This is a genomic window from Brevundimonas halotolerans (assembly GCF_003730275.1).
GTDB lineage: Bacteria > Pseudomonadota > Alphaproteobacteria > Caulobacterales > Caulobacteraceae > Brevundimonas > Brevundimonas halotolerans.
Map to the genome: position 1 here is coordinate 385719 of NZ_QTTA01000010.1, position 114168 is coordinate 499886.

The following is a 114168-nucleotide window of genomic DNA, read 5'->3' on the forward strand; positions in this document are numbered from 1 at the left end:
CATGCTGAGCGTCGGCGCATTGGGGCTGGGGTTGATCCACGCCCGCTCCAGCAGCGGCCAGCCGTAGCCGGGCGCGGCGTCAATGGCATAGCCCTGCATCTCGATGACGCGGTAATCCACGTCGAGCTTGAAATGGTCGATGAACCAGTGGCCCAGCTCGCCCATGGTCAGGCCGTGGCGCATGGGCATGGGGCCGGCCCCGACGAAACTCTCATAGCCGGGCTGCAGCAGGGTGCCCTCGACCGGGCGACCGGCGGGGTTGGGGCGGTCCAGCACCCAGACCGTCTTGCCATGCTTCTGCGCGGCTTCCAGCACATACAGCAGGGTCGTCACATAGGTGTAGATGCGACAGCCAAGGTCCTGCAGGTCGATCAGGATGACATCGAAGGTGTCCATCCATTCGTCCCTCGGACGGCGGACCTCGCCATACAGGCTGAACACCGGAAAGCCGTGCACCGGATCGCGATAGTCCGGGCTCTCCATCATATTGTCCTGCAGGTCGCCCTTCATGCCGTGCTGGGGACCGAAGGCGGCGGTGATGTCGATGTCCGGGCAGGCGACCAGGGCGTCGATGGCATGGGTCAGGTCTTCGGTCACCGAGGCCGGATGGGCCAGCAGGGCCACGCGACGGCCCTTGAGCGGGGCACGCAGGTCCGGTTCGGACAGCAGGCGGTCGAGACCGGTCTTCATGAGAGCTCCAGCACGAACGAGTCGGGATGATGAAAGTCGGGCTTATCCGACGGATGCGCCAGCGCCCAGTAGCTGAGCGAGCCATCGCTCGCCTCGATCACGGCGGAGAGGGCGATGCGATCAATGTGGGGCCATTCGGGCCAGTGGAGGATGGCGTCCAGCTCGAACGCGCCACCTGCCTGTTCCGACCGGATCACCTGGACATGACCATCAAGGTTCCCCCCCCCTTCACGATAGCTGCTGAAGTGGTAGGCAGCCCACTGCCCTGAGGGCGAGATGTTGAATTCGGCGTAGCTGCCGTCACGAAGCTGCGCGAAGACCTCAAAGCAGGTCGTGCGCCAAAGCCCGTCGGCTCGCCCAAGATCAGGGTCCGACGCCGTCAGCGGGTTTGCCTTCTTGCCATTTCTGTTTGCGACAAAGGCTGCCGCATAGTCAGCGCTTCGCCGAGCATGGGTGGCTGCAATCGAGTCCAGCCATTCCGGAAGCACGACCTGGCCTCCGAAACCGCTCAGCCGAAAGCTGACATGGATCCAGCTCCGCCCTTCGATATCGAACTCAACCGTGATCGCTTCCGAGTTATGAAAGCCGGACGCACCGAAGGCGGACAGGGCAGCATTCAGGATCATGGTTGCGCGCTCGGTTCGCCTAGCCAGATGTCCGTGCTACACGCCCCTTCCCTTTCCCGCCATGCCTTAAGCCCCATGACCGATCACGCCTTTCAGTCCGACTTTCTCAAGACGCTGCGGGATCGCGGCTATATCCACCAGATCACCCATCCGGACGAGCTGGATGCGGCAACGCGGTCGGGCGTGGTGTCGGGCTATATCGGGTTTGACGCGACGGCCCCCAGCCTGCACGTCGGCTCGCTGATCCAGATCATGATGCTGCGCCGGCTGCAGCAGGCCGGGCATCGCCCCGTGGTGGTCATGGGCGGCGGCACGACCAAGGTCGGCGATCCGACCGGCAAGGATGCCTCGCGGCCCCAGCTGACCGACGAGACGATCCAGTCGAACATCGCCTCGATCCGCACGGTGTTCGAGAAATTCCTGACGTTCGGCGACGGGCCGACCGATGCGGTCATGATCGACAATGACGACTGGCTGTCGACCTATGGCTACATCCAGTTCCTGAGGGACTACGGCACCCATTTCACGGTCAACCGCATGCTGGCCTTTGACTCGGTCAAACTGCGGCTTGAACGCGAGCAGCCGATGACCTTCCTCGAGTTCAACTACATGCTGATGCAGTCGGTGGACTTCCTCGAGCTGAACCGGCGGCTGAATGTGACGCTGCAGATGGGCGGCTCGGATCAGTGGGGGAATATTGTCTCGGGTGTCGATCTGGTGCGGCGGGTGGACCAGAAGGCCGCCTTTGGCCTGACCACGCCGCTGTTGACCACGGCATCGGGCGGCAAGATGGGCAAGACGGCCCAGGGTGCGGTGTGGCTGAACGCCGAGCAGCTGAGCCCGTACGACTACTGGCAGTTCTGGCGGAATGTGGATGATGCGGATGTGGGCAAATTCCTGCGCCTGTTCACCGACCTGCCGCTGGACGAGATCGCGCGGCTGGAAGCGCTGGACGGCGCGGCCATCAACGACGCCAAGAAGGCTCTGGCCGATGCCGCAACGACCATGCTGCACGGCGCCGGCGAGGCGGACAAGGCGCGCGCTGCGGCCGAGGGCGCGTTCGAGCGGGGAACGCTGTCTGCGGACCTGCCCACGGTTGAGCTGCCGCAGGACGAGGTGATTGGAGCGATGATCGCGGCCGTGACGACGCGGGCCGGCCTGACGGCCTCCAACGGTGAGGCCCGGCGTCTGGCCCAGGGGGGCGGGCTGCGGCTCAATGATGAACCGGTTGCCCATGGGGCCCGCCTGATCGAGGCGGCGGATATCAATGCAGACGGTGTCCTGAAACTGGCCGCCGGCAAGAAGAAGATCGTTCTGGTGAGACCTGTCTGAGGAGACGCAGATGTCCGAGCTTGAAGGCAAACCCGTTCCGGCATTTGACATGCCGACCGCCGACGGGGACCGGGTCAGTGACGGGGCGCTGAAGGGCCGGCCCTATGTGCTCTACTTCTATCCGAAGGCGGACACGCCCGGCTGCACGACCGAGGGCAAGGACTTCTCGTCCTTGATGGACGACTTTGCCGCCGCAGGGGCCCGGGTGATCGGCGTGTCGAAGGACACGGTTAAGAAGCTGTCGAACTTCAAGGCCAAGCACGACCTGACCGTCACCCTGGCGGCGGACGAGGATGAGAGCGTCTGTGCGGCGTTCGGCACCTGGGTCGAAAAGTCGATGTACGGCCGGACCTATATGGGCATCGAGCGCGCCACCTTCCTGATTGATGCCCAGGGCGTGATCCGCCACCAGTGGCCCCGGGTGAAGGTCAAGGGCCATGCCGAGGAGGTTCTGCAAGCTGTTCGCAGCTTGTAGATTCGCAGTCCGACCTGCGAGACCGACAACTGTCCGAGAGCTGACGGGTCGTCACGGAAAGCCAGATTCGCGGTTCGCGTGACAGGCGAAATCCAGTCTTGCCGAGCAGCGTTATTCTCCGAATACGATTCCAAAGAGGGTTAATGCTTCCCTAACAGGGTTGAAGCTTCACCGTCGCTGGCGCATAAAGCGTGCGTTCGGGGGTGTAGCGTATGCGCGACGAGGCAGAAACGACCCGGACAGGATGGCTCCAACGGTGGTTTCCTGTCCGTTACATCTATCTTCGCACGGGCGATGAGGTTCAGGCCTACGCCCTGACGGCCCGACGCCAGATCCTGATGGGGGCGGTGGCCGTGGGACTGATCGGCTGGGGCGCGATCGCCAGCTGCGGCTTCATCCTCGACATGATCGGCGTCAGCCAGGCCGAGCGCGCTGTGGCCCAGGCCCGCGCGACGTCCGAGCGCGTCAATGCCGATCTGCAGGCCCGTCTTGAGACCGCCGTGGTGCGGATGACCGCCAGCACCGGCTCGCTCGAGGAAATGGCCCAGATGGTCGAGCGGCGCCACGCCGCCCTGACCCAGGTCATGGGCACCTTCCGTGGCGTGGACGGCGCCGAGCTGGAGCTGCAGCCCGTCGTCATGAGCGACTCCGACAGCCGCACGCCGATCGAGCGCATGGCCGCGGTGCGCATGGATCAGGAGCGTCTGATCGCCCGGGCTGAACAGTTCGCCGAGACCCGCGCCGAACGGCTGCGGCTAGCCTTCCGGCTGGCCGGGTTGAACCCTGCCGCCTACATCGGACAGGGCACCTCGCTGGGCGGGCCGCTGATCCAGGCGGACGATCCGAGCGCGCTGGCGGCCATTCTGGATGTCGATGAGCCGTTCGCCGCCCGCATCCTCAGCGCGACCAGCAATCTGGGCGATATGCGCGCCCTGACCGACGCGTCCGGCGGCCTGCCGTTTGCCCGGCCGACCCAGGCGCGCACGACCTCGGGCTTTGGCGTGCGGTTCGATCCGTTCAACGGTCGCCCTGCCCTGCATCAGGGTCAGGACTTTGCCGCGCCGCTGAATACGCCGATCTATTCGACCGCGCCGGGGGTGGTGTCTTTTGTTGGCGTTCGTTCAGGGTATGGCAACACCGTTGAGATAGACCACGGAGGCGGTTTCAAGACGCGCTACGCCCATCTCAACTCGGCGTCCGTTCAAATCGGGCAGCGGGTCGCGCTGGGCCAAAGAATCGGGGCCATGGGTTCGACCGGACGGTCGACCGGTGTGCACCTGCACTATGAGGTCTGGATGAACGGCCGCGCCCAGAATCCAGCCCGCTTCATGAAAGCCGGAGATTATCTTGTTCAATAAGTCGAAGTCCCCCGCCAAGCCGTCGTCGGTGCCGTCGATCCCGCCGCTGCCCGACATGCCGCAGGCGCCCCAGGCATCGCAGGCGGCACAGGCCCCCTCGTCCCAGCCGCGCCAGCCCGCGCCGCAACAGCAGTCGTCGGGCCGCAATCTGTCGACCCTGTCGGCGGACCTGCGGTTTGAAGGCAATATCTCGGGCTCGGGCGACCTGCAGGTCGACGGCCAGATCAAGGGCGACGTCAAGGTCGGTCGCCTGATTGTCGGCGAGACCGGCGCCATCGAAGGCAGCGTCAATGCCGACTATGTCGAGGTGCGCGGCCGGATCGTCGGTGCCGTCTCGGGCAAGCAGGTCAAGCTGATCTCCACCGCCTACGTCGACGGCGACATCACCGCCGAACAGCTGTCGATCGACATCGGCGCCTATTTCCAGGGCCGCTGCATCCAGGGCAGCCGAAACGCCGCGCCGGCCTCGGCCCCGCGCCCGTCGGCCCAGCCTGCGGTTGCCGCCCAGGCCCCGCAGCCGGTGCCCCAGGCCGAAACGCCGCAACGGATCGACATGTCGTCCAACTAGGGTCGGCAATCTCTTCGGATATGGAAACGGGGCCTCGCGGCCCCGTTTTTCGTATCAGCTGTCGGCACCATCGCGGGTCTCGCCGACCCGGGCCGCCAGCGCCGCGCCCATGAAGGCGTCCAGATCGCCGTTCAGCACGCCGTCGGTGTCGGAGGTTTCGACATTGGTCCGCAGGTCCTTGACCATCTGATAGGGCTGCAGGACGTAGGAACGGATCTGGTGGCCCCAGCCGATGTCGGTCTTGGCGTCGGCCAAGGCCTGGGCCGCGGCCTCGCGCTTTTGCAGTTCCAGTTCGTACAGACGGGCGCGCAGCATCTTCCAGGCCTGTTCGCGGTTCTGGTGCTGGGAGCGCCCGGCCTGACAGGCCACAACCGTGTTGGTCGGTACGTGGGTCAGACGGACAGCCGAGTCGGTCTTGTTGATGTGCTGACCGCCCGCACCGGACGCGCGATAGGTGTCGGTGCGGACATCGGCCGGGTTGATGTCGATCTCGATGGTGTCATCCACGACGGGCGACACCCCGATCGAGGCGAAGCTGGTGTGGCGTTTGGCCGCCGCGTCATAGGGGCTGATGCGCACCAGCCGATGCACGCCCGACTCCGACTTCAGCCAGCCATAGGCGTTGGGTCCCTCGATCAGGAGGGTGGCCGACTTGACCCCCGCCTGTTCGCCGGATTCCTCGGCCTCGATCGTGACCTCATAGCCGTGGGCTTTGGCCCAGCGGGAATACATGCGCAGCAGCATGCCGGCCCAGTCGTTGGACTCGGTGCCGCCGGCGCCGGAGTTCACTTCCAGATAGGCGTCATTGCCATCGGCCTCACCGGACAGCAGGGCTTCCAGCTCGGCGCGCGCGGCGCGGTCCTTGATGGTCTTCAGGGATGCGACGGCTTCCTGATAGGTGGCCTCGTCGTCTTCCTCATCGGCCATTTCCGAGAGCATGATGCCCTCTTCCAGACCGGTCTCCATCTCGCGCACCGTGCCGATCCGGGCTTCCAGCTGCGAGCGTTCGCGGCTGACGGCCTGGGCCTGGTCGGGGTCATCCCACAGGGTCGGGTCCTCGACCCGGGCGTTCAGCTCATCCAGTTTCCGTAGGGCGACATCCCAGTCAAAGACGCCTCCTGAGCAGAGCCACGCTCTGCTCGATGTCAGCCTTCAAGGCCTCGACATCCGCTCTCATCGCCTACTCCTGCGATCTGATGAAAAGGCGCACCCGACCGTGAGGCCGGATGCGCGACAAGCAGCGTACCTAGAGGGTCAGTAGAGCCCGCTCAAGTCCTCTGCCGGTTCCTTCTTGGGCGGAGGCGGCGTGGTGGCCGGGGGCGCAGTGGCCTCCTGACGCGTCTTTTCTTCCTGCTCGCGCCGGATGATGTCGTTGTAGTTCTGCGGCCCCGTCGGCGTTTCGGGCTCACGCGTGGGCTCGGGGATGCGGCGCTCGGTGCCGGGGCGGAAGGCTTCCTCGATACCGTTCACCGTGCGGAAGACGGCATTCCGGGGCTTGAGGAAAGGCCGCGCCGGATACTCCTTGAGGGCTTCCTGCATGAAGGCATTGAAGATGGGCACGGGCGTCGCCGCACCGGTCTCGCCCCGTCCCATGGGGCGGTTGTCGTCAAAGCCGATGAAGACGCCCACGACAATGTCGGTCGTGAAGCCGACGAACCAGGCCGAACGGTATTCATTGGTCGTGCCGGTCTTGCCCCCGACCCAGCGGCCGAGACCGCGGGCGCTGGCGCCGGTGCCGCGCTGGATGACGCCTTCCAGCATCGAACTGACCTGATAGGCGGTGATGGGGTCGATGACCTGTTCCCCGCGCGGCTCGAGACGCGGTGATTCCTGCCCGCTGAAGCCCCGGGTGCACTCGCGGCAGGTGCGGTCTTCGGCATTGAACACCGTCTCGCCGTTCCGGTCCTGGATCAGTTCGATCAGATAGGGTTCGATCCGGCGTCCACCATTGACGAAGGCGGCATAGGCGGCGGTGAGGTCATAGGGCGTGGTCTCGCCGGCGCCCAGCGACACCGACAGATTGGGCTGCAGGTCATCGGCCACACCCATGGTCTCGGCCAGATCGACGATCTTGCGCATGCCGACCTGATCGGCCAGCCGGACGGTCATGACGTTGCGCGACAGCTCCAGCCCCCGGCGCAGGGTCTGCGGGCCATAATATTCGCGGCTGTAATTTTCTGGCGTCCAGCGGGTGCCGTTCGGACCACCGGCAAAGCTGATCGGCGCGTCCAGTACGATCGAGGCCGGGGTGAAGTCGCCCTCCAGCGCGGCGGCATAGACGATCGGCTTGAAGGCCGAGCCGGGCTGGCGTCGGGCCTGGGTCGCGCGGTTGAAGCTGGACAGGGCGTAGGAGTAGCCGCCGACCATGGCCAGTACCCGGCCGGTCTGGGGGTCGATGGCAACCAGGGCGCCGTTGACGGCCGGAATTTGTTTCAGCGCGAACTGGTCGCCACGCGGCTCGACAAAGATCAGGTCGCCCCGCTGCAGCCGTTTGTTGGCATTGGCCCAGGCGGCATCTGCCGGGACCAGAGCGCCAACACCGTCACTGACGGCCAGACGGATGCGAACGGTGTTGCCCGATACGCTCTCGACCGCCGCCGCCTGCCAGTTCCGCCGTTCAGGGGGCGTGGTTTTCTTCCGGGCCTCCTCCTGCCAGCCGTCTGCGAAGTCTGTGGTGCCCCAGGGGCCGCGCCAGCCGTGGCGGCGATCATAGGCCTCCAGCCCGGTCATCAGGGCGTTGCGGGCGGCCGTCTGGAGGGTCGGATCAAGGGTGGTGCGCAGGTAATAGCCGCCTGCATTGATGGCCTGGGCACCGTATTCGGCAATGGCCCGGCGGCGAGCTTCTTCCACGAAATAGTCGGCGTCGCGGTACTGGGCCCGCATCGGCGCGTCCTGGGTGATCAGGGGTTTGGCGCGCGCGGCAGCCAGCTCCTGCTGCGTCAGGGCCCGGTTGTCGGCCATTTCGCCGAGAACCCAGTCGCGCCGGGCCTTTGCGGCTTCGGGATAGCGTTTAGGGTGATAGTTGGTCGGTCCCTTGGGCAGGGCCGCGAGGAAGGCGGCTTCTTCAGGCGTCAGCTGCTCCAGCGACTTGCCGAAATAGTTGTAGGCCGCCGAAGCGATGCCATACGACCGATAGCCCAGATAGATCTCGTTCAGGTACAGCTCGATGATCTGTTCCTTGCTGAGGGTCGCCTCAAGCCGGCTGGAAAGGATGGCCTCCTTCAACTTGCGGTTCACGCTGGTCTCATTGGTCAGCATGATGTTCTTGGCGACCTGCTGGGTGATGGTCGATCCACCCTCAAGCCTGCGCCCGGTCGCCACGTTGAAGATGTTCTTGAACATGGCCCGGCCGAGGCCCGAGACATCGACGCCGCCGTGGCTGAAGAAATTCCGGTCTTCGGCGGCCAGAAACGCCTGGATCACGACGGGCGGGATCTGGTCGTAGGACACATAGATTCGGCGTTCTTCGGAAAACTCGCCGATCAGGGTGCCGTCACCGGCATAAACGCGCGTGGCCGTCGCCGGCCGGTAATCGGCCAGCTCGGTCGCATCAGGCAGGTCATGGAAAAGCCACGCCGCGTAAACGGTGACCACCAGGCCAGCCAGGGCAATCGCGCCCAAAAGGCCGATACCCGCCATCACGAACCAACGTTCGGCTATCTTCACCGCTCACTCCGACAGGACCTGTCCTGAGGGTTTAGCCCGCGTCGCCGCCCCGCGAAAGGGTCTGTAACGTCACGGCGGGGCATTGGCCGGTCAGGGGGTGCCACCGGCCTGTGGCGTCCCGGCATAGCGGGTCGGGCTTTGCAGCGCCTGGAAATAGGCGTCGATGCCCGCCACCACGCCCCGCATGAGGTCGCGACGGCGGCGCTCGTCCAGCAGGATGCGTTCGTCCTCAGGATTGGTGACGAACCCCATCTCCAGCAGCACCGCCGGAACATCGGGGGCCAGCAGGACCGCCAGACCGGCATCACGGTGGCTGCGCCGCAGCATGGGGTGGCCGGTGCGCTCGATCTCGCCCAGCAGCGACCGCGCGAACCAGGCCGAGCGATTCTGGGTCGAACGCTGGGTCATATCCAGCAGGATGCGGTCCACCGACGGGTCCTGGCCGGGCAGATGCAGCTCGCGGTGCCAGTCATCGCGAACGGTAAACTCGCGTACGGCCCGCCCGGCGCCCTGTTCGGACAGGGTATAGACGCTGGCGCCGCGCGTGGCCGGATCGGCCCCGGCGTCGGCGTGCAGGCTGATGAACAGGTCCGCACCCGCCTCGCGGGCGATCTCGACCCGGCGCGGCAGGCCGACATAGACATCGGTCGAACGGGTCATGAGGACGCGATAACGGCCCGTGCGCTCCAGTTCAGCCTTGAGCGCCAGACCGGCGGCAAGGGTTATGGCACTTTCGCGCGACTGCTGGCCTGATGCGCCGGGGTCTCGCCCGCCATGACCGGGGTCGATGACGATCAGGGGCCGCTGATCCCCGCGCCGGCCACGCGCCGGTGTGGCGGCGCCCCGGGGCGGCGGCGTCGCCATGGCGGTCGACGCCTCGCCTGTGGCCTTCAGATCGATGACATAGCGATAGTGCTCGACGCCATCGCCGGGCGACAGCAGGAAGCGACGCTCGACTTCGACCCCCGACGCCAGGGCCAGTTCGATTCGCGAGCGGCTGCCGGCCTGGGCGACGCGATAGGTGCGCACCAGCCCCATCCCCGGCCCGCTCTGGCCACGACCGGCGCGAATATTGTCCAGATCGACGACCAGTTGGCCGCTGCCTCCGGCCTCGACGAGGGTGCCGCGCGTCGAGGCGTCCAGATCAATGACCACGCGGGTGCGCTGGGCATCCCCGCCGAAGCGCACCCTCAGGACATCACCGTCGGCTCCGAGAGCCAGCCCGCGCGTGGCGGTCAGCAGCAAGGTGCAAAGCACGACAAGGGCCAGGGCGGTCATGGCCCATTCCTTCGCCCCCCACCGGGCCAGATCGAATTTCAGTGTCGCGCGCATTCTGTCGTAACCGCAGGTATTCACAGGACCGATTTTCGGTGATGCCACACCTGACACAGGCCTCTGTGGATTCCGTTAAGGCCAAGTCGCTTTCAATTCGCGCACGGGCTGCCTATTGTCTGTGTGCTGCGGTCGCGGCCCGTTTCGTGCGGGCCGTGCGGCCATCAGCCCCGATCCCACCCTTCTGACGCCCGCACGGCCTGACCGACGGACGACAGGGCGGAACCGGCCCCACGGATGAAAGACCCCCGACGAAAGGGATGTCTGGCAGCCACCGGGCCGCGTTTCAGGAACACGCACGACCATGGGCCTTTCGACCCGCTCGAATCTGGAGATCGAACCTGTTCGCACAGCCGACGGCCTGACCGTCTGCGCGGGGTTCATCCGGGTCCATGCCCCTCATTCATTCAGGCGAGCCGCTCGACCGGTCGGGACACGTCCCGACGGGCGGGGACCGGCGCGCCCAGGAAAGATCCTTCATGTCCAAGACAATGCTTATCGACGCGGCCCATGCCGAGGAGACCCGCGTCGCCATCGTAGAGGCGCGCCAGGTTGAGGAATTCGACTTTGAATCCCGCGCCCGTCGCCAACTTCGCGGCAACATCTATCTGGCCAAGGTCACACGGGTAGAGCCCAGCCTTCAGGCCGCCTTCGTCGAATACGGCGGCAATCGCCACGGCTTCCTAGCCTTCAACGAAATCCACCCGGACTATTACCAGATCCCGGTCGCCGATCGCGAGGCGATCATGGCCGAGTTGTCCAATTCGTCATCCGATGACGACTCTGAGCACGACGATCTGGGCCGCGAGAGCGACGACGGTGAGTCGGAAGGCGGGCTGGCCGACGAGGAACGTCTGAAGCGGCGCCTGATGCGGCGCTACAAGATCCAGGACGTTATCCGCCGTCGTCAGATCCTGCTGGTGCAGGTGGTCAAGGACGAGCGCGGCGCCAAGGGCGCGGCCCTGACCACCTGGCTGTCGCTGGCCGGCCGCTACTGCGTGCTGATGCCCAACACCGGCAAGGGCGGCGGCATCTCGCGCAAGATCACCCAGGCCACGGATCGCAAGCGCCTGAAGGCGGCGGCAGCGGCACTGGACGTGCCCAAGGGCATGGGCCTGATCATCCGCACGGCCGGCGCCAAGCGCACCAAGGCCGAGATCAAGCGTGACTATGAATATCTGCTGCGACTGTGGGAGACGATCCGCGAGACCACCCTGGGCTCGAACGCGCCCAGTCTGATCTACGAAGAAGAAAACCTTGTCCGCCGCGCCGTGCGCGACATGTTCGACAAGGATTTCGACGGCATCCAGGTCGAGGGCTATGAGGGCTGGAAGCAGGCCCGCGACTTCATGCGCGTGCTGATGCCCGCCCATGCGAAGAAGGTGCACCTGTATACCGGCTCCAAGCCGCTGTTCGCCGCCCACGGCATCGAGGATCTGCTGACCCAGATCCACCAGCCGACGGTGCCGCTGAAGTCCGGTGGCTATCTGGTGATCAACCAGACCGAGGCGCTGGTCGCCATCGACGTCAACTCGGGCCGCGCGACCAAGGAACGCAACGTCGAGCAGACAGCCTACAAGACCAATCTGGAAGCCGCCGTCGAGGCTGCGCGCCAGTTGCGGCTGCGCGATCTGGCCGGGCTGGTGGTCATCGACTTCATCGACATGGATGAGTCGAAGAACAACCGGTCGGTCGAAAAGACCATGAAGGATGCGCTGGCCAAGGATCGCGCCCGCATCCAGATGGGCCGTATCTCGGACTTTGGCCTGATGGAAATCAGCCGCCAGCGTCGTCGTCTGGGCGTGATCGAGGGGGCCACCGAGGTCTGCCCGCACTGCCAGGGCGCCGGACGGGTTCGCTCGGCGGAGTCGGCGGCGTTGATGATGCTGCGCGGCGTCGATATCGAAGCCGGCAAGAATGGTGCCGGGACCATCGGCCTGAAAGTGCCGCTGGACGCAGCCCTGTACATCCTGAATCACAAGCGCGCCTATCTGGACGCCATGGCGCGGATGCGCGGCGTGGTGGTTATGGTCTCGGTCGACGAGAGCCTGGCGCCGGGCGACTATGCCATCGAGCGGCTGACCACGGATCCCGAGTTCGTCGCCCCCGAGGCCGATGCCCTGCCGGTCGATGACATGCCGGTCGACGATCTGGCCTTTGACGAGGACTATGAGGACGAAGACGAGGATGAGGACTTCGACGTCGCATCCGAGGATGCCGACGAAACCGTTCAGGAAGACCGCGCACCGCGCGACCGGGGCCGTCAGCGCGCACCGGCTCCGGAGGCTTCGGACGACGACAGCGAGGACGGGGGCCGCCGCCGCCGTCGGGGTCGTCGCGGCGGACGTCGCGTCCGCGAGGACAGCGAACGGGACGGCTTCAACTGGGTGCGCGGTCGCACACCCTCGCTGACCGACCCCTATGTCTGGTTCGATCCGCTGAACCCCCATGCTGATACGGACTCGACCGAGCCCCGGCCTGTGCAGGCTGACAAGGCCGACAGCCATCCTGCCAATGATGACGGCGAGAACGAAGGCGAACGCGAGGGCGGTGGCCGTCGCCGTCGTCGCCGTCGTGGACGCGGACGGGATCGGACCGGTTCCGACGAGGCCAGCCCGCGCGCCGAGGCTCGCGCCGCCAATGAAGGCATGATCGACGAAGAGCCGGTCGATACCGCCGTCACCGCTTCGGCCGAGACCGAAACGTCGGTGCCTGTGACGGAAACGGCGGACGTCGAGCCCGCTCCGAAACGCCGCCGCGTGCGTCGTAAGGTCGTCACCGAAGCCACGGACGATGAGGTCCCCGTCGAGGTCGAAGCCGAGACGACCCTGCCGCCGACGCCGGTCGAACCGGAGGCCCCTGGTGAACCGGCACCTGTTGCCGAGGAACCTGCGGACGATGTCGTCGTCAGCAAGCCTGCTTCCGCGCGCAAGACGGTCGATGTCGAGGAAATCCTGGCCAGCGACCCGAACCAGATCACGGCCCCTCCGCCCAAGCCCAAGCGCGGGTGGTGGCGCCTTTGACCTGACGCCCCATCATGGGGGATGATCACGGTGACCGGTCATGCCGGGCGGGACGGCCATTGTTTGGCCTTGTCGCCCGGCGACCAATGACGATCCCGGAAAAGGGCGACCGGGCCGGTCGCCGTCGGACAGGAGCGTACCTTGAGCTGGCTTAAGCGATCTGTTTCCCGCATCACCGGTGTAGCTGTCGCCATCGCGGCGCTGCTGGCGCTGCCAGCGCACGCCCAGGCCCAGAGCATCATCCGCGATACGGAGATCGAGGGAATCATCCACGACTGGTCCGCGCCCGTGTTCACGGCGATGGGACTGGAGCCGGATGAAATGACCATCCTGCTGGTCAATGATCCGTCGCTGAACGCCTTTGCCACGCGCGGCCGGATCATGGGGCTGAACACCGGCCTGATCCTCGAGACCGACAATCCCAACCAACTGCTGGGCGTCATCGCCCATGAGGGCGGCCACATCCGCAACCGCCACACCCTGCGCGACGGGGTGCAGAACGCGGGCATGCAGCCGTTTCTTATGACCATGGCGCTGGGCGCGCTCGCCGCCGTGGCCGGTGCGCCGGACGCCGCCGCCATGCTGGTGGCCTCCAGCCAGTATTTTGGCACCCTGGGTGCGCTTCGGTATATGCAGAGCCAGGAGGGCGAGGCCGATATCACCGCCGCCCGAGCACTGGAGTCAGCTGGTCTTTCCGGTCGGGGCCTGATCGAATTCTTCGAGAATTTCCGCTCGCAGGAAGTCTTCTCCGAAGCCCGCCGCTTTCCCTATTTCCGCAGCCACCCCCTGTCCTCGCGCCGCATCGAGAACCTGCGCGGCCCGGTCGAGTCCTCCCCCTATTACGACGAGGTCGACAGCCCTGAGCGGATGGCGGAGCACGCCCTGATCATCGCCAAGATCCACGCCTTCATGGATCATCCGGGCATTACCCTGCGCGAATATCCCGAGAGCGACACCTCCCTGCCCGCCCGTTATGCGCGGACCATCGCCTGGTTCCGCGACGGTCAGACCGACCGGGCGCTGGCTGCCGTGGACGCCCTGATCGAGGAACAGCCCGACAACCCCTTCTTCTGGGAGCTGAAGGGCCAGATCTATTTCGAGGAAGGCCGTCCGGTCGAGGCCATCGAGGCGCACCAGCGCTCGGTCGAGCTCATGCCGGACGCGCCGCTGCTTCGGATCAATCTGGGCCACGCCCTGCTGGAATCGCGCGATGACGACCTGCTGGAACGCGCCGTCGTCGAGCTGAAACAGGCCACGGTACTGGAGCATGACAACCCCATGGCCTGGCGCCTGCTGGGTCAGGCCTATTCCCAGCTGGGCCGTGAGGGCGAGGCGCGGCTGGCCTCGGCCGAATACCACTACGCCATCGGTCAGGTTGATCAGGCGACCCAGTTTGCCCTGCGCGCCCGCGACATGCTGGAGCCCGGCTCGATGGAATGGCGCCGCGCCATGGACATTATCCTGGCATCCGGAGCGACCATGGACGACCTGCGGGTGCTGGACGAATCGACGGCGAGGCGCCCAACAGGGGTCCTGCCTCCGGAACCCGTGAACTAGAGACCGCATGACCGACACACCGCCCGCCCCCAAGCGCCGCGCCGCGCGCAAGCCTGCCCCTGAGGCCGTCCAGCCGCCTCCGGCTCTCACGCCGGTTCCGCAACCCGGCTGGATGGCTCGCTATGGCGTGCAGGCCGCGGTGGCGGTGTCCGTGATCGCGCTCGGCCTGTCGGCCTGGGCCAGCTTTGGCGGTGGCTTTGAGACCCGTGTGCGAACCTATCTGGTCGAAAACCCCCAGATCCTCGACGAAATGGTTCAGGCCCGCGACCAGCAGGCCGCCAGCCAGAGGATCGAGCGGCTGAACGCAGGCATCGCCGCCCTGCCCCAGGTGCTGGAGCCCGGGCCGGGCGAGCCGGTGTTCGGTCCGCCCGACGCGGCGGTGACCGTCGTCGAATATTTCGATTACCGCTGCCCGTACTGCAAGACGGCCGCACCCGGTGTGATGGAGCTGATGCGCGCCCATCCCGACGTCCGTTTCGTGTTCCGCGAATGGCCGATCCTGGATGCCGGCACCAGCACCGTCTCGCAGCACGCCGCGCGGGCCGCTCTGGTCGCGCACAGCCAAGGCAAGTACCTGGCGGTCCATCAGGCCCTGATGGCTGAGAGCGCCCTGTCGCACGAAGTCATCGACCGCATTCTGGCCGAGAACGGCGTCGACACCGGCCCGGACGGTGCGGCCCTGAACGCTCCGTCGGTCAGCCGCATTCTGGCGGATGTTCAGGCGGGGGCCGGCGCGGTCGGCATGGACGGCACGCCGACCTTCTTCATCAACGGCCGGGCCAGCGCCAGCAATGCCCCCGCGGCCATCGCCCAGGCCATCGCAGCGGCCCGCTAGATCAGCCCACTGAGCGGCGACGAGGCGCTGGCGTAGCGGCGCTTGGGCATGCGCCCGGCCAGATAGGCCTCGCGCCCCGCGATCACCGCATGCTTCATGGCGCGCGCCATGCGGATGGGGTCCTTGGCCTCAGCGATGGCGGTGTTCATCAGCACGGCGTCGCAGCCCAGTTCCATGGCGATGGCGGCATCCGATGCCGTGCCCACCCCGGCATCGACCAGCACCGGCACCTTGGCCTGTTCGACGATCAGCCGCACATTGACCCGGTTCTGGATGCCCAGACCCGAACCGATCGGGGCGGCGGCGGGCATGATGGCGGCGGCGCCTGCCTCTTCCAGATGGCGGGCCATGACCACGTCATCGGTGCAATAGACCATGACGTCAAAGCCGTCCTTGACCAGCATCTCCAGCGCGCGAAGCGTCTCGGGCATGTCGGGATAGAGGTGCGGCGTGTTCGACAGCACCTCCAGCTTGACCAGATTCCAGCCGCCCGCCTCGCGCGCCAGCCTGAGCGTCCGGACCGCATCCTCGCCGGTGAAACAGCCGGCCGTATTGGGCAGATAGGTAAAGCGGTCGGGCTTCACGTGATCGACCAGCATCGGCTGGCTGGGGTCCGACAGGTTCACCCGGCGCAGGGCCACGGTGACGATCTCCGCCCCCGCCGCCTCGGCCGCCGCAGCGTTCTGGGCATAGTCAGCATACTTGCCGGTCCCCACGATCAGCCGCGAGGAAAAGGTGCGACCGGCAACGGTCCAGGTGTCGGAGTGTTTGTCAGTCATGGGCGACACCTAGGCCTCCCGCGCATCCGGCAAAAGAGGCGTGAAGCGAAATTCACCCCCCGCCGACGAACTGGACGATTTCGATGCGGTCGCCGTCGGTCAGGGTGGTGGTGGGGTGGAGGGACTTCGGCACGATCTCGAGGTTGCGCTCGATGGCGACCTTGCGCGGGTCGAGGCCCAGTTCCTCGACCAGGGCGGTCAGGGTGGTCGCGGTGACGTTGCGGTCTTCGCCATTGACCTGGATATGCAGCACGGCAGCGTCCTTCCTCGGCAGGGGGCCCGGGTAGCACAGGGGCGGGGCCTGCATCTAGCCGGGGCGACCCGTCAGGCTGGTGCTCAGATCGGTCATGGCGCGTCTCAGCTCGGCCAGTTCGCCGCGCAGGGCGGCCATGTCGGCGACGTCTTCTGCATGGGCCTGCTGGCGTTCCTCGCTGGCCAGACGCAGGTCCTCTTCCAGCTTGCGCCGCTCGGCCTTCGCCTCTTCCTCGTGCTCGGCCTGCATGGCGTTGACGACGATGCCGATGAACAGGTTCAGCATGGTGAAGGTGGTGCACAGGATGAACGGGACAAAGAACAGCCAGGCATAGGGATGCACCTCCATCACCGGCCGGACGATGCCCATCGACCAGCTCTCCAGCGTCATGATCTGGAACAGGGAATAGGCCGAGGCCGGGATCGAACCGAACCACTGGGGGAAGTCGGCGCCAAACAGCTTGGTCGCCATGACCGACGCCACATAGAAGATCAGCCCCATCAGCAGCACGATCGAGCCCATGCCCGGCAGGGCGCTGATCAGGGCGCCGACCACCCGCTTCAGCGACGGCACAATGGTGATCATGCGCAGCACGCGCAGGATCCTCAGGGCGCGCAGCACCGAGAACGGGCCGGCCGCCGGCACCAGGGCGATGGCCACGACGCCGAAGTCGAACAGGCTCCACGGGTCCTTGAAAAAGGCCAGCCGGTGCACCGCGATGCGGGCCACCACCTCGACCACGAAGATGGCCAGCACGATCTTGTCCAGCACCAGCAGCACCGGGCCGACGCGGTCCATGACCCAGGCGCTGGTCTCGAGCCCCAGGGTGATCGCATTCAGGATGATCAGGGCGAGAATGAATCGCTCGGTCCGGGGCGACGTCACAATCTGTCTGAGGCGGTCCAAGGCAGTCTCCGGCGGAGGGGATTTGCCCGCCCCCTTGCCGCATTCCGAAAGGGGACGCCAGAGGCCCGGACGACGCGCTCCGCCGCGCCCGGTTGCCGCAGGGGCAATCTTTCACGCGCGCGGTTTGATAACCGCCCCGCCTCGGCTAAAAGGCAGGTCCGATTCCGGTCGGACCGCCCTTTTCATGAGCGCAATGCCCGAGACCCTCGCCCTCCACGTTCTGAACGGCCCGAACCTCAACCTGCTGGGAGAGCGTGAGCCGGACATCTATGGTCGCGAGACGCTGGCTGACATCCAGTCCCTGTGCGAGGCGGCGGCAGGCGACGTGCCGGTGGTCTTTCGCCAGTCGAACCACGAAGGTCAGCTGGTCGAATGGATTCATGAGGCCCGGAGCAGCGCGCGGGCGCTGGTCATCAACCCGGCGGCCTTCACCCACACCTCGATTGCCCTGCTGGATGCGCTCAAGACCTTGGACATTCCGGTCGTGGAGTGCCATCTGAGCAATCCGGCGGCGCGGGAGGAGTTCCGGCGCCATTCCTATGTCTCGCTGGTGGCAACCGGCGTCATTTCGGGCTTTGGCCCCCATGGTTACGAGCTGGCGGTCAAGGCCGCGCTCCGGCTGGCGCAGGAACGCGCTGACGTCGCGGCTCGTTGAAGAATGAACAAGAAGGTCCCTTCCCCTATGGCTGTGAAGAAATTGCCGAACGACGCCGAGATCGACACCACCCTGGTTCGCCAGCTGGCGGACATCCTGAAGGAAACCGAGCTCTCGGAGATCGAGGTCGAGCGCGGTGAACTGAAGATCCGCGTGGCGCGCGAGCTGACGGTCGCGGCCGGACCCGTCACCTATGCCGCGGCCCCTGCACCGGCGGCCGCCCCGTCCCCCGCAGCCGCTGCCGCGCCCGCCGCGCCGATGCCCAGCGATCCGGCCACCATCGTCGCCCGCTCGGGCGAAGAGGTGAAGTCGCCGATGGTCGGCACCGTCTATCTGCAGGCCTCGCCCGAGGCTCCGCCGTTTGTGAACATCGGCGACAAGGTGAAGAAGGGCCAGACCCTGCTGATCGTCGAAGCCATGAAGACGATGAACCCGATCCAGGCCCCGCGCGACGGCGTGGTCGCGGATGTGCTTGTGGGCGACGCCCAGCCGGTCGAGTTCGGCGAACCCCTCGTCCTGCTCGAGGCCTGAGCCGGTGTTTAGCAAGGTCCTGATTGCCAACCGGGGTGAGATCGCCCTGCGTATCCACCGCGCCTGCAAGGAGATGGGCATCTCCACCGTGGCCGTGCACTCGGAAGCCGACCGGGGCGCCATGTGGGTGCGGCTGGCCGACGAAAGCGTCTGCATCGGCCCGGCGCCGGCGGCCAAGTCGTATCTGAACATTCCCTCGATCATCGCGGCGGCCGAAATCACCGGTGCCCAGGCGATCCACCCCGGCTATGGATTCCTGTCGGAAAACGCCCGCTTCGCCGAGATCGTCGAGGCCCACGGCATGACATTCATCGGGCCCAAGGCCGAGCACATCCGGGTCATGGGTGACAAGATCACGGCCAAGCAGACGGTGCTGGATGCCGGCATTCCCTGCGTGCCGGGCTCGAAGGGCGAGGTCGAGACCATCGAGGCGGCCATCGCGGCCTCGAAGACCATCGGCTTCCCCCTGATCGTCAAGGCAGCCGCCGGCGGCGGCGGGCGCGGCATGAAGGTGGCCCTGACCGCCGACGATCTGGTCGAGGCCGTCCAGACGGCCCAGTCCGAGGCCAAGGCGGCCTTTGGCAACGGCGCGGTCTACATGGAGCGCTACCTCCAGAAGCCTCGCCATATCGAGCTTCAGGTCGTGGCCGACAGCCACGGCAATGTGGTGCACCTAGGCGAGCGCGACTGTTCGCTGCAGCGGCGCCACCAGAAGATCCTCGAAGAGGCCCCCTCGCCCGCCCTGTCGGCGGCTGAACGCGTCGCCATCGGCGAGACCGTCAACAAGGCCATCGCGGCCATCGGTTACCTCGGTGTCGGCACCATCGAATTCCTGTGGGAGGACGGCGAGTTCTTCTTCATCGAGATGAACACCCGCCTGCAGGTCGAGCATCCGGTGACGGAAATGATCACCGGCGTCGATCTGGTTCGCGAACAGATCCGCATTGCCGCCGGAGAGCCACTGTCGTTCACCCAGGACGATGTGAAATTCACCGGCCACGCCATCGAATGTCGCATCAATGCCGAGAATGCCGAGACCTTTACCCCCTCGCCCGGCACCATCACCGACTATCACGCGCCCGGCGGCCTGGGGGTGCGCATGGATAGCGCCATCTATGCCGGCTATACGATCCCGCCCTATTACGACAGCCTGATCGGCAAGCTGATCGTGCACGGTCGCGACCGCGAGGCCTGCCTCGCACGGCTGAAGCGCAGCCTGAACGAGATGGTCGTCGGCGGCATCGACACCACCATTCCCCTGTTCCAGAAGCTGTTGAACGAGCCCGATATCCTGTCCGGAGATTACGACATTCACTGGCTGGAGAACTGGGCCAAACGCCAGAAGGGTCCGGCCAGCTGAGCGAGGCGGTCTCCACGCCCATCGAGCCGGAGGCGCTGACCGCCGACTATCTGCTGCACGCCTATCGCCATGGGTCGTTTCCCATGGCCGACAGTCGGGACGACGACGCCCTGGTCATGATCCGCCCGCACTTTCGCGGGGTGATCCCGCTGGACCGGTTTCACATCCCGACGCGCCTCGCCCGGACGGTACGCAACACGGACCTCATCGTGCGGGTGAACGGCGACTTCCCCGGTGTCATCGCCGGATGCGCCGCGGTCATCCGTGACCGGTGGGACACCTGGATCAACCGCCGCATCGAGCAGGCCTACACCGAGTTGCACGATCGCGGGCATGCCCACAGCGTCGAATGCTGGGCGGGCGATACGCTGGTGGGCGGGCTCTATGGAGTACAGATCGGCGGGGCGTTTTTCGGCGAGAGCATGTTTACCCGCCAGCGCGACGCCTCAAAGGTGGCGCTGGTTCATCTGGTGGCGCGCCTCAACCGGGCGGGGTTCAGCCTGCTGGACGCCCAGTTCGTCAACGATCACCTGAAACAGTTCAACATTCTCGACGTCCCGCACCGGCTCTACATGCAGGATCTGAGACCGGCGCTGGAGCAGACGCCCGACATGGCGGCGTTCAGGGCCGAGATGACCGGTCAGCAGGCGCTGGACTATGCCCGGCAGTCGACCAGCCAGGCGTCATAGACGGGGTGTTCCAGCACGCCGAGGCCCGGCGATGAGGCGAACATCCAGCCCCGGAACAGCTGACGCGGCTCGGCCCCGGTGATCACGCCGCGCGGTTGCAGGCTGATTTCGAGATAGCCAGCCGCTTCCTGATCGCGTTCTCCCTCGGTCGAGACCTCGCAGGCCCGCACCCGGAAGATCAGCTCGCGCTTGAAGGCGACCGGGCGTCCGCCGACCTCGACCTCAAAGCGAATCGATTCCGCCGTGACCTTGTCGACAGCCTGGACCACGGCGACGCGGCGGCGCTGGCGCGGGGGCGGAGGTCCTTCGGGTTCGGTCGGAGCCTGGACAACCTCGACCTCTTCTTCTTCCTCGTCCTCTTCCTCGGCGGGGGGCGCGATCTCGTTCAGAGCCTCGCCTTGCCGGGCCCGGTTCAGGGCGGCGGTGGTTTCCTCGGGCGTCGGCGGAACGGGCACGGGTGCGGCCGGGGCCGGCTGGGCATTGGGCGCAGTCTCGGTCGGGCCGAGGCTATTGGTCTGAGCCGGGTCCTGCGCCGGGGTCGGACCGACAGGTGGATCCTGAATCGGGCGGGCGTCCTGGGGACGGTCATTGAGCGCAGCAGTCACGCCCACGCCTCCGACCGCCAGGGTGGCGGCCACAACCAGTCCCAGAATGCGGGCCGGGCGCTTCATTCGGGCTTCCACGCCTCATAGTCGCCGGTCGCGGCGGGGCGCTGGCCCTCGGTCAGGACCGAGCCCGGCGGACGCCAGGCCATGGGCGTCCCGCTCATATTGGGCATATGGTCCTTTTCCCAGCTCTGGCGGTGCAGGGCGTCCTCGGTCGGCGGTTCGTCAAAAGTGTAGTGCAGCCAGCCGTGCCAGTCGGGCGACACCTTGGTCGCCTCGGCATAGCCCTCATAGATCACCCAGCGCCGGTGCCGCCCGTCATAGCTCTGGGTGTCGCGCGATTCGTAATAGCGGTTGCCCAGGGCGTCCGTTCCAACCAGACGACCGCGCTTGGCCACTGTGAACAGCGTGCCGATCGTCGCACCACTCCACCAGGAAAACAGTTTGGCCAGCACGTCTCGGAACCCAGTCATGACAGAAGGCGCGGACCTGTGCGCGCCGGTGGCATCATACGAACCGGCACCGGGCGCGTCCAGCGGTGGATCGTCCCATGCCGAGGCTCTCGTCGCGGCGCGAAACTTGCAAGGCGGGGCGCGACCTATCACCGCCTGGGACGCCCTTGATGACCCGACCATTCCTCGCCACCGCCCTCGGGCTGTCCGCCGTCATTCTGGTGCTGGCCGCCGCCCTGCCCGAACCGGCCCTGGCCCAGAACGCCAGCCAGATCGCGCGGGTCAGGGCGGGCCAGAGCTGCCCGGGCTGCAACCTGTTCCAGGGCGACTTTTCCTACATGGAGGCGCGCGGTCTGAACCTGTCCGGGGCGCGGCTGCGTCAGGCGAACCTCAGCCTGTCCGTGATGAACCGGACGCGCTTCACCAATGCGGACCTGCGCGATGTCGACGCCTATGGGGCCGTGTTTTCCAGCGCCCGATTCGGCGGGGCCAATCTGACCAACGCCAGTTTCGTCGGGACCTTTCTGGAAGGCGCCGACTTCTCCGGAGCCCGACTGGACGGCGTGAATTTCTCCGGCGCACAGATGCAGGGCGCCACCGGACTGACCCAGCGCCAGCTGGACCGGGCCTGCGGAGACGCGGCCACCCGCCTGCCGGGATCGCTTCGCATTCCCGCCTGCTGATGGTCTCCATCCTTACGGCGAATTAAGTAGGGATTTGTGGGCAATGACGGCATGGAGAAGGCGTGAAAAGTCTTGTGATCCCCTTTGCGAAGCCTGAGCCGAGCGGTCGGACCGCCCTGGTCGGACTGGCCCTGTTGACGGCCCTCGTCGCCACGACGGCGCGCGCCGGGGACACCGATGCCCACACGGGCCGTCAGGAGTCGCGCTTCACGCGCCAGATCCAGGACGTGCTGCCGGTCCAGGACGGCACCTTCCAGATTTACCCGCAGGATCCGGACGTGGCCCGCGTGGTCTCGCTGGGCGGCACCTGCCGACGCTGCGAACTGTCGGGACGGAACCTGTCCGGCGCCACCTTTACGGCCGCCACCTTCATCGACGCCACCCTGGTGGAAACGGACCTGCGCGGGTCCGAACTGGTCGGCTCGAACTTCTCGGGCGCAGACTTCACCCGGGCCGACCTGCGCGGCGCGACGCTGGTCGCCGCCAACTTTACCGGTGCGGATTTCACCAATGCCCGGCTGGACGGGGTCGAGGGGTTGGGATCGGTCTTCGTGCGCGCCGACATGTCCGGGGCCAATCTGTCCGGTGCGGCGCTCGGCGGTGCCAATATGAACGGCGCCATTCTGGTGCGGGCCAATCTGAACGGGGCCGAGTTGTTCGGCGTCACCCTGGCCAATGTGAATGCACGCGGCGCCGATTTCCGCAATGCCGAGGTCACCGCCTCGAACCTTTCCAACGGCAATTTCGCCGGTGCGGACTTCCGCGGCGCGGAGCTGAACGGGGCCCGACTGACGGGCGGCTCGTTCTCGCGGGCCGATTTCACCGGCGCCTCTCTGGAGCGGGCCGACATTCGCGGCACCGACCTCAGCCTGTCGCGCGGCCTGACCCAGTCCCAGATCAGCGAGGCTTGTGCCGACTCCTCGACCCGCCTGCCTGGTGGTCTGACGGGCCGCAGCTGCCGCAACCTGTCGCGGGTTCAGCCCCCGGCCGCCCCCCGCCCGCCGGCACCGCCCCGCGTGGTGGTCGCAGGGCGCTAAACGGCCTCACGCGTCATCCTCTGGCTTGACCAGAGGATCGGTCCGGGCATGTCGCCTATGAGCGTGACACCGACCCTCGGATCAAGTCCGAGGGTGACGGGCGTTCTCAGACCTTGATCGGCAGGGCCGTGCGGATGTGGACGTCCTTGAGCTGACGCTCGGCCGCTTCCGTCGGCGCGTTCATCAACAGATCCTCGCCCTGCTGGTTCAGTGGGAAGGCGATGACCTCGCGAATGGCCGTCTGGTTGGCCAGCAGCATGACGATCCGGTCGATGCCGGGGGCCAGACCGCCGTGCGGCGGCGCGCCATAGCGGAAGGCGTTCAGCATGCCGCCGAACTGGTCCTCGACCACCGAGGCGTCATAGCCGGCGATCTCGAAGGCCTTCAGCATGATCTCGGCCTTGTGGTTCCGGATGGCGCCCGAGCACAGCTCATAGCCGTTGCAGACGATGTCGTACTGATAGGCACGGATGGTCAGGGGATCCTGGGTCTCCAGCGCCTCCAGCCCGCCTTGGGGCATCGAGAAGGGGTTGTGGCTGAAGTCGACCTTCTTCTCTTCCTCGGACCATTCGAACATCGGGAAGTCGACGATCCAGCAGAATTTGAACTGCGCCTCGTCGATCAGCTTCAGCTCGGACGCCACGCGCGTGCGGGCCAGACCGGCGAATTTGGCGAAGGTGGCGGGCAGGCCGGCGGCGAAGAAGGCGGCGTCGCCCTTGCCCAGACCCAGCGCGGTCATCAGGGCCTCGGTCGGCTCCTGACCCAGATTCTTGGCGATCGGCCCGCCCCAGGCCTGCTGGTCGTCGGACCAGAAGATGTAGCCGAGGCCGGGCTGGCCCTCGCCCTGAGCCCAGCTGTTCATGCGGTCGCAGAAGGCGCGCGAGCCGCCGGTCGGGGCCGGGATGGCCCAGACGGCGTTCTTCTGGTCGGCACCGAGGATCTTGTTGAACAGGCCAAAGCCGCCGTCGCGGAAGTGGTCCGACACGTCCTGCATCTTGATCGGGTTGCGGGTGTCCGGCTTGTCGGTGCCGTACCACTTCATCGACTGTTCGTAGGTCAGGCGCTCGAAGCCCTTGTGCTCCAGCGTCTGGCCAAAGTCGTTGGTGAAGGTCTGGGGCTGGTCGATCGGAGACACCGGCTTGCCGTCGGCGAACTCCTCGAACACGCCATGCATGACCGGTTCGATGGCCGCAAAAACATCCTCTTGCGTGACGAAGCTCATCTCGACGTCCAGCTGATAGAATTCCAGCGAGCGGTCGGCGCGCAGGTCTTCATCGCGGAAACACGGCGCGATCTGGAAATAACGGTCGAAGCCCGAGACCATCAGCAGCTGTTTGAACTGCTGCGGGGCCTGCGGCAGGGCGTAGAATTTGCCGGGATGCAGGCGCGACGGCACGAGGAAGTCGCGCGCACCTTCGGGGCTGGAGGCCGTCAGGATCGGGGTCTGGTACTCAAGGAAGCCCTGATCGACCATCCGGCGGCGGATCGAGCTGATCACCTTCGAGCGCAGGACGATATTCTTGTGCAGGGTCTCGCGGCGCAGATCGAGGTAGCGGTGCTTCAGGCGCAGCTCCTCCGGATATTCCGGCTCGCCAAACACCGGCAGGGGCAGTTCGGCGGCTTCCGACAGGACCTCGACGGCCTTGACCTGGATCTCGATCTCGCCGGTCGGCAGGTTGGCATTCTTCGTTTCGGCCGAGCGGGCCACGACCTCGCCGTCCACGCGGATGACGCTTTCGGCCCGCAGGCGCTCGACCGCCTCAAAGCCCGGCGTCTCGGGGTGCAGCACCAGCTGGGTCAGGCCGTAGTGGTCCCGCAGGTCGATGAACAGCAGGCCGCCGTGGTCGCGCTTGCGGTGGACCCAGCCCGACAGACGGACCGTCTTGCCGGCATCGTCACCCCGAAGGGCGCCGCAGGTGTGGGTACGATAAAGATGCGTCTCGGCCATGGGTCTGGATCGGTCGTCAAAGGGGGAGAATTCGGGAGGGCGGAAGGGCGCATTATCGCCGCTGAAAGTCAAGCGTGCGGGCGCTCCGCCGTGCGGCACGCCGCCCCTCTCAGGGGGCTTTTCGCGGACGTTACAATGTAGCATAGGGGAGACGTGACACGCGAACCGACCGATGAGATCAGCCTGACGCGGGCGCTGGCCATTCTGGCCGCGACCTTCGCCATCGTGTTCGCCACCCTGCTGCCGTCCGCCGTCGCCGCTTCGACCGCCACCGACACTCCGGTCCAGCTGTGCTCGGGCCAGATCGTCCGCGTTATGCTGGACGCCGATGGCCACCCGGTGCCAGCGGAAGATGACGACCGCGCCACCCTGACCTGCGCCATGGCCCTGCTGTCGGGCCTGCAGGCGGTCGATGTGCCGCCGGTCACCCTCGCGGCACCGCCGGTCGAGCCCCGCGCCACCGCTCCCGCGCCCCTGCCGGAGACCGCCCGGCCGGCCTTCCGCCATTCGCCCAAGCCGCCCGCGACCGCCCCACCGCAAGCCTGATCAGACCTCCTCATCGTCCGCACGACGCCGTTGCGTGTGTGTTCCCTGTCTGATTCCAGGATCCTGCTTTTATGAATTCCCCCATTGTTTCCGACGCCTTCCGCGCTGTCTGGCGCTGGCATTTCTATGCCGGACTGTTTGTCCTGCCGTTCCTGATGCTGATGGCCCTGACCGGCGGCCTCTATCTCTACAAGGCCGAGATCGAGGGCGTCGCATACCGCTCGCTGGCCACCGTCGAGGTCCGCGAGGCCCGCACCTCGCCCGATCAATGGCGACAGGCCGCTGAACAGGCGGTCGGCGGCACGGCTGCGGCCGTCGTGGTCCCGGACCGCCCGGACCGCGCCGTACAGGTTCGCGTCCGCACGGATCAGGGCGAGCGCACGGCCTTCGTCGATCCGTATACCGGTCAGGTCACCGGCACGGTCGGCGGACAGGGCGTGATGGAGATCGTCAAAAAGCTGCACAGCCTCGAACTGTTCGGCAAGCCCTTCAATATTCTGGTCGAGATCGTCGCCGGCTGGGCCATCATCCTGTTCGCCACCGGCCTGTTCCTGTGGTGGCCGCGCAAGGGCCGCGACGTCGCCGTCGCCCTGCCCCGCCCCGGCGATCCGGCCCGGCGGCCCTTCTGGCGGAATGCCCATGCGGTGACCGGCCTCTATGCCGGCGGCATCATCCTGTTCCTCGCCCTGACCGGCATGCCCTGGTCGGCGGTCTGGGGCGACAAATTCCTCAATGTGATGCGCGAGAGCGGTCTGGGGCGGCCCCCCGCTCCGGCCGCCGCCAGCGCCTGGAGCCACGGCAAGGGTCACAACGCCCCATCCGGCACCGGTTGGACAATGGAGCACGCGGTCCTGCACGCGCCCTCCGAAGGCCCCGGCATCCTGTCGCGGGTGATCGCCACCGCCGAGGCCGAGGGCATGGGCCAGCCCTATACGGTGTCGATCCCGGAGGACCCGTCGCTGGCCTTCTCCATCGCGCGCCTGACCCGAAAGGCCGAGGACGCCCGCAGCCTCTATGTCGACGGCATGACCGGGCAGGTGGTGGGTGACCTGCGCTGGGAACAGTTCGGCGGCGGCGCCAAGGCGTTTGAGTGGGGCATCGCCGTTCACCAGGGCATGCAGTACGGCGAGATCAACCGGCTGCTGATGCTGTTCGGCTGTATCGGCATCTGGGTGCTGGGGATCAGCGGCGGGCTGATGGCGTGGAAGCGGCGGCCGAGAGGTGCTGGCCTGACCGCTCCGCCCCGGCCGACCGACCCCCGGGCCCGCGCGGCCGTGCTGGGGATTGTCGTGCCGCTGGGGGTGATCTTCCCGCTCACCGGCCTGTCGCTGCTGGCGGCACTCGGCCTTGAGGCGGCCTGGCGACGGGTCAGACGGCGACGCTGAACCGGTTCATCCACAGGCGGGCGCGCTTGTCCCCCCTGACCACAGGCGGCCTTGATCGCTTTGGGCCGGGTTCTGATATGTCAGCGGCATGACAGCCTCCCCGGACAGGCCCGGACAGATGCGACTGCCCCTCCGGCGCGGCCTGAGCGGGCGCGAGGAGGCGTTTGTCGTCTCGGCGTCGAACGCGGCGGCCCATGAGGCGTTGCAGGGCTGGCCCACGGCACTGGGCGGGGCTGCGGCCCTTTTTGGCCCCGCAGGATCAGGCAAGAGCCATCTGGCGCGCCTGTGGGCCGAGCGTGTCGGCGCCCTGCCCTTTCACGGCATGGAGGTGGCACTGGCGGACCCGCTGGAGCTGGAGAGTCGCCCCCTGCTGCTGGATGCCGCCCAAACCGTCGATGACGAGACCCTGTTCCACCTGCTGAACCTGGCCCAGGCGCCGGGAGGATCTCTGCTGCTGGTCTCCCGCGACCCGCCCGGATCGTGGCCGGTGGAGCTGCCCGATCTGAAGTCGCGCCTGAATGGCCTTTTGGTTCTCGGCATCCAGCCGCCGGACGATGCCGTGCTCGCGGCCATGTTCCGGGCCCGTTTTGCCGAACGCAGTCTGCAGCCGGCCGACGATGTGATCGACTATCTGATCCGGCGCGTGGACCGGTCGGCCGACAGCGTCGAGCGGATCGTCGACCTGCTGGATCAGGCCCACGCCCCGGTCACCCGGGTTCTGGCGCGCAAGGTTCTGGACGAAAGCGGCGACCTGTTCGCCCCGGAGTGAGATCGAAGGTTGCGGCTGTCATTCGCACGGGCCAGAACCACATCATGACGGAAACGCCTTCCCCCGAACTGTCCTCCATCACCGATCAGGCCGTCGGCGAGGTCGTGCCCTCGTCGCGCGCGCCCCAGCTCAAACTGTCGGAATCGCTGATGGCCTCGCCCGAGCGGTTCATCAATCGCGAACTGTCGTGGCTGGCCTTCAACGGCCGGGTCATGGAAGAGGCGTCGAACCCGGCCCATCCGCTGCTGGAACGCCTGCGCTTTCTGTCGATCTCGGCCAATAATCTGGATGAGTTCTTCATGACCCGCGTCGCCGGTCTGAAGGGTCAGGTGCGCGAGCGGGTGCGGGTGCTGTCGGCCGACGGCCTGACGCCCGCCCAGGCGCTGGAGCGGGTCAATGAAGCCGCCGGCGAGCTGATGGCCCACCAGCAGAAGCGCTGGCGCAAGCTGAAGGTCGAATTGGCACAAGCGGGCATCGAGGTGATCGACGCCAGCCGCGCCACGAAGACCGAGCGCGAGCGGCTGGAGCCCGAATTCCTGAACCAGCTCTTCGCCATCCTGACGCCGATGGCCATCGATCCGGCCCACCCCTTTCCCTTCCTGCCGAACCTCGGCTTTTCGCTGGCGCTGAAGCTGAGGCGGCGGAGAGACAACCGGATTCTGTATGCGCTGGTCCCGGTCCCGACCCAGGTCAAACGCTTCTGGCCGCTGGCTACCGACGGCCGTTCGACCAAGGGCCGCACCCGCTATGTGACGCTGGAGAGCCTGCTGATGCTCTTCATCGACCACCTGTTCCCCGGCTGCGACGTGCTGGAGCGCGGCACCTTCCGCCTGATCCGCGATTCCGACATCGAGATTGAGGAAGAGGCCGAAGATCTGGTCATGGAGTTCGAGGAGGCGCTGAAGCAGCGGCGCATGGGCTCGGTGGTGCGGATCAAGATCGAGGCGTCCATGCCGGACGATCTGCGCGACTTCATCACCCGCGAACTGCACGCCCAGCCGCAGGACGTGGTGATGGTCGACGGCATGCTGGGCCTGGCCCAGGTCTCCGACCTGATCCCGGGCGGGCATCCCGACCTTAAATTCCCCGGCTATGAGCCACGCTATCCCGAGCGGGTGCGCGACCACGGGGGCGATGTCTTTGCGGCGATCCGCGAGAAGGACATGCTGATCCACCACCCGTTCGAGAGCTTCGATGTGGTGGTGCAGTTCCTGCGTCAGGCGGCACGCGACCCCAACGTCATCGCCATCAAACAGACGCTCTACCGCACCTCGCGCGACAGTCCCGTCGTCGCGGCCCTGATCGAGGCCGCCGAGAACGGCAAGAACGTCACCGCCGTTGTCGAGATCAAGGCGCGCTTTGACGAAGAGGCCAACCTGCGCTGGGCCCGGGCCATGGAGCGGGCCGGCGTGCACGTCGTGTTCGGCTTCGTCGAGTACAAGACCCACTCGAAGCTCAGTGTGGTGGTTCGCCGCGAGGGCGACACCCTGCGCTCCTACTGCCACGTGGGCACCGGCAACTATCACCCGGTGACGGCGCGCATCTATACCGACCTGTCGCTGTTCTCCTGCCAGCCGGCCCTGACGCGCGATGCCAACCGGGTGTTCAACTACATCACCGGATACGCCCAGCCCGACGACATGGAAGAGATGGTCGTCTCTCCGCTCAATATGAAGTCGACCCTGATCGCCCTGATCGAAAAGGAGATATCGGCGGCGGCACGCGGCAAGCCCGCAGCTATCTGGGCCAAGATGAACTCGCTGGTCGATCCCGACATCATCGACGCCCTGTACCGGGCCAGCCAGTCGGGCGTGCGCATCGATCTGGTGATCCGGGGCATCTGCTGCCTGCGACCGGGCGTGAAGGGCCTGTCCCAGAACATCCGCGTCAAATCGATCGTCGGCCGGTTCCTCGAGCACAGCCGCATCGTCGCCTTCGCCAACGGGCGCGACCTGCCCAATGACCGGGCCAAGGTCTATATCTCCTCGGCCGACTGGATGAATCGCAATCTGGACCGCCGGGTCGAGGTCATGGCCCCGGTGCTGAACGCCACCGTCCACGATCAGGTTCTGGACCAGATCATGGTCGCCAACCTCAAGGATGATGCCCAGAGCTGGGAGCTGGATTCGGACGGCAACTACCGTCGGCTCAAGCCCGCCGATCCCGAGCGGCCCTTCTCGGCCCACCGCTATTTCATGACCAATCCCAGCCTGTCGGGACGCGGCAGCAAGGTGAAGACCCTGCCGGCCGCGCTGCGCTACGATCGTCCGGATGCCTGAGCCCTTACCGGCCACGGCCATGGCGTCCGCCGATGCGGCGGTGATCGACATCGGCTCCAACTCGGTCCGTCTGGTGCTGTACCGGCTGGAAGGCCGCGCCATCTGGACCGTGTTTAACGAAAAGGTGCTGGCGGGTCTGGGCCGCGACCTCCCGCAGACCGGTCGCCTGTCGGAAGAGGGCGTGGCCATGGCCCTGCCGGCGCTTCGGCGGTTCGCCGCCGTGATCGAGGGGGTGCGCCCCCAGCATGTTTTCATTGCCGCCACCGCCGCCGTGCGTGAGGCCGAGGATGGCGTCACCTTCTGTGAGCGGGTGGCGGCCGAGACCGGCTTTCACGTTCGCGTCCTGTCGGGCGAGGATGAGGCCCGCTATGCCGCCCGGGGCGTTCTGGCCGGCCATCCGACCGCCGAGGGCGTCGCCGCCGACATGGGCGGCGCCAGTCTGGAGCTGATCCGGCTCGGCAAGGGCGAGGTCGGCCAGGGCATCACCCTGCCGCTTGGCCCTTTCTCGCTCGCGGACGACAGCGAGTTCGACGCCAAAAAGCTGCGCGCCAGGATCGACAAGCGCCTGAAGGGCAAGACCGCGGACTTCGAGACCCCGACCCTGCACGCGGTCGGCGGCGCCTGGCGCAGCATCGCCCAGCTGCACATGGCCATGTCCGACTATCCGCTGCAGATCGTCCATCAATACGCCATGACCGCCGACGATGCCCACGAGGTGGCGCGGTTCGTGTCGCGCCAGTCGCGGACCTCGCTGGACCGGACGCCGGGGGTGTCGCGCCGGCGGGCCGAGACCCTGCCCTATGCCGCCCTGGTGCTCGAGGCCCTGATCGAAAAGCTGGCACTCAAGACCGTCGAGTTTTCGGCCTGGGGTCTGCGCGAAGGCTTGCTGCAGGAAGCGCTCTCCGCCGAACATCTGGCCAGCGACCCGCTGATCGCCGGCTGCACCACATGGGGCGCGCGTCAGGGGATCTCGCCCCTGCTGCCGGGCGCCGTTCAGGCGTGGATCGACCCGGTCCTGCCGGCCCTGCCCGAAACCTTTGGGCGCGAGCGCGACCGCACCCTGACCACCGCCGCCTGTCACCTGTGCGATCTCGGCGCGCGCCTGCATCCGGACCACCGGGTCGAACTGGTGTTCGAGCAGGTGCTGCGCGCACCGGTCCCGGGCCAGACCCACGCCGAGCGGGCCTTCCTCGCCTGCGCGCTGAATGCCCGCTATGGCGGACCCTCCGCTACGCCCCAGCCCGACGTCATCAACCGCCTGCTGGATGAGGAGGGCCGCCGCCACGCCAGGGCCCTGGGCCAGGCGATCCGGCTGGCCTGTGACCTGTCCGGCCGCGCGCCCCAGCTGCTGGCCGGTGCGCGCCTCGCGATCGATGACGGCACCCTGACGCTGACGCCTGCAGATGGCTACGCCGACATGCTGCTGGGCGAACAGACGCGCAGGCGTCTGAAATCCCTTGCCGATACGCTCGACCTTGTCTGCGGCGACTGAGCCGGGCACGGTCCGGACCGGAACAGGGAGGGACACCCATGGCAGTCACCGGCATCGGCGGCTTCTTCTTCAGATCAGATAACCCCGAGGGTCTGGCCGAATGGTATCTGACGCATCTGGGCGTCGGCGCCCCGCCGGGGGTCTTCATCTGGAACCAGCAGGCCGGACCCACGGTCTTTGCGCCGTTCAAGGCCGACAGCGACTATTTCGCCGCCGACAAACGCTGGATGCTGAACCTGCGCGTCGATGATCTGGACGGCCTGATCGCCTCGCTGAAGGCCGCGGGCATCGACGTCCTGACCAAGGCCGAGTGGGACGCACCAGAGGTCGGTCGCTTTGCCCGCATCCACGATCCCGAGGGCAATCCCATCGAGCTGTGGGAGCCCGCAGCGGCGCCCCCCGCCTAGCCCTCGATCTCGACCACCTCGACGCGCGAGCCGTTCAGCACCAGCGCCAGTTCGCCGCGCTTCAGCTTCAGCGCATCCTCGCCGAACATCTCGCGCCTCCAGCCCCTCAGGGCGTCGACCGGGGCGTCGTCGTCCAGCGCGATCTTCTCGAGATCCGCGACATTGGCGATCATCTTGGTCGCCACGCCGGCATTGTCGCTCTTGGCCTTCAGCAGCACCTTTAACAGCTCGACCACCGACGGCGCTGCCGCCGGGCGATGCCCCGGGCGCTCGATATCCGGCGCATGGGCCTCAGGGTCGGCCAGCACGGTCTTCAGCTCGGCGATCAGGCTCTCGCCCAGCCGCGAGGCCCCGAATCCTTTGGACACCGACCGCAGGCGGTTGAAGGCGTCCGGATCGGTCGGCGCCTGGGTGGCGATTTCGTCGATCGCCTCATCCTTGATGATTCGCCCGCGCGGCTGGTCGCGCTCCTGCGCCATGCGCTCGCGCCAGACGGCGGTGGCCACAAATGCCGCCAGATATTTGGCGGAATACTTCTTGGGCTTCAGGCGCTTCCAGGCGTTTTCGGGTGTGGTGTCGTAGAGCTGCGGATCGGTCAGGGCGCTCATTTCCTGCAGCACCCAGTCCAGCCGCCCGGCCTTGGCCAGCTGCTCGCGCAGCCGCGGATAGAGCGCGGCCAGATGCGTCACGTCGCCCAGCGCATAGGTCAGCTGCGCCTCCGACAGCGGCCGCCGGGCCCAGTCGGTGAAGCGGCTGCCCTTGTCCAATTCCTTTTTCAGCATCTGGCGGACCAGCGCCTCATAGGACACCTGATCACCAAAGCCCGCCGCCATCGCTGCCACCTGGGTGTCGAACATCGGCAGGGGCATGGCGCCCAGCCGCACAAAGATTTCAATGTCCTGCCGCGCCGCATGGAAGACCTTGATGATCTTCGGATCCCGCAGCAGGTCGAGGAAGGGCTCCATGTCCAGCCCCTCGGCCATCGGGTCGATGATCCCCGATACGTCCGCCGACGCCGCCTGGATCAGGCACAGCCGGGGCCAATAGGTGGTCTCGCGCATGAACTCGGTGTCCACGGCGATGAACGGCGCCTTCGCCAGTTCCGCACAGAAGTCGACAAGGGCTGGATTGGTGGTGATCGGGGTCATTTGAATGCTATAGCCCCGGCGTGCGCCCTCATGGCAAGAGGGGCGCCGGAATTCCGTCCACTGATTCAGGTTCGTGTTCGATGAGCGACAGTCCTTCTCCCCCGCCCAACGGCCTGACCTATGCCCAGGCGGGGGTGGATATCGACGCCGGAGAGCGGCTGGTCGACGCCATCAAGCCGCTGGCCAAATCCACCGCCCGCAAGGGGTCCGAGCCCTCGCTGGGCGGATTCGGCGCCCTGTTCGATCTCAAGGCCGCCGGCTTCACCGACCCGCTGATCGTCGCCACCACCGACGGCGTCGGCACCAAGCTGAAGATCGCCATCGACACCGGCCGCCACGACGGCGTCGGCATCGATCTGGTGGCCATGTGTGTCAATGACCTGCTGGCCCAGGGCGCCGAGCCCCTGTTGTTCCTCGACTACTATGCCACCGGCAAGCTGGACGTGGAGGCCGCCCGCCGCGTCGTGGCCGGCATCGCCGAGGGCTGTCGTCAGGCGGGCTGCGCCCTGGTCGGCGGCGAGACGGCGGAGATGCCCGGCCTCTATGAGGGCAGCGACTATGATCTGGCGGGCTTTTCGCTGGGCGCGGTCGAGCGCGGTCACACCCTGCCCCGCCACGACCTGCAGAACACCGGCGATGTCATCATCGGCCTGGCCTCCAGCGGCCCGCACTCGAACGGCTACTCCCTGATCCGCAAGGTGATCGAGACGCGCGGCCTGACCTGGGCCGACGATGCGCCCTTTGCCAACGACCGCACCCTGGCCCAGGCCCTGATGGAGCCGACCCGCATCTATGTGAAGCCGGTGCTGCCCCTGATGAAACAGGGCTGGATCAAGGGCGCGGCCCACATCACCGGCGGCGGCCTGATCGAAAACCCCCCGCGCTGCATCGCCCCCGGGCTGGAGGCCGTGTTCGACTGGCAGGCCTGGCCGCGCCCGGCGGTGTTCGACTGGCTGGCCGAGGCCGGTGGCATTTCGGACCGCGAGATGCGCCGCACCTTCAACTGTGGCGTCGGCTTCATCCTGATCGTCGGGCCCGAGCACGTCGAGGATGTGCTGGAGGGCTTGCTGGAAGCCGGCGAGACCGCCTTTGTCTGCGGCCAGCTTCAGGCCAGCGCCTGAGCGCTTGACCCCCGGGGGGCGATGCCGTCACGGTAACGCCCCTGTTCAGGAGATTGCCATGCGTCTGATCGCGTCCCTCTGCCTTGCCGCCGGTGCCGCCCTGACCGTGGGCCTCGCGGCCCCGGCCGCCGCCCAGACCTCGGCTGCCGTGGACCAGCCCCAACTCCGGGCGCTCGGCCTGCTGGTTCAGCCCGAGCGGATGCGCGCCGACATCGAGACCATGGTCAGCTTCGGCACCCGCCACACCCTGTCGGAGACCGGGTCGGACACGCGCGGTATCGGCGCCGCCCGCCGCTGGGTCGCGCGGGAATTCGAGAGCATCAGTCAGACCTGCGGCGGCTGTATCGAGGTCGTCACCCCCTCCGAGGTCGTCACCGGACGTCGCATCCCCAACCCGACCGAGGTGGTCAGCGTCGTCGCCATCCAGCGCGGGACCGGCGATCCCAACCGTGTCATCATCATCTCCGGCCATCTGGATTCGCGCGTCACCGATGTGATGGACTTCACTTCCGACGCGCCGGGCGCCAATGACGACGCTTCCGGCGTGGCCGCCCTGATCGAGACCGCCCGCATCCTGTCGGCCTATGAGTTCGAGGCCACCCTGGTCTATGCCGCCCTGACCGGCGAGGAGCAGGGTCTGGTCGGCGCCGGCATCGTCGCGGACTACGCCGTCGAACAGGGCTGGTTCGTCCAGGCCAATCTGAACAACGACATGGTCGGCAATATCGAGGGCCAGAGCGGCGTCATCGACAACACCCGCATCCGCGTCTTCTCGGAAGGCACGAAGACGGTCGAGACCGACTCCCAGGCTGCCACGCGCCGCTACAACGGCGGTGAGGTCGACTCCTCCTCGCGCAACCTCGCCCGCTTCATCGACAGCATCGCCGACCGCTATCTAACCAATTTCGATGTCGAGATGGTCTATCGCACCGACCGCTACGGTCGCGGCGGCGATCAGGTGGCCATGCTGCGCGTCGGCTTCCCCGCCGTCCGCATTACCGAAGGCTCCGAAAACTATGACCGCCAGCATCAGGACCTGCGGGTCGAGGACGGCGTTCGCTATGGCGACACCATCGACGGGGTCAATTTCGACTATCTGGCCCAGGCGACCCGCCTGAACGTGATCACCATGGCCGCCCTGGCCTGGGCTCCGGCGCCGCCCACCGGCGTGGTGGTCGAAGGCGCGGTGCTGCCCGACACCACCTTGCGCTGGCAGGCTGTACCGGGTGCGGCCGGCTACCGTGTCTGGTGGCGCTCGACCACGGCCCCGCAGTGGACCCACAGCCGCTGGATCCCGGGCGGCGACTCGACCTCGGCCGTGCTGGAAGGCGTGGTCATCGACGACTGGTTCTTTGGCGTCTCGGCCGTGTCCGAGGATGGCTTCGAAAGCCCGGTGACCTTCCCCGGTCCGGCTGGCGACTATCGCGTCGCGCCCGCACAGTAACCGCCGCGCGTGTCCCGTCCGCCTGTCCGCGTCGCTGTCCTGATCTCGGGAACAGGCAGTAATTTGCGGGCCTTGGTGGAGTGTTCTGACACGGCTTATGAAGTCAGTCTCGTGCTGTCGAACCGGCCCGAGGCGCCGGGTCTGGCCTGGGCCGCAGAGCGCGGCATCGCCACGGTCGCCCTGCCCCACGCCCCTTACGGCAAGAACCGGGAGGCTCACGAGGCCGCTCTCGACGAGGCCCTGCGCGCCCATGACATCGAGGTCGTGGCGCTGGCCGGCTATATGCGCGTCCTGACCCCCTGGCTGGTGGGCCGCTGGTCCGGTCGCATGCTGAACATCCACCCCAGCCTGCTGCCGAAATACCCCGGCCTCGATACCCACCGCCGCGCCCTCGACGCCGGCGACGCCGAGGCGGGCTGCACCGTCCACCTCGTCAGCGAAGGCGTCGACGAAGGCCCGATCCTCGATCAGGCGCGCGTGCCGGTGCTGGGGGGCGACACCCCGGAAACTCTCGCCGCCCGCGTGCTGGAGGCCGAACACCGGCTGTATCCGCAGGCGCTGGGGCGGTTCTGCGCGGGGCTGGACTGACCGGACTCCACGTCCACCTGACAAATCCCGCGTCGGATCAACGTCCTGCGCGCGCCCGACGCCTTTCAGCCCGCCCTGCCTCCCGCTGCGCCTATACTGCCCGGTTCGCCGGACCAGCCGCGCAGGAGGGATTTCAGACGGTTCAGACGGTTCAGACGGTATTTCGCCCACGAAAAAGGCCCCGGAGTTTCCCCCGGGGCCTCAATCCGTGATCCGCTCGGGATCAGCCGACGATCTGGTCGTCGGTGAAGAACTGGGCGATTTCGATGCCGGCGTTCTCGATCGAGTCCGAGCCGTGGACCGAATTCTCGCCGATCGACAGGGCGAACTGCTTGCGGATCGTGCCGTCGGCGGCCTGTTCCGGGTTGGTGGCGCCCATGACTTCGCGGTATTTGGCCACGGCGTTTTCGGCTTCCAGCACCTGGACGACGACGGGCTCGGCGGTCATCTGGCCGACCAGTTCGCCGTAAAAGGGGCGTTCGGCGTGGACTTCGTAGAATTTCCTGGCTTGCGCTTCGCTCAGCTTCACGCGGCGCTGAGCCACGATGCGCAGGCCGGCGCCCTCGATCACGGCGTTGATCGCACCGGTCAGGTTGCGGCGCGTCGCGTCGGGCTTGATGATCGAGAAGGTACGTTCGGTCATGGGGGTCAGTCTTCGTTTGGGGGTTTCGGGTCGCGGGCTTATAGCGGGGCGCCCGCGCCTTTCCAACCGTCTCCGTGACACCGGACATGCCCCCGTGCTTCCGGCGTCGCCCTGTCACATGCGATATTCCTCCTCCCCATGCTTCAAATCACCAATCTGACCTTCAACGCCTGGGGCCGCCGGTTCCTGGACGATGCCTCTGTCTCCCTGCCGCCCGGCGCCAAGGTCGGCCTTGTCGGCCGCAACGGCATCGGCAAATCGACCCTGTTCAAGCTGATCCTCGGCGAGCTGGCCGCGGGCGGCGACGAGATCAGCCTGCCCAAGACCGCCCGCATCGGCTCGGTCGATCAGGAACACCCGGCCACGCCTGTCAGCGTGCTCGAAACGATTCTCGAGGCCGACGAGGAGCGCCACGACCTGCTGACCCGGCTGGAAACCGCCGAGCCCGAGGAGATGGGTGAGATCTGGACGCGGCTGATCGAGATCGACGCCGACGCCGCCCCGGCCCGCGCCGCCGAAATCCTCGTCGGCCTCGGCTTCGACCAGGAGGACCAGCAACGGCCCATGTCGCATTTCTCGGGTGGCTGGCGGATGCGCGTGGCCCTCGCCGCGGCCCTGTTCGCCGAGCCGGACATGCTGCTGCTCGACGAACCGACCAACTATCTCGACCTCGAAGGCGCCCTGTGGCTGGAGGCCCGGCTCAAGAAATATCCGGCGACGGCGCTGATCATCTCCCACGACCGCGAGATGCTGAACGAGGTCTGCACCCACATCCTGCACCTCGCGAACCACACCCTGACGCTCTACACCGGCAACTACGACCAGTTCGAACAGGCCCGCGCCGAAAAGGCCCGGCTGCAGCTGTCGGCCAAGGCCAAGCAGGACGCCGAGCGCGCCCACCTGCAAGCCTTCGTCGACCGGTTCAAGGCCAAGGCCTCCAAGGCCGCCCAGGCCCAGTCCCGCATGAAGCGTCTGGCCAAGATGCAGCCCGTCGCCACCACCATTGAGGAGCGCGTCGCCCCCTTCATCCTGCCCTCGCCGCCCCGGCCGCTGGCCCCGCCGCTGATCCGGCTGGAGCGGGCCAATGTCGGCTATGAGCCGGGCAAGCCGATCCTGCGCAATCTCAACCTGCGCATGGATCTGGACGACCGCATCGGCCTGCTGGGCGTCAACGGCGCCGGCAAGTCGACCTTCGCCAAGATGATCGCCGGCGCGCTCGACATCTTTGAAGGCGAACTGCACCGCGACAAGAAGATGCGCGTGGGCTGGTTCCACCAGCACCAGATCGAGGCCATGGACCCGACCGACACCCCGCTCGAGATCGTCCGTCGCGCCATGCCGGATGCCTCCGAAAGCAGCCGCCGGTCGAAACTGGCCCAGTGGGGCCTCGGCTATGAGAAGCAGGAAACGACCGTCGCCAGCCTGTCCGGCGGCGAGCGCGCGCGCCTGTTGCTCAATCAGGTGGCCATGGACGCCCCGCACGTCCTGATCCTCGACGAACCGACCAACCACCTCGACATCGACAGCCGGCGCGCCCTTCTGGATGCGCTCAATGAGTACAACGGCGCCGTCATCCTGATCACCCACGACCGCTCGCTGATGGAGATGGTCGCCGACCGCCTGTGGTTGGCCGCCGACGGCACGGTCAAGCCGTGGGACGGCGACATGGACGATTATGCCAAATTCGTCCTCGACCGGGCCAGGGCCGCTGCGGTCAAGCCCAGCCAGATCAAGGAAGAGGCCGCCCCTCAAGCAGCGAGCACCCGCGGTGCGAGCGATAGGGGAAACAAAAAGAAATCCGGCCCTTCTCCTTCAACGCTGAGACACGCCGTGAAGAAGGCCGAAGAGCGGATGAACCAGCTGACCGCCGAGATCGCCCGCATCGACGACGACATGGCCAATGCCTTGGTCAACAACCCCAAGGCGCTGGAAGGCCTGACCCGTGCCCGGGCGAAGACCCAATCCGACCTCGACGCCGCCGAAGCCGCATGGGTGGCGGCCGAGGAAGCCCTTGCGGAGGTGGCATGAGCCGACCCATCGAACTCTCGCGCGAGGCCCGGCAGGCGGCCTCGGCCGGCCTACGTCAGGTTCTGGCCGACGAACTGGACGTCGAGATCGGCGCCCTGCAGGCCGATCTGATCCTCGATCGGGTCATCCTCGACCTCGGGCCCATCCTCTACAACCGCGCCATCACTGACGCCCGCGCCGTGATCGCGGCCCGGGCCGAGGATATGGATGAGGCCCTGTACGGCCTGCAGCGACAGACGGACCTGCGCTGAGCGCAGCAGGCCCTTCCCCGCCCGGCCCGAAATGGGCTAAGGCCTGCCGCGAACCTTGCGGATGTGGCGGAACTGGTAGACGCACTGGATTTAGGTTCCAGCGCCGCGAGGCGTGGAGGTTCGAGTCCTCTCATCCGCACCAACCATGTCGAGAACATACTGTTATACCAGTACAATCTCGAACAGTGATCTTATGGCCAACCTGTTAGACCACCTATAACCGCTTCCGCGGAGCCGTAGTATCTTGCGGGTCCCGTGGCCAACCGGGCGTCGCGACGCTCTCGCAAGCCAGTACGGCGCTGAAGCCGTTATAGAAGAGACACGTGCGAGAGAAGGTCATCCATAGCCCTGCACACACTGTCCGCCTGGACGCAGCGGTCAGTTCCGCAAAGGGGTACGGCTTGGCACCGGTAGGGTTTTCTGGGTTGGGTAGGACACTGATGCGAGGATCACCATGCGCTTCGCCGAGCGCGATCCGGACACCGGCTCGTGACCTGGCCAAAAAGCCCCCGGCGGTTGGCCGGGGGCTTTCTTGCAACTGCCCCTTTGGACACTCTCATGTTTCCGGGTCAGAGCCGTTTATACTCTGGGTGCCGGGCTGAAGGCCTCAGAGGCGAAGGTTCCGCAGCGTTTCGTCGGGTGATCTGACCCGGACGTGACCCGCAGACCCTCGACCGAAACTACTGCTGACGGCAGAAGTAGCTAACATTGGCATTGCCATCGACTGGCGTCACGCGGTCGAGTACCGACGTACGGCCTCGCGCTTCGCAGTAGCTGCGGGCGGCGCTTTCCGTTTCCGAAACCTTGGTCGACTTCACTTGATAGGTGATCCCATCTTCGTTCGCGGAAAGAATACGGAGATCCTGGCCACCACCGATGGACGCACATGCCGACAGGACACCTGCAGCGGCAAAAGCGGTTGAAAGAATGACGATTTTTCGCATTTTGATGTTCTTGCTTGGGCTGCGCGTTAATGCGCTCTTAAACACTTATTCGATTGGAAGGGTTTGTAAGTATATTTTTTCTGTAGCCTGAGTCTCCCGATACCTTCTGATCTGAAACCGAATTATGGCCGTCGGGGGGAACAGAGATCTGCTTTCATGAACGAACCATCACCCTCGCCCGCCTTGCGATCGGCAGTGATCCGACTCGGACTTGCCGCAGTTGTTGCCGCCCTGCTTTTTGGCGGCGGGTATATGTCGCGCGACATCCCAGCCCGTGGCACGATTGGGGAACTTCGGGCCGCCCGCGACGCCAGCGAACTCAGGCTGCAGGCCCAGATGACGGCCAACGACCTTCTGATTGCCAATATATGGGTGTATCGGGCCACCGTGGCGCTGGATGATCGAAATTTCGGCCTGGCCAACGACGCCATGGACCAGTCAGTCAGGGCGCTCGAGGCCGTGACATTGAATGAAGGCGACCCCCTGCAGAAGGACCTCTCTGAGGTGGTCGCGGCCGCCCGAGCTCTGGATATTTCGGTCGCCAGGAATCTGGCTCCTCAGCGAAAGGCACTTTTGGACCTTGAACGACAAGTGAGCGGACTGACCGAACAGTCTCAGGCTCTTGCCTCCACAAAGTGATTACGGAACCCGGTTGCAGGCGGCGGAGCATCCCGGAACAGTCGGCTGCCTTCTGACCGGCAGGCTCTTGCCATCCAGACTTCGTTTGCGTGCGTAACGGCAGGTTCTGATCAGCACGAGACCGCGTCTGGCCATTTTGGCGACTTTGCGTAGACGTCGCTTTGGGGGTAATAATCTGTTATGCGCTTCATTCTGCTCTGCCTTCCCCTTGCAGTTTCTCTATGCTCCTGCAATGCAGGACAGTCGGCTAGGGGCGGGGTACAGCAGTTCCAGAGCGGATTTGGCGCTGCGGCCACCGCTCCCCTGGAAGACCTGAACCTCAACAAAGACGAGATCCCCGCCGTTCTTCTGGAAGCCCTGACCAGTCCCTATGGACTGAGGAACCTGAACCAGTGTCGCACCATCGCTGCCGAGATCGCCCGGCTTAACGAGGCCCTCGGCCCTGATGTTGACGAGCCAGCGCCGGATGATCCGGGCTTGCTTAGCGAGCGCGCCGCTGACGCAGCTGCAACGGCAGCCTTGGATTTGGTCCGGGATACCAGCACTGACTTCATCCCGGGACGGAGCTGGATCCGGCGCCTGTCCGGCGCCGAGCAAAGCGACCGTCAGATGCAGTCAGCCGTCGAGGCTGGCCGCCTGCGCCGGGCCTTCCTGAAGGGGGTGGGGATGCAGCTCAACTGTGCCCCGCCTGCTGCGCCGGCGTGGTTCAGGCCGAGGGGCGCTGGGCGGCGCTAGCTGTCGAAGCTACAGAGGTTGTCGGCGACGGAGCCTGACCGGTTAAGATGCAATCCCTACATTCCGCCAATGCTGTGAGTAAGGCTCCCGGATTGAGCCCGGTTCGTCTCCCGCAACCTCGACCTATGGGTCTACCCTCACGGGGTCACCCCGGATTTCAGTCAGCCCGGCAATTCGACGGACAATGCCTTCATAGAGCCCTCCAACGGCCGCTTCCGGGCGGATCACGGCGGACGACACCAAGGGGTCGGGTCGGATAGCGCACAAATGGCCGGGCCCGAACCAGCCCCGCTGAAGAACGCAAGCGTTACGACCGCACCAACCCCCGGCCGGTCAGACCAGCCGGCTCTGCACCAGCGCCGCCTCGATGAAGCTGGCGAACAGAGGGTGGGGGGCGAACGGGCGGCTCTTCAGCTCCGGGTGGTACTGGACGCCGATGAACCACGGGTGGTCGGTGCGCTCGACCGTCTCGGGCAAGACCCCGTCCGGCGACAGACCGGCGAAGATCAGCCCCGCCTTTGCCTCGATCGCCTCGCGATAGTTGATGTTGACCTCATAGCGGTGGCGGTGCCGCTCGCTGATGTCGGTCGTGCCATAGATCTCCGCGATGCGGGACCCGGCCTTCAGCGTCGAATCATAGGCGCCCAGCCGCATGGTGCCGCCCAGATCACCATCGGCCTGACGCAGTACCCGCTGGTTGCCCACGGTCCACTCGGTCATCAGGCCGACGACCGGCTCTTCGGCCGGGCCGAACTCGGTCGAGGAGGCCTCGGGGTAGCCCGCCAGGTTCCGCGCCGCCTCAATCACCGCCATCTGCATGCCGAAGCAGATGCCGAAATAGGGGATGTTGCGCTCGCGGGCGAAGCGCGCCGCCTGGATCTTGCCCTCGGCCCCGCGCGCGCCGAAGCCGCCCGGCACCAGAATGGCATGCGCGCCCTGCAGGCGGGCGTCACAGGCTTCGCGGTCACCTTCGAAGGTCTGCGACTCGACCCAGTCGATGTTGACCTTGACGTTGTTCGCCACGCCGCCGTGGTGCAGCGCCTCGATCAGCGATTTGTAGGCGTCCTTCAGGACCGTGTACTTGCCGACGATGGCCACGGTGACCTCGCCGTCCGGGTGCAGGCGACGGCGCACGATCTCCTGCCAGCCCGACAGATCGGGCGCCGGCGCGTCATCCAGTCCGAAGTGGGCCAGCACCTCGGCATCCAGACCCTCGTGGTGATAGTCCAGCGGCACGGCATAGATGTCGGCCGAATCCATCGCCTGGATGACACCCGACGGGCGGACGTTGCAGAACTGGCCGATCTTGCGCTTCTCGTCGGCGGGGATCGGATATTCGCTGCGGCACAGCAGGATGTCGGGCTGGATGCCGATCGAGCGCAGCTCCTTGACCGAGTGCTGCGTCGGCTTGGTCTTCATCTCGCCGGCGGTCTTGATGAAGGGCAGCAGCGTCAGGTGCACAAAGCACGACTGACCGCGCGGCAGGTCCTGACCCAGCTGGCGGATCGCTTCGAAGAAGGGCAGACCCTCGATATCGCCGACCGTGCCGCCGATCTCGACCAGCACGAAGTCCACGTCCTCGCCCTCATCGGTCAGGGCGGGCGTCAGGCAGAACTGCTTGATCTGATCGGTGACGTGCGGGATCACCTGCACCGTCGCGCCCAGATAGTCGCCGCGGCGTTCCTTCTCGATGATCGTCGAATAGATGCGGCCGGTGGTGATGTTGTCCGACTTGGCCGCCGACACCCCGGTGAACCGTTCATAGTGGCCAAGGTCGAGGTCGGTCTCGGCGCCGTCGTCGGTGACGAACACCTCACCATGCTGATAGGGGCTCATCGTGCCCGGATCGACGTTCAGATAGGGGTCAAGCTTGCGCAGCCGCACGCTGTAGCCACGCGCCTGCAACAGCGCACCAAGGGCGGCGGAGGCGAGGCCTTTTCCCAATGAGGAAACCACGCCGCCAGTGATGAACACATAACGGGCCATGGGAGATCACCTTAGCGTCGATTCGCGGCGCGCACAGGGGCGATCCTCATCAAGGGACCAAACGCCTGTTGAAATCCGCAGGAAAGTTGGCCGAGCCGAGGGGCTGCGGGGTCGAAAGCCTACTGGGCGGGCTCTGCGCCGGCGAGCGAGTCGAGATCGTCCAGCGTCGGCGCTGCCGGGGCCGCGTCAGGTGCGGCGACCGGAGGCGGCGCAACGCCCGGCTCGGTGCCATCGGTCGCGGGGGCAGTCGGCTGGACCAGGGCGCCGACGGCATCAGCATCGATCCCGGAACTGGACCCGCGAGACATATTGCCCGCCACCGTCAGGCTGAGCGCCAGAATGAAAAACAGGATCGCCAGAATCCAGGTCGACTTGGTCAGCAGATTACCCGCACCGCGCGCCGTCATGAAGCCCGACGGACCACCGCCCATGCCGAGCGCGCCCCCTTCGGAGCGCTGCAGCAGCACCAACGCCGTCATGGCGAGCGAAACGAGGATGATGGCGACGAGGAGAATGGTCTGGAGCATGGCTGCTTATATGTGTGGCACGGGGCTGCGCCGATCAAGCGGCGGGCTCTATCATTCTTGTCGTAAGGGCGCAAACGCGTTCGGGGCGCGGATCAGGCCGCCCGGATGATGCGGATGAAATCGTCGGCCTTGAGCGACGCACCGCCGACAAGTCCGCCGCCGACCTCGGGGACCGCCAGGATTTCAGCCGCATTGTCCGGCTTCATCGACCCGCCGTACAGAATGGGGGGCCGACGACCGCCCTCGCCCAATCGCTCGACAAGGGCGTCACGGATGGCGGCATGGACCTCGGCGATCTGGTCCAGCGTGGGTGTCAGGCCAGTGCCGATGGCCCAGATGGGCTCATAGGCCAGGGCGAAGGGCCGGTCCTTCAGCGCATCGGGCAGGGAGGCCCGGACCTGGGCTGTGACAAAGGCAACGGCTTGACCGGCCTCGCGCGTCTCCAGCGACTCGCCGACGCAGACGATCGGCTCCAGCCCGGCACGCAGGGCCGCTTCAACCTTGGCGGCAACATCGGCGTCCGTTTCGCCAAACCCCTCGCGACGCTCGGAATGTCCCAGAATTACCAGCCGCGCGCCCGCGTCCGCCAGCATCGGGGCCGAAACAGAGCCGGTGAAGGCGCCGGAATCCTTGTCGTGACAGTCCTGCCCGCCCAGCTCGACCGGCCCGGCCCCCAGCTTCCACGCCATCTGCGCGATCAGGGTCGCGGGCGGGCAAAGGCCGACACGGGCGTTGACGGGATCAGCCTCCAGAGCCTGACGCAGGGCGCCGGCTTCTTCCAGCGCTGGCGTCAGGCCGTTCATCTTCCAGTTGCCGACAATCAGTTTCACGGGCGTTTCCATGGCCAAGGTTTAGGAGCAGATGACGGATGCGCCAAGCCTGTGTCTTGCCGCAAGGGGGGTGCTGCCCCTATACGCCGATAAGGCCCCGCGTGGGCACCTGCGCACTGCTCAAGGTTTGTCATGATCAGCAACTTCCGCAACTTCGCCAAATCGCCCTGGGCGATTGCCATTATCGGGCTGATCGCCGTCAGCTTTTTGATCGTCGGCAACGAAGCGGACATCTTCGCCTCCCTTGGGCCGCGCGATGTGGTCAAGGCTGGCGACCGCAGCGTCACTCAGCAGGAATTCCTCGCGGATTTCGACCAGGTGCGCGCCAACTATCAGGAACAGACCGGCGCCCCGGTCACGACCGAGGATCTGGTCGGCCAGAACATCCACATTCGATATCTTGAAGGCAAGACGCAGGAACTGGCCTTCCAGAACTGGGCGCGCCGCGTGGGAATTCGCCCGGGCAAGGAACTGGTCCTCAAGCAAATTCGCCAAATCCCCGCCTTCTTCAACCAGATCACCGGCCAATTTGACGAAGAGGCCTACCGCACCGTCCTGCAGGGCGAGAACATGACCCCTGCCGACCTCGAGCAGGATCTGACCGACCAGTACGCCCAGAATCACTTCGGTGCGTCGCTGTATGCGGCCGCCCGGGTGCCCCGGATCTATGGCGCCGTGATCGCCAATGGCGCGCTGGAACGCCGCGATGGCCGCTGGTTCGCCGTCACCCAGGAAATGGCCGGCACCGCGCCCGCCCCGACCGACGCCCAGCTGACCACCTTCATGAACGAGAACGAGGCCCAGCTGCGCCGTCCCGAAACCCGGGTCGCCTCGATCGTGCTGTTCGACAATCCGCCCGGACAGGCACCCGAGATCAGCGAAGAGGCCATCGTGGAGCGGTTCGAGTTCCGCAAGGACTCCCTGTCCATTCCCGAACGTCGGACCTTTGCCGTCTATCCGGCCGCGAGCAACGAGGCTGCCCAGCGGATTTCGACGGCCCTGAAGGCGGGCGAGAACCCCGGCGTCGAGCCCACCCCCTATTCCGAAACCCCGCAGAGCGCCGTGCCCGATCCCGCCGTGGGAGCCGCCGTGTTCGGTCTGGCTAGGCCGGGTGTCTCCGACCCCGTCCAGACCCGCGTCGGCTTTGCCGTCGTTCAGGTGACCGCCATCCAGCCCGGCGAGGCCGCGACGCTGGAAGGCGTGCGCGAGGCCATCGTTCAGGAGCTTCAGGCCGAGGCGGCCACGGGCGCTGAATTCGAGCGCGTTGAGCGTTACGAGGCGGCCCGCAACAGCGGCATGTCGCTGGAACAGGCCGTCGAAGAGGTCGGCGCCCGCATCATCACCCTGCCCGCCTTCACGGAACAGGGCTTCCGCGCGGACGGCAGCCAGATCAATGCGCCGCCCCAGATCTTCCAGACCGCATGGCGTCTGCCCGAAGGCGGTGTCAGCGATGTCATCGACGCGGGTCAGGGCCAGTATTTCGTGCTGCGCCTCGACTCCATCCGCCCTGCGGCCATGCCGGCCCTGGACGATGTCCGCGAGATCCTCGTGCGCGAATGGACGGCCCGTGAAAACAGCCGCCTGCTCAGCGCCAAGGCCGAGGAACTGGCCGCGCGCGTCCGCGCCGGTGAAGATATCGCCGAAGTCGCCCGCTCGGTCGGCGCTACCCTGATCACGCGCGAGAACACGCTTCAGGATGAGGAAACCCAGCAAGCCATCGGTCCGGGTGTGCTGCAGGGCCTGTTCGGTCAGGCCAAGGGGCAGGTATTTGTCCAGCCGGCCAGCCAGACGGCCTTTGCCGTCGGCGTCGTCGATGACATCCGCGCCTCCGACGCCGCCACAGTCGCGCCGATCGCGGAACGGATACGCCCGCGGATCACCCAGGACCTGGTCTCCGGTCTGGGCGACAGCGCCATCCGCTGGACCCAGGCGAACTCCAAGGCCAGCTATGACGTCGGTGCCGCCCGCCAGGCTCTCGGTCTGCCTGAAGAGGCCCCCGCCGCCCCGGCGGGAGCCGCTGCCGGGGCTCAATGATCGACGAGCGTTCGCCGGTCGATCCAGAGGCCTTCGCCCGGGCCTGGAACGCGGGTACTCCCCAGGTCGTCGTCCGTCGTCGGATCGACGATCTGGAGACCCCGGTCTCGGCCTATCTGAAGGTCGGCAAGGGGCGCCCCTATGCCTTCCTGCTCGAGTCGGTCGAGGGGGGCGCCGTCAAGGGCCGCTATTCGATCCTGACCCTCGATCCCGACGTCGTCTGGCGCTGTCGGGACGGCAAGGCAGCGCTGGCGCGTGGCCCTGACGTCGCGACCGACCGGTTTGTCGATGAGGCGGATGATGCCCTGACGTCGCTGCGGCGTCTGATGGCGGCCAGCCGCTTTGACCTTCCGGAAGACCTGCCCCCCATGGCCGCCGGCCTGTTCGGGGCGTTCGGCTATGACATGGTCCGCCTGCTGGAGCCGCTGGGTGAGGCCAATCCCGACCCGCTGAACCTGCCGGATGCCGTGCTGGCCCGCCCCTCGCTGGTCGCCATCTTCGACTCCGTCAGCCACGAGATCGTGCTGGTCGCCGCTGCCTATCCGGATGGAACCACGCCTGCCGATCAGGCCCTGTCGCAGGCCATCACCCGGCTGGATGATTTCGAGGCCCGGCTGGATCAGGGTCTGTCGCGCCCGCGCGCTGCGCCTCTGCCGACCCCCGTGTTCGACACCCGCGTCGACGCCCCCGCCTATGCCGCCATGGTCGACCGGGCCAAGCGCTATATCGAGGCGGGTGACATCTTTCAGGTGGTGCTCAGCCACCGGCTGTCGGCGGAGTGGACGCGTGATCCGTTCGCCTTCTACCGCTCGCTGCGGCGTCAGAACCCCTCGCCCTATCTGTTCTATCTGAACTTCGGCGGCTTCCAGATGGCGGGCTCCAGCCCCGAGATTCTGGTGCGGCTGAAGGACGGCGGCGTCACCATCCGGCCGCTGGCGGGCACCCGCGCGCGGGGCGCGACCGAGGCCGAGGACCAGCGACTGGAGGCCGAACTGCTGGCCGATCCCAAGGAGCGGGCCGAGCATCTGATGCTGCTGGATCTGGGCAGGAATGACGTGGGCCGGGTCAGCCGCCCGGGCAGCGTCACCGTCACCGAGAGCTTCGTCGTCGAACGCTACAGCCAGGTCATGCACATCGTCTCGAACGTGACCGGCAAGACGGACCCTCGGCTGGACGCCGTCGACACCCTGCTGGCCGCCCTGCCCGCCGGCACCCTGTCAGGCGCGCCCAAGGTGCGGGCCATGGAGATCATCGACGAGTTGGAGACCGAAAAGCGCGGCATCGGCTATGGCGGCGGGGTCGGCTACATCTCCAGCGACGGTCAGGCCGATATCTGTATCGTGCTGAGAACCGCCCTGTTCACACCGGGCCAGATCCATGTGCAGGCCGGTGCCGGGGTCGTCGCCGACAGCGATGCGGCCGCCGAATATGCGGAGACCCTGGCCAAGGCCCGGGCCCCAATGCGCGCGGCAGAGGATGCGTGGCGTTTCGTCTCAGGAAACGACTGAGGTTGCGGGCGCAGGGTCCTCGAACTGGACGCCTGGGCCCAGCACCACGGCGCCGGCCATCAGCATCGCCGCCGCCGCCAGAAGGCCCATGGCCGCCAGCGCCCCGATCGCCTGTCGCGCCGCCGGTTTCGGGGCGTCCCCGTCCAGCAGACGGCGAGCTTCGGCAAGCTTGGGTGTGATGTCCATGGTCGGGCCTCCCTCTCAGGCCCCCAGACCAGTCTGATTGGGTTAACGCGCGGTTTACGCTCCGCCGCTTGGCGCGGGCGCGACAGCCCTCTAGAAGCCGCTCATGATCCTCGTCATCGACAACTACGACAGCTTCACCTGGAACCTCGTCCACTATCTGGCCGAGCTGGGCGTCGAGACGCGCGTGGTCCGCAACGACGAGCTGACCGTCGATCAGGCCCTGTCCGCAGGCGCCGAGGCGGTGCTGCTGTCGCCCGGCCCGTGCTCGCCGAACGAGGCGGGCATCTGTCTGTCGCTGATCGAACAGGCGCCCGCGACCCTGCCGATCCTCGGCGTCTGTCTGGGCCATCAGGCGATCGGGCAGATTTTCGGCGGCGAGGTGATCCGGGCCAAGGCGCTGATGCACGGCAAGACCTCGCCCATCCATCACGAAGGCCAGACCCTGTTCGCCGGCCTGCCGTCGCCGTTCACGGCCACGCGCTATCACTCGCTGGCCGTGCGGCGCGAGACCCTGCCCGACGTCCTGACCGTCACGGCCTGGACCGAGGACGGCGAGATCATGGGCCTCAGCCACGTGTCGCGGCCCATCCACGGCGTCCAGTTCCACCCCGAGTCGATCGCCACCGAGCACGGCCACGCCATGCTGGCCAACTTCCTCGACCTCGCGGGTGTCCGCCGCAAACGGGCGGCCTGAGATGTCCGACGGCTTCAAGGGACTGCTGGCCCAGCTGATCGAGGGCCGCCCGCTGGCCGGGCCGGACGCGCGCGCCTTCTTCGCTGCCTGCCTTCGCGGTGAGCCCACCCCCGCCCAGGTCGCCGCCGCCGTCACCGCGCTGCGCATGCGCGGCGAAACGGTCGAGGAGATCGCCGCCTTCGCCACCGCCATGCGCGAAGCCGCCACCCCCTTCCCTGTGCCCTATCCCGTGATCGACACCTGCGGCACGGGCGGGGACGGTCGCCACACCTGGAACGTCTCGACGGCTGCGGCCCTCGTGCTGGCGGGTGCGGGGCTGAAGGTCGCCAAGCACGGCAACCGGGCGCTGAGCTCAAAGTCCGGCTCATCCGATGTGCTGGCCGCGCTGGGTGTCGATCTGATGGCCCCGGCCGAGATCCAGCTGCGCGCTCTGGATCAGGCCGGGATCTGCTTCCTGTTCGCGCCCGCCTATCACGGCGCCATGCGCCACGTCGGCCCGATCCGCTCAGAAATCGGGTTCAGGACTGTCTTCAACCTGCTGGGGCCGCTGTCGAATCCGGCGAGGGCAAGGCGTCAGGTGATGGGCGTCTATGACCCGGCCCTGCTGGAGCCGCTGGCCGAGGTGCTGGGGCGTCTGGGGGCCGAGCGCGCCTGGACCGTCCACGGCGAGGGGCTGGACGAACTGACCACCACCGGCCCGACCGAGGTGGCCGAATGGCACAACGGCTCCGTCCGCCGCTTCACCGTTACGCCGGAAGACGCGGGTCTTCCCCGCACCGATCCCGAGGCGCTGGTGGGCGGCGATGCCGAGGCCAATGCCAAGGCCCTGTCCGACCTGCTGGACGGCGCACCCGGCGCCTATCGCGACATTGTGCTGCTGAATGCGGCGGCGGCCCTGGTGGTCGCGGACCGGGCCGAGTCTCTGACCGAGGGCGTGGCGCTGGCCGCCCGGGCCATCGATGACGGCGCGGCCCGTACGGCCCTGACCCGCCTGTCCGCGATCAGCCACATGCGGCCCGAGTCCCTTGAAGCCGAGCCCCGGGCATGAGCGACGTGCTGGACCGCATCGCCGCCTACAAGCGCGAGGACGTCGCGGCGCGCAAGGCGACCCTGTCGCAGGCCGATGTGGAGGCCCGCGCGGCTGAGGCCCCTCTGGTGCGCGGCTTCAAGGCGGCGCTGCTGGCCCGCCAGGCCACCGGCCGCCCCGGCCTGATCGCCGAGATCAAGAAGGCCAGCCCGTCAAAGGGCCTGATCCGCGCAAACTTCGACCCGCCCGCACTGGCGCGCGCCTATGAACGCGGCGGCGCGGACTGTCTGTCGGTGCTGACCGACGGGCCGAGCTTTCAGGGCGACGACACCTTTCTGGTCGCGGCCCGCAATGCCGTTCGCCTGCCGTGCCTCAGGAAGGACTTCCTCGTCGATCCCTGGCAGGTGGCCGAGAGCCGGGCCCTGGGCGCCGACTGCATCCTGATCATCATGGACATGGTCGACGACGCCCTCGCCGCCGACCTGCTGGCCGAGGCCCGTCGCCTTGGCATGGACGCCCTGGTCGAGACCCATGACGAAGCCGAAATGGCCCGCGCCGTTGCCCTGGGCGCGGACTTCATCGGCGTGAACAACCGGTCGCTCAGGACCTTCGAGGTCGACATCGCCACCTTCGCCCGCCTCGCCCCGCTGGCCCCCGAGGGTGCCACCCTGGTCGCCGAAAGCGGCCTTTTCACCCCCGGGGACGTGGCCACCGTCGTGGCCTCGGGCGCCGACGCCCTGCTGGTCGGGGAGAGCCTGATGCGACAGGATGATGTGGAAGCGGCGACGCGGGCGTTGATGAGCCAGGCGTCCCGCTAACCCCTCCTTAACCAGAACACCTCACGAACACTGGATGGACGTTCGCGGTGTGTTCCGCTATTGTCCACAGGCGGAACAGATTCGGGTTAGAGGTCTCCATGCTCACGCGCAAACAGCACGAACTGCTCATGTTCATTCATGAGCGCATCCGCGAGACCGGGGTTTCGCCCTCCTTTGACGAGATGAAGGCGGCGCTGGATCTGGCGTCCAAATCGGGCATTCACCGGCTGATCACGGCGCTGGAGGAACGCGGCTTCATCCGCCGTCTGGCGCACCGCGCCCGGGCGCTGGAAGTGCTGAAGCTGCCGGATCAGGCGGCGGTCACCCCGGCGCGCACGCGCGGGCCCTTCGTGCCAGACGTCATCGAGGGCGGCGGTCGTGCTGCGGCCAATGCCAATCACGACAGCGGCGGCACCCGGGAACTGCCCCTGCTGGGCAAGATCGCGGCGGGCACGCCCATTTCCGCCATCCAGCACGAGCGCGACCGTATGTCGGTGCCCGAGGCCCTGCTGGGCGCGGGCGAACACTATCTGCTCGAGATCGAGGGCGATTCCATGATCGAGGCGGGCATTCTGGACGGCGACTTTGCCATCATCCGTCAGGTCACCACCGCCAACAGCGGCGAGATCGTCGTGGCCCTGGTCGAGGAAGAGGAGGCCACCCTGAAGCGCCTGCGCAAGCGCGGCGCCTCCATCGCGCTGGAGCCGGCCAACCGCGCCTATGAGACGCGCATCTTTGGCCCCGATCAGGTCAAGGTGCAGGGCCGTCTGGTCGGGCTGATCCGCCGCTATTCCTGATAATCGGGGTCGCCCAGCCGGTTCCACGGACGCGCGCCGCGCTCGGTCGTTGACCACAGGGCGCGCCAGCCGCTCTCGGTGCGCCACAGCTCGACGCTGCCGCCCGTGGCATAGTCGCGGCCATCCAGCACCAGCCGGTCGGCGCAGGCTTCGGGCAGGCTTGTCAGCTCAACCCGGACACTGACCACCTCGGCCGATTGGCACAGGGCCGCCAGCTGTTCGTCGTCCGGCGCCGCACGGCCCCACCAGAGCGCCAGCGGGCCCGGCGTGTCGGGCGCACAATGGACCCGGCCGCAGGTCCAGCCCTCGGCCGGGCGCTCGACCAGCGTCAGTCCGCGCCGCCCCGACCAGACATCGCGCGAAAAAGCCCCGACCTTGCGGATCGCCAGCGCCTCATCCCCGTTGACGATGGCGCCATTGGTGCCCGCATCGGCGATCCACAAGTCCGGCGTCGGATGCCGGGGCCAGACCAGCACCGCGCAGGCCAGGGGCAGGCCCAGCCACCGCAGCCGCCCTCGCCACAGGCACAGCACCAGAATACCGAGGAAGGCGACCGGCAGGGCGATGACCGGCGCGCTGGCGGTATGGATCACCGCCCCCGGCAGGGTCGAGATCCACGCCCCGACAGCCATGATCGCCTCGATCCCCCAGCCCGCCACCGTCAGGAAGGGCCCACCGAGGCCCAGGGGCTGCAGCACCACGCCCAGCGCCAGCATCGGCATCATGATGAAGTCGGCGATCGGCGAGCTGATCATATTGGCCAGCAGGCCATAGACCGCCGTCCGGTTGAAATGCTGCATGGCGAAGGGGCCGGTGGCCATGCCGGCGACGAAGCTGGCCAGAATCGCCAGCCCGACCCATGTGCCGGCCCGCTGCACGATCAGGATCGGCAGGGGCACCTTGATCTCGCGCGGGCGGCGCGGCCACGACTCGGCCAACGCCACAAGGGCCGCCGTCGCCGCAAACGACATCTGAAAGCCCGGCGTGACGATCGCCTCGGGCTGCAGCAACAGGACGGCAAAGGCCGCCACCGCCAGCGCATTCATGCTGATGGCGGGCCGGTCGAGGATGATGGCGAGGAAGGCGACCGAGGCCGTGATCGCCGCCCGCTCGGCCGGCGGCGGCGCGCCGGATATGACCAGATAGGCGACGACGGCAATCCATCCCGCCCAGGCGGCAACCTTCTTGCCCGGCACCCGCAGCACCAGCCACGGCCAGGCGGCGATACCAAAGCGCACGGCGAAGAAGACAAAGCCGCCGACGATGGCCATGTGCAGGCCCGAGATCGACAGGATGTGGATCAGGCCCGAGTCCCGCATGGTGTCGTAGGTCTCCTGCGCGATCCAGCTTTCGTGGCCGGTTGTCATGGCCGCAGCGACCCCGCCGACCCGGGGGCCCATCCGTTCGACCAGCCGCTCGGCCAGTCCAAAGCGGAACTGGTTGACGGCCATGGCGGTGCGCAGCTGGCGCGGCGGCGGGGGCAGGTCGACCCAGCGGGTCTGACCCAGCTCGAATCCCACGCCGCCCATGCTCTGGAACCAGGCCGTCCGGCCAAAATCATAGGCCCCGGGCGCTGCCGGTCCCGGCGGCGGGTTCAGAATGGCAAAGACGCTGACGGCATCACCGGGGCGCGGGGCCTCGCCTCGAACGGTGACGCGCAGCCGCATGGGGGTCTCGTCCGCGCCCAGTCCCTGAACCCGGACAGGCGCCATGATGATGCGGGCGCCCCGTGCCCCGGGGCTGTCGACGTCCAGCACCCAGCCTTCAACGACCACCGGGTCCGACGTCGCGGGCGCAATCGGAGCCGCGACATTGTCCGAGCGCATCTTGGTCACCGACAGACCCGCGCAGAAACAGGTCAGCAGCATCAGCGGCACGGTGACCGCACGCCCGAAGCCCCGACGTCGCGCCCCGGCCCACAGCCCTGCACTGACCACCGCCGCCAGCAGCAGGGGCCACAGCGGCGGCTCGGCCTTCAGACCGAAATAGAGACCGCACCCGCCCCCGAACGCCACCGGGGCCCACAGGCGCCAGCGGTCGGTCTGGGCCAGAAGAGCTTCGCGCGCGCCTTCGACCGCCCGCCCGGCAAATCGCCTTGCCAGGCTGGGCAGCGGCCCCTCAGGCGGTATAAGGGCGGCCTCCTCCTGAACCTTGGCCAATCCCGTTCCCCTTGACCGATTCCCACGCCCCCACTGACGTCGTCACGCGTTTTGCTCCCTCTCCCACGGGATACCTGCACATTGGGGGGGCAAGAACGGCGCTTTTCAACTGGCTTTTTACCCGGCGGCATGGCGGGCGCTTCCTGATCCGGGTCGAGGACACCGACCGCGAGCGGTCGACCGAGGCCGCTGTGAAGGCGATTTTCGACGGGCTGGACTGGCTGGGCCTGACCGCCGACGCCCCGCCTGTCTTCCAGCACGCGCGCGCCGACCGCCACCGCGAGGTTGTCGATACTCTGGTAGAGAAAGGCCATGCCTACCGCGACTGGACCTCTACCGAAGAGACCGGCCGTCTGCGCGATGAAGCGCGGGCCGAAAAGCGCACCTTTGTCTCGCCCTGGCGCGATCGCGACCCGGCCGAGGGCGACCTGAACCAGCCGCATGTGGTCCGGTTCCGGCGTCCGTTGGACACGCGCGTGACCCTCGACGACGCCGTTCAGGGGCCCGTCAACTGGCGCGCCGAGGATCTGGATGATCTGGTGCTGCTGCGGTCGGACGGAAATCCGACCTATAATCTGGCAGTTGTGGCCGATGACCACGACATGGGGGTCACCCACATCATTCGCGGCGACGACCATCTGAACAATGGCGCGCGTCAGGCCCTGATCTATGACGCCCTGGGCTGGACCCGCCCGGTCTTTGCTCACATCCCCCTGATCCACGGCCCCGACGGCGCCAAGCTGTCCAAGCGCCACGGCGCCCAGGCGGTGCACGAATATGCCGATATGGGCTACCTGCCCGAGGCCATGCGCAACTATCTGGCCCGCCTCGGCTGGGCCCACGGTGACGACGAACTGTTCAACGACGCCCAGGCGATTGAATGGTTTGACCTTTCCGGCATAAACAAGGCCCCGGCCAGGCTGGACTTTGCCAAGCTGGCCCACGTCAATGCCCACTGGATCCGGCAGGCGGATGTCGCCCGTCTGGTCGATCTGGTGGCGCAGTCCCAGGCCGAGAAGGCCGCCCTCGCCCGCGTCATTCCGCATATCCAGGACCGGGCCACGACCCTGATCGAATTGCGCGAACAGGCCGGCTTTGCCCTCGCCAGCCGCCCGATCACCCTTTCGGAAAAGGCGGCCGGTCAGCTGACGCCTGAAGCGACCGAACGTCTCGCGCGCCTGATCCCCGTGCTGCGGGATCAGACCGACTGGACGGTCGATGCCCTTGATTCAACGCTGAAAAGCTTTGCCGAGAGCGAAGGCGTCGGATTTGGCAAGATCGGGCCAGCGGTCCGTGCGGCCTTGACGGGGGGGGCTGCCTCTCCCGATATCGCTAGCACGCTGGCCTCATTATCGCGGGAAGATGCCCTCGGTCGCTTGGATGATGCGCTGCAACATACTAAGTGAACGGCCATAACTCATTTGCGGATCGCGGCTCCTAAGCGGTTCGCCCCGGTCGGGGGGCACCCGGTCGGCATGCACACAGGGACGCAGATGACCAACACGACCTCCCCGACCGGCACCGCCACCCTTACCTATGGCGACAAGAGCGTCGACCTGCCGGTTCTGTCCGGTTCGACCGGCCCCGACGTCATCGACATCCGCAAACTGTACGGCGCGACCGACGCCTTTACCTACGACCCGGGCTTTACGTCGACGGCGTCCTGCGAAAGCGCCCTGACCTTCATCGACGGCGACAAGGGCGTGCTGCTGCACCGCGGCTATCCGATCGACCAGCTGGCCTCCCAGTCGAACTTTGTGGAGGTCTGCCACCTGCTGCTGCGCGGGGAACTGCCGACGGCCGAGCAATATGCGGCCTTCGAGAACAGCGTGACCATGCACACCATGCTGCACTCGCAGTTCGACCGCTTCTTCGAAGGCTTCCGCCGCGACGCTCACCCCATGGCCATCATGGTCGGCACGGTCGGCGCTCTGTCCGCCTTCTATCACGACAGCCTGGACATCCATGATCCGGTCCAGCGCAACATCTCGGCCATCCGCCTGATCGCCAAGATGCCGACCATCGCCGCGCGCGCCTATAAATACCACGTCGGCCAGCCCTTCGTGTCGCCGCGCAACGACCTGAGCTATTCCGAGAACTTCCTGCGGATGTGCTTCGCCGTTCCGGCCGAGGACTATGAGGTCAATCCGGTGCTGGCCAAGGCCATGGACCGCATCTTCATCCTGCATGCCGACCACGAGCAGAACGCCTCGACCTCAACGGTCCGTCTGGCCGGCTCGTCGGGCGCTAATCCGTTCGCCTGTATCGCCGCGGGTATCGCCTGCCTGTGGGGGCCGTCGCACGGCGGCGCCAACGAAGAGGCGCTGAACATGCTGAAAGAGATCGGCACGCCGGACAAGATTCCGGAGTTCATCCAGGGCGTGAAAGACAAGAAGTACAAACTGATGGGCTTTGGCCACCGCGTGTACAAAAACTACGACCCGCGCGCCAAGGTCATGCAGGAAAGCGCCCACGAAGTGCTGAAGGCTGTCGGCGACCCCAACGACCCCCTGCTGCAAGTGGCCATGGAGCTGGAGAAGGTCGCGCTGAACGACGAGTATTTCATCGAGCGCAAGCTGTTCCCCAACGTCGACTTCTATTCGGGCATCACGCTGTCGGCCATGGGCTTCCCGACCACCATGTTCACCGTGCTGTTCTCGCTGGCCCGCACGGTCGGCTGGATCGCCCAGTGGCAGGAGATGATGGAAGATCCCTCGCAGAAGATCGGCCGGCCGCGCCAGCTGTACACCGGCCCCACGACCCGCGATTACACCCCGATCGAAAAGCGGGGCTGATCGGCGCGGGACCGCTTTTCATCGATGTGCTTCAAGAGGGCGCGGCGCAGGTCGCGCCCTTTTCGTTTGTGGCCCCCATCCCGGGCTTTGGCCCCGGAAAGGCCCGTGCTAGCCATACGTAACCACTATTCTGGGAGTAACGTCGTTGAAGAATTCCGGTCCGTCGATCCGCAAGCTGCTCGGGGGCTCCGCTGCCCTCGGTGCCCTCCTTTTCGCCAGCAGCGCCTTCGCCCAGGAGGCTCCGCTGATCCAGCCCGGCGCCCCCGGACAGGACAGCCGCACGCTGGAAGGCCGCGAGGCTGCCCGGATCGCCGACAACCGCTATTCCGCTGACGATGTCGCCTTCATGCAGGGCATGATCCTGCACCACGGCCAGGCCGTCGAGATGTCGGTTCTGGCAGCCGACCGCACCAATACCCCCGAGATCCTCGACCTTGCGTCGCGTATCCTCGCCTCGCAGGCGGACGAGATCGCCTTCATGCGCGGCTGGCTGACCGAGCGGGGCGAGATGGCCCCGACGCCGCAGCCGACCGGCGCCATGGACCATTCCGCGCATCAGGGCATGGATCATTCGGCCCACGGCAGCCATGCGGACATGCCGGGCATGGCCACGCCGGAGCAGATGGCTCGACTGGCCGCAGCGAGCGGCCCCGAGTTCGACCGCCTGTTCCTGGAGCTGATGATCCCGCACCACGAAGGCGCCCTGACCATGGTGTCCTCGCTGCTGTCGCGCTCGGGCTCGGCCTACGACCCGATCCTGTTCCGCTTCGTCAACGACATTGCCAATGAGCAGCAGACCGAGATTGCCCGGATGACGGGCCTGATCCGCGCAGCCTCGCCCGATCCCCGTACGAACCTGCGGGCCGGGTTCCGGGATGCCGAGCAGGCGTCCAGCAATATGCAGCTGATTGCCAGCCTGCCCAAACCGACCGGCTTTTTCGATCCCACGAACCCCGCGGGCCTGCCGCCGCGGGTCGGCGATGAGACCGGCCGTCGCTCGCCCTTCCTCAGCTTCTCGAACACCGACATGGCCTTCCAGGGCGATCTGCTGGCGGTCGGCAACTACCACGGGATCAATCTGTATCGCCTGACCGACGCGCCAGAGCCGCAGCTGATCAGCTCGATCGTCTGCCCCGGCGGACAGGGCGATGTGTCGATCTATGGCAATCTGATGCTGATGTCGGTCGAGTCGACCAACGGCCGTGTCGACTGCGGTCGCGAGGGCGTCGGGCCGGGCGCCAGCCCGGATCGCTTCCGCGGCCTGCGCATCTTCGACATCACCGATCCGGTCCGACCGGTTCAGGTGGGTCAGGTCCAGACCTGCCGTGGCTCGCATACCCACACCGTCGTGGCGGCCGATGAGCGTCGTCTGATCGTCTACAACTCGGGAACCGCCAGCGTCCGCGACGAGCGTGAGCTGGCCGGCTGCGTCGTCGGCACGCCGGGCGATGAGCGCACGGCCCTGTTCCGCGTCGATGTCATCGAGATCCCGCTGGCCGATCCGTCGCAGTCGCGCATCATCGACAGCCCCGCCGTCTTCGCCGATGAGGAAACGGGCGAGATCGCCGGCCTGTGGCGCGGCGGTGATCATGGTCAGGGCACCCAGACCACGCGCCAGACCGACCACTGCCACGACATCACCATCTTCCCGACGCGGAACATTGCCGCCGGAGCCTGCGCCGGCAACGGTATCCTGTTCGACGTCTCCGATCCGCGCGCGCCGAAACGGATCGATGCCGTGGTCGATGAAGGCTTTGCCTACTGGCACTCGGCCACCTTCAACAACGACGCCACCAAGGTGCTGTTCACCGACGAATGGGGCGGGGGCGGACGTCCGCGCTGCCGCGTTCAGGACCCCATGACCTGGGGCGCCAATGCCATCTATGACATCGTCGACGGCGAGCTGGTGTTCCAGGGCTATTACAAGCTGCCGGCCGCCCAGACCGAGCTGGAGAACTGCGTCGCCCACAACGGCTCGCTGATCCCGGTGCCCGGACGCGACCTGTTCGTTCAGGCCTGGTACCAGGGTGGTCTGTCGATCAGTGACTTCACCAATTCGTCGGAGGCGTTCGAGATCGCCTATTTCGACCGCGGTCCGGTGAATGCCGAGCGTCAGGGATCGGGCGGCTACTGGTCGGTCTACTGGTACAACGGCCGGATCTATGGCTCAGAAATCGGCCGCGGCCTCGATGTCTTCACCCTGACCCCCAGCGAGACTCTGACCGAAAACGAGATCGCCGCGGCGGCCATGGCGGACGAAGGCGGCACGGTGAACCCCCAGCAGCAGTATCCGGTGACCTGGCCGGCCCACCCGGTCGTGGGTCGCGCCTATCTGGACCAGTTCGCCCGCGACGGCGGTCTGGATGCCGGACTGGCCGGACGGGTGTCGGCGGCTCTGGATCGCGCCGAGCCGCTCGTCGAAGGCAATGGCAAGGATCCGGCCCTGGCCCGTGATCTGCTGGCGCTGGCAGGCGAAATCGATCCGTCAGGCAATGATCAGGCCGCCAAGCGTCGGGCTGGTCTGCGCGAAACCCTGACCGGTATCGCTGCCCTCATCGGCTAAGGCCCCGATACAGAAGAGCCCCCGTGTCCGGGTCCTCGGCCGTGATCACCTCGGCCGAGGACAGGGCGGACACGGGCGCGGCCGGCACCCGGGGCGACAGGTTGAGGGTCAGATGTTCCCACTCGGCCGCATAGTCCATGCCCCAGGCGCAGTTGAAGGCCAGTACGTCCCGGCCGCCGCTGAGGCGCAGCCGGGTCGCACGCCCGCGACGTTGCCCCAGCAAGCGGACCAGACCGGCGCCCTGCCCCGGCAGGATCAGATCGACCATGATGTCATTCCTCGCATTGCCTTTGCGCCCACCTTGGTGGACCCTCGCACTGTGAGGCCGCCGCGCCTGAGCGGCATGAGCGATGGCTGAGGAATTTCTGAAATTGACGCCAGACGGCCTTCGCTTCGGTGCCTTCACCCTGGATCCCGCGAACCGGCGTCTGACGCGGGACGGAGAAGCCGTCGAGGTCAACGGCCGCTATCTCGATGCCCTGATCCTGATGGTGCGGCGACCGGGCCAGCTGGTGTCCAAGGACCAGTTCCTCGACGAGGTCTGGCGCGGCATCCCGGTCACCGATGAAGCCCTGACCCAGTGCATCCGCACACTGCGGAAACAGCTGGGCGACACCGCCGGGCGGCCCCGGTTCATCCAAACGGTCCCCAAGCACGGCTATCGCTTTATCGCCGCCGTTTCAGCGGCCGAGGCGGAGCAGGCCGAGCCGGAACCACTGGTCTCTGCCCCTGAGCCGTTCACCGTGGACAGCCCTTACGACCTGAGGCGGACCTTGCTGTTGGGCGGCGCGGGCGTGCTGGGCGGTGGACTGGCCGGGGTGATCGGGGGCCTGATCTATGGACTGATTGCCGTATCCCATCCCCTGCAGCCCGGCATAGGGTCCGGATCGATCCTGCTGGTGCTGGTCTGGTTGACGACCCTGGTGGCCCTGATGGGCGGTGCGGCGGTCGGCATCGGCATGGCCGCCACCGGACTGGGGCGGCGACAGCCCAGCCCATGGATCATCCTTGGCGGTGCGCTGGGCGGCATGACCGTCGGCGGCGCCGTCAAACTGCTGGGGCTGGACGCCTTCAACCTGCTGGTCGGGCGCTCGCCGGGCGACATCACCGGCGGGCTCGAAGGCTTCATTCTGGGCGGCGCCATCGGTCTGGGACTGTGGCTGGGCGCGCGGGGACGCGACCCCCTGCCCCTGCGGCGCTGCATGATCACAGCCGGAGTGGCCGCAGCGCTGGCCGGCATGGCTATTCCGCTGTTCGGCGGCCGGTTGATGGGCGGCAGTCTGGACCTGCTGGCGAAGACCTTCCCCGAGTCCCAGCTTCAACTGGGCATGATCGGCAGCTGGTTCGGCGAGACCGGCTTCGGCCCGATCGCCCAGAGCGTGACTGGCGGGCTTGAGGGCCTGCTGTTCGCCCCCTGCGTCGTCGGCGCCATGATCCTGGCGCGACGCGGGATGCGGGCAAACTAGGCGGCCGACCGACTGGCGATCACGTCCAGCACCGCCTCAGCCGCGATCTCGGACGGGTCGCGGCCTTCGCGGCCCATGAGGTCGAGGGCGGCGGTCTGGCGGCGAGACTGGTCGGCGCGGGCTGCGGGATCGATCAATAGACGCTCGACGGCCGGGACCAGCTTTTCGGGCGTAGCGTCTTTCTGGATGTATTCCGGCGCGATTTCCTCGTCGGCGGCGTGGTTGAACAGGGTCGCATATTTGCCGGTGAAGAAGGGCCGCATGATCGCATAGCTGAGCGGCTGGAAGCGGTAGGCGATGATCATGGGGGCACCCGCCAGCGCCAGTTCGGTCGAGACGGTGCCGCTGGTGGCGAGCGCCACAGTGGCGGCCTTCATCGCCGCGTATTTGTCGTCTTCCTCGACCAGATGGGCCTCGACCGGCCAGTCCGCGACCTCGGCGCGCACGCTGGCGGCCACGGTTCCGGCGACGACGACGGCGACCTGCAAATCGGGCATCGACGCCTTCAGTCGCGCAACCGTCGCGGCATAGACCGGCGTCATCAGGCGGATTTCGGACGGGCGACTGCCGGGCAGGACCAGCAGAAGCGGTGCATCGGCGGTGATCCCGCGCGTGGCCCGGAAGGCGACCGGATCGGCGCCGGACATGTCGACATGCAGGGCCTGAGACCCCACCACAGTGGTCGGCAGGCCCTCGCGCTCGAACCAGGGCGCGTCAAAGGCGTAGAGGGCCAGCAGGTGATCCACCGCAGCGGCCAGCGTTCTGGCCCGGCCGGGGCGCGAGGCCCAGACTTGCGGCCCGACATATTTGATCAGCGGCACAGCGGGCATCAGGGGCCGCAGCGCCTCGGCCACACGGATGGTGAAGCCCCAGCTGTCGATCAGCACCACGGCATCGGGCCGCTCGCGAGAGGCCAGGTCCGTCGTGTCCGCCACGCGCTGTTTCACCAGACCGTAGGCCTTCAGCCCTTCCAGCCAGCCGTGGATCGACAGGTCGGCAATGTCGAAGGGGCTGGTTATGCCTTCGGCGGCCATCCGCGGCCCGCCGATGCCGACGAGGGTCAGGTCGCCGCCCAGCCGCGACTTCAGCGCCCTGGCGAGACCCGCGCCGAGGGCATCTCCCGAGGCCTCGGCCGCCACCAGCATGATCTTCATCGGGCGGCTCATACGCCCTCGCCCCAGATGAAGAGACCCAGCCGGTCGGCGGCCTCGATCATGGCGGGGCGATCGATCAGGATCAGCCGCCCGGCCTGTCCGCCGACGCCGGCGAGCCCGGCCTCGGCCGCCAGTTCGAGGGTACGTACACCCATGACCGGCATGTCGACGCGCAGGTCCTGAATGGGCTTCGGCGCCTTGCCGAGCGCGCCCTTGGGCGAGCCGGGAGCGCCCCGAAGGTCTGCAGGAAGGCCGGCGACCCGGCGCAGCATGGCATCCGTGCCCTCCTGTGCCTCGACGGCCAGCACCAGTCCGTCGCAGACGACGGCGCCCTGCCCGATATCCAGTTCCCCTGATTTTTCCGCGACGTGAAGGGCCTTTCTGAGGTCAGAAAGCTGCTCGACTGAGGGGTGAACCCGTCCCAGAGCGCCCGTCGGAAGGCTATCCCCCCCCAGGATGTCGTCGGCGCCTTCGACGGCGAAGCCCTCGGCCTCGAAGATCGACAGGATCTTGCGGAGCAAGGCGTCGTCACCCCTGGTTGCGGCCGAGATGATGCCCGGCAACAGGGTGGCCCCCTTCAGATCGGGCCGAAGGGTCTTGAAGTCGGGGCGGCTGACCGTGCCCGCGAGGCAGACAACCTCGCAGCCCGCCGACTTCATCTCGGACAGGATGCGTCCGATCTCGGCCATGCCCGCCTCGATACCGGGGTAACGGGCCAGATGGGGATCCGCGAACCCGGCCAGACGGATGAGGTGCAGATCGCGCCCCTCGGCCTCGCAGCGGGCGGCGACGGCCAATGGCAGGGCGCCGCCCCCGGCAATCAGCCCCAGCTTGCCCCGCGCGGCCAACTCAGCCCTCGGGCAGGCAGAGCGGACGGCGCGTGTCCTGACGGATGAAGTCCACGATCTCGACGATCTCGGGCAGATCGGCATAGGTCACGGCGACCGCGTCCAGCCGCTGGGCGAAGGGCTGGTCCTTGCTCTCGAACAGATCGCGATAGGCGGCCAGAAGGCGCCGGATGGCGGCCTTGTCGTAGCCCTTGCGTTTCAGGCCGATCAGGTTGAGGCCGCGCAACTGCGCATGATTGCCCCAGGCCGAGCCATAGGGGATGACGTCGCGAGTCACCGCCGCGAGGCCGCCGACGATGGCGCCCTGCCCCACCCGGCCGAACTGGTGGACGGCGCAAAGCCCGCCGAGGAAGACCTTGTCCCCGACTACCGAATGCCCCCCCAGGGTCGCATTGTTGGCGAAGGTGATATTGTTGCCGACCACGGCATCGTGGCCGACGTGGGCGCCGGTCATGAACAGATTGTCCGAGCCGATCAGCGTATCGGCCCGGTCGGCGGGCGTGCCGCGATTGAAGGTGCAGTGCTCGCGAATGGTGTTGCGCTCACCGATAGTCAGGGTCACGCGCTCGCCCTTGTACCCGCCGTGCTGGGGGTCGCCGCCGATGACGGCAAAGGGGTGGATGACCGTGTTCGCCCCGACCGTCGTGTCGCGCGGTATGACGACATGGCTGACCAGTCGGACGCCGGCCGCCAGCGTGACGCCCGGGCCGACGGTGCACCAGGGGCCGATCTCGACGTCCCCGGCCAGCTCGGCCGTGGGATCGACCATCGACGTGGGATGAATGGCCATCAGCGGATCGGCTGTTCGACGGTGGACGCCATGGCCGCGAAGTCGGCTTCGGCCGCCAGCTTTCCGTCGATGAAGGTCTCACCCCGGAATTTAAAAATGTCGCCGCGCTGCCGGGTGACGACCACCTTCATGCGCAGCTGGTCACCGGGACGGGCGGGCTTGCGGAAGCGCACGCCGTCGATCGACATGAACAGGATGACCTTGCCCTCGACCGAGATATCCAGGGACTTGGACATCAGCAGGGCGCCCGTCTGCGCCATGGCCTCGACGATCATCACCCCGGGCATGACCGGGTCTATGGGAAAGTGTCCGGGGAAGTACGGCTCGTTGTGCGTGACGTTCTTGATGCCGGTGATCGAGGTCCCCGAGACGAAATCTTCGGCCCGGTCGATCAGCAGGAAGGGATAGCGATGCGGTAGCCGTCGCATCACCTCGGCATAGTCAATCCGGTCGTCGGTCATCTCAGCTCTTGGGCTCGCCTCTGCTCTTGCCTGCCTGTTTGGCCAACCAGATGGCTTCGCGCAAGGATTGACGCAGCGGTTTGGCCGGATAACCCGACCAGGTTTCCCCCGGCGGAATGTCGGCCAGCACGCCGGCACCCGCCGCGACACGGGCCCCTTCACCGATCGTGATGTGGTCGCCGATGCCTGCCCGGCCACCGAACATGACATTGTCTCCGACCGTCACCGAGCCCGAAATGCCGGTGTGCGCAGCCAAAAGACCGTTGCGTCCGATCACGACGTTGTGGCCGATCTGGACCTGATTATCGATCTTGGAATTCTCGCCGATGACAGTGTCGTTATAGGCCCCGCGGTCGATGCAGGTATTGGCGCCGACCGTCACCCCATCCTGCAGGATGACCCGCCCCAGTTGGGGGATATCGACCGGACCTGTGCTTGAGGGCGCTGCGCCAAAGCCCGCTTCGCCGATGCGGGCACCCGCGAGGATGCGAACGCGATCCCCGATCAGGGCATGGGACAGGCTGACCAGCGAGCCGATCTGGCAGTTACGACCGATCTGGACCCCGGGGCCGATCACGGCATTGGCGCCGATGCGCGTTCCCCGTCCGATGCTGACGCCCTGCCCCAGCACGGCGCCCGGCTCGACAATCACGCTGTCGTCCTCGAGCCAGGCCGGTGGACTGGCAGATACATCGATTGCGTGCGGCCTGTGCAACAGGTCGGCCGCACGGGCCCAGGCGGCCTGCACCTCGGTCGAGACGATCACAGCAGACTCAGCCGGGGCCTGATCGATCAGAGCTTCAGACAGTAGAACGGCCCCGGCGCGGGTCTGCGCCAGGGCCGCCTTCATGCGACGATCAGAGAGAAAGGTCAGCTCTGCGGACCCTGCCTTCGCCAGCGGGGCGACGCCGGAGATGATCCGGTCACCCCCACGGGCGACCTGGCCCCCGATGGCGGCAGCCAGGTCGTCGACCGTCCGTTCGGGGAGGGTCTGAAAGAAGCGGGCGTCCGGCATCCCTCCCCCGATGGACTTACTGGGCCGGCTGCTGGACCGGGACCGGCATGCGGTTGAACGACAGCGACGGCAGCTGCGTGTTCAGACGCTGGATGACCATGTCCGTGATGTCCATCTGCGGATTGGCCTCGTACACAGCCTCACCGCTGATCAGGATGCCACAGCCGCGTTCCTGATAGACGGCAACAAGGATGGGGTCGACCGCACGGGCAATGGCCGTCCGTTGCTGGCTCAGGGTGTACTCCAGCTCCTGCGAGCGGGTCTGTTCCAGTTGCTCGGCCTCGGCAATGCGCTGCTGCACGGCCTGGCTGCGCTGGGCGAACTCTTCCTGCGGAATGGTGCCCCGGCCCTGCTGGAGCGCCTGGATTTCGGCACCGATGGACTGGCCGTAGGGCGCCAGTTCATTGACGACTTCGTCGGTCAGGCGACGCATGCCCTGCTGGACGGACTGGCCGACGGTGGACTGAGCCACCAGGCGCGAGTTGTTGTAGACGCACAGGCCGGGGATAACCGGGCCAGGGTTCTGCGGGCCGGCGGCTTGGGCCAGGACGGGCGTGGCCGTCAGGGTGGCCAAGGCAACGGCGGCGATTGTAAACAACTTCATGGTCTTACTCACATGGCGGCGTCGGGGATGACGCCTCTTAGAATTGGGTGGAGGTCGAGAAGCGGAAGCCCTCGGTCTTGTCGTAATCTTCGCTGGAGAAGATCTTGGAGATGTCGAACCGGATCGGTCCCACGGGCGCGCGCCAGTGGATGCTGATGCCGGCTGACCCACGGATAGACAGGTCATCGACGATGCGGGTGTTGCGAAGCCCTGTCGTGGTGTCGAACAGATAGCGGTCGTCCAGAACGCCAACCGTACCGACATCGGTGAACAGCGAGGTCCGAATGCCGTACTCTTCCGGCAGACCGTTAGGCACCGTCAGTTCCATTGTCCCGATGACGTAGAAATTACCGCCGAGGGCATCGGTGGTCAGGGTATCGCGAGGGCCGAGACCCGCGGTCTCGAAGCCCCGGAAGCTGTTGCCACCCTTGAAGAAGCGGTCGTTGATCCTGACGGGATCGCCTCCCCAGCCCGACACATAGCCCGTCTGGAACTGGGCCGTGACCACCCACTCGGGCCGAATGCCCCAATAGGCCGACGCTTCGGCTTCGGTGCGGATGTAGTTCACGTCACCGCCGAGACCGGCGATGTCCTGACGGATGGTGCCGGCCCAGCCGCGCGTCGGCCGCACGGGATCGTTCCGGCGATCGACCAGAATGGTGTAGCCGGCCGAAGAGTTCACGAAAGACCCGACCTGATCGCACAGGGCCGATGATCCCTGTCCGCTCCGGCAGAAGCTGGCCGGCACAATAACTTCGTCAGCCTTCAGGAAGTATCGGGTGCTGAGCAGCGTGTAGCCGTTCAGAGGATAGGACAGGCGCAAGCCCGCGCCGGTCGACCTGTAGTCATAGGACGAGAACTCGCTGAGGTCGTAGCGCGAGTGGAAGATGTCGAAGCCTGCTCGCAGGTCGCGGCCCATGAATTTCGGTTCGGTAAAGCGGAAGTCGATGTTCTGGCGCAGCGAGCCCCACTCGATGCGCGCCACAACGGCCTGGCCGCGACCGCGGAAATTGCTCTCCGAAACGCCCAGGTTGACGACGAAGGAGTCGACCGAGCTAAAGCCTGCGCCGACCGACAGTTCGCCGGTAGGCTGTTCCTCGACGGTGACGTTGACCACGGAACGATCAGGAGCCGAACCCCGCACTTCCTCGATCATCACATCCTTGAAGAAGCCGAGGCCACGAAGATTGTTGCGCGAACGCTCCACCAGGGTGCGGTTGAAGGCATCGCCTTCGGTCAGGGCCAGTTCGCGGCGGATAACCGGGTCGATGGTCCGCGTATTGCCGACCACATTGATACGCTCGACATAGACTCTCTGGCCTTCGGCGACGTTGAAGGTGACGTCGACTGTATCGGTCTCGGGATTCGGACGGTAGCTGGGCGAGATCTCGACGAAGGCATAGCCCGCCGAACCAGCGGCATAGGTCAAGGTATCCACCGCCTGCTCGATCTTGCCGCTTTCGTAGAGGTCGCCCTCGCGGATCGGCAGGATCAGCTTCAGGAAGTCGGCATTCAGTCGGTCATTCTCCGTGACCACGTCGACTTCGCCGAAATTGTAGCGGTCGCCCTCGTCCACCGTCAGGGTGATGGAAAAGGCGCTGTCATCCGGCAGCAGCTCAGCCACGGCCGACAGGACGCGGAAGTCGTAATAACCGCGGTTCGTATAGAATTCCCGCAGCTGCTCGCGGTCGTAATCGAGGCGGTTCGGGTCGTAGTTGTCGTTGCTGGTGAACAGCCGCCACCAGCGCGACTGCTTCGAGACCATGACCTCGCGCAGATCGCCGTCCGAGAAAGCCTGATTGCCGATGAAGGTGATGGCCTGCAGACCCGTCTCGGGGCCTTCGTCGATCTCGAAGATCACATCGACGCGGTTCTGTTCCAGTTGAACGATCTTGGGCGTCACACTGGCTGAAATTCGACCCGAAAGGCGATACAGTTCGACGATCTTGCCGACGTCGTCCTGGATTCGTGCCCGCGTATAGATACCGCGCGGCCGGATGGTGACTTCCTCGCTGAGCTTGTCGTCGCCGATGGCGCCGTTCCCCTCGAAGATCACCTGATTGATGATCGGGTTCTCGACCACTTCGACGATCAGAACGCCGTTCTGAACGCCCATCTGCACGTCAGCAAACAGGCCGGTGCGGGACAGGGTGCGGACGGCGACGTCCAGCACCACCGGATCGACCGTATCGCCGGGCCGGATCGGCAGATAAGACAGGACGGTGGCGTCCTCGATGCGCAGATTGCTGCCGCGCACCTCGATAGCCGTCACCAGCACGCGTTGATCCTGGGTCGGGTCCTGGGCTGCGGGCTGGGCCTGAACCGGCGGCGGCGACGTTTCCTGGGCCAGAACCGGCCCGGCCAGACCCGCACCGATTACAAGCGCAACGGCGCTGGCGCGACCGGCGAAGATGTAAGGGGCAGAAAAGGAAGACTTATGCATCACGGGTCCCATCGGGGGCTGGCGCCGGCTCATCAAGCGAGCCCGCCGAGGAATTTGAACAGGTTCAGCTTTTGTAGATCGTTCCAGGTGGCGAACAACATCAAACCCGCCAGCAAAGCAAGACCGACCCTGAACCCTGCCTCCTGAAAGCGGGCTGCAACAGGCTTCTTGGCAACAGCTTCATAGCCATAAAAAACCAGGTGTCCGCCATCCAGGATCGGGATCGGCAAGAGGTTTAGAAAGCCAATTCCGATCGAAAGTATGGCAGCGAAGCTTGTCATGGTGACAATCAGATTGAAAGCCGTCGCTCCCGGGTCCGGATTGGCCTCGACGGCCGCGCTGGTCAGGGCGCCGGACGCCTTGGCGATCCCGATGGGTCCGCTCAGCTGATCACCGCTCTCGCGGCCCGTGAAGATGCGGCCGATGTAGCGAATGCTGGTGGCCAGCACGTCGCCGGTCTGGGACACCGCCTGCCCCACCGCCGCGATAGGCCCGTAGCGCACGTGCCGTATTTCATCCATCGCCGGAAGCAGGCCCAGACCGATGCGGCCCACGGTAATCCGGCCCGCGACAGGGTCGGTGACGGTCTCGCGTTCCGGAACAGCGGTAAGCGTAAGCTCATCCCCGCCCCGCTCGACCATGAAGCGCAACCGGTCCCCGCTGCTCAGGGAGACAATGCGGGTGACATCGCGCTGATCCTCGATGCGTCGCCCATTGATGCCGGTGATGAGATCGCCCGGCAGGAAGCCCGCGGACGCCGCAGGACTGTCGGCAGAAACCTGCGCCACCCGGGCCGGCTGAATTTGGACGCCGATCAGAGAGAACAGCAGGGTGAAGACCACGATGGCCAGGACGAAGTTGGCCATGGGCCCCGCAAGGACGATAAGGGCGCGCTGCCAGACCGGCTTGAAATGGAAATAGTCGCGGATCGCCTCGGGGCCCTGCTCGGCGATGATGCGGTCCTTCAACTCGGCCAGGCCCGCCTGATCCGGCACGCTGGACGGATCGAGGTCACCCGAAAACTTCACATAGCCGCCCAACGGGATCCACCCCAGCCGCCATTCGGTGCCCTGGCGGTCGGTACGGGACAGCAGACCTCGGCCAAAGCCGATGGCAAACCGGTCGATCTTGACGCCGAACGCCCGCGCCACAAGGAAATGGCCCAGTTCGTGGATCGTCACCACGACGGTCAGAACAAGCAGAAAGGGCAGCACATAGAGCGGCGCCTGGGCCAGGAAGTCGATCATGCGGTCGCTCTATTCCCCCTCGTTGATCCGGACAGGATCATGCAGCCTGCTCGCGTCGGTCCAGACAGATCCGGGCCAGACGGCGGGCCTCCTGATCCACGGCCAGGGCCGCTTCACAGGCGTCTCCGGACCCTCCGACAAGGTCCGATGCCGACGCCATTTCAAGGGTGTCGGCTATGACTGCGGCAATATTGAGAAAGGCCAGACGCCGGTCAAGGAAAGCGAGGGCGGCGACCTCATTGGCGGCATTGAAGATGGCGGGCGCGGCCCCTCCGGCGCGAAGGGCCTGTCGGGCGAGAGTCAGGGCCGGAAAGCGTTCGGTGTCGGGCGCCTCGAACGTCAACCGCCCCAGCGAGACCATATCCAGCGGTGGCGCTTGCCACGGCATGCGCTTGGGCCACGCAAGCGCATAGGCGATCGGCGTGCGCATGTCGGGCGGCCCCATCTGGGCCAACGTCGATCCATCCACGCATTCCACAAGGCTGTGGATAATCGACTCGGGGTGGACCACGACGTCGATCTTCGCCTCGGGCATGGAAAACAGCCAGGCCGCCTCGATCATCTCCAGGCCCTTGTTGGCCAGGGTGGCGCTGTCTACCGAGATCTTGGCCCCCATGCTCCAGTTCGGGTGGGCGACGGCGCGCTCGGGCGTGACGTGCTCCAGCTCCGAGGCCGGAGTCTGGCGAAAGGGCCCGCCCGAAGCGGTCAACACCAGCTTGCGAACCCCTTCCGGGCGCTCGTGGGGAAAGACCTGGTGGATGGCCGAATGCTCGGAGTCGACCGGCAGGATCCGTCCACCGGCCGTGGTGGCGCGCGCCATGAGAGCGGGACCGCAGCAGACCAGACTTTCCTTGTTCGCCAGCCCCACGATAGCGCCCGTCCCGGCCGCAGCCCAGGTCGACTTCAGCCCCGCCACGCCGACAATGGCCGCCATGATCCAGTCGGCAGGCTGCAGAGCCGCCTCGATCAGGGCGGCCTCACCCGCCGCGACCGCGATTCCCGTGCCCGCGAGCGCATGCTCCAGATCGGCCTTCAGCTCAGGCCAGACCGTCACCACCAACTCCGGGCGCCAGCGGCGTGCCGCCTCGGCCAGACGCTCGATGTTTCGACCACCGGTCAGGGCAGCGACGGTGAACCGAGCCGTCCCCGCGCGCTCGGCCTCGTCCATGAGCGCAAGGGTCGAACTGCCAACTGAGCCCGTAGCCCCGAGAACGCTGACGCGGCGATGCATCACGCGGTCGCATCCGTCAGAATGAACAGCAGGCGGGCGCCCGCGAGGACGACGGCGGCGAACATCAGGCCGTCCACGCGGTCCAGAAGGCCGCCATGACCGGGAATCAGGCCTCCGGCATCCTTGACACCAAAGCGTCGCTTGAGGGCGGACTCCCAAAGATCCCCCGCCATGGTAGCCAGAGCGGCAACAAAGCCCAGCAGCAGGCCCCAGGCCCAGGTTGGATTCGGGAGATCGAGCGGCAGCAGCCAGGCGATCAAGGCCCCTGCCCCCGCGCCGGCCATGAGTCCGCCGGCAAATCCCGACCAGGTCTTGTTGGGCGAATACCGGGGCCACAGCTTGGGCCCCTTGAGCACGCTGCCGACAATGAAGGCCGCGACGTCGGACGACCAGGCCACGACAAACACCAGAATCGTCCAGCTGAGCCCCACACCGGACTGGCCGTCGCGCAGCCAGATCAGCAGGATCGCGGGCCAGCCGAGGTAGAGGACCCCATAGGCGGCATCGAGGCCTTCCTGTCGGACCCGTTTGGCGAACAGGCCAGCCGCCGCCGCGGCAAAGACGAGAGTTACCAGCGCCGGCGACATGGCCCCGGTGTGGGCGATCGCAGTCACGGCGACCAGCGACAGGGCCACGGCCCAGAAGATCGGACCCGGGCGTTCGCGCGCGCTCATCTCGGCCCATTCCCGGGCCAGAAGCACACAGGCTGCCAGCATGATGGCAAGAAACCACAGACTGCCCGCCCAGATGGCCAGCACCGCCAGCGGTGCAAGCACCAACGCCGAGACGACGCGCATGCCCAGGTTTCCGAACGGGATGCTCATCAGGACACGGCCATCTGTGGCCTTGACGCTCGACCCCCGAACCGCCGGTCGCGCCGGTGATATTCCTCGACGGCCGCGGCCAAGGCTTCCGGGCCGTAATCGGGCCAGAGGATGTCCTGAAACACCATCTCGGCATAGGCCGCTTCCCACAGCAGGAAGTTCGACAGCCTTTGCTCGCCGGAGGTACGGATGATCAGATCCACAGGCGGCCCCCGGTGGGTCGACAGGGCGGCACTGATATCGTCTTCGGCGATGTCTGGAACGTTCTCGCCCCGCTTCAGCGCCTGCTCGACCAGAGCGTTCACCGCATCGGTGATGTCGGCCCGCCCCCCATAGTTGAAGGCCACCTGAAGCAGAAAGCGGTCGTTGTGGGCAGTCTGTTGCTCGGCGCGGTCGACGATGGCGGCGATGTCGTCCGGCAGCCCCTGCCTGCGCCCCAGAATATGGATCCGCACGCCTTCGCGCTTCAGCCGGTCCAGATCGCTGCCGACATAGGCCCGAACCAGCCCCATGAGGTCGGAGACCTCCTCGGCGGACCGTTTCCAGTTCTCGGTCGAGAAACCAAACACGGTCAGGCAGCGGATACCGAGATCGGCAGCCCCCCGAACGGTACGCTTCAGCGCCTGAACCCCCTCTCGGTGACCGGCGGCCCGCGGCAGGCCCCGACCCTCAGCCCAGCGGCCATTGCCGTCCATGATCAGGGCGACGTGGGCCGGTCCCGTGACCGCACCGGTCCGGGAAGGCGAAGGCTCAGGCGCGTTGGGGGGCCCGGAGGTCGTCACACCTGCATGATCTCGACTTCCTTGGTTTTCATCATCTCGTCGATACGCTTGATGGCGGCATCCGTGTCCTTCTGGACCTCGGCCTCCATCTTCTTTTGCTCATCCTGACTGATGTCGCTGGCCTTTTCCGCCTTCTTCAGGTCGTCATTGGCGTCGCGGCGGACGTTCCGGACCGCGATCTTCTGCTGCTCGGCATACTTTCCGGCCAGCTTGACCAGGTCCTTGCGGCGCTCCTCGGTCAGCGGCGGCACGGGGATGCGCAGCATCTGACCATCGACGATCGGGTTGAGGCCGAGGCCCGCCGCCCGGATCGCCTTTTCGACCGACACCACCATGCCGCGGTCCCAGACATTGACCGTGATCATGCGCGGCTCAGGCACGCTGATGGCGGCCACCGCATTCAGGGGCGAGGTCGAGCCATAGGCTTCCACCTGAACCGGATCCAGCAAGCCGGCGTTCGCGCGACCGGTCCGCAGACCCGCGAACTCTTCCTTCAGCGCACTGACCGCCTTGTCCATGCGGTCGCGGTAGGTTTTCAGGTCGGGCTTTGCCATGTCGTTCTCGCTCTGGTGTCAGTTCGTTCAGCCGTCGCTTCTAGCGCCGGACTGGATAACGGTGAAGGCACCTTCCCCACGCAGCACCTTCTCGAGCGAGTCATCCTCACGGATCGAGAAGACGACGATCGGAATGCCGCTGTCGCGCATCAGGGCCACGGCCGAGGCATCCATGACGCGCAGGTCCTTCGCCAGGACGTCGTGATAGGTCAGGGTTTCGTAGCGGGTGGCCGACGGATCCTTCTTGGGGTCGGCGCTGTAGACGCCATCGACGCTGGTGCCTTTCAGCAGGGCATCACAGCCCATCTCGGCAGCGCGAAGCGCGGCCCCCGAATCGGTCGTGAAGAAGGGCGCGCCGACGCCGGCGGCAAAGATCACGACCCGGCCCTTCTCGAGGTGCCGCAGGGCGCGGCGGCGAATATAGGGCTCGGCGACCGCATTCATGGTCAGGGCGCTCTGGACCCGCGTCTGGACGCCCATTTTCTCGAGCGCGCCCTGCATGGCCAGCGCATTCATGACGGTCGCCAGCATGCCCATATAGTCGGCGGTGGTGCGCTCCAGCCCGGCAGCGGCCTTGGACACGCCCCGGAAAATGTTTCCGCCACCGATGACGAGGCAGATCTCGACGCCCTGGCGCGCGACGCGGGCGACCGCTTCAGCCACCGATTCGACCGTGCCGATATCGATGCCGAATCCCTGATCGCCCATCAGGACCTCGCCCGACACCTTCAGCAGGACGCGCTTGTATCGATATCCGGATGAGGGGTTGGGCATGTCGGTTCCGTCAGCAAGCGACCGCCCGTCGGACAGGCGGCCATAAAGAAGGGGCGCGTGGGCCTTCAAAGCCCAACGCGCCCCCGTATGCAACGCTCCGATCACAGATCCGAACGGTATTTGGTGGATGCGGCCTTAGCCGGCCGTCATCGAGGCGACTTCAGCAGCGAAGTCCGGTCCTTCGACCTTCTCGACGCCTTCACCCAGGGCCAGACGGACGAATCCGGCCAGCTTCAGGTTCGACGAGCCCAGTTCCTTGGCCGTATCGGCAACCAGTTGCTCGACCGTCACATCCGGGTTCATGACGAAGGGCTGCTTGGACAGCACGACGTCCTTCTGGAACTTGGCAATCTGGCCGGACACGATCTTGTCGATCATGTTCTCCGGGCGACCTTCTTCCCTGGCCCTTTCGGTCAGGACAGCGCGTTCCTTCTCGATGGCGGCCGGGTCCAGATCGTCGGTGTTCAGCGACAGCGGCGCCGTGGCGGCGACGTGCATGGCGATCTTGCGGCCCACTTCACGCAGGGCTGCCTTGTCGCCCGCGCCTTCCAGAGCCACCAGCACACCGATGCGGCCGACACCCGGCGACACGGCATTGTGGACGTAGGAGGCGACAACGCCTTCGTCGACCGACAGGCGGGCGGCGCGGCGCAGCTGCATGTTCTCGCCGATCGTGGCGATCAGGCGGGTCACTTCGTCCTGGACGGTCGAGCCGTTCTCGAGCGTTGCGCCGTGGATGGCTTCCACGGTGTGGTGCTCAAGGCCTAGCTGGGCAAACGACTTGGCCGCGTCCTGGAACAGGTCATTGCGGGCCACAAAGTCGGTCTCGGCGTTGAACTCGATCGCAGCGCCGATTTCGCCCTTGCCGTCTTCACGGGTGGCGACGGCCACGAGGCCTTCAGCGGCGACACGGTCGGCCTTCTTGGCGGCCTTGGACAGGCCCTTGGCGCGCAGCCAGTCGATGGCGGCGGTGATGTCACCGTCGGTTTCCTGCAGGGCCTTCTTGCAGTCCATCATGCCCACGCCCGAACGCTCGCGCAGTTCCTTCACGAGGGCAGCGGTGATCTCGGCCATGTTCAATCTCCTGATATTCATAATGCGGGAACGGCCGGGCTGGTTTAGCCCGGCCGCGTAACAGTTTGGCGGTCGCGGTGAACCGCCGGGCTTCAGGCCTCGGCCTTGTCCGTCTCGGCAGCTTCCGGCGCGGCTTCCTCGGCGGCGGGCGCCTCCGTTTCAGCAGCGGTGGCTTCAGCAGCGGGGGCTTCGTCGGCGGCAATCATTTCCTCGGCGATGGCCTCGGCACCGGCCGGAGCCGGCTCGGCTTCAGCCTTGGGGGCCTTGGTCTTCAGGGCCGGCTCGACCGGGGGCGCTTCCGAGGCACCGATGTCGACGCCCGAGGCCGACTGGCCGGCGGCCAGACCGTCCAGGACCGCGTCGGCGATCAGATCGCAATAGGTCTGGATGGCGCGCGCGGCGTCGTCATTGCCCGGGATCGGATAGGTGATGCCGTCGGGATCGCAGTTGGTGTCCAGGATCGCGATGACCGGAATGTTCAGCTTGCGCGCTTCCAGGATGGCGATCGCTTCCTTGTTGGTGTCGATCACGAACATGATGTCCGGCAGGCCGCCCATGTCCTTGATGCCGCCCAGCGACAGCTCAAGCTTGTCGCGCTCGCGCGTCAGGGTCAGCAGTTCTTTCTTCTGGCGGCCGTCGCCACCGGTTTCCAGAAGGGCATCCAGTTCACGCAGGCGCTGGATCGAACCGGACACGGTCTTCCAGTTGGTCAGGGTGCCCCCGAGCCAGCGGTTGTTCATATAGTATTGGGCGCAGCGCTTGGCCGCCTCGGCCACGGGATCCGACGCCTGACGCTTGGTGCCGACGAACAGCACGCGGCCGCCCTTGGCCGCCACGTCGCGCACGGCGACCAGCGCCTGATGCAGCAGCGGGATCGACTGCGACAGGTCGATGATGTGGATGTTGGAGCGTGAGCCGAAGATGTAGCGCTCCATCTTCGGGTTCCAGCGGTGGGTCTGGTGGCCAAAGTGGGCGCCCGCTTCCAGCAGGGTACGCATCGAGAATTCAGGCAGAGCCATGATCGTGTAGTCCTTTTTCCGATTCAATCCGCCGCAGACGGTGAAAAGGACCGACGGGTCCCTCGGAACGGCTCGACCGGGATGTCTCCCCGGAACGCGCCACGCCTGCGTGTGAAGTGCGCGGGCATATAGGCTAGATAGGCCGGAAAGGCAAGCGCCCTGCCCCGGCGACGCCGTATGGGTCAGAGCTTGTTGAGGCCGTCGAAACGGATCGTCTCGATCGTCCACGGCTCGACGTCATCGAGGGTGCGGACATTGACCGCGATCATGTCGCGGCCGTCCGGGGATTTGCCGGCCCCGAACGGCTCGACGCCGCACACCCGGCAGAAACGGTGACTGATAACGTGGCGGTTGAACAGATATTCGCTTAGCCGGTCCTCGCCCCGGATCAGACGGAAGGCATCCGGTGAAACGAAGCCCAGCATCAGCCCCTTACGGTAGCAGTGGGTGCAGTTGCACTCGATCACCCCGGACAGGTCCAGGTCCGCCTCGAAAGCCACGGCCCCACAGTGACAGGACCCTTTGTGCGTCGCCGTCTCGCTCATCACGCTTCCTCCAGCAGAACCACGCCCGGGACGGTCTTGAGCGCGCCGCGCAGGGCCGCATCCAGCCGGTACCGCCCCGGCAATTTCACCTCGACCTCGCGCCGGCCCTCCAGGGTAGCGATCAGGCTGACCTCGCCGCCGCGTCCGCCACCCTTGAGCGCCGACCGGTCCAGCCGGGCCTTCAGCGCAGCCGGGTCCGACCCCCGGCCCGACACGTGGACCCGCAGATTCACATCGGACTGTTCGATAGCCGTATCCATGCGGCTGGCCTCATCGCCGAAGAAGCGCACCTCTCCGTCGCTGGCCTTGGCCCGCACCCGGACCATCAGGGCCGCGCCAACCTCCAGCACATCGCGATAGCGGCGCAGCGCATCGGGCGTGAACAGGCATTCGAACTCGCCCGTCGGGTCCGAGAAATTGACGAAGGCGAATTTCTCGCCGCTTTTGGCGCTGGTCCGCTCCTGACGGCGCCGCACCACCCCGGCCATCAGGAAGGCCTCGTGCCCGCCCTCGGCCAGCGACAGGGCCTCTGCGGCGAAGGTCACCCGCTTGCGGCGCAGGGCGGCCTCCATGTCCTCCAGCGGGTGGCCTGACAGATAAAAGCCGACCGCCGCCAGTTCCTGGTCCAGCCGCTCGGGCCCGACCCAGGGCTCCACCGACTTCAGCCGGGGCCGCGCGGCATGCGCCTGATCCGCGCCAAACAGGCTGACCTGGGATGAGGCGCGCTCGGCGGCCACGCTCTGGCAATAGGCCATCAGCGTATCGGCCTGGTCGATGATCTGGCGACGGTTGGGGTGCAGACTGTCCAGCGCGCCAGCCTTGGCCAACCCCTCAAGCGCCCGCTTGTTGACCGCCCGCGGGTCGACCCGCTCAAGGAAGTCGAACAGGTCGGCAAAACGACCGCCCTCCTCGCGCACCTGAACCACGTGGCGCATGGCCTCAAGCCCGACGTTGCGGATGGCGCCGAGGGCATACAGGACCGCGCCCTTGCCCTCATCATCGTACGCCACGTCAAAGTCGGCCGTCGAGCGGTTGATGTCCGGTGCCAGCAGCGTCACCCCGGCCTTGCGGGCGTCCTGATAGAAGATGGCCAGCTTGTCGGTGTTGGAGATGTCCAGCGACATGGAGGCGGCGAAGAACTCGACCGGGTGGTTCGCCTTCAGCCAGCCCGTCTGGTAGCTGATCATGGCATAGGCGGCGGCGTGTGACTTGTTGAAGCCATAGCCGGCGAACTTGGCCACCAGATCGAAGATGCCGCCCGACTGCTCCTCGGACACGCCGCGTTCCGAGGCACCCGCAATGAAGCGCGCCCGCTGGAAATCCATCTCCTCCTTCTTCTTCTTGCCCATGGCGCGGCGAAGAAGGTCGGCTTCCCCCAGACTGTAGCCCGCCAGGATCTGGGCGATCTTCATCACCTGTTCCTGGTAGATGATGACGCCGTAGGTCTCCTTCAGGACCTCGGCGAGCGAGGGGTGGAGGGTATCGACCTCGGCCCGGCCGAATTTGCGGTCGATATAGACGTCGATGTTCTCCATCGGCCCCGGCCGGTAGAGCGAGATCAGGGCGGTGACTTCCTCGATCGACTCGCAGCGCATCTTGCGCAGGGTGTCGCGCATGCCCTGGGATTCCAGCTGGAACACGCCGACCGTCTGGCCCGAGGCCATCAGCTCATAGGTGGCCCGGTCGTCGAGCGGCAGCAGCGAGAAGTCGACCGCCGCACCGCGCCGCTCCAGATAGCCGTGCGCCCGATCCAGAACCGTCAGCGTCTTCAGGCCCAGAAAGTCGAACTTCACCAGACCGGCGGGCTCGACCCACTTCATGTTGAACTGGGTGGCCGGAATGTCGGAGCGGGGATCCTTGTACAGCGGCGTCAACTCGACCAGGGGCCGGTCGCCGATGACGATGCCCGCCGCGTGGGTCGAGGCGTTGCGATACAGCCCCTCGAGTTCCAGCGCCGTGGCCAGCAGGGTCGCGACCGCGGGTTCGTCGTCACGCGCCTGTTTCAGGCGGGGTTCCAGCTCGATGGCCTGGGCCAGGGTCACGGGATTGGCGGGGTTGGCCGGCACCATCTTGGCCAGCCGGTCGACCTGGCTCAACGGCATCTGCAGCACCCGGCCCACATCGCGCAGGACGGCCCGCGCCTGAAGCGTGCCGAAGGTGATGATCTGGGCGACGCGATCCTCGCCATAGTGCTTCTGCACATAGGCGATCACCTCTTCCCGACGTTCCTGACAGAAGTCGATATCGAAGTCGGGCATGGAGACCCGCTCGGGGTTCAGGAACCGCTCGAACAGCAGGCCGAACCGCAGGGGGTCGAGGTCGGTGATGGTCAAGGCCCAGGCGACCAGCGAGCCGGCACCGGAGCCCCGGCCCGGCCCCACAGGAATCCCCTGCAGCTTGGCCCATTTGATGAAGTCCGACACGATCAGGAAGTAGCCGGGGAAGCCCATCTGCTGGATGACGCCGACCTCGAACTCGAGCCTCTCCCAATAGGCCTGTTCCGGGGCGGCCGCCTCGACCGCCGCCAGCCGGGCCTTCAGCCCCTCTCGCGCCTGAAATGCCAGTTCGTCAGCCTCGTCTCGCCCTGCGCCGGTGTCGAACCGGGGCAGGATCGGCGCCCGCGTCGGGACCAGGAAGGCGCAGCGTTTTGCGATCTCCAGCGTGTTGTCACAGGCCTCGGGCAGGTCCGCGAACAGGGTCCGCATGTCGGATGCCGACTTGAACCAGTGGTGCGATGTCACCCGTCGGCGATCGTCCTGACCGGTGAAGGCGCCGTCGGCGATGCACAACAGGGCGTCATGCGACTTGGCCCGGTCGGCCCGGACGAAATAGACGTCATTGGTCGCAACCAGCGGGGCTTCGGACTTGTAGGCCCAGGCCACCAGCCCGGCCTCGGCCTGACGCTCCTCGGCCAGATCGTGGCGCTGCAACTCGACATAAAAGCGGTCACCGAACACCCGGGCCATTTCGGCCAGCGCTTCATGCGCCTCACCATCCCTGCCCTGCACAAACAGGGGATCGACCGGGCCATCCGGACCGCCCGACAACAGGATCAAGCCCTCGGCATGGTCGCGGACCCGCTCCCAGGGAACGCCCGGCTCGGCCAGATCTCCGGTTTCCAGATAGGCCAGCGACGACAGGGCCGACAGATTGCGCCAGCCGAGCTCGCTCTGGACCAGCAGAACCACGGTCGACAGCCGGGCCCAGCGCTCGGACCGCTGCCCGCCGATGCCGGTGACCGGCAGGGCGCACCCGATGATCGGCTGAACACCGGTCGCCTTGGTCGCCTGGCTGAATTCGAGGGCGCCGAACAGATTGGTGCGGTCGGCGATGGCCACAGCCGGCATTCTGGCCTCGGCGGCCAGCTTGCCCAGCGCCGAGGCCTTGATCGCCCCTTCCAGCAAGGAATAGGCGGAACGGGCCCTCAGGTGGACGAAACTGTCGCCGAAAGCCTCTGTCACCGACTGTCTCCCTGCCCTGCGGCCCGCACACGCAATGACTATGGAAGGATTCTGGCCTCAGACACCCCGTCCGTTCCAATCCATCCCCAGCCGCGCGACGCGTCGGTGGATCAATAGGCTAGCAGGGCCGCCTGCCACGCCATCCAGACAAAACCGCCGCACGACGCCAGCGACAACATTTCCCGAACCCAACGCGCCATGATCAGCCTCCGCGATTATGTTCCGTTTATGTTCTATGTTCTGTTTACGTTCCGTGTCAACAGCGGGGCTTGAAACCTTTCGTCGTCCGGCCTCGTATCCAGAGTCATGACCCGTTTCCTGATCGCGCTTGCCGCCCTCATCGCCGCCTGCAGCCCCGCCCCGCCCGCGCCCGCCGAGGCCCCGCCTCCGGGCAGCCAGATCGCCGTCTTTGCCGGCGGCTGTTTCTGGTCGGCGGAAAAGGCGTTCGAGAGCGTCCGGGGCGTGTCGTCTGTAGTCTCCGGCTTTGCGGGCGGTACCGTCGCCAATCCGACCTATGCCCAGGTCGTTCGGGGCGGCACGGGCCACCGGGAAGCCATCCAGGTGACCTTCGACCCCAACGTCGTGAGCTACCGCGCGCTGGTCGACCGGTTCTGGCGGACCATCGACCCGACCGACCCCGGCGGCGCCTTCTGTGATCGCGGCCCCAGCTATGAGACCGCCGTCTTTGCCACCGCCGAGCAGCGCCCCGCCGCCAATGCCTCGCGCGCGGCAGCCGAGCGAGCCCTCGGCCAGAGCTTCACCACGCCGGTGATTGCGGCCGCCCGCTTCTGGCCGGCCGGAAACGAACATCAGGACTACGCGCGTCGCAATCCGGGCCGCTACGAGGCCTATCGCATCGGCTGTCGCCGCAGCCCGGCCCTGCGCCGGGTCTGGGGCGATGCCGCGGTCGAATAGGACCTCAGCCGATCTTGACACCGGGCGGCTGCACGCTGTCCGCCGGGACGAAGAAGTCGGGCATCAGCGTTTTCGTCGGATCGACGCGATAGACGTCAAAGTCGCGCACGCCCTGCTCGTACAAGAAGCTGTCGTCGATCAGGAACCGGCCCGTATTCTCTCTCGCCGGCAGGCAGAACAGGGCATGGGCCGCATCGGCCAGAATCTCGGGCGTGCGGCAATGGGCCAGGCCCTCCTTACCCGTCAGGGCGAATTCGATGGCCGCAGTCGCTACCGCCGTGCGGGGCCACAGGGCATTAAAGGCAATGCCGTCGCCCTTGAATTCCTCGGCCATGCCCAGCATCGCCAGGCTCATATTGTACTTGGCCATCGAATAGGCGACGTGCGAGCCGAACCAGTGGGGAGATAGATCCAGCGGCGGTGACAGAGCCAGCACATGCGGATTGGTCGCCTGTTTAAGGTGCGGAATACAGGCCTTGGAGACCAGAAAGGTGCCACGCCCGTTGACCTGATGCATCAGGTCATACCGCTTCATGTCGGTGGCGAGCGTGCCCGTCAGCTGGATGGCCGAGGCATTGTTGACGCAGATGTCGATCCCGCCGAACCGGGCGACGGCGGCCTCGACCGCGACCATCACCGAGTCCTCGCTGCGCACATCGACGACCAGTGGCAGGGCCTTGCCCCCTGCGGCCTCGATCTCCTCGGCGGCGGAATAGATGGTGCCGGGCAGGTGTTTGTGCGCCTCGGCGGTCTTGGCGGCGATCACGACATTGGCGCCGTCCCGGGCCGCGCGCAGGCCGATGGCCAGCCCGATCCCCCGACTGGCCCCCGTGATGAAGAGCGTTTTTCCGTTGAGCGACATCGCCGCGGTCCTCCAGTGCATTTCGATGGAAAACCGATAGCATGGGTTTACCACCAATCGCGATGGCGCCGAGATGACCGAGACCCAACCCTTCCAGATCACCCGTGACGGAGCCGTCGCCCACCTGCGACTGTCACGGCCCGAAGTGTCCAATGCGCTGGACATGCGCTTCTGGACGGGGCTGGGGCCGGCCTTGAGGGGTCTGGACGCAGCAGGGGATGTGCGGGCGCTGGTCCTGTCGGGCGAGGGCCGGAATTTCTGCGCGGGAATGGACACCTCAGTCTTCACCGGCGGCGCTATCATGGGCACGGACACCGCCGCCGAGCGGCAGGCCTTCCATCAGGCGGCCCGCGAACTTCAGGACGCCCTGTCGATGCTGGAGCGAGTCCGCTTCCCGGTGATCGCTGCCGTGCAGGGCGCCTGCGTCGGGGCCGGGCTGGACATGATTGCCGCCTGCGACCTGCGGCTCGCTTCGGCCGACGCGTACTTCCGCATCGAGGAGATCAACATCGGCATGATGGCGGATGTCGGCAGCCTGCAACGCCTGCCCCTGCTGCTGCCCGAAGGTGTGGTGCGAGAGCTTGCCTATCTGGGCACCAGTCTCATGGCCGACCGCGCCGAGCGTCTGGGCTTCGTCAATGCTGTGCTGCCGGACGCCGATACCCTACTGGCTGCCACCCTGGAGATGGCGCACGCCATCTCCGCCAAGGCGCCTCTGGCGATCTCGGGGTCGAAGGCCGCGATCACCTACGCCCGCGACCACACCGTCGCCGACGGCCTGGAATGGGCCGCCGTCATGCAGGGTTCCATCTGGAACACCGCCGACATCCTCGGCGCCATTCAGGCCCGCGCCACGAAGAGCACGCCGACGTTTGTGGACCTGAAGCCCCTGCCCAAACCCTGAGCGCTCAGTAGGCCTGGCTCTCCGCCGGGCGTTCTTCCAGATGGCCGTCCTTGAGGGCAAAGACGCGGTCCATATGGCCGGCCAGTTCCATGTTGTGGGTCGCGATCAGGGCCGCCACGCCGGACTTCTTGGCCAGATCGTGCAGGGCCTCGAACACGGTCTGGCTGGTCGCAGGATCCAGATTGCCGGTCGGCTCATCGGCCAGCAGCAGGCGCGGCCGGTTGGCCAAGGCCCGGGCCACGGCCACCCGCTGACGCTCTCCGCCCGATAGCTGCGACGGCTGATGGGTCAGCCGGTCGGCGAGCCCCAGGGCGACCAGCAGTTCTTCAGCCCGCGCACGCGCCGCGCCGAGCGCGTGCCCCGCGATGCGGAGCGGCAGGGCCACATTATCCCGCGCGTCAAATTCCGGCAGCAGGTGGTGGAATTGATAGACAAATCCGATGCGCGCCAGACGGATATGAGTGCGAGCTCGCTCGGGCAGGCCACCGACGGCCTCTCCATCGATCCGGACCTCGCCCGAGGTCGGATGTTCCAGCAGACCCGCCGCATGCAGCAGGCTGGACTTGCCCGAGCCCGACGGCCCGATCAGACCAACGATTTCGCCGGGACGGACGTCCAGATTGACGCCGCGCAGCACCGTCAGCCCGCCGGCGGCGGTGTCATACGTCCGGGTCAGGTCGTGAACCGACAGCACGGCCGGGGCGAGACTATTCATAGCGAAGCGCCTCCACCGGATCGAGCTTGGCGGCCTGCCAGGACGGGATCAGCCCGGCGACACAGCTCATGAAGAAGGACCACATCGCCACCCAGAACACGTCCATGGGGTCCACAAGGGCCGGCACGGCGTCCAGCATATAGACGTCGGCATTGAACAGCTCGACCTGGAAGACCCACTCCAGGAAATGCTGGATCGCCCCGATGTTCAGGCAGAACAGCAGGCCCAGCACCAGACCCGTGACCGTTCCGGCAATGCCGATGGCCGCGCCGGAGATGAAGAATATCCGCAGCATGGAGAACTGGCTGGCCCCCACGGTCCGCAGGATGGCGATGTCGCGGGTCTTGTTCTTCACCAGCATGACGATGCCGGAAATGATGTTGAGCGCGGCGATCGCGACGACCAGTCCCAGGATGATGCTCATGGCCACGCGCTCGACCTTCAACGCGCCCCAGAAGGCCGCCAGACGGTCGCGCCAGTCGCTGACCAGATTGCCGTCACCGACTGCCGTTCGGACTGGCTCTCTCAGCGTCTCGACCCGGTCGGGTTCAGCGGTCTTCATCTCGATGATGTCCCACAGGCCTTCCTTGCCGAAGAACAGTTGCGCCTGTTCCAATGGCATGAAGACGAAGGCCCGGTCGTAGTCCGCCGTGCCCGAGCTGAAGATGCCGCCGACCACATAGGTCTTGGACAGCCCCCCTAGATTGCCGAAGGCGCTGTCGGCCCCGGTCGGGGAATAGAGGGTGATGGGCGAGCCGACTCCGATGCCCAGTTCCTCGGACAGGGACTTGCCGATCAGCACATAGTCACCGCCGTAGTCGCCCTTGCCGAACATGTCGCGCGCGGTCTGTGACAGGCTGTCATAGACATAGGTCATCGAGGTCAGGTCTTCTGGCCGGATGCCGCGAACGAGACCGCCAGTGGCACGTCCCGAGGCCTGGAACATGGCCGGAGACTCGACCAGCGGTGTCACACTGATCACGCCGGGGATCTCGCGCAGGCGCTCAAGCGCGAGATCGCGTTCCGGGTTACTCAGCACCTGCCCCTGGACATACATATGGCCGTTGAACGACAGCATACGGCTGAGCAGCTCGGCGCGGAATCCGGCCATGATGCTCATCACCACGATCAAAGCCATGACCGCCAAGGCCACCGCGACGTAGGAGATGATGGCGATAAGGGCGATGCCGCCCTCCTTGCGCTTGGCCCGCAGGTAGCGCAGCGCCAGTCCGATCTCCCAAACGGAGAACGGCCCTGCCGGCTTCAGTGTCTTGCCTGTGGTGTCGGTCATGCGGTCAGCCGGGCGATGGCCTCGTCCAGAGGCACACTCAGCTTATCGCCCGTCGCGCGGCGCTTCAGCTCAACGACGCCCTCGGCCACCCCCTTGGGGCCGATGGTCAGCTGCCACGGAATGCCGATCAGGTCAGCGGTTGCGAACTTGCCGCCCGGGCGCTCGTCGGTGTCGTCGTAGAGCACCTCCTTGCCGAGCGCTTCCAGCCGGTTCACGGCATCTTCGCACGCATTGCAGACACCCTCGTCGCTGGCCCGCAGGTTGATCACCACGACATCGAACGGCGCCACAGCATCGGGCCAGATGATGCCGGAGGCGTCATGGCTGGCCTCGATAATGGCGCCCAGCAGGCGCGACACGCCCACGCCATAGCTGCCCATGTGAACGTCTGCGTCTCGCCCGTCAGGCCCCTGGACACGGGCCTTCATCGGTGTTGAATATTTGGTGCCGAAGTAGAAGATGTGTCCGACCTCAATGCCGCGCGCGGTCAGGCGGTCGCCCTCGTCGGTCTCGGCCTCGAAGCGCGCAGCCTCGTGCATCTCCTCGGTCGCGGCATACAGGGCGATCCGCTCGTCGACGATGGACTGCAGGTCGTTCCAGTCGACGTCCCCGCCCGGCGCCGGCATCTCGACCAGCTTGCGGTCGCAGAACACCTGGCTTTCGCCGGTATCCGCCAGAACGATGAACTCGTGACTGAGGTCACCGCCGATCGGGCCGGTGTCGGCGCGCATGGGCACGGCCTTCAGCCCCATGCGGGCAAAGGTGTTCAGATAGGCCACGAACATGCGGTTATAGGCCTTGCGGGCCGAGGCCTCGTCCAGATCGAAGGAATAGGCGTCCTTCATCAGGAATTCGCGACCGCGCATCACACCGAACCGGGGACGGCGCTCGTCGCGGAACTTCCACTGGATGTGAAACAGGTTCAGCGGCAGGGATTTGTAGCTCTTCACATAGGCCCGGAAGATGTCGGTGATCATCTCCTCATTGGTGGGACCGTACAGCAGCTCGCGCTCGTGACGGTCCTTGATGCGCAGCATCTCGGGGCCATAGGCGTCATAGCGACCGGACTCGCGCCACAGGTCGGCCAGCTGCAGCGTCGGCATCAGAAGTTCGACCGACCCTGCCCGCTCCTGTTCCTCGCGCACGATCTGCTCGATCCGGCGCAGCACACGCAGCCCCAGCGGCAGCCAGGCATAGATGCCCGCCGCTTCCTGACGGATCAGACCCGCCCTCAGCATCAGCTGATGCGAGACGATCTGGGCGTCGGCGGGCGCCTCTTTCAGTGTGGGCAGGAAATAGCGCGACAGGCGCATGGGCACATCCGGAATGAAGCAGCAGGGTCTCGCTGTGCTTTAGCCGGGACGTTGGCCCAAAAGCTAGACCAGTCTGTGGCCAAGCTTAGGTGCCGCTGACTTCCGGGATCGGAACCAACCCCAGAAAGATGACCGCCATGATCACCGCCCACAGAATGGCGCCGACCCAGGTGGTGGTGATGAACTTCTTCTTCAGGTCCGGTTTGTCCGGTGCGCCCCACTGTGCCCCGTCGGTCGGGGGAGCCTGATCCTGCTGGTTCATGCCCAGCGGCAGGATGGTGAACAGCGCCACCCACCAACAGATGACATAGATGGCAAACATGGTGATCGGACCGATCGGCATCAGTGTGCTCCGTCTTTGGGCGTTTCCATCAGTTCGACCAGCACCCCGCCCATGTCCTTGGGATGGACGAACAGGATGGGCGTACCATGCGCCCCGATGCGCGGTTCGCCAGTCCCCAGAATTGTCGCACCCTTCGCCCGGAGGGCATCACGCGCGGCCAGGATGTCCTCGACCTCGAAACAGACGTGGTGCTGCCCGCCCTTCGGGTTCTTGGCAAGAAACCCATGGATGGGGCTGTCGTCGCCCAGCGGCTCGATCAATTCGATCTGACTGTTGGGCAGGTCGATGAAACAGACCCGCACGCCCTGCGCCGGTAGATCGAACGGTGCATGCGCCTTCGTCGCGCCCAGCAGGTCGCGGTACATCGCCACACTGGCGTCAATCGATGGCGTGGCGACTCCCACGTGATTCAGACGACCGATCATCAGACCCTCAGCACGATGGTTTCTACGATGGGCCGACGGTCCCAGATGCCCTGGCTGGCCTTCTTCAGCGTACGGGCGACAGCCTGTTCGATGACCATTTCGTCCTCCAGCGCCTCGCCCTTCAGCTTGCGGACGGCATCCTCGGCTCGCTCGGCCAGTTCGTCCAGAAGATCACCCAGCGGCTGATCTTCATCGCCCGGCAGGCCGATACCCCGCACATCGATGCTGGAGGCCAGCTTGCCCTTACGATCCAGCGCAAAGCTGACCAGGATCAGACCGTTTGAGGCCGCGTGGCGACGCTCGCGCAGGGCCTCGCCCATCTCCTCGACCAGCATGCCGCCGTCGACGAACAGCCGGCCCGAGGGCACTTCGTCAATGATGGCCGCCGGACCAGGAGCCAGCCGCACCATGTCGCCGTTTCGCGGCGTCACGGTCTCGGGCACCTGCATCTCCTTGGCCAGCAGGGCGTGCTCGGCGATGTGGCGGCGCATGCCGTGGGTCGGTATGGCGATCTGCGGGCGCGCCCACTGGTACATCTGGCGCAGTTCGTCGCGGCACGGGTGGCCCGAGACATGAATGCCCGGGTGATCCCGGTCGGTGTAGATGCGCACGCCGCGCTCCGACAGGGCGTCCTGCAGCCGGCCGATGGCCAGCTCATTACCGGGGATCATGCGCGACGAGAAGATGCAGTGATCGCCCTTGCCCAGCTTGATGAAGGGGTGATTGCCCTCGGCCACGCGCGACAGGGCGGCGCGCGACTCCCCCTGGCTGCCGGTGCAAAGGTACAGCAACTGATCAGCGGGCCAGCGCCGGGCCTCTTCCTCGCTCAGGAAGGGCTTGATGTCCGACAGCATGCCGACCGATTTGGCCGCCGCCGTGATCCGGTGCATCGACCGCCCGGCCAGCGCCACGCGGCGACCTGCGGCCTCGGCGGCGCGCACCACGCTGTCCAGACGGGCGACGTTCGAAGCGAAGCACCCGACCGCGATCCGGCCTGACAGGCTGCCGATCAGCTCGGCCAGGGCATCACGCACCTCGCCCTCAGACCCCGCCGTACCCTCGACGAACACATTGGTGGAGTCGCACACCATGGCGAGGATGCCCTCGTCGCCGAGGCGGCGGATCGTGTCGATGTCGGTGCGTTCGCCGACAACCGGGTCATTATCGATCTTCCAGTCGCCGGTGTGCAGCACCAGCCCCAGCGGGGTGGTGATGGCCAGACCATTCGGCTCGGCCGTCGAATGGGTGATGGTCACCATCTCGATGTGGAACGGGTCCAGATTGATGGTCCCGCCCAGCGGCACCTCATGGATCTTCACCCGGTCGCCGAGGCCCGCATCGCGCAGCTTTTCCCGGATCAGATAGGCGGTGAACGGGGTGGCATAGAGCGGCGCCTTCAGACGTGGCCACAACCAGCCCAGCGCGCCGATGTGGTCCTCGTGCGCATGGGTCAGCACGATGCCGAGGATGTTTTCGCCCTCGAGGAATGTCGGATCCGGCACGATCACATCGACGCCCGGCGTGGTGTGGTCGCCGAAGGTCACGCCCACATCGACCAGGATCCATTTGCGGTCATTCGCCGGGCCAAAGCCGTAGGCGTTCAGATTCATGCCGATCTCGTTCGACCCGCCCAGCGGCAGGAAGACCAGTTCGTCGGTTTTGGATTTACTCATGCCGTCTTTCCGGAGTTGCGACGCCAGACGTCCAGCAGGCCGCGAAGGGTAAGGTCAGGATCGAAATGGTCGATGTGGTCGGTGGCGCCCTCGAACAGGGAGGCCACGCCCCCGGTGCCGATGACCGTCATGGGCTTGCCCCACTCGGCCTTGATGCGCTCGACCAGCCCCTCGATCAGCGAGATATAGCCCCAGAACACACCCGCCTGCATATTGGTCACCGTGTCCTTGCCGATCACGCGATCCGGCCTCTGGATGGCGATGCGCGGCAGCATGGCGGCCGCCTCGTGCAGGGCCTGAAGGGACAGGTTGATGCCGGGTGCGATCACCCCGCCCTCGAAGGCGCCGTCGGCGGCGATCACGTCAAAGGTCGTGGCGGTTCCGGAATCGATGACGATCAGATCGCCGGGGTATTTCAGGTGCGCGCCGATGGCGTTGACCAACCGGTCGGCCCCGGCCTCCGACGGCTTTTCGATCCGCGCTTCCATGCCCAGATCGACATTCTGGCCAATGACCATGGGCTCGACATCCAGATAGCGCCGCGACAGGTTCCTCAGATTGAAGATCGACTGCGGCACGACACTGGAGATGATGCAGCCATCCAGCGCCTTCAGGTCCAGCCCGCGCATCGACAGCAGCTGTGTCAGCCAGACGGCGTATTCGTCGGCCGTGCGGCTGGCGGCGGTGGCCGTGCGCCATTGGGCGATCCAATGCTCGCCGTCATGTACGGCGAACAGCGTATTGGTGTTGCCCTGTTCGATCGCCAGCAGCATCAGGCGCTCTCTCCAAAAAAGACGTCGCCAGCCGATATAAGCCGAAGTGAGCCATCGGCCAGCCTCAGCCGCAGCGCGCCGTCGTCAGCGAGACCTTCGGCCACACCCTCGACGGTCTCATGTCCCAGCCGGGCGACAGCGCCGGCGTTCAAACCGTGGGCCCGCCGGGTCCAGGCATCGCGGATCACCCCGAACCCCAAAGCCTCGCGCCGGGTCGTCCAACCCGCCCAGGCCTCGGCCAACACCGGCAGGACCTCTTCCAGCGTCGGCGTGCGCATAATGCCCTCGGCCAAGTGCTGGGCGACGGACGTGGCCGGCCGCTCCACGTCATCCGGCGCATGGGCCAGATTGATGCCAATCCCCACGGCCAGCCACAGGCCGCCCGATGGTGCCGGTCCCGACTCGACGAGGATGCCCGAGATCTTGCGCCCTTCGACCAGCACATCATTGGGCCATTTGATCGTGACGCAGGCCGGCGGGACGTAATGGTCCAGCAAATCGGCCACGGCCAGCGCGGCGATAAAGCCGGTCTGCGCGGCCTCAGCCGGGGGAGCGTGCGTCACGCAGAGATATGTGGCGGCCAGATTGCCGGTCTGGCTGGACCAGGACCGGCCGCGCCGGCCGCGCCCCGAGGACTGCCGGCGCGCGGCGATCCAGATCGGTCCCGTATGTCCGGCCTCGGCCTGCCGTCGGGCCTCGGCATTGGTGGAGTCGATGTCGTCGAGGACCAGCAGCTCGGCGGGCGACACCGCCCTACCCGGCTCCGAAACCGGATGCGGCGATGACGGTCAGCGGCTCCAGCCAGGTCAGACCGATGATCACGACCGGGAAGGCGAAGGCGGCCGAGGCCAGGGCCAGGGTGCGCGCCTCGATCGGCTGGGCGTCGGTCGTGGCCAGCTCATCCAGCGGCGGGTCGAACCACATCAGCTTGATGATCCGCAGATAGTAGAAGGCCGCCACAACCGAGGCCACCAGACCGGCGGCAGCTACCATCCAGTAGCCGGCATCGGCCGCAGCCCCGAACACATAGTATTTGCCCCAGAACCCTGAGAACGGCGGCATGCCCAGCACCGACAGCGACAGGATCGTCAGCACCACGGTCGTCAGGGGGCGGGTCTTCTTCAGTCCGGCCAGATCGGCGATCCGGCGGATCGGCTTGCCCCCGCGCGACAGCGACAGCAGCACGGCGAAGAAGCCGATCTGGTCGATCACATACAGGGTCATGAACATCAGCATGGCCTGCAGGCCCGCCTCGGTTCCCGCGACAATGCCCAGCAGGGCGTAGCCGATGTTGGCGATCGAGGAATAGGCCAGCAGTCGCTGCAGATCGCGCTGGGCGAGGCCACCGATGGCGCCCACCACGAACGACGCCAGACAGATCAGCACCAGCACCTGGGCCCACTGGTCATGGATGGCGCCAAAGCCCTCGCTCAGCACCCGGGCGACCAGCACCATGGCGGCCATCTTGGGTGCGGTCGCGAACAGGGCCACGACCGGGGTCGGCGCGCCCTCATAGACGTCGGGCGTCCACATGTGGAACGGCGCCGCAGAGACCTTGAAGGCCAGACCACAGATCAGGAACACCAGACCAAAGATCAGACCCGCCGAGCCGCCGTCGGCGACCGACCGTGCCGACAGGGCGATGTCCTCGAACCGCATCGAGCCGGAGAAGCCATAGATCAGGCTGGCGCCATACAGCAGCAGGCCGGAGGACAGCGCGCCCAGCACGAAATATTTCAGCCCCGCCTCGGAGGCCCTGAGGTCGTCGCGGTGGAAGGCGGCCAGCACATAGAGGGCCAGCGAGTGCAGCTCGATCCCGACATAGAGGGAGATCAGGTCACCCGACGACACCATCATCGCCATGCCGACCGAGGCCAGCACGATCAGCACCGGATATTCGAACCGGGCGATGCGCGTCCGCGCCATCCAGCCGTCACCCAGCACCACGGCCACCGCGCTGAGCAGATAGATGGCGACCTTGCCATAGACGGCCAGCGGGTCGGCCACGAAGGCGCCATTGAAAGCCTGACCCAGCGGGGCGTTGATCGCGAGCGCCGAGGCGCCCACCAGCAGGGCCACCGACAGGATCGAAATCAGTCGGGTCGACTTCTCGCCCATGAAGGCGCCGAGCAGCAGCAGGACCATGGCCCCGACCGCAAGGGTCACTTCAGAGGCGGCGAGGTTCAGGGCGGAGGACAGGTCAGGCATATCGGATCTCATCCACCGATCGCGGCACGGAAGCCGGCAGTCAGGGCCTCGACGGACGTCGAGGTCAGGTCAAGCACAGCCGCCGGATAGACGCCCAGCCACAGGGTCCCCACAATCAGGGGCACGAAGACGATCAGCTCGCGCCGGTCGATGTCGGTGATGGCCTTGAGCGCCGGGTTGGTGATCTCGCCGAACATGACGTTGCGGTACAGCGTCAGGGCATAGACCGCCGAGAAAATCACGCCCGAGGCCGCGAACAGCGCCGTCCAGGTCGACACCTCATAGACCGCCGTCAGGGTCAGGATTTCGCCGATGAAGCCCGAGGTGCCCGGCAAGCCGACATTGGCCATGGTGAACATCAGGAAGATGGCGGCGAACCACGGCATCTTCGACGTCAGCCCGCCATAGAAGGCGATCTCGCGCGTGTGCATCCGGTCATAGACCACGCCGACGCACAGGAAGAGCGCGCCCGAGATCAGGCCGTGGCTCAGCATCTGGAAGACCGCGCCCTGCACGCCCTGATCATTGCCGGCGAAAATGCCCATGGTGACAAAGCCCATGTGGGCCACTGACGAATAGGCGATCAGCTTCTTGATGTCGGTCTGACGGAAGGCGACCAGCGAGGTGTAGACAATGGCGATGGCCGACAGGGCGAACACCAGCGGCCGGAACATCTCCGACGCCTGCGGGAACATGGGCAGGTTGAACAGCAGGAAGCCATAGCCGCCCAGCTTCAGCAGGATGCCGGCCAGAATGACCGAGCCGGCCGTCGGCGCCTGCACGTGGGCGTCGGGCAGCCAGGTGTGGACCGGCCACATCGGCATCTTGACCGCAAAGGAGGCGAAGAAGGCCAGCCACAACAGCGGCTGCACGCTCTCGCTGAAGGCGTATTCCTTGAGCAGCGGGATCGAGGTGGTGCCCGCTTCCGCCGCCATCCACAGCATGGCCAGCAGCATCAGCACCGACCCCAGCAGGGTGTAGAGGAAGAATTTGTAGGCCGCATAGATGCGGTTCTGACCGCCCCAGATGCCGATGATCAGGAACATCGGCATCAGGGTGCCTTCGAAGAAGATGTAGAACAGGAACAGGTCCAGCGAGGTGAAGACACCGATTACCAGCGTCTCGAGCACCAGGAAGGCGATCATATAGTCGGCGACGCGGTCCTTGATCGTCGTCCAGCTGGCCAGAATGCACAGCGGCAGCAGGAAGGCCGTCAGCAGCACGAACAGGATCGAGATCCCGTCCACACCCATGTGATAGGCGGCGCCCGCGAACCACTGATAGTGCTCGACGAACTGATAGGCAGCGCTCGTCGCATCGAAGCGCGCGACCAGCAGGATCGAGACGGCCAGGGTGATCAGCGTCGTGACGAAGGCGATCCGGCGTGCGGCCGGCGCGACAGAGGCGTCCGACTTGCCCAGCAGGCGCACGGCCAGCAGCACCCCGGCCCCGACCAGCGGCAGGAAGGTGACGAGGCTCAGGATGTGAGACATCAACAGGGACACGTGATCAGCCCCCCCAGGTGGCGATGGCGAAGGCGAGCAGAGCGGCCACGCCCAGCAGCATCACGAACGCATAGTGATAGACGTAACCCGACTGGATTTTGGACAGTCGCGCCGCGGATTTCAGCGAGGCCCAGGCGGCCCCGTTCGGGCCCAGCCCGTCGATGATCTTCACGTCGCCGATCTTCCAGAACAGGTCGCCCACCGCCTTGGTCCCCTTGACGAAGACGAAGTCGTAAAGCTCGTCGAAGAACCACTTGTTGTAGAAGAAGGTGTGCAGCGGCCCGCCCCGTTCGGCCATCCGGCGGCCGAGGCCTTCCTTCAGCACATAGACATAGATGGCGATCAGGGTGCCCAGACCTGACACGACCAGCGGCGCCCACAGCACCCAGGTCGGAACCTCGTGACTGTCGTGGATCACGTGATTGTCCGGGCCGGTGAAGATGGCGCCACGCCAGAAGTCATGCTCGTGATAGCCGACGAACTGGTCGTAGAAGGTGAAGCCGGAAGCAACTGCGCCGACCGCCAGCACCAGCAGCGGCACGATCATGACCCAGGGGCTCTCGTGTGGCTTCAGCGGGCCGTGGTGATGGTGATCGTCATGGGCATGGTCGTCCTGCCCGTGATGCGCCGCGACGGCGTCGTCCATCAGCGGCTCGGTATGGGTTTCATTCTGGGCGTCGGTCGCGTGGTCATCGTGATGATGCTCGACCGGGGCGTGTTCATTCTTCCAGACCGGCTTGTTGTGGAAGGTCATGAACACTAGACGCCACGAGTAATAGGCAGTCAGACCGGCCGCAAACAGGCCGATGAAGAAGACGAACATTCCGACCGGATTGTCGGTCCCGGCGGCAAAGGCGCTCTCGAGGATCGAATCCTTGGAATAGAAGCCGGCGAAGCCCCACTTCAGCTCGGGAATGCCCAGGCCGGTGATGGCGATCGTGCCGATCATCATGACGCCATAGGTGATGGGCAACAGCTTCATCAGCCCGCCCATCTTCCGCATGTCCTGCTCGTGGTGCATGCCGTGGATCACCGAACCGGCACCGAGGAACAGCAGGGCCTTGAAGAAGGCGTGGGTGAACAGGTGGAACATGGCGGCCTGATAGGCGCCGATGCCCGCCGCAAAGAACATATAGCCGAGCTGCGAACAGGTCGAATAGGCGATGACCCGCTTGATGTCGTTCTGGGCCAGGCCGACGGTGGCCGCGAACAGGGCCGTGATCGCCCCCGTGATGGCGATCAGCATGGCCGCCGTCGGCGCATACTCATAGATCGGGCTGAGCAGGCAGACCATATAGACGCCGGCGGTGACCATGGTCGCCGCGTGGATCAGGGCCGACACCGGGGTCGGGCCTTCCATGGCGTCGGGCAGCCATGTGTGCAGGAAGAACTGGGCCGACTTGCCCATGGCGCCGATGAACAGAAGCACGCCCGCCAGATCCAGCGCCGACCACTCATGGCCGAGGAAGCTCCATCCCGTACCGGCCCGGTCCGCAATCATCGGGAACAGCTCGGCGAACTGGATCGTGCCGAACATCCAGAAGATGGTGATGATGCCCAGCGCAAAGCCGAAGTCGCCGACGCGGTTGACCACGAAGGCCTTGATGGCAGCGGCCGATGCTGTGGGCTTCTTGTACCAGAAGCCGATCAGCAGATAGGAGGCCAGCCCTACCCCTTCCCAGCCGAAGAACAGCTGCATGAAGTCGGCGGCGGTGACCAGCGCCAGCATGGCGAAGGTGAACAGCGACAGATAGGCGAAGAACCGCGGCTTGTCGGGATCCTCGGACATATAGCCCCAGGAATAGAGGTGCACGAGCGACGACACCGTCGTCACCACGATCAGCATCACCGCCGACAGGGCATCGATCCGGATCGACCAGATCGACTGGAAGTCCCCGACGTTGATGAAGGGCAGAAGCTCGATGGTGAAGGCTTCCATCCCGCCCCAGGTGTGGCGGGCGAAGACCGTCCAGGCCACGGCACAGGCAAAAAACAGCAGGCCGGTGGTGACGCTCTGGGACGCGAGGTTGCCGATCCGGCGCCCGGTCAGGCCCGCGATCGCCGCACCCAGCAGGGGGGCGAAAATGCCCAGAGTGATCAGGGTTTCGAAGCTCACGTCGATCAGCCCTTCATCACGGACGCGTCGTCCACGGCGATGTCGCCGCGGTTACGGAAGAAGGTCACCAGAATGGCCAGACCCACCGCCGCCTCGGCGGCCGCCACGGTCAGCACGAACATGGCCATGATCTGCCCGGCCACGTCATTGAGGTGGGTCGAGAAGGCGACGAAATTGATGTTCACGGCCAGCAGGATCAGCTCGATCGACATCAGGATGATGATGACATTCTTGCGGTTCACGAAAATGCCGAACACCCCGATGGTGAACAGCATGGCCCCCACGGCCAGATAGTGGGACAGGGTGATATCCATCAGGAAAGCTCCTCGGAGGAAACGCCCTGGCCGGTCGGGATCGACTTGACCTCCATGGCCTTGCCCGCATCACGGCCGACCTGATCCGCCACCTTCTGGCGCTTGATGCCCGGCTTGTGGCGCAGCGTCAGGGTGATGGCCCCGATCATGGCGACCAGCAGCACGATCCCGGCTGCCTGGAAGAAGTAGACATAGTCGGTGTAGAGCACCCGACCGATGGCCTCGATATTGGTCAGGTCGGGCGTGGCGACGGCCGGGGTTGTGGCGTCTGCAGCCACCCCGCCCTGAACCACCGCAAGGGTGATCATGATCATCTCGGCCAGCAGGACGCCCGCCACGATGGCGGCCAGCGGCAGATAGCGCGCATAGCCTTCACGCAAGCGCACGAAGTCGACGTCCAGCATCATGACCACGAACAGGAACAGCACGGCGACGGCGCCGACGTAGACCACGACCAGCAGCATGGCCAGGAACTCGGCGCCCATCAGCACGAACAGGCCGGCGGCCGAGAAGAAGGCCAGGATCAGCCACAGCACCGAGTGCACGGGGTTGCGGGCCGTGACGACCAGCAGGGCCGAGACCACGGTCGCCGTGGCCATCAGGTAGAAGGCGATCGATGCAATCACTCGACGGCTCCGGCTGAAACAAAAGCGGTGTGGGGGACCGAGTCGCCCCCTTCGGACGCGCGGCGCCCTTCTAGACCTGTGGGTCCGGAATTGCCAAGGCCGCAGGCCGGTCGGGTCAAGCTATGAGGGGACAGGGTGCTCATCACCGGTACGGCGCGTCCATTTCGAGGTTGCGGGCGATCTGGCGCTCCCAGCGGTCGCCGTTGTCCAGCAGCCGCGCCTTGTCGAAATACAGTTCCTCACGGCTCTCGGTCGCGAACTCGCTGTTCGGGCCTTCGACGATGGCGTCGACCGGACAGGCTTCCTGGCACAGGCCGCAATAGATGCATTTGACCATGTCGATGTCATAGCGGGTCGTACGGCGGCTGCCGTCGGCGCGGGGCTCGGACTCGATGGTGATGGCCTGGGCCGGACAGATGGCCTCGCACAGCTTGCAGGCGATGCACCGCTCTTCGCCATTGGGATAGCGGCGCAGCGCATGCTCGCCCCGGAAGCGCGGCGACTGCGGATTCCGCTCGAACGGATAGTTCACCGTCATCTTGGGCTTCAGCAGATAGCCGAAGGTCAGGAAGAAGGCGCCCACGGCGTCAACCAGCAGGGCCCCCTTCACGGTCTGTTTGATACGGGAAATCATGTCAAAGCGATCTTTGTTTGCGGGGCTCAGCGGCGGTTCTTGCAGTCACGGTCCCAGCGCGGATCATCGCGATCCATCGACTGGCACCGAATGATACGGTCGGTCTCGGCCTGATCCCGACGCTCGCGGCGCTCCAGCCGTTCGGCCGGGCTGCCGGGGACGGCCACCTCCTGCATCGCGCCTGGAAAGGTGCAGCCACCCGTCCCGAGTCCGAGACCGGCCGCCAGGATCAGGGCGGTCATGACAGGTGTTCGGCTCATATCAGACCGGCCTCAACGGCGACTCGCCAGCCCGACACCAGAACCACGGCCACCAGCGAGGTCGGCAGGAATATCTTCCAGCCCAGCCGCATCAGCTGGTCGTAGCGATAGCGCGGCACGAAGGCCTTCACCATGGCGAACATGAAGAACCAGAAGACGATCTTCACGCTGAAGACCAGCAGATAGAACAGGTTCGCGGCCCATTGCGGCCAGTCCGGCAGGCCGATCAGGGCCACGTCAAAGCCCGGGTTCCAGCCGCCAAAGAACAACAGGCTGATCATGGCGCACATGAAGACGATGTTGACGTACTCGCCCATCATGAACAGCAGGTACGGCGTCGAGCTGTATTCCACCTGATAGCCGGCCACGAGCTCGGACTCGGCCTCGGGCAGGTCGAACGGCGGCCGGTTGGTCTCGGCCAGGGCCGAGATGAAGAAGATGATCGCCATCGGGAACATGATCAGCACGGTCGGCCAGGTCCCGGCCCCGCCCCCAAAGGCGAACCAGTTCCAGATCCAGCCGTCCTGCTGCGTCACGATCGAGGTCAGGTTCATCGTCCCGGACAGCAGGATCACATTGATGATCACCAGACCGATGGAGACCTCATAGGACACCATCTGCGCCGCCGAGCGCAGCGCGCCCAGGAACGGATACTTCGAGTTGGAGGCCCAGCCTCCCATGATGATGCCGTACACGCCCAGCGACGACACCGCGAAGATGTAGAGGATGCCGACGTTCAGGTCCGACATCACCCAGCCGGGGGCGAACGGAATCACGGCCCAGGCCATGAAGGCCAGGATGACGGTGATGATCGGCGCCAGCAGGAAGACCGTCTTGTCGGCCCCGGCCGGCACGACGATTTCCTTCAGCACGAACTTCAGCATGTCGGCGAACGACTGCAGCAGGCCGAACGGGCCCACCACGTTCGGGCCCTTGCGCATCTGCACGCCCGCCCAGATCTTGCGGTCCGCCAACAGCAGGAAGGCGACGGCCAGCAGCACGCCGACACTGATCAGCAGCGCCGCGCCGGTCGAGGCCAGCGTCCAGCCGAGGGGCGAGTTCCAGAAACCGTTGTCCATGGCTTACTCCGCCGCCATCGCGACCGGGGCGATCCGCTGGGCGGACAGCTCGGCCATGGTCGCGCTGGCCCGCGCGATCGGATTGGAAAGATAGGGGTCGCGGATCGGGCTGGCGAAGGCGACATCGCCCAGGTCGCCCTTGACGCCCAGCTTCGACGGATCAAAGGCGGCCGCCGGCGCCAGATAGTCGATCCGTCCGAACGTCGGGTGATCGGCCATCAGCTTTCCGCGCAGCTGATCCAGCGTATCGTACGGCAGGGTGTGGCCGACCCGCTCGGACAGGGCGCGCAGGATGGCCCAGTCTTCCTTGGCCTGCCCCTTGGGGAAGACGACCCGTTCGGCCATCTGCACCCGGCCCTCGGTGTTCACATACAGGCCGGATTTCTCCGTATAGGCCGCGCCCGGCAGGATGACGTCGGCGCCATGCGCGCCCCGGTCCCCGTGGCTGCCCAGATAGACGGTGAAGGCGCCCGAGGCCGAGGCGTCGATCTCGTCGGCGCCCAGCAGGAACAGCACGTCCAGCTGACCCTTCTTGACCATGTCGGTGGCCGACAGACCGCCCTCGCCCGGCACAAAGCCCATGTCGAGCCCGCCCACGCGGCTGGCCGCCGTGTGCAGGACGTTGAAGCCGTTCCACCCGTCGGCAATGACGCCGTACTTCTTGGCCAGGGCCCCCAGCGCGTTCAGCACCGCCGGTCCGGTCTCACCCGCCAGCGCGCCTGCACCGACGATGATGGCCGGACGTTCGGCCCTGGACAGCATGTCGGTGGCCGCCTTGGGCAGCTTCGACAGGGTCTTCGATCCGGTGCCCAACCAGTTGTAATCATAGCTGAGATCGACCTGCTCGCCGATCAACGCGACCTCGGCCTGGCCACTCAGCCAGATTTTGCGCAGGCGGGTGTTCAGCAGCGGCGCCTCGACGCGTGGGTCGGCACCCACGATCAGCACGGCATCCGCCGCCTCGATGCCGGCCAGACCCGAATTAAACAGCCAGCCTTCGCGGGTGTCACCGCCCAGCGGCGATCCATCCTGACGGCAATCCGTGTGGGCCGAGCCCAGCGCGCGGAACAGGTCCAGCGCCGCCTTCATCGACTCAGCGTCCTGCAGATCGCCGGCGACCACGCCAACCAGGTCCGCAGAAGCTGCCTTCAGCCTGTCGGCGACGACGCCCAGCGCCTCGTCCCAGCTGGCAGCGCGCAGCTTGCCGTTCTCGCGCACAAACGGGCGGTCCAGCCGGCGCGTGGTCAGTCCGTCGACGACATAGCGGCTCTTGTCGGACAGCCATTCCTCATTGATGCCCTCATGCACGCGCGGCAGCACCCGCATGACCTCTGACCCGCGCGCGTCGGCGCGGATGTTCGAGCCCAGCGCATCCATGACGTCGATGGTCTCGGTCTTCTTCAGTTCCCACGGGCGATAGTGGAAGGCCCACGGCCGGTGCGTCAGGGCCCCGACCGGGCACAGGTCGTTGACGTTGCCCGACAGTTCCGAGTTCACCGAGCTTTCCAGATAGGTGGTGATCTCGGCGCTCTCGCCGCGCGAGATCATGCCGATGTCCGGAACGCCCGCCACCTCGGTGATGAAGCGCACACAGCGCGTGCACTGGATGCAGCGCGTCATATAGGTCTTGATCGTCGGACCCATGTGCTTTTCTTCGACCGCGCGCTTGTTCTCGGCATAGCGGGAGCCGTCGCGGCCATAGCCCATGGCCTGGTCCTGCAGGTCGCACTCGCCACCCTGGTCACAGATCGGGCAGTCCAGCGGGTGGTTGATGAGCAGGAACTCCATCACCCCTTCGCGGGCCTTCCTGACCATCGGCGTGTCGGTGAAGATCTCCTGCCCGTCGGCAGCCGGCAGGGCGCACGACGCCTGCGGCTTGGGCGGTCCGGGCTTCACCTCGACCAGACACATCCGGCAGTTGCCGGCGATCGACAACCGCTCGTGATAGCAGAAGCGCGGGATCTCTTCCCCGGCGCGCTCCGCCACCTGAAGCACGGTCATGCCGGGCTCGAATTCGACGTCTACGCCGTTGACCTTGGCGACGGGCATCAGCGGGCCTCTTCTTCAGTCGTGACGGCCTCAGCGGTCGTCGTCGTCGTTCCATCGGGCAGGCTCAGGCTGACCGTCAGCGTCGAGCCGTCCAGCGAATAGGTGACCACCGGATCGCCCGGCTGGTCCATCCAGCGGTTCTCACCGGCGACCGGGCGGTCCAGCGGTCGCCACAGCACCCGGTTGCCGTCAATCCGGCATTCGGCGGTCAGTTGTCCGCCATCGACCGGCGCGCGCCAGCCGACGGTGATTACGCTGCCAGCCCGGTCCAGCACCGTCACATCGGCACCCGGTTGGCCATAGACTGCACCCACGCCCGCCCGGCAGGCGGTACCCATCATGGCCTCGCTCAGCGTCACCGGCGTTGCGGACGGGCCCGCCGCGGTCTTCGGCGCGGCCGGCGCCCCAACGGCCGGCGCATCGGCAGGCTCGCTCGCGGGCTCACCGCAGGCGGTGAGGGCGAACGCTCCGATCAACAGGGTAACGACTGCGCGCATCCCCTACTCCGCCGCGATCGCGTGGCCGGCGAAGTTCGCGCGGCGGCTGCGGTATTGCGAGATACGATCCTCGATCTCGTGACGGAAATGGCGGATCAGGCCCTGCACGGGCCAGGCGGCGGCGTCGCCGAGGGCGCAGATGGTGTGACCCTCGACCTGCTTGCTGACATCCAGCAGCAGGTCAATTTCGGTCGGATCGGCCTCGCCGACGGCCATGCGCTCAAGCACCCGCCACATCCAGCCGGTGCCCTCACGGCACGGCGTGCACTGGCCGCAGCTCTCGTGCTTGTAGAAATAGGCGATGCGGGCGATCGCCTTCACCAGATCGGTCGACTGGTCCATGACGATCACCGCCGCCGTGCCCAGGCCCGACTGCATGTCGCGCAGGCTGTCGAAGTCCATCAGCGCGGACTCGCTCATCTCGCGCGTGATCATCGGCACCGACGATCCGCCGGGAATGATGGCCTTCAGATTGTCCCAGCCGCCGCGCACGCCGCCGCAATGGTCTTCCAGCAGCTGACGCAGCGGGATCGACATCGCCTCTTCGACATTGCACGGGCGGTTCACATGGCCCGAGATCGACATGATCTTGGTGCCGGTGTTGTTCGGCCGACCAAAGCCCGCGAACCACTCGGCCCCGCGGCGCAGGATGGTGCCCACCACCGCGATCGACTCGACGTTGTTCACCGTGGTCGGGCAGCCATACAGGCCCGCGCCCGCCGGGAACGGCGGCTTCAGCCGCGGCTGGCCTTTCTTGCCCTCCAGGCTCTCCAGCAGGGCCGTCTCCTCACCGCAGATGTAGGCCCCGGCGCCGTGGTGGATGTAGACGTCGAAGTCCCAGCCGTGGACGTTGTTCTTGCCGATCAGCTTCGCGTCATAGGCCTGCTTGACCGCAGCCTCCATCCGCTCGCGTTCCAGCACATATTCGCCGCGCAGATAGATGTAGCAGGCGTGGGCCTGCATGGCGAAGCTGGCGATCAGGCAACCCTCGATCAGCAGGTGCGGATCATGACGCATGATCTCGCGGTCCTTGCAGGTCCCGGGCTCGGACTCATCGGCATTGACAACCAGATAGTGCGGCCGATCCTTCACCTCTTTCGGCATGAAGGACCACTTCAGACCGGTCGGGAAACCCGCGCCGCCCCGGCCGCGCAGGCCCGAGTTCTTGACGTTGGTGATGACCCAGTCGCGACCAAGGTCCAGCATGTCCTTGGTGGCATTCCAGCAGCCACGGCTCTTCGCCCCGTCCAGCGTCCAGTCGTGGAGGCCGTACAGGTTGGTGAAGATGCGGTCTTTGTCTTGAAGAATACCGACCATCAGGAGGACGTCTCGCGGTTGAGTGTCTGCATACGCTGCCGGTGATGCCGGGTGCGCATGAAAACGGCGGTGATCACCAGCACCCAGCCGAATGCCAGCATGCCATAGCCGACGACGATGGCGTCCTCGGTCAGGCCGAACATCTCGCGCGAAGCCACGACCACGAACACGGCGGCCAGCAGGATCAGCGCCAGACCCGACGTGCGCACCGGCATGGCCACGCCCCGCAACTCCTTGCGATAGGCGGCGCGCCCGGCTTCCGTTTCCAGATCAGGGGCCTCGGTCATGCGGGGGCCTTCTCCGGGGCGGAGTTCGGCAATTTCTTGATCGGCTTGGCGGCCGAGCCGTCATAGAGCGCCGGATCGGTCAGGGTCAGCGCCCCGCCCTCGGGCTCGGAGCTGGCGCGGCCTACGCGGCTGCCCGGCTTCGGTGCCTTGCCGGCGGCAAAGTCATCGATGATCTGCGCCATGTCGTCGGCGGTCAGGTCTTCGAAATAATAGTCGTTGATCTGGGCCATCGGCGCATTGGCACAGGCACCCAGGCACTCGACCTCCTGCCAGGTGAAGCGTCCGTCGGCGGACAGCTTGTCCTTGGGCCCGATCTTGCTCTTGCAGACGGCCATAAGGTCACCGGCCCCGCGCAGCATGCAGGGCGTGGTGCCGCACACCTGGATCAGGGCGCTGGTGCCGACCGGTTCCAGCATGAACATGGTGTAGAAGGTCGCGACCTCCAGCACCCGGATGGTCGGCATGTCGAGCAGTTCGGCAATGGCGCGGATAGCGGGTTCGGACACCCAGCCCTCCTGCTTCTGGACCAGCCACAGGATCGGGATTACCGCCGACTGTTTCCGGTCGGCCGGATATTTGGCGATCCACCAGTCGCACTTGGCCTTCGTCGCCTTCGAGAAGGCGAACGAGGCGGGCTGTTCCTTGGCGAGACGACGAACGCTCATCAGACTTCCATTTCCGTGGTGACGACACCGTCACCCAGCATTTTCTTTCGCACCGTCAGAACCTTGTGCTGGCTGTTTCGAGCCAGAAGAAAGTTGTGGTGCCAGGTTTCACCGCTCGAGTCGGTGACGGAATAGCTGACCACCTGCCAGCCTTGCCGAACCAGATCGCTCAGGGGGGTATGGCTCATCGGGCGCGCCCCATCCAGCGCCCGACGCGCGCTTTCCACACATCCCGACCGGCATCGCGCAGCGAACGCGTCAGAAGCGAGAAGGGCGGAACGAACCGCACCACCAACTGGCCCAGCATGATGGCGCCGCTCATCCAGACCACCGAGCGCAGATTGGCCTCCAGAAATCCCCTGCCCTCTTCCAGATAGCCCAGCCGGTAAGCGCCGCGCACCAGGGTGATGCCCGCCACCGCAGGGGTCGCAACCACGGCCGAGGCCATCGCAAACGTCAGACCGCCCATGATCGCCCGGCGGCGCGGCGAAAAGGCCAGCTGCACTGCGACGCCCAGCGTCAGCAGCACCGCGAACCAGATCGCCTGCGTCGTCGTGAAGACCGGCTGGACGGCAAAGGCCTGCATCAGCGATCCACCTCGCCGAACACGATGTCGAGCGAGCCGAGGATGGCCGAAACGTCCGCCAGCATGTGGCCGCGGTTCATCCAGTCCATGGCCTGCAAATGACGGAAGCCGGGGGCCGAGATCTTGACCCGGTACGGCTTGTTGGTGCCGTCCGAGACCAGATAGATGCCGAACTCGCCCTTGGGCGCCTCGACCGCCGCATAGACCTCACCCTCGGGGGTGTGGAAGCCCTCGGTGTAGAGTTTGAAGTGGTGGATCAGCGCTTCCATCGAGCGCTTCATCTCGCCCCGGCGCGGCGGCACAATCTTGTGGTCCTCGACCATGACCGGCTCACCCGGGCAGTTGCGCAGCCGGTGGATGCACTGCTCCATCAGCCGCACCGACTGGCGCATCTCTTCCATGCGGCACAGATAGCGATCCCAGCAATCGCCGTTCTTGCCGACCGGCACGTCGAACTCGAGCTCGGCGTAGCATTCGTACGGCTGCGACTTGCGCAGGTCCCAGGCGATGTCCGAGCCGCGCAGCATGACGCCGGTGAAGCCCCACTCCAGCGCCTGCGCCTTGGTCACGACGCCGATGTCGACGTTGCGCTGCTTGAAGATGCGGTTCTCGGTGACGAGGGAGTCGATGTCCTTGAGCGCCCGCGGGAACTCCTTGCACCAGCGGTCGATGTCGTCGATCAGCTGGGGCGTCAGGTCCTGGTGGACGCCGCCCGGACGGAAGTAGTTGGCATGCATGCGCGAGCCGCTGGCCCGCTCATAGAAGACCATCAGCTTTTCGCGCTCTTCAAAGCCCCACAGTGGCGGGGTCAGGGCGCCGACGTCCATGGCCTGGGTCGTCACGTTCAGCAGGTGCGACAGGATGCGGCCGATCTCGGAGTACAGGACCCGTATCAGCTGGGCCCGGTACGGCACGTCCAGCATCAGCAGCTTTTCGATGGCCAGGCAGAAGGCGTGCTCCTGGTTCATCGGCGCGACGTAATCCAGCCGGTCCAGATAGGGCACGTTCTGGAGGTAGGTCCGCGCTTCCATCAGCTTTTCGGTGCCGCGGTGCAGCAGGCCGATGTGCGGATCGACCCGCGTCACCAGTTCGCCGTCCAGCTCCAGCACCAGACGCAGCACGCCGTGCGCGGCCGGGTGCTGGGGGCCGAAATTGATCGTGAATTTGCGCTCGTCCATCTCGCGCGCATGGGCCGTACGGCCATCATGCTCGACGGGCATGTCGTCAAAGACAGTCGTGCCGACCGTCGCGGAAGCAGGCGTCAGGTTGGTCATGCCTTGTCCCCGGCCACTGCCTTCTCGTCGCCCGGCAGGACCGGCGCCGGATAATCGGCTCCTTCCCAGGGTGACAGGAAGTCGAAGTTGCGAAACTCCTGGTTCAGCTTGACGGGCTCATAGACCACCCGCTTCTCGGCCTCATCGTAGCGGACCTCGACATAGCCCGTCATGGGGAAGTCCTTGCGCAGCGGGTGCCCCTGAAATCCATAGTCCGTCAGGATGCGGCGCAGGTCCGGGTGGCCCGAGAACAGAATGCCGTACATGTCGAACGCCTCGCGCTCGAACCAGTCGGCGCAGGGAAAGACCGGAGTCACACTGGGCACAGGTGTGGTCTCATCCGTCGCCACCTTGACCCGGATGCGCGCGTTTCGGGTCATCGACAGCAGGTGATAGACCACCTCGAAGCGCGCCTCGCGGTCCGGATAGTCCACGCCGCACAGGTCGATCAGTTGCTGAAAGCCGAAACGGTCGCGCAGGACTGCCAGCGTCTCAACGATCCCGCCCCGGTCTGCGACCAGGTTCAGCTCGCCGTGCGCGACATAGGCCTCGACGCCCAGCTCGGCGACCATTTCGGTGCCCAGCGGGGTCAGCGCCGTCTCAATGGCGGTCAGGGCTTCCAGAGCGCTCATCGGTCGATGGTCCCCGTGCGACGGATCTTCTTCTGCAGCTGTAGCAGGCCATACAGCAGCGCCTCCGCCGTCGGCGGGCACCCCGGCACGTAAACGTCCACCGGCACGATCCGGTCACAACCGCGTACAACACTGTAACTATAGTGATAATACCCGCCACCGTTGGCGCAGCTGCCCATCGACAGGACATAGCGCGGGTCGGGCATCTGGTCGTAGACCTTGCGCAACGCCGGGGCCATCTTGTTGGTCAGTGTGCCGGCCACGATCATCAGGTCCGATTGACGCGGGCTGGCGCGCGGGGCCATGCCGAAGCGCTCCATGTCGAAGCGCGGCATCGAGGCCTGCATCATCTCCACGGCGCAGCAGGCCAGGCCGAAGGTCATCCACATCAGCGAGCCGGTGCGCGCCCAGGTGATGACGTCATCCAGCGAGGCGGTCATGAACCCTTCCTTGCCGACCTCGGTGTTCACGGCCTCAAAGAATTTGTCGTGGATCTTGGGGTCATAGCCCTGAACCGTCGATCGGGCGCCCTGGCCAAACGCGGTGCCGGCGGGACGGCCGTCCGGGGTGACGATCACTCCCATTCCAGGGCTCCTCGTTTCCACTCGTAGATAAAGCCGACGGTCAGCACGCCGAGGAACACCATCATCGACCAGAAGGCGAAGACCATTCCGCCCGTCGACAGATCGAACATCGACACCGCCCACGGGAACAGGAAGGCGACCTCGAGGTCGAAAATGATGAACAGGATCGACACCAGATAGAAGCGCACGTCGAACTTCATGCGTGCATCGTCGAAGGCGTTGAACCCGCACTCATAGGCGGAAAGCTTCTCGGAGTCCGGATTGGACGGGGCAAGCGCCCAGGCTCCGACCATGAACAGGATGCCGATCACCGCCCCGATCGCGAGGAAAATCACGACCGGCAGATATTCGAGCAGGAATGCATTCATCAGATGAGGCCTCGCGCACCGGGGAGACGGCGGATTCGGCGCTTTCTAGACCCAAGCCGTCCCGGGTTCAAACCCATGCGGCAAAAGGTTTTTCTTGAGAACGGTTCGCAGTTCACACTGGGGAATCGACAGGGTTCCCGGCCTTTGCCAAGGTCTCCGCTCAAGGTTGGGGCATAGCTGAGGGAATCTCGCACATGGGTATCGGCAACTGGTTGCTGAACGGGGTGGAAAAGGCAGGCAATCGCCTGCCCGACCCCGTCTTCATTTTCGTCTGGCTCATCCTGGGGCTGATGGGCTTCAGCGTCTTCGCCTCGGCCCAGGGCTGGCAGGCGCTGAATCCGATCACAGGCGATGTGATCGCGGCACAGAGTCTGTTCTCCGGAGAGAATCTTCGTCGCCTGTTCGAAGACATGCCGAAGACCCTGACCGGCTTTGCCCCGTTGGGATATGTGCTGGTCGTGATGCTGGGCGCCGGCGTGGCCGAGCGGACCGGCCTGTTCTCCTCGGCAATGAAGGCCGGGGTGTCCAAGGCGCCCCGGGCGTTGCTGACGCCGATCGTGATCCTCGTGGCGATCGTCGCCAACCACGCGGCCGATGCGGCCTATGTGGTCCTGATCCCGCTGGCGGCGGCCATCTATGCTGCGGCGGGGCGTCACCCGATCGCCGGGATCGCGGCGGGCTTTGCCGGGGTGTCCGGCGGTTTCTCGGCCAACATCTTCCCCGGTCAGCTGGATGCGCTGCTGCTAGGCCTGACCGAGCCGGCGGCACAACTGGTCGATCCGTCCTTCTCGATCAACATCGCTGGCAACTGGTGGTTCATCGCGGGCATGACCCTGCTGTTCGTGCCTGTCGGCTGGTGGGTGACCGACAAGATCGTCGAACCCCGACTCGGAACCTGGACCCCGATTGCAGGCGCGCCCATCGAGGATGCCGAAAAGCCTCTGGAGAGCCGTGAGCGGGCGGGCCTTGTCTGGGCAGGCCTGGCCGCGCTGCTGGTCATCGGCCTGTTCGCCTGGCTGGTCCTGTCGCCCTCGGCGCCCCTCATCGATCCCGAAGGCGAAACCCAGGCCGCGCGACTTCAGCCCTTCTACCATTCGCTGGTCGCGGCCTTCTTCCTGATGTTCCTGCTGACGGGCACGGCCTACGGGATCGCGGCCAAGACCATCAGGAGCCATCGTGACATCGTCCGCATGACCTCACAGGCCATGTCCGACATGGGGCCCTATATCGTGCTGGCCTTCGTCGCGGCCCACTTTGTCGCCCTGTTCAACTGGTCGGGCCTCGGCCCCATCATGGCCGTTGCCGGCGCAGAACAGATCCGGCTGCTGTCCGGCATTGAGCCCGGCTCGACCGAGCCGATCGGTGCGATGCAGTTGTTCATCCTGCTGGTCTCGATCGTGGTCGTGGCCGCCCTGGTCAATATCTTTGTCGGCTCGGCTTCGGCCAAATGGGCCTTCCTTGCGCCCATTCTGGTGCCGATGCTGATGCTGGTCGGTGTCAGCCCCTATATGACCACCGCTGCCTACCGGATGGGCGATTCGACCACCAACATCATCACGCCCCTGATGGTCTACTTCCCGCTGATTCTGACCTTCGCCCAGCGATGGGTGAAGGAGTTCGGTCTCGGCAGCCTGATGGCAGTGATGCTGCCCTATTCGATCGCCTTCTCGGTCACCGGTGCGATCCTGACGGGACTGTGGGCCGCCTTCCAAATTCCCCTGGGGCCCGGCGAAAGCGTGCGGTACCAGCCGCCGCCGCCAATCGAGGCCGCACAGCCCGAGGCCCTGACCGGTCCGTCCGCTCCGGCAGAGGCGGCGGCGACATCGGAACCTCCGGTCCAGAGCGTTCCTGCGGGTTGATTAAAAAATGGGGCCTCGACCCGCTTGACGTCGGTCGAGGCCCCGCCTAAACGACGCCCTCCTTCGGGCGACGACGCCTGAACGGGAAACGCGGGTGTAGCTCAGTTGGTTAGAGTGCCGGCCTGTCACGCCGGAGGTCGCGGGTTCGAGCCCCGTCACTCGCGCCATTCCTGACACTGTCGGAATGGCGCATCCCGTCCCCTTTTAAACGATCATATAGAGACCCTGCTCAGGGCCCGAACAGCGGGTCCGGGCCGTCGGTCGCGCGCCTGCGCCCCTCGGGGCCGGCGGTGATCTGGACGAAGGTGAAGCCTCGCGCGGTCAGCGTATCCAGCAGCGCCGGCAGGGCCTCGATCATCCGGGGCCGGGTTTCGTGCAGGATCAGCACCCCGCCGCCCGATGCCTCCATGACCGAAACGGTCCGGCGCAGAATCGCATCGGCGCTCAGGCCGCGCCAATCATCGGTCCCGCCTTCGGCCGACACCACCAGAATGCCGCGGTCTTCCAGCCAGCCGGCGAGGGCCGGGCTCTCATTCAACCCGGGAAAGCGGAACATCGGTTCAAGCCGCGCCCGCTGATCAGGAGGCGAGTCGGCCAGCGCCTGATCCAGCGCTGCAAATCCCCGACGAATCTCGCGATGGGCCGCAGCCGGACTCCAGTATCGCAACCGCGTCGGATGCGACCAGCTGTGGCTGGCCACATTGTGCCCGCGCAGCGTCACCTCCCGCACCAGATCGGGACGTCGCTCGGCATAGATGCCCACGAAGAAGAACGTCGCCTTGATGTCCCGCGCGTCGAGGATATCCAGCACCCGCGGCAGATAGGTGGGGTCGGGTCCATCATCAAAGGTCAGGGCAATCGAGCGCGGCGGCAACGGCGTCCGCATGTGCTGGAGATTGCCATATCGCCCGGGACTGGCCGGCAGCACGACCACGCCTTCGGGGCCTGCAGGCGGGCTGGAGGCCGGACCCGTTTCCGCACCGGCAGACGGCACCCCGTCGGACGAGGGCAACCACAGTGCCAGAAGCACAGCCATCAGGATAAGGATTGGTCGCACGCTGCCCCCCGAAGCGGTAAGACGCGGACCCTAGGAGACGGTCAGCCCGACGCGGGGGACTTGCAACCAGCGGGGGATAGATACCCCATCTAGCCACCACTGTAGCCGCCGATAATCGGCAGGATTTCACCGGTGATGTAGCTGGAGCACTGCGGCGAGGCGAGGAACACATAGGCCGGGGCGATCTCCTCGGGCTGGGCAGGGCGCTTCATCACCGAGCCTGAGCCAAATTTCGACGTGCCCTCGGCATCGCGATCCGCCGGGTTGAGCGGGGTCCAGACCGGGCCGGGCGCCACCACATTCACCCGGATGCCGCGCGGGGCCAGATGGGTACCCAGCGATCGGGCAAAGGCATGGATGCCGCCCTTGGTCATGGAATAGTCGAGCAGCTGGTCATTGCCCATGATGCCCGTGACCGACCCGGTCATCACGATGGCCCCGCCATTCTTCAGGTGCGGAACGGCGGCCTGACAGATGTTGAAATAGCCATAGAGATTGGTCTTCAGCGTCCGGTCGAAATGCTCGAACGTCAGGTCTTCGAACGCCGGCACATGCTCCTGAAAGGCGGCGTTGGGAACCACGACGTCCAAGCGGCCAAAGGCGTCGAGCGTGGCCTTGACCGCAGCCTGTGCGAACTCGGGGTCAGCGACATCGCCTTTGAGCACGATCGCCTTGCGGCCCTCGGCCTCGACCACCTTTCGCGTGTCTTCGGCGTCGGCTTCCTCATCCAGATGGCAGATGGCGACGTCGCAGCCCTCCCGCGCGAACAGAACGGCTACTGCGCGCCCGATGCCGGAATCGCTGCCGGTGATCAGGGCGGCAAAGCCCTCCAGCTTGCCCGAGCCCTTCCAGAAGTAGGCGTCATACATCGGCTGGGGATCAAGGGCGGCCTCGTCGCCCGGCTTGGTCTGGTGCTGCTTCGGGAACGGTGGCTCGGGATAGCGCCGGGCGCCGGCCTGCACCGCTCCGGTGGGCGTCTCGTCACTTGACCGGGCATCTTTGGCATCGATGCCCGACTGAATGTCGCGCTCCTGATCTGCGATGTCGTCCGCGCGGGCTTCAAAACGGTCGTTCATGACAGGCCTCCTTGGTCAGGAAGCCAATGCGCCGGGCCGAGCCGATGTTCCGAACGGTCAGGCTTCAGCAGGTGCTCGGTGCACCATATCGCAGCGTCTCGCCGGAGACCTGATCGTTCCTGAGCTCGATCCGGATCAGGCGGTCATACTCGCATTCGGGCATATCCGGGGTCTCATAGCCCAGCGCCCGCGCAATCAGGGGTACGGTGTTGCTGTGGCCAGAGATCAGCACCACCGCATCCTCCGGCAGGGCCAGCACACCCTGGCGGATGGTCTCGACATGGGCCTCCACGCCGGCCTCCAGCGGGCTGACCGCTACGAAGGCGCCCGACGCCGTGACCGTCGGGCCTGCGGTCAGGCGCGTCCGCTGCAAGGGGCTCACGACGACCAGATCGGGAGCGCCGTCCTCAAACAGGGCAGTGACCGCCTCGGCGCGCGCCATGCCAGCCTCGGAAAGCACCGGATCCCGCTCGGTATCGCTGGCCTTCTCGGCATGACGGACGATGTAGACTGTCTGGGCGGAGGCCGCACTCGCGCACAAGGCCAAGCCTGCAGCTATGGCCAGTCCGGCAATCAGGGGCTTCGTCATTCCGCTTTGCTCCGGGTAAAGGCGGCCTCGCCGCTGGCCTCACCGTAGACGCGGCACAGGTCCTCGAACACCCTGCCCCAGGCGAAATGGGTTTCGGCCTTGAGACGGGCTGCGCGCCCGATGGCATCCAGGTCCCGTTCGAAAAGGGCCGCTACCGCCTCGGCATAGGCGCGCGGTTCTGCCCGATCGGCCAACTGCCCGACCGTCGTGTCCACCGTTTCGGCCACCCCTCCAGCGTTGACCCCCACGACCGGACGCCCGCAGGCCATGGCCTCGAGCACGATCAGGCCGAACGGCTCCTTGTCATTAGCGTGTACGAAAGCGTCGCAGCTGGCGATGATCTTTGCCACGGCCTTGGGGTCGGTCTCATACGGCATGGCGATCACCCGGTCCTCGGGCGGCATGCCGGTGCCCGCCCCGACCAGCACCAGATGATAGGGGTCGCCCAGCAGCTGGACCGCCTCGATCAGGACATCGATGTTCTTTTCCTTGGCCGGTCGCCCTGCGAAGCAGAGCAGGCGCGCACTGTCGGGCAGGCCCAGCTGGTCCAGCAGCCACTGACGGTCGCGGCGGTCGGGACGGAAGGTATCGATCTCCACCCCCAGCGGGCGGATGACGATCTTCGGGATACCGGCCTCCTCGAGGCGGCGCGCGATGAAGCGACTGGGAGAAACCACCGCGTCGAACTGCGAGAAGAGGCGGGCCCAGCGCTTCTCGACGGGCTTCTTGGCCCACTCTCCGAAGTGCAGGGCCGCAAGGCCCGCTGGATCCGAGTGGCAGAATCCAATCACCGGACAGCCGACCCGCTGGCCGGCCTCCAGCGCTCCCTGCCCCGGCGTATAGGGATCGCCCGCCTCGATCACCGAAGGCTTGAGCGCCGACACCCAGGCGCCCCAGCGGCGCACAGACGACGGCCAGCGATAGCCATCGCCGAACGGCAGCTTGGCGGCATGCAGCCGCATCACATCGTCACTCCCGACCCGGTGGCGGGCCCCCGGCACGACCAGACTGTGGGCGATATCGGGCCGGTTGTCGGCCAGCCAGGCCTTTTTGGACAACAGATAGCGCTTCACGCCGCCGGACCGGGGAGCGTACAGCATGGTCGTATCGACCAGCCGGGGGCGGGCATCCGCCGCGACCTTTTTTACGGCCTGAAAGGCCTCAGACACTTCCTCGTCGAGGCCGGGGATGAGCCGCAGTTCAGTCTCCTGAACCTCCTGCCCGCGCAGGCTTCGAGCCAGCTTGAGTCCGGTTTCCCGGCTCGATCCATCGGCCAGGGACTTCCGCTTCAGGGGGGACTTTGACTTTACCATGATCGCCCGTAACCCCAGCGGAGGGCAATCTCAAGTCTCGTCCGTACCCGGCAGATCCTCGTCAATCTGTCGCCCCCTTCGACCAAGGGCTTCCCGGATCAGGACCTCGACCTGGGCATTGACCGAGCGAAACTCGGCAGCGGCCAACCGCTCGACCGCCGCCATGACCTTGGGCGATGTCCTGAGCAGGAAGGCTTTCCGGTCTTTCGGCATATCAGAGGATCAGCCGTACAGCGTGCCCGTATTCACCACAGGCTGAGCTTCGCGGTCCGCACACAGCACGACCAGCAGGTTGGACACCATGGCGGCCTTGCGGTCTTCGTCCAGATCGACGACGCCCCGGCTATTGAGGTCCTGCAGTGCCGTCTCGACCATTTCGACCGCGCCACGGACAATCAACCTGCGAGCGGCCAGTATGGCTTCGGCCTGCTGCCGCCGTAGCATGGCCCCGGCGATTTCGGGTGCATAGGCCAGGTGGGCGATGCGGGCCTCGTCAATGGCCACGCCCGCGACAGCAATTCTTCCGACCAGTTCCTCACGCAGTCTGGCAGCGACCTCTTCGGCATCAGCCCGCAAGGTCAGCTCGTGATCCTCGCCATGATCATAGGCATAGTGTGAGGCCATATCGCGCAGGGCGGTGTCCACCTGAATGTTCACGAAGGCCCGGAAATCATCGACATCGAACAGGGCCTGGGCCGAATCCTCGACACGCCAGACGACGTTGGCCGCGATCTCGATCGGATTGCCGCGTCTGTCGTTCACCTTCAGCTTGTCGCTGGTCAGGTTTCGGACGCGCAGACTGATCTTCTTGCGCGAATACCAGGGCAGCACCCAGCGAAGTCCCGTCTTGCGATCGGTGCCGCGATAGTCCCCGAACAGCAGGATGGCCATCCCCTCGTTCGGCTGCAGGGCATAGAGCCCGCACAGCAGGATGAACCCCAGCGACAGAAGCAGAATGCCCCCGACCACATTGAGCGGCGAGTCGGGCTGGGCGAAGACCGCCAGGGCCCCCGCCACCATCAGGGCCAGCGACATCAGCAGCATCAGAATGCCGTTGCCCGTTCGGGCCGGATGCTCGCGCGACAGGGAATGCGAACCCGTCGGCGATCGGGATTGAGCGTCGGACATTTTCACCCTCCAGACAGAGCAAAATGATATCACCTCGATATCTTATCATGCAAGCCACAACCGGCACCCCAAGTCGCCAAATCGACCTCTCGGCCTTGCATTCGCCTCAAATTCGGGAAACTTGGGACAGAACCGTTGCCATCCTGCTAGATGGTCTGAATCTAACGGCTCGCGAGTTTCCACGAGGGGTTTGTTCCGAATGCGTTATCTGTATGCGACCGCAGCGGCGATCGCTCCCCTTCTCTTCGCCTGCGGCGCCAACGCCCAGGTGGCCATTGATTCCTCGCGCACGACGCCGATCACGACGGCCAACCCTGCGGGCAACGGCCCCGATGACATCATCATCACTTCCGGCGGCACCATCATTCTGGCGTCGGGCACGGCTGTTACCGTCAATTCCAGCAATGACTTCTCGATCAATGCCGGCGGCAACATCACGATGTCGAACACCGCAAGCGGTTCGACCGCCATCCTGATCGAGGGCGGCAATACGACGGACATCACGGTTGCGGGGTCCATCATCGTCGGCGACGACATGGCCGAGAGCACTGATGCTGACGGGGACGGCGATCTGGATGGCCCGTTCGCCACGGGGTCCAACCGCTTTGGTATTCGGCTCGATGGCGCCGGCGCGATGAGTGGCAACGTCGTCCTGCAGAACGGCGCGACCATGCTGGTCGAGGGGAATGACTCATTCGGCATCTCCCTGGAAAGCGACCTCATTGGCAACCTGACCAGTCATGGCACCATCCGGGTCATCGGCGACAACAGCATGGCTGTGCGGGCGCTCGGCACCATCGACGGCACTGTCTATCTGGGCGGCAGCATTTCGACCGTCGGCGGTGGTTCGACAGCGATTGGCATGTTCGGCGACGTTACGGGCGGCCTCAATATCCAGGGCTCGATATCGTCAACCGGATATCGCTATACGAGCCG

The 114168-nt window shown here is 66.2% G+C and carries 111 protein-coding genes, 2 tRNA genes and 1 pseudogene (2 of these 114 running past the window's edge); 43 read left to right on the forward strand and 71 right to left on the reverse strand.

Going from position 1 to position 114168, the window contains the following annotated elements; all coding sequences use genetic code 11:
• Positions 1-690, reverse strand: the 5' portion of a protein-coding gene (locus EG854_RS05345) for an exo-beta-N-acetylmuramidase NamZ family protein (RefSeq protein ID WP_123286673.1). It extends 513 nt beyond the left edge of the window; 690 of the gene's 1203 nt are visible here — the first part of the coding sequence; its start codon is at positions 688-690; the stop codon falls past the left edge of the window.
• Positions 687-1316, reverse strand: a complete 630-nt coding sequence (locus EG854_RS05350; RefSeq protein ID WP_123286674.1) for a DOMON-like domain-containing protein — start codon at positions 1314-1316, stop codon at positions 687-689. Before EG854_RS05350 ends, EG854_RS05345 begins: the two co-directional genes overlap by 4 nt.
• A 75-nt stretch (positions 1317-1391) precedes the next feature.
• On the opposite strand from EG854_RS05350, the gene tyrS reads away from it, so the two are divergent.
• From tyrS to EG854_RS05370, 4 genes are all read left to right on the forward strand, one after another.
• Entirely contained in the window at positions 1392-2648 is a 1257-nt protein-coding gene (gene tyrS, locus EG854_RS05355; RefSeq protein WP_123286675.1) for a tyrosine--tRNA ligase, read from the forward strand.
• A 10-nt stretch (positions 2649-2658) separates the two neighbouring features.
• A complete protein-coding gene (locus EG854_RS05360) occupies positions 2659-3123 on the forward strand; it encodes a peroxiredoxin (RefSeq protein WP_123286676.1) in 465 nt (154 codons plus the stop codon).
• Between the two features lie 212 nt (positions 3124-3335).
• The gene (locus tag EG854_RS05365; protein ID WP_123286677.1) at positions 3336-4481 is read left to right on the forward strand and encodes a M23 family metallopeptidase; all 1146 of its coding nucleotides are present in this window, start codon (positions 3336-3338) and stop codon (positions 4479-4481) included.
• Positions 4471-5049, forward strand: a complete 579-nt coding sequence (locus tag EG854_RS05370) for a bactofilin family protein (RefSeq protein ID WP_241153142.1) — start codon at positions 4471-4473, stop codon at positions 5047-5049. Before EG854_RS05365 ends, EG854_RS05370 begins: the two co-directional genes overlap by 11 nt.
• A 54-nt stretch (positions 5050-5103) precedes the next feature.
• Here the strand turns inward: EG854_RS05370 and prfB are convergent.
• The 3 genes from prfB to EG854_RS05385 form a co-directional block, all read right to left on the reverse strand.
• A protein-coding gene (gene prfB / locus EG854_RS05375; RefSeq protein ID WP_123286678.1) for a peptide chain release factor 2 occupies positions 5104-6226 on the reverse strand; the annotation gives its coding sequence in 2 pieces (ribosomal slippage) (positions 5104-6156 and positions 6158-6226; 1122 coding nt in all).
• A gap of 77 nt (positions 6227-6303) precedes the next feature.
• Positions 6304-8688, reverse strand: a complete 2385-nt coding sequence (locus EG854_RS05380; RefSeq protein WP_164461886.1) for a penicillin-binding protein 1A — start codon at positions 8686-8688, stop codon at positions 6304-6306.
• Positions 8689-8805: 117 nt separating this feature from the next.
• The gene (locus tag EG854_RS05385) at positions 8806-9993 is read right to left on the reverse strand and encodes an N-acetylmuramoyl-L-alanine amidase (protein ID WP_123286891.1); all 1188 of its coding nucleotides are present in this window, start codon (positions 9991-9993) and stop codon (positions 8806-8808) included.
• Between the two features lie 533 nt (positions 9994-10526).
• Between EG854_RS05385 and EG854_RS05390 the strand changes: the two genes are divergently transcribed.
• The 3 genes from EG854_RS05390 to EG854_RS05400 all read left to right on the forward strand — a co-directional run bounded on the left by EG854_RS05390 (position 10527) and on the right by EG854_RS05400 (position 15462).
• On the forward strand, positions 10527-13070 hold the full coding sequence (locus EG854_RS05390; protein WP_123286680.1) for an Rne/Rng family ribonuclease: 2544 nt from the start codon (positions 10527-10529) through the stop codon (positions 13068-13070).
• A 141-nt stretch (positions 13071-13211) separates the two neighbouring features.
• Positions 13212-14627, forward strand: coding sequence for a M48 family metalloprotease (locus EG854_RS05395; RefSeq protein ID WP_123286681.1), 1416 nt, complete (start codon positions 13212-13214; stop codon positions 14625-14627).
• A 7-nt stretch (positions 14628-14634) separates the two neighbouring features.
• Positions 14635-15462 carry a DsbA family protein gene (locus EG854_RS05400; protein ID WP_123286682.1) on the forward strand — a complete coding sequence of 276 codons (828 nt, stop codon included), beginning with the start codon at positions 14635-14637 and terminating at the stop codon, positions 15460-15462.
• On the opposite strand, the gene EG854_RS05405 is transcribed toward EG854_RS05400, so the two are convergent.
• From EG854_RS05405 to EG854_RS05415, 3 genes are read right to left on the reverse strand one after another with little or no spacing between them, the layout of a single operon-like run.
• The gene (locus EG854_RS05405; protein ID WP_123286683.1) at positions 15459-16241 is read right to left on the reverse strand and encodes a HisA/HisF-related TIM barrel protein; all 783 of its coding nucleotides are present in this window, start codon (positions 16239-16241) and stop codon (positions 15459-15461) included. The genes EG854_RS05400 and EG854_RS05405 overlap by 4 nt on opposite strands.
• 52 nt (positions 16242-16293) lie before the next feature.
• A complete protein-coding gene (gene thiS, locus EG854_RS05410) occupies positions 16294-16491 on the reverse strand; it encodes a sulfur carrier protein ThiS (RefSeq protein WP_123286893.1) in 198 nt (65 codons plus the stop codon).
• A 57-nt stretch (positions 16492-16548) separates the two neighbouring features.
• Positions 16549-17400, reverse strand: coding sequence for an ion transporter (locus tag EG854_RS05415; protein WP_123286684.1), 852 nt, complete (start codon positions 17398-17400; stop codon positions 16549-16551).
• A 193-nt stretch (positions 17401-17593) separates the two neighbouring features.
• Between EG854_RS05415 and aroQ the strand changes: the two genes are divergently transcribed.
• Genes aroQ through aat form a run of 4 tightly spaced genes read left to right on the forward strand, consistent with a single transcriptional unit; the run spans position 17594 to position 20635 of the window.
• Complete coding sequence (gene aroQ / locus EG854_RS05420) at positions 17594-18055, forward strand: type II 3-dehydroquinate dehydratase (RefSeq protein WP_123286685.1); 462 nt, start codon at positions 17594-17596, stop codon at positions 18053-18055.
• A gap of 27 nt (positions 18056-18082) precedes the next feature.
• On the forward strand, positions 18083-18586 hold the full coding sequence (gene accB / locus EG854_RS05425; protein ID WP_123286686.1) for an acetyl-CoA carboxylase biotin carboxyl carrier protein: 504 nt from the start codon (positions 18083-18085) through the stop codon (positions 18584-18586).
• 4 nt (positions 18587-18590) lie between these two features.
• A complete protein-coding gene (accC, locus tag EG854_RS05430; RefSeq protein ID WP_123286687.1) occupies positions 18591-19946 on the forward strand; it encodes an acetyl-CoA carboxylase biotin carboxylase subunit in 1356 nt (451 codons plus the stop codon).
• A gap of 20 nt (positions 19947-19966) precedes the next feature.
• Positions 19967-20635: a leucyl/phenylalanyl-tRNA--protein transferase gene (gene aat / locus EG854_RS05435; protein ID WP_164461888.1), complete on the forward strand. Its 669-nt coding sequence runs from the start codon at positions 19967-19969 to the stop codon at positions 20633-20635.
• On the opposite strand, the gene EG854_RS05440 is transcribed toward aat, so the two are convergent.
• Both EG854_RS05440 and EG854_RS05445 read right to left on the reverse strand, forming a co-directional pair.
• On the reverse strand, positions 20602-21306 hold the full coding sequence (locus EG854_RS05440; protein ID WP_123286689.1) for a DUF2155 domain-containing protein: 705 nt from the start codon (positions 21304-21306) through the stop codon (positions 20602-20604). The two genes, aat and EG854_RS05440, sit on opposite strands and share 34 nt — an antisense overlap.
• Positions 21303-21713: an NADH:ubiquinone oxidoreductase subunit NDUFA12 gene (locus EG854_RS05445; RefSeq protein ID WP_123286690.1), complete on the reverse strand. Its 411-nt coding sequence runs from the start codon at positions 21711-21713 to the stop codon at positions 21303-21305. The genes EG854_RS05440 and EG854_RS05445 overlap by 4 nt, the downstream gene beginning before the upstream one ends.
• Positions 21714-21862: 149 nt before the next feature.
• Between EG854_RS05445 and EG854_RS05450 the strand changes: the two genes are divergently transcribed.
• A complete protein-coding gene (locus EG854_RS05450; RefSeq protein WP_123286691.1) occupies positions 21863-22375 on the forward strand; it encodes a pentapeptide repeat-containing protein in 513 nt (170 codons plus the stop codon).
• A gap of 62 nt (positions 22376-22437) precedes the next feature.
• Positions 22438-23412 (forward strand): pentapeptide repeat-containing protein, encoded by a 975-nt coding sequence (locus tag EG854_RS05455; RefSeq protein WP_241153143.1) that lies wholly within the window; start codon positions 22438-22440, stop codon positions 23410-23412.
• Positions 23413-23518: 106 nt separating this feature from the next.
• Here EG854_RS05455 and aspS read toward each other — a convergent pair whose 3' ends face one another.
• On the reverse strand, positions 23519-25360 hold the full coding sequence (gene aspS, locus EG854_RS05460) for an aspartate--tRNA ligase (protein ID WP_123286692.1): 1842 nt from the start codon (positions 25358-25360) through the stop codon (positions 23519-23521).
• A 153-nt stretch (positions 25361-25513) separates the two neighbouring features.
• Between aspS and EG854_RS05465 the strand changes: the two genes are divergently transcribed.
• The 6 genes from EG854_RS05465 to EG854_RS05490 all read left to right on the forward strand — a co-directional run bounded on the left by EG854_RS05465 (position 25514) and on the right by EG854_RS05490 (position 32238).
• Positions 25514-25906: a hypothetical protein gene (locus EG854_RS05465; RefSeq protein ID WP_123286693.1), complete on the forward strand. Its 393-nt coding sequence runs from the start codon at positions 25514-25516 to the stop codon at positions 25904-25906.
• 71 nt (positions 25907-25977) lie between these two features.
• Positions 25978-27291, forward strand: a complete 1314-nt coding sequence (locus tag EG854_RS05470) for a PepSY-associated TM helix domain-containing protein (RefSeq protein ID WP_123286694.1) — start codon at positions 25978-25980, stop codon at positions 27289-27291.
• 118 nt (positions 27292-27409) lie between these two features.
• Entirely contained in the window at positions 27410-28060 is a 651-nt protein-coding gene (locus tag EG854_RS05475) for a P-loop NTPase family protein (RefSeq protein WP_241153144.1), read from the forward strand.
• A 44-nt stretch (positions 28061-28104) separates the two neighbouring features.
• Complete coding sequence (locus tag EG854_RS05480; protein WP_123286896.1) at positions 28105-30339, forward strand: RNA degradosome polyphosphate kinase; 2235 nt, start codon at positions 28105-28107, stop codon at positions 30337-30339.
• On the forward strand, positions 30332-31831 hold the full coding sequence (locus EG854_RS05485) for a Ppx/GppA family phosphatase (RefSeq protein ID WP_241153145.1): 1500 nt from the start codon (positions 30332-30334) through the stop codon (positions 31829-31831). Before EG854_RS05480 ends, EG854_RS05485 begins: the two co-directional genes overlap by 8 nt.
• A 38-nt stretch (positions 31832-31869) precedes the next feature.
• Positions 31870-32238, forward strand: a complete 369-nt coding sequence (locus EG854_RS05490) for a VOC family protein (protein ID WP_123286697.1) — start codon at positions 31870-31872, stop codon at positions 32236-32238.
• Here the strand turns inward: EG854_RS05490 and rnd are convergent.
• Positions 32235-33386, reverse strand: a complete 1152-nt coding sequence (rnd, locus tag EG854_RS05495) for a ribonuclease D (protein ID WP_123286698.1) — start codon at positions 33384-33386, stop codon at positions 32235-32237. The genes EG854_RS05490 and rnd overlap by 4 nt on opposite strands.
• Before the next feature lie 80 nt (positions 33387-33466).
• Between rnd and purM the strand changes: the two genes are divergently transcribed.
• The 3 genes from purM to purN are packed head-to-tail and all read left to right on the forward strand — an operon-like array spanning position 33467 to position 36539.
• Positions 33467-34507, forward strand: coding sequence for a phosphoribosylformylglycinamidine cyclo-ligase (gene purM / locus EG854_RS05500; RefSeq protein ID WP_123286699.1), 1041 nt, complete (start codon positions 33467-33469; stop codon positions 34505-34507).
• 58 nt (positions 34508-34565) lie between these two features.
• Positions 34566-35951 carry a M28 family peptidase gene (locus tag EG854_RS05505; RefSeq protein ID WP_123286700.1) on the forward strand — a complete coding sequence of 462 codons (1386 nt, stop codon included), beginning with the start codon at positions 34566-34568 and terminating at the stop codon, positions 35949-35951.
• A 9-nt stretch (positions 35952-35960) separates the two neighbouring features.
• Complete coding sequence (gene purN, locus EG854_RS05510; protein ID WP_123286701.1) at positions 35961-36539, forward strand: phosphoribosylglycinamide formyltransferase; 579 nt, start codon at positions 35961-35963, stop codon at positions 36537-36539.
• Positions 36540-36762: 223 nt separating this feature from the next.
• Here purN and ndk read toward each other — a convergent pair whose 3' ends face one another.
• A complete protein-coding gene (gene ndk, locus EG854_RS05515; protein ID WP_123286702.1) occupies positions 36763-37182 on the reverse strand; it encodes a nucleoside-diphosphate kinase in 420 nt (139 codons plus the stop codon).
• A gap of 138 nt (positions 37183-37320) precedes the next feature.
• Between ndk and EG854_RS05520 the strand changes: the two genes are divergently transcribed.
• From EG854_RS05520 to EG854_RS05530, 3 genes are all read left to right on the forward strand, one after another.
• Positions 37321-39210, forward strand: a complete 1890-nt coding sequence (locus EG854_RS05520; RefSeq protein ID WP_123286703.1) for an ABC-F family ATP-binding cassette domain-containing protein — start codon at positions 37321-37323, stop codon at positions 39208-39210.
• Positions 39207-39461, forward strand: a complete 255-nt coding sequence (locus tag EG854_RS05525; protein WP_164461864.1) for a DUF2164 domain-containing protein — start codon at positions 39207-39209, stop codon at positions 39459-39461. Before EG854_RS05520 ends, EG854_RS05525 begins: the two co-directional genes overlap by 4 nt.
• Before the next feature lie 57 nt (positions 39462-39518).
• A tRNA-Leu gene (locus EG854_RS05530) sits at positions 39519-39603 on the forward strand.
• Positions 39604-40141: 538 nt separating this feature from the next.
• Here the strand turns inward: EG854_RS05530 and EG854_RS13095 are convergent.
• The gene (locus EG854_RS13095) at positions 40142-40405 is read right to left on the reverse strand and encodes a hypothetical protein (protein ID WP_164461866.1); all 264 of its coding nucleotides are present in this window, start codon (positions 40403-40405) and stop codon (positions 40142-40144) included.
• Positions 40406-40561: 156 nt separating this feature from the next.
• On the opposite strand from EG854_RS13095, the gene EG854_RS05535 reads away from it, so the two are divergent.
• The 3 genes and pseudogenes from EG854_RS05535 to EG854_RS05545 form a co-directional block, all read left to right on the forward strand.
• Positions 40562-41044 (forward strand): hypothetical protein, encoded by a 483-nt coding sequence (locus EG854_RS05535; protein ID WP_164461868.1) that lies wholly within the window; start codon positions 40562-40564, stop codon positions 41042-41044.
• A 180-nt stretch (positions 41045-41224) separates the two neighbouring features.
• Complete coding sequence (locus EG854_RS05540) at positions 41225-41779, forward strand: hypothetical protein (RefSeq protein ID WP_123286706.1); 555 nt, start codon at positions 41225-41227, stop codon at positions 41777-41779.
• Between the two features lie 102 nt (positions 41780-41881).
• A pseudogene (locus EG854_RS05545) lies at positions 41882-42019 on the forward strand (IS3 family transposase); the annotation flags it as partial.
• A gap of 93 nt (positions 42020-42112) precedes the next feature.
• Here EG854_RS05545 and EG854_RS05550 read toward each other — a convergent pair.
• The 3 genes from EG854_RS05550 to tpiA form a co-directional block, all read right to left on the reverse strand.
• Positions 42113-43765, reverse strand: coding sequence for a CTP synthase (locus tag EG854_RS05550; RefSeq protein WP_123286707.1), 1653 nt, complete (start codon positions 43763-43765; stop codon positions 42113-42115).
• A gap of 119 nt (positions 43766-43884) precedes the next feature.
• Positions 43885-44292, reverse strand: a complete 408-nt coding sequence (gene secG, locus EG854_RS05555) for a preprotein translocase subunit SecG (RefSeq protein ID WP_164461870.1) — start codon at positions 44290-44292, stop codon at positions 43885-43887.
• A 92-nt stretch (positions 44293-44384) separates the two neighbouring features.
• The gene (tpiA, locus tag EG854_RS05560; RefSeq protein WP_123286708.1) at positions 44385-45134 is read right to left on the reverse strand and encodes a triose-phosphate isomerase; all 750 of its coding nucleotides are present in this window, start codon (positions 45132-45134) and stop codon (positions 44385-44387) included.
• Positions 45135-45254: 120 nt separating this feature from the next.
• Between tpiA and EG854_RS05565 the strand changes: the two genes are divergently transcribed.
• Both EG854_RS05565 and trpE read left to right on the forward strand, forming a co-directional pair.
• Complete coding sequence (locus EG854_RS05565; protein WP_123286709.1) at positions 45255-47156, forward strand: peptidylprolyl isomerase; 1902 nt, start codon at positions 45255-45257, stop codon at positions 47154-47156.
• Positions 47153-48664: an anthranilate synthase component I gene (gene trpE / locus EG854_RS05570; RefSeq protein WP_123286710.1), complete on the forward strand. Its 1512-nt coding sequence runs from the start codon at positions 47153-47155 to the stop codon at positions 48662-48664. The genes EG854_RS05565 and trpE overlap by 4 nt, the downstream gene beginning before the upstream one ends.
• Here trpE and EG854_RS05575 read toward each other — a convergent pair.
• Positions 48650-48850: a peptidoglycan-binding protein gene (locus EG854_RS05575; protein WP_123286711.1), complete on the reverse strand. Its 201-nt coding sequence runs from the start codon at positions 48848-48850 to the stop codon at positions 48650-48652. The genes trpE and EG854_RS05575 overlap by 15 nt on opposite strands.
• Positions 48851-48953: 103 nt before the next feature.
• Between EG854_RS05575 and EG854_RS05580 the strand changes: the two genes are divergently transcribed.
• The 4 genes from EG854_RS05580 to lexA all read left to right on the forward strand — a co-directional run bounded on the left by EG854_RS05580 (position 48954) and on the right by lexA (position 52186).
• Complete coding sequence (locus EG854_RS05580) at positions 48954-49544, forward strand: anthranilate synthase component II (RefSeq protein WP_123286712.1); 591 nt, start codon at positions 48954-48956, stop codon at positions 49542-49544.
• A 1-nt stretch (position 49545) separates the two neighbouring features.
• Positions 49546-50592 carry an anthranilate phosphoribosyltransferase gene (trpD, locus tag EG854_RS05585; protein WP_123286713.1) on the forward strand — a complete coding sequence of 349 codons (1047 nt, stop codon included), beginning with the start codon at positions 49546-49548 and terminating at the stop codon, positions 50590-50592.
• Positions 50589-51389, forward strand: a complete 801-nt coding sequence (gene trpC / locus EG854_RS05590; RefSeq protein WP_123286714.1) for an indole-3-glycerol phosphate synthase TrpC — start codon at positions 50589-50591, stop codon at positions 51387-51389. The genes trpD and trpC overlap by 4 nt, the downstream gene beginning before the upstream one ends.
• A gap of 98 nt (positions 51390-51487) precedes the next feature.
• Positions 51488-52186: a transcriptional repressor LexA gene (lexA, locus tag EG854_RS05595; RefSeq protein ID WP_123286715.1), complete on the forward strand. Its 699-nt coding sequence runs from the start codon at positions 51488-51490 to the stop codon at positions 52184-52186.
• Here lexA and EG854_RS05600 read toward each other — a convergent pair.
• Positions 52177-54345 carry a ComEC/Rec2 family competence protein gene (locus EG854_RS05600; RefSeq protein ID WP_241153146.1) on the reverse strand — a complete coding sequence of 723 codons (2169 nt, stop codon included), beginning with the start codon at positions 54343-54345 and terminating at the stop codon, positions 52177-52179. The genes lexA and EG854_RS05600 overlap by 10 nt on opposite strands.
• Before the next feature lie 11 nt (positions 54346-54356).
• On the opposite strand from EG854_RS05600, the gene gltX reads away from it, so the two are divergent.
• The 3 genes from gltX to EG854_RS05615 all read left to right on the forward strand — a co-directional run bounded on the left by gltX (position 54357) and on the right by EG854_RS05615 (position 59703).
• Positions 54357-55751, forward strand: a complete 1395-nt coding sequence (gene gltX, locus EG854_RS05605; RefSeq protein ID WP_123286716.1) for a glutamate--tRNA ligase — start codon at positions 54357-54359, stop codon at positions 55749-55751.
• An 87-nt stretch (positions 55752-55838) separates the two neighbouring features.
• On the forward strand, positions 55839-57140 hold the full coding sequence (gene gltA, locus EG854_RS05610; RefSeq protein ID WP_123286717.1) for a citrate synthase: 1302 nt from the start codon (positions 55839-55841) through the stop codon (positions 57138-57140).
• A gap of 145 nt (positions 57141-57285) precedes the next feature.
• Complete coding sequence (locus EG854_RS05615) at positions 57286-59703, forward strand: DUF305 domain-containing protein (protein WP_206423375.1); 2418 nt, start codon at positions 57286-57288, stop codon at positions 59701-59703.
• Here EG854_RS05615 and EG854_RS05620 read toward each other — a convergent pair.
• A complete protein-coding gene (locus EG854_RS05620; protein ID WP_123286718.1) occupies positions 59693-59971 on the reverse strand; it encodes a hypothetical protein in 279 nt (92 codons plus the stop codon). The genes EG854_RS05615 and EG854_RS05620 overlap by 11 nt on opposite strands.
• Positions 59972-60053: 82 nt before the next feature.
• Here EG854_RS05620 and EG854_RS05625 point away from each other — a divergent pair, with 82 nt between their 5' ends.
• Complete coding sequence (locus EG854_RS05625; RefSeq protein ID WP_123286719.1) at positions 60054-61169, forward strand: winged helix-turn-helix domain-containing protein; 1116 nt, start codon at positions 60054-60056, stop codon at positions 61167-61169.
• Here the strand turns inward: EG854_RS05625 and lpxB are convergent.
• The 17 genes from lpxB to dnaE form a co-directional block, all read right to left on the reverse strand.
• On the reverse strand, positions 61166-62335 hold the full coding sequence (gene lpxB, locus EG854_RS05630) for a lipid-A-disaccharide synthase (protein WP_123286720.1): 1170 nt from the start codon (positions 62333-62335) through the stop codon (positions 61166-61168). The two genes, EG854_RS05625 and lpxB, sit on opposite strands and share 4 nt — an antisense overlap.
• A complete protein-coding gene (gene lpxI / locus EG854_RS05635; RefSeq protein ID WP_123286721.1) occupies positions 62332-63171 on the reverse strand; it encodes a UDP-2,3-diacylglucosamine diphosphatase in 840 nt (279 codons plus the stop codon). The genes lpxB and lpxI overlap by 4 nt, the downstream gene beginning before the upstream one ends.
• Before the next feature lies 1 nt (position 63172).
• A complete protein-coding gene (lpxA, locus tag EG854_RS05640) occupies positions 63173-63961 on the reverse strand; it encodes an acyl-ACP--UDP-N-acetylglucosamine O-acyltransferase (RefSeq protein WP_123286722.1) in 789 nt (262 codons plus the stop codon).
• Entirely contained in the window at positions 63961-64422 is a 462-nt protein-coding gene (gene fabZ / locus EG854_RS05645; protein WP_123286723.1) for a 3-hydroxyacyl-ACP dehydratase FabZ, read from the reverse strand. Before fabZ ends, lpxA begins: the two co-directional genes overlap by 1 nt.
• A gap of 1 nt (position 64423) precedes the next feature.
• Positions 64424-65437, reverse strand: coding sequence for a UDP-3-O-(3-hydroxymyristoyl)glucosamine N-acyltransferase (gene lpxD / locus EG854_RS05650; RefSeq protein WP_123286724.1), 1014 nt, complete (start codon positions 65435-65437; stop codon positions 64424-64426).
• A 16-nt stretch (positions 65438-65453) separates the two neighbouring features.
• Positions 65454-66041, reverse strand: coding sequence for an OmpH/Skp family outer membrane protein (locus EG854_RS05655; RefSeq protein ID WP_123286725.1), 588 nt, complete (start codon positions 66039-66041; stop codon positions 65454-65456).
• A gap of 37 nt (positions 66042-66078) precedes the next feature.
• Entirely contained in the window at positions 66079-68484 is a 2406-nt protein-coding gene (bamA, locus tag EG854_RS05660) for an outer membrane protein assembly factor BamA (RefSeq protein ID WP_123286902.1), read from the reverse strand.
• Positions 68485-68516: 32 nt separating this feature from the next.
• On the reverse strand, positions 68517-69731 hold the full coding sequence (gene rseP / locus EG854_RS05665; protein ID WP_123286726.1) for an RIP metalloprotease RseP: 1215 nt from the start codon (positions 69729-69731) through the stop codon (positions 68517-68519).
• A gap of 37 nt (positions 69732-69768) precedes the next feature.
• On the reverse strand, positions 69769-70962 hold the full coding sequence (gene dxr, locus EG854_RS05670; protein WP_221403334.1) for a 1-deoxy-D-xylulose-5-phosphate reductoisomerase: 1194 nt from the start codon (positions 70960-70962) through the stop codon (positions 69769-69771).
• Positions 70962-71786 (reverse strand): phosphatidate cytidylyltransferase, encoded by an 825-nt coding sequence (locus EG854_RS05675; RefSeq protein WP_123286728.1) that lies wholly within the window; start codon positions 71784-71786, stop codon positions 70962-70964. Before EG854_RS05675 ends, dxr begins: the two co-directional genes overlap by 1 nt.
• The gene (gene uppS / locus EG854_RS05680; RefSeq protein ID WP_123286904.1) at positions 71786-72481 is read right to left on the reverse strand and encodes a polyprenyl diphosphate synthase; all 696 of its coding nucleotides are present in this window, start codon (positions 72479-72481) and stop codon (positions 71786-71788) included. The genes EG854_RS05675 and uppS overlap by 1 nt, the downstream gene beginning before the upstream one ends.
• Positions 72482-72564: 83 nt before the next feature.
• Positions 72565-73122 carry a ribosome recycling factor gene (frr, locus tag EG854_RS05685; protein WP_123286729.1) on the reverse strand — a complete coding sequence of 186 codons (558 nt, stop codon included), beginning with the start codon at positions 73120-73122 and terminating at the stop codon, positions 72565-72567.
• Between the two features lie 27 nt (positions 73123-73149).
• Positions 73150-73896: a UMP kinase gene (gene pyrH, locus EG854_RS05690; protein ID WP_123286730.1), complete on the reverse strand. Its 747-nt coding sequence runs from the start codon at positions 73894-73896 to the stop codon at positions 73150-73152.
• A gap of 135 nt (positions 73897-74031) precedes the next feature.
• Complete coding sequence (gene tsf, locus EG854_RS05695) at positions 74032-74970, reverse strand: translation elongation factor Ts (RefSeq protein ID WP_123286731.1); 939 nt, start codon at positions 74968-74970, stop codon at positions 74032-74034.
• A gap of 92 nt (positions 74971-75062) precedes the next feature.
• On the reverse strand, positions 75063-75989 hold the full coding sequence (gene rpsB, locus EG854_RS05700) for a 30S ribosomal protein S2 (protein ID WP_123286732.1): 927 nt from the start codon (positions 75987-75989) through the stop codon (positions 75063-75065).
• A 182-nt stretch (positions 75990-76171) separates the two neighbouring features.
• Positions 76172-76534: a GFA family protein gene (locus EG854_RS05705; RefSeq protein WP_123286733.1), complete on the reverse strand. Its 363-nt coding sequence runs from the start codon at positions 76532-76534 to the stop codon at positions 76172-76174.
• Positions 76534-79995 carry a DNA polymerase III subunit alpha gene (dnaE, locus tag EG854_RS05710; RefSeq protein WP_123286734.1) on the reverse strand — a complete coding sequence of 1154 codons (3462 nt, stop codon included), beginning with the start codon at positions 79993-79995 and terminating at the stop codon, positions 76534-76536. Before dnaE ends, EG854_RS05705 begins: the two co-directional genes overlap by 1 nt.
• Before the next feature lie 306 nt (positions 79996-80301).
• Here dnaE and msrA point away from each other — a divergent pair, with 306 nt between their 5' ends.
• A complete protein-coding gene (msrA, locus tag EG854_RS05715) occupies positions 80302-80910 on the forward strand; it encodes a peptide-methionine (S)-S-oxide reductase MsrA (RefSeq protein ID WP_123286735.1) in 609 nt (202 codons plus the stop codon).
• A gap of 4 nt (positions 80911-80914) precedes the next feature.
• On the opposite strand, the gene EG854_RS05720 is transcribed toward msrA, so the two are convergent.
• Complete coding sequence (locus EG854_RS05720) at positions 80915-81772, reverse strand: SDR family oxidoreductase (protein WP_123286736.1); 858 nt, start codon at positions 81770-81772, stop codon at positions 80915-80917.
• A 73-nt stretch (positions 81773-81845) separates the two neighbouring features.
• Between EG854_RS05720 and EG854_RS05725 the strand changes: the two genes are divergently transcribed.
• Complete coding sequence (locus tag EG854_RS05725; RefSeq protein ID WP_123286737.1) at positions 81846-82676, forward strand: enoyl-CoA hydratase-related protein; 831 nt, start codon at positions 81846-81848, stop codon at positions 82674-82676.
• A 4-nt stretch (positions 82677-82680) separates the two neighbouring features.
• Here EG854_RS05725 and EG854_RS05730 read toward each other — a convergent pair whose 3' ends face one another.
• From EG854_RS05730 to EG854_RS05860, 27 genes are all read right to left on the reverse strand, one after another.
• Entirely contained in the window at positions 82681-83391 is a 711-nt protein-coding gene (locus EG854_RS05730) for an ABC transporter ATP-binding protein (protein ID WP_123286738.1), read from the reverse strand.
• A complete protein-coding gene (locus EG854_RS05735; RefSeq protein ID WP_123286739.1) occupies positions 83384-84682 on the reverse strand; it encodes a lipoprotein-releasing ABC transporter permease subunit in 1299 nt (432 codons plus the stop codon). The genes EG854_RS05730 and EG854_RS05735 overlap by 8 nt, the downstream gene beginning before the upstream one ends.
• Positions 84679-85995 (reverse strand): proline--tRNA ligase, encoded by a 1317-nt coding sequence (gene proS / locus EG854_RS05740; RefSeq protein WP_123286740.1) that lies wholly within the window; start codon positions 85993-85995, stop codon positions 84679-84681. Before proS ends, EG854_RS05735 begins: the two co-directional genes overlap by 4 nt.
• An 85-nt stretch (positions 85996-86080) precedes the next feature.
• The gene (locus EG854_RS05745) at positions 86081-86338 is read right to left on the reverse strand and encodes a DUF1467 family protein (RefSeq protein WP_123286741.1); all 258 of its coding nucleotides are present in this window, start codon (positions 86336-86338) and stop codon (positions 86081-86083) included.
• Positions 86338-86763 (reverse strand): methylmalonyl-CoA epimerase, encoded by a 426-nt coding sequence (gene mce / locus EG854_RS05750; RefSeq protein ID WP_123286742.1) that lies wholly within the window; start codon positions 86761-86763, stop codon positions 86338-86340. The genes EG854_RS05745 and mce overlap by 1 nt, the downstream gene beginning before the upstream one ends.
• Positions 86763-88436 carry a ribonuclease J gene (locus tag EG854_RS05755; RefSeq protein WP_123286743.1) on the reverse strand — a complete coding sequence of 558 codons (1674 nt, stop codon included), beginning with the start codon at positions 88434-88436 and terminating at the stop codon, positions 86763-86765. Before EG854_RS05755 ends, mce begins: the two co-directional genes overlap by 1 nt.
• Positions 88433-89212, reverse strand: coding sequence for a type III pantothenate kinase (locus tag EG854_RS05760; protein WP_123286744.1), 780 nt, complete (start codon positions 89210-89212; stop codon positions 88433-88435). Before EG854_RS05760 ends, EG854_RS05755 begins: the two co-directional genes overlap by 4 nt.
• Positions 89209-89958, reverse strand: coding sequence for a biotin--[acetyl-CoA-carboxylase] ligase (locus EG854_RS05765; protein ID WP_123286745.1), 750 nt, complete (start codon positions 89956-89958; stop codon positions 89209-89211). The genes EG854_RS05760 and EG854_RS05765 overlap by 4 nt, the downstream gene beginning before the upstream one ends.
• Positions 89959-89962: 4 nt before the next feature.
• Positions 89963-91417 (reverse strand): NADH-quinone oxidoreductase subunit NuoN, encoded by a 1455-nt coding sequence (nuoN, locus tag EG854_RS05770; protein WP_123286746.1) that lies wholly within the window; start codon positions 91415-91417, stop codon positions 89963-89965.
• Positions 91418-91425: 8 nt separating this feature from the next.
• On the reverse strand, positions 91426-92910 hold the full coding sequence (locus tag EG854_RS05775) for an NADH-quinone oxidoreductase subunit M (RefSeq protein WP_123286747.1): 1485 nt from the start codon (positions 92908-92910) through the stop codon (positions 91426-91428).
• A gap of 16 nt (positions 92911-92926) precedes the next feature.
• A complete protein-coding gene (nuoL, locus tag EG854_RS05780) occupies positions 92927-95038 on the reverse strand; it encodes an NADH-quinone oxidoreductase subunit L (RefSeq protein ID WP_123286748.1) in 2112 nt (703 codons plus the stop codon).
• Between the two features lie 5 nt (positions 95039-95043).
• On the reverse strand, positions 95044-95352 hold the full coding sequence (gene nuoK, locus EG854_RS05785; protein ID WP_123286749.1) for an NADH-quinone oxidoreductase subunit NuoK: 309 nt from the start codon (positions 95350-95352) through the stop codon (positions 95044-95046).
• Positions 95352-95978: an NADH-quinone oxidoreductase subunit J gene (locus EG854_RS05790; RefSeq protein ID WP_123286750.1), complete on the reverse strand. Its 627-nt coding sequence runs from the start codon at positions 95976-95978 to the stop codon at positions 95352-95354. The genes nuoK and EG854_RS05790 overlap by 1 nt, the downstream gene beginning before the upstream one ends.
• 142 nt (positions 95979-96120) lie before the next feature.
• Positions 96121-96612, reverse strand: a complete 492-nt coding sequence (nuoI, locus tag EG854_RS05795) for an NADH-quinone oxidoreductase subunit NuoI (protein ID WP_123286751.1) — start codon at positions 96610-96612, stop codon at positions 96121-96123.
• A 26-nt stretch (positions 96613-96638) separates the two neighbouring features.
• Entirely contained in the window at positions 96639-96854 is a 216-nt protein-coding gene (locus tag EG854_RS05800; RefSeq protein ID WP_123286752.1) for a hypothetical protein, read from the reverse strand.
• A gap of 14 nt (positions 96855-96868) precedes the next feature.
• Positions 96869-97951, reverse strand: coding sequence for an NADH-quinone oxidoreductase subunit NuoH (nuoH, locus tag EG854_RS05805; protein WP_123286753.1), 1083 nt, complete (start codon positions 97949-97951; stop codon positions 96869-96871).
• A 3-nt stretch (positions 97952-97954) separates the two neighbouring features.
• Entirely contained in the window at positions 97955-100000 is a 2046-nt protein-coding gene (nuoG, locus tag EG854_RS05810; protein ID WP_123286754.1) for an NADH-quinone oxidoreductase subunit NuoG, read from the reverse strand.
• Entirely contained in the window at positions 100000-100497 is a 498-nt protein-coding gene (locus tag EG854_RS05815; protein ID WP_123286755.1) for a hypothetical protein, read from the reverse strand. Before EG854_RS05815 ends, nuoG begins: the two co-directional genes overlap by 1 nt.
• Before the next feature lie 3 nt (positions 100498-100500).
• A complete protein-coding gene (gene nuoF / locus EG854_RS05820) occupies positions 100501-101814 on the reverse strand; it encodes an NADH-quinone oxidoreductase subunit NuoF (RefSeq protein WP_123286756.1) in 1314 nt (437 codons plus the stop codon).
• Positions 101814-102101, reverse strand: a complete 288-nt coding sequence (locus tag EG854_RS05825) for a hypothetical protein (protein ID WP_123286757.1) — start codon at positions 102099-102101, stop codon at positions 101814-101816. Before EG854_RS05825 ends, nuoF begins: the two co-directional genes overlap by 1 nt.
• Entirely contained in the window at positions 102098-102766 is a 669-nt protein-coding gene (gene nuoE / locus EG854_RS05830; protein WP_123286758.1) for an NADH-quinone oxidoreductase subunit NuoE, read from the reverse strand. The genes EG854_RS05825 and nuoE overlap by 4 nt, the downstream gene beginning before the upstream one ends.
• Complete coding sequence (locus EG854_RS05835; protein WP_123286759.1) at positions 102766-102954, reverse strand: hypothetical protein; 189 nt, start codon at positions 102952-102954, stop codon at positions 102766-102768. Before EG854_RS05835 ends, nuoE begins: the two co-directional genes overlap by 1 nt.
• Entirely contained in the window at positions 102951-103352 is a 402-nt protein-coding gene (locus EG854_RS05840; RefSeq protein ID WP_123286760.1) for a hypothetical protein, read from the reverse strand. The genes EG854_RS05835 and EG854_RS05840 overlap by 4 nt, the downstream gene beginning before the upstream one ends.
• On the reverse strand, positions 103352-104572 hold the full coding sequence (locus tag EG854_RS05845; RefSeq protein ID WP_241153150.1) for an NADH-quinone oxidoreductase subunit D: 1221 nt from the start codon (positions 104570-104572) through the stop codon (positions 103352-103354). Before EG854_RS05845 ends, EG854_RS05840 begins: the two co-directional genes overlap by 1 nt.
• A gap of 50 nt (positions 104573-104622) precedes the next feature.
• The gene (locus tag EG854_RS05850; RefSeq protein WP_241153151.1) at positions 104623-105231 is read right to left on the reverse strand and encodes an NADH-quinone oxidoreductase subunit C; all 609 of its coding nucleotides are present in this window, start codon (positions 105229-105231) and stop codon (positions 104623-104625) included.
• A 23-nt stretch (positions 105232-105254) separates the two neighbouring features.
• Complete coding sequence (locus EG854_RS05855; protein WP_123286762.1) at positions 105255-105842, reverse strand: NuoB/complex I 20 kDa subunit family protein; 588 nt, start codon at positions 105840-105842, stop codon at positions 105255-105257.
• Complete coding sequence (locus EG854_RS05860; RefSeq protein ID WP_123286763.1) at positions 105833-106210, reverse strand: NADH-quinone oxidoreductase subunit A; 378 nt, start codon at positions 106208-106210, stop codon at positions 105833-105835. Before EG854_RS05860 ends, EG854_RS05855 begins: the two co-directional genes overlap by 10 nt.
• Before the next feature lie 194 nt (positions 106211-106404).
• Here EG854_RS05860 and EG854_RS05865 point away from each other — a divergent pair, with 194 nt between their 5' ends.
• Together EG854_RS05865 and EG854_RS05870 are read left to right on the forward strand one after the other, a co-directional pair.
• On the forward strand, positions 106405-108069 hold the full coding sequence (locus tag EG854_RS05865) for an AbgT family transporter (protein ID WP_123286764.1): 1665 nt from the start codon (positions 106405-106407) through the stop codon (positions 108067-108069).
• 90 nt (positions 108070-108159) lie between these two features.
• Positions 108160-108236 (forward strand) — tRNA-Asp (locus EG854_RS05870).
• Positions 108237-108298: 62 nt separating this feature from the next.
• Here the strand turns inward: EG854_RS05870 and EG854_RS05875 are convergent.
• The 6 genes from EG854_RS05875 to EG854_RS05900 all read right to left on the reverse strand — a co-directional run bounded on the left by EG854_RS05875 (position 108299) and on the right by EG854_RS05900 (position 113232).
• Positions 108299-109126: a polysaccharide deacetylase family protein gene (locus EG854_RS05875; protein ID WP_164461873.1), complete on the reverse strand. Its 828-nt coding sequence runs from the start codon at positions 109124-109126 to the stop codon at positions 108299-108301.
• An 89-nt stretch (positions 109127-109215) separates the two neighbouring features.
• Positions 109216-110202, reverse strand: coding sequence for an SDR family oxidoreductase (locus EG854_RS05880; RefSeq protein WP_123286766.1), 987 nt, complete (start codon positions 110200-110202; stop codon positions 109216-109218).
• Between the two features lie 64 nt (positions 110203-110266).
• Positions 110267-110791: a SixA phosphatase family protein gene (locus EG854_RS05885; protein WP_123286767.1), complete on the reverse strand. Its 525-nt coding sequence runs from the start codon at positions 110789-110791 to the stop codon at positions 110267-110269.
• Complete coding sequence (locus tag EG854_RS05890) at positions 110788-112104, reverse strand: glycosyltransferase (protein ID WP_123286768.1); 1317 nt, start codon at positions 112102-112104, stop codon at positions 110788-110790. Before EG854_RS05890 ends, EG854_RS05885 begins: the two co-directional genes overlap by 4 nt.
• Before the next feature lie 30 nt (positions 112105-112134).
• Positions 112135-112317, reverse strand: coding sequence for a type II toxin-antitoxin system antitoxin (locus EG854_RS05895; RefSeq protein ID WP_123286769.1), 183 nt, complete (start codon positions 112315-112317; stop codon positions 112135-112137).
• Positions 112318-112326: 9 nt separating this feature from the next.
• Positions 112327-113232, reverse strand: coding sequence for an SPFH domain-containing protein (locus EG854_RS05900; RefSeq protein WP_123286771.1), 906 nt, complete (start codon positions 113230-113232; stop codon positions 112327-112329).
• Positions 113233-113431: 199 nt separating this feature from the next.
• Between EG854_RS05900 and EG854_RS05905 the strand changes: the two genes are divergently transcribed.
• A protein-coding gene (locus tag EG854_RS05905; RefSeq protein ID WP_123286773.1) for an autotransporter outer membrane beta-barrel domain-containing protein crosses the window boundary here: on the forward strand, positions 113432-114168 show its start. Its footprint extends 2446 nt past the window's final position; only the first 737 of its 3183 coding nucleotides appear in the window; the start codon lies at positions 113432-113434; its stop codon lies off the right edge, out of view.

Coding starts and splice junctions, on each gene's coding strand:
- EG854_RS05350 (WP_123286674.1), bottom strand. CDS start 1,316: ATGATCCTGAATGCTGCCCTGTCCGCCTTCGGTGCGTCCGGCTTTCAT.
- tyrS (WP_123286675.1), top strand. CDS start 1,392: ATGACCGATCACGCCTTTCAGTCCGACTTTCTCAAGACGCTGCGGGAT.
- EG854_RS05360 (WP_123286676.1), top strand. CDS start 2,659: ATGTCCGAGCTTGAAGGCAAACCCGTTCCGGCATTTGACATGCCGACC.
- EG854_RS05365 (WP_123286677.1), top strand. CDS start 3,336: ATGCGCGACGAGGCAGAAACGACCCGGACAGGATGGCTCCAACGGTGG.
- EG854_RS05380 (WP_164461886.1), bottom strand. CDS start 8,688: ATGGCGGGTATCGGCCTTTTGGGCGCGATTGCCCTGGCTGGCCTGGTG.
- EG854_RS05385 (WP_123286891.1), bottom strand. CDS start 9,993: ATGACCGCCCTGGCCCTTGTCGTGCTTTGCACCTTGCTGCTGACCGCC.
- EG854_RS05390 (WP_123286680.1), top strand. CDS start 10,527: ATGTCCAAGACAATGCTTATCGACGCGGCCCATGCCGAGGAGACCCGC.
- EG854_RS05400 (WP_123286682.1), top strand. CDS start 14,635: ATGACCGACACACCGCCCGCCCCCAAGCGCCGCGCCGCGCGCAAGCCT.
- EG854_RS05405 (WP_123286683.1), bottom strand. CDS start 16,241: ATGACTGACAAACACTCCGACACCTGGACCGTTGCCGGTCGCACCTTT.
- aroQ (WP_123286685.1), top strand. CDS start 17,594: ATGCCCGAGACCCTCGCCCTCCACGTTCTGAACGGCCCGAACCTCAAC.
- accB (WP_123286686.1), top strand. CDS start 18,083: ATGGCTGTGAAGAAATTGCCGAACGACGCCGAGATCGACACCACCCTG.
- EG854_RS05440 (WP_123286689.1), bottom strand. CDS start 21,306: ATGAAGCGCCCGGCCCGCATTCTGGGACTGGTTGTGGCCGCCACCCTG.
- EG854_RS05445 (WP_123286690.1), bottom strand. CDS start 21,713: ATGACTGGGTTCCGAGACGTGCTGGCCAAACTGTTTTCCTGGTGGAGT.
- EG854_RS05450 (WP_123286691.1), top strand. CDS start 21,863: ATGACCCGACCATTCCTCGCCACCGCCCTCGGGCTGTCCGCCGTCATT.
- aspS (WP_123286692.1), bottom strand. CDS start 25,360: ATGGCCGAGACGCATCTTTATCGTACCCACACCTGCGGCGCCCTTCGG.
- EG854_RS05470 (WP_123286694.1), top strand. CDS start 25,978: ATGAATTCCCCCATTGTTTCCGACGCCTTCCGCGCTGTCTGGCGCTGG.
- EG854_RS05475 (WP_241153144.1), top strand. CDS start 27,410: ATGCGACTGCCCCTCCGGCGCGGCCTGAGCGGGCGCGAGGAGGCGTTT.
- EG854_RS05480 (WP_123286896.1), top strand. CDS start 28,105: ATGACGGAAACGCCTTCCCCCGAACTGTCCTCCATCACCGATCAGGCC.
- EG854_RS05485 (WP_241153145.1), top strand. CDS start 30,332: ATGCCTGAGCCCTTACCGGCCACGGCCATGGCGTCCGCCGATGCGGCG.
- EG854_RS05490 (WP_123286697.1), top strand. CDS start 31,870: ATGGCAGTCACCGGCATCGGCGGCTTCTTCTTCAGATCAGATAACCCC.
- rnd (WP_123286698.1), bottom strand. CDS start 33,386: ATGACCCCGATCACCACCAATCCAGCCCTTGTCGACTTCTGTGCGGAA.
- purM (WP_123286699.1), top strand. CDS start 33,467: ATGAGCGACAGTCCTTCTCCCCCGCCCAACGGCCTGACCTATGCCCAG.
- EG854_RS05505 (WP_123286700.1), top strand. CDS start 34,566: ATGCGTCTGATCGCGTCCCTCTGCCTTGCCGCCGGTGCCGCCCTGACC.
- ndk (WP_123286702.1), bottom strand. CDS start 37,182: ATGACCGAACGTACCTTCTCGATCATCAAGCCCGACGCGACGCGCCGC.
- EG854_RS05520 (WP_123286703.1), top strand. CDS start 37,321: ATGCTTCAAATCACCAATCTGACCTTCAACGCCTGGGGCCGCCGGTTC.
- EG854_RS05525 (WP_164461864.1), top strand. CDS start 39,207: ATGAGCCGACCCATCGAACTCTCGCGCGAGGCCCGGCAGGCGGCCTCG.
- EG854_RS13095 (WP_164461866.1), bottom strand. CDS start 40,405: ATGCGAAAAATCGTCATTCTTTCAACCGCTTTTGCCGCTGCAGGTGTC.
- EG854_RS05535 (WP_164461868.1), top strand. CDS start 40,562: ATGAACGAACCATCACCCTCGCCCGCCTTGCGATCGGCAGTGATCCGA.
- EG854_RS05540 (WP_123286706.1), top strand. CDS start 41,225: ATGCGCTTCATTCTGCTCTGCCTTCCCCTTGCAGTTTCTCTATGCTCC.
- EG854_RS05550 (WP_123286707.1), bottom strand. CDS start 43,765: ATGGCCCGTTATGTGTTCATCACTGGCGGCGTGGTTTCCTCATTGGGA.
- secG (WP_164461870.1), bottom strand. CDS start 44,292: ATGCTCCAGACCATTCTCCTCGTCGCCATCATCCTCGTTTCGCTCGCC.
- tpiA (WP_123286708.1), bottom strand. CDS start 45,134: ATGGAAACGCCCGTGAAACTGATTGTCGGCAACTGGAAGATGAACGGC.
- EG854_RS05565 (WP_123286709.1), top strand. CDS start 45,255: ATGATCAGCAACTTCCGCAACTTCGCCAAATCGCCCTGGGCGATTGCC.
- trpE (WP_123286710.1), top strand. CDS start 47,153: ATGATCGACGAGCGTTCGCCGGTCGATCCAGAGGCCTTCGCCCGGGCC.
- EG854_RS05575 (WP_123286711.1), bottom strand. CDS start 48,850: ATGGACATCACACCCAAGCTTGCCGAAGCTCGCCGTCTGCTGGACGGG.
- EG854_RS05580 (WP_123286712.1), top strand. CDS start 48,954: ATGATCCTCGTCATCGACAACTACGACAGCTTCACCTGGAACCTCGTC.
- trpD (WP_123286713.1), top strand. CDS start 49,546: ATGTCCGACGGCTTCAAGGGACTGCTGGCCCAGCTGATCGAGGGCCGC.
- trpC (WP_123286714.1), top strand. CDS start 50,589: ATGAGCGACGTGCTGGACCGCATCGCCGCCTACAAGCGCGAGGACGTC.
- lexA (WP_123286715.1), top strand. CDS start 51,488: ATGCTCACGCGCAAACAGCACGAACTGCTCATGTTCATTCATGAGCGC.
- gltA (WP_123286717.1), top strand. CDS start 55,839: ATGACCAACACGACCTCCCCGACCGGCACCGCCACCCTTACCTATGGC.
- EG854_RS05620 (WP_123286718.1), bottom strand. CDS start 59,971: ATGGTCGATCTGATCCTGCCGGGGCAGGGCGCCGGTCTGGTCCGCTTG.
- EG854_RS05625 (WP_123286719.1), top strand. CDS start 60,054: ATGGCTGAGGAATTTCTGAAATTGACGCCAGACGGCCTTCGCTTCGGT.
- lpxB (WP_123286720.1), bottom strand. CDS start 62,335: ATGAGCCGCCCGATGAAGATCATGCTGGTGGCGGCCGAGGCCTCGGGA.
- lpxA (WP_123286722.1), bottom strand. CDS start 63,961: ATGGCCATTCATCCCACGTCGATGGTCGATCCCACGGCCGAGCTGGCC.
- fabZ (WP_123286723.1), bottom strand. CDS start 64,422: ATGACCGACGACCGGATTGACTATGCCGAGGTGATGCGACGGCTACCG.
- lpxD (WP_123286724.1), bottom strand. CDS start 65,437: ATGCCGGACGCCCGCTTCTTTCAGACCCTCCCCGAACGGACGGTCGAC.
- EG854_RS05655 (WP_123286725.1), bottom strand. CDS start 66,041: ATGAAGTTGTTTACAATCGCCGCCGTTGCCTTGGCCACCCTGACGGCC.
- bamA (WP_123286902.1), bottom strand. CDS start 68,484: ATGCATAAGTCTTCCTTTTCTGCCCCTTACATCTTCGCCGGTCGCGCC.
- rseP (WP_123286726.1), bottom strand. CDS start 69,731: ATGATCGACTTCCTGGCCCAGGCGCCGCTCTATGTGCTGCCCTTTCTG.
- dxr (WP_221403334.1), bottom strand. CDS start 70,962: ATGCATCGCCGCGTCAGCGTTCTCGGGGCTACGGGCTCAGTTGGCAGT.
- EG854_RS05675 (WP_123286728.1), bottom strand. CDS start 71,786: ATGAGCATCCCGTTCGGAAACCTGGGCATGCGCGTCGTCTCGGCGTTG.
- uppS (WP_123286904.1), bottom strand. CDS start 72,481: ATGGACGGCAATGGCCGCTGGGCTGAGGGTCGGGGCCTGCCGCGGGCC.
- frr (WP_123286729.1), bottom strand. CDS start 73,122: ATGGCAAAGCCCGACCTGAAAACCTACCGCGACCGCATGGACAAGGCG.
- pyrH (WP_123286730.1), bottom strand. CDS start 73,896: ATGCCCAACCCCTCATCCGGATATCGATACAAGCGCGTCCTGCTGAAG.
- tsf (WP_123286731.1), bottom strand. CDS start 74,970: ATGGCCGAGATCACCGCTGCCCTCGTGAAGGAACTGCGCGAGCGTTCG.
- rpsB (WP_123286732.1), bottom strand. CDS start 75,989: ATGGCTCTGCCTGAATTCTCGATGCGTACCCTGCTGGAAGCGGGCGCC.
- EG854_RS05705 (WP_123286733.1), bottom strand. CDS start 76,534: ATGAGCGAGACGGCGACGCACAAAGGGTCCTGTCACTGTGGGGCCGTG.
- msrA (WP_123286735.1), top strand. CDS start 80,302: ATGACCCGTTTCCTGATCGCGCTTGCCGCCCTCATCGCCGCCTGCAGC.
- EG854_RS05720 (WP_123286736.1), bottom strand. CDS start 81,772: ATGTCGCTCAACGGAAAAACGCTCTTCATCACGGGGGCCAGTCGGGGG.
- EG854_RS05725 (WP_123286737.1), top strand. CDS start 81,846: ATGACCGAGACCCAACCCTTCCAGATCACCCGTGACGGAGCCGTCGCC.
- EG854_RS05730 (WP_123286738.1), bottom strand. CDS start 83,391: ATGAATAGTCTCGCCCCGGCCGTGCTGTCGGTTCACGACCTGACCCGG.
- EG854_RS05735 (WP_123286739.1), bottom strand. CDS start 84,682: ATGACCGACACCACAGGCAAGACACTGAAGCCGGCAGGGCCGTTCTCC.
- proS (WP_123286740.1), bottom strand. CDS start 85,995: ATGCGCCTGTCGCGCTATTTCCTGCCCACACTGAAAGAGGCGCCCGCC.
- EG854_RS05745 (WP_123286741.1), bottom strand. CDS start 86,338: ATGCCGATCGGTCCGATCACCATGTTTGCCATCTATGTCATCTGTTGG.
- mce (WP_123286742.1), bottom strand. CDS start 86,763: ATGATCGGTCGTCTGAATCACGTGGGAGTCGCCACGCCATCGATTGAC.
- EG854_RS05755 (WP_123286743.1), bottom strand. CDS start 88,436: ATGAGTAAATCCAAAACCGACGAACTGGTCTTCCTGCCGCTGGGCGGG.
- nuoN (WP_123286746.1), bottom strand. CDS start 91,417: ATGCCTGACCTGTCCTCCGCCCTGAACCTCGCCGCCTCTGAAGTGACC.
- EG854_RS05775 (WP_123286747.1), bottom strand. CDS start 92,910: ATGTCTCACATCCTGAGCCTCGTCACCTTCCTGCCGCTGGTCGGGGCC.
- nuoK (WP_123286749.1), bottom strand. CDS start 95,352: ATGGATATCACCCTGTCCCACTATCTGGCCGTGGGGGCCATGCTGTTC.
- nuoI (WP_123286751.1), bottom strand. CDS start 96,612: ATGATTTCCCGTATCAAACAGACCGTGAAGGGGGCCCTGCTGGTTGAC.
- EG854_RS05800 (WP_123286752.1), bottom strand. CDS start 96,854: ATGACCGCCCTGATCCTGGCGGCCGGTCTCGGACTCGGGACGGGTGGC.
- nuoH (WP_123286753.1), bottom strand. CDS start 97,951: ATGGACAACGGTTTCTGGAACTCGCCCCTCGGCTGGACGCTGGCCTCG.
- nuoG (WP_123286754.1), bottom strand. CDS start 100,000: ATGCCCGTCGCCAAGGTCAACGGCGTAGACGTCGAATTCGAGCCCGGC.
- EG854_RS05815 (WP_123286755.1), bottom strand. CDS start 100,497: ATGCGCGCAGTCGTTACCCTGTTGATCGGAGCGTTCGCCCTCACCGCC.
- nuoF (WP_123286756.1), bottom strand. CDS start 101,814: ATGGTCGGTATTCTTCAAGACAAAGACCGCATCTTCACCAACCTGTAC.
- EG854_RS05825 (WP_123286757.1), bottom strand. CDS start 102,101: ATGACCGAGGCCCCTGATCTGGAAACGGAAGCCGGGCGCGCCGCCTAT.
- nuoE (WP_123286758.1), bottom strand. CDS start 102,766: ATGAGCGTTCGTCGTCTCGCCAAGGAACAGCCCGCCTCGTTCGCCTTC.
- EG854_RS05835 (WP_123286759.1), bottom strand. CDS start 102,954: ATGAGCCATACCCCCCTGAGCGATCTGGTTCGGCAAGGCTGGCAGGTG.
- EG854_RS05840 (WP_123286760.1), bottom strand. CDS start 103,352: ATGCAGGCCTTTGCCGTCCAGCCGGTCTTCACGACGACGCAGGCGATC.
- EG854_RS05845 (WP_241153150.1), bottom strand. CDS start 104,572: ATGCCCGTCGAGCATGATGGCCGTACGGCCCATGCGCGCGAGATGGAC.
- EG854_RS05855 (WP_123286762.1), bottom strand. CDS start 105,842: ATGGGAGTGATCGTCACCCCGGACGGCCGTCCCGCCGGCACCGCGTTT.
- EG854_RS05860 (WP_123286763.1), bottom strand. CDS start 106,210: ATGAATGCATTCCTGCTCGAATATCTGCCGGTCGTGATTTTCCTCGCG.
- EG854_RS05865 (WP_123286764.1), top strand. CDS start 106,405: ATGGGTATCGGCAACTGGTTGCTGAACGGGGTGGAAAAGGCAGGCAAT.
- EG854_RS05880 (WP_123286766.1), bottom strand. CDS start 110,202: ATGAACGACCGTTTTGAAGCCCGCGCGGACGACATCGCAGATCAGGAG.
- EG854_RS05885 (WP_123286767.1), bottom strand. CDS start 110,791: ATGACGAAGCCCCTGATTGCCGGACTGGCCATAGCTGCAGGCTTGGCC.
- EG854_RS05890 (WP_123286768.1), bottom strand. CDS start 112,104: ATGGTAAAGTCAAAGTCCCCCCTGAAGCGGAAGTCCCTGGCCGATGGA.
- EG854_RS05895 (WP_123286769.1), bottom strand. CDS start 112,317: ATGCCGAAAGACCGGAAAGCCTTCCTGCTCAGGACATCGCCCAAGGTC.
- EG854_RS05900 (WP_123286771.1), bottom strand. CDS start 113,232: ATGTCCGACGCTCAATCCCGATCGCCGACGGGTTCGCATTCCCTGTCG.